A 97,408-nucleotide genomic window follows, 5' to 3' on the forward strand; every position below is an offset into this window, starting at 1 on the left:
ATTCGGTTGTCGCGCCCGGTCGAGCCCTTCTGATCGGGGCGCCCTATGATCAACGGCGCCATCCGCTTCCACGCCGCGTCGCTCAATACCAAACGGTCCATCACACCCAAGACGGCCTCCCCAAAAGCAGCCTTGAATCTGATTTGCTCCTAAAAGGGAATCCTTAGAGTCCACACCACCTAGGGCTGCTGAAGGGATAGCTGGCCTGCGGGCGTTTCGGTGGTCGTTGCTGCATTGGCAGACGCTTGAGCTCGCTTCGGCGCAGTCTCGAACAGCATCACGATCGCGGTCCCGAGCAGCATCAGGAGCTCGGCCGCATGCATGCGCATCGCTTCGACCTCGCCGACCTTGGAGGCCATCATCATGCTGGCGAAGCTCAGCACGCTGCCGAGGCAGAGCGCCACCGCCAGCGCCTCGTCGGCGCCGCTGCTGCTCTTGCGCAGCGGTGAGAAGGCGGCCATCGCGAGGAAGACTGCGAAGAACGCCACCACGGTGATCCGCGCCAGCGCGAGCAGCCATGCGAGGCGCACCGTCGCCATCTTGCCGAGGTGCAGATAGTCGCTGGCATAGAACGCGATCGACACGCTCGGCCGCTCATAGAGGCCGTGGATCGGCGACACCATGATGCTGAAGGCGATGATGGTCCAGACCGGAATGAAATAGGCCGCAAGCAGCGCGCCGTTGAAGGAGCTGATCCGCCAGTTGTTCGACATTGCCGCTTCCCGTGCTTCCGGCGCCTTTCAGACCGGCGACGGTTCAGCTTGCGAGCTAACGCCGATCAATTGCCGGCAGCAATTTAAACCCTTTGTTAAGGTTAAGCGCGATGCGACGATTCCGGATCGAGGCCGGGATCTGCGCAAGATCGGCGCCGGCCGGGGATAAAGGGGTAAAATGACCGATAGAACGCGCGTTTTCGTCGCAACGCCCTGCTACGGCGGCGATCTGAAGATGGCCTATGTGTTGTCCGCCCTGAAGCTTCAGGCTGCGGCCACCGCCCGGGGCATCGACATCCAGTTTCATCTGATCGGAAACGAATCGCTGATCGTCCGCGCCCGGAACGAACTGGCCCACCAATTCCTTGCATCCGGCGCCAGCCATCTCCTGTTCATCGATGCCGATATCGGCTTCGAACCCGAGTCCGTGTTCCGGCTGCTGGATTGCGGCACTGATGTTTCGGCCGCGGCCTATCCGCTCAAGCACATCGATTGGGCAAAGGTGCAGCGGGCTGCGGACGCCAAGCGCAAGAACCTCGCGTCATCCTCGCTGGACTATGTCGTCACATGGGAGGGCGACCAGATCACATCTCGCGGCGACGGCTTCGCCAAGGTCCGATATGCCGGAACCGGCTTTCTCATGATGAAGCGATCCGCCCTCGTCAGGCTGTGCGACGCCCATCCCGAACTCAAATATCGGGCGAACCACAAGAGCAACGACTTGAACACCGGCGACCTGGTTCGCGCCGACCTCGACCGCGTCTCGCTGTTCGAATGCATGATCGACAAGACAACCGGCGAGTATCTGTCCGAAGATTACGCGTTCTGCCGGCGCTGGATCGATCTCGGCGGCGAAATCTGGCTCGACCTTCGAAGCGAGCTCACGCATTTCGGTTCGTACGCCTTCCGCGGCCGCTTCGCCGACCAGTTGGCCTGAACAAGACAGCCCAAGCGAAAAGGGTCCAGCCTGAACAAGGGAGGCCTCGCCTTTCGGCGAGGCCTCCCTGCTAGTTCGGCTCAATTGTCCGAATTAGCGCTCCGGATTGGGCTTCTGGCCCTGCCGGCCCTGATCCTGCTGTTGCTGGCCGGGCTTCTGGCCGCCGCCCTGCTGCTGCTGGCCGGGCTTCTGATTGGGGTTCTGGTTCGGCTGTCCCGGATTCTGATTTGGGTTGCTCATTCAGCTACTCCCTTTGCTTTCATCAAGCTGGGGACAACGCGCGCGTCGGAAGCGCGGTTGCTCGGGGAACACGGGTTCCGGCGTGATCATTGCAGGGCAAAGCCATGTCGGCCCTGTGACATCGGAACCGCATCCGCCAAACTAGTTATGTACAAGCCCTTTCTGCTGCTGCCACGCTGTTGCCGCGCCCGGGGTTCCACTGTTAGAAAACGACACGACGCGACGGATCAGGCTGCCGGGGCCCTCGCCGCGTCACCCTCGACGTAGCGTTTTCGAGCGAAGTGGGAACCGGTTCGCGTGAAGAAAGCGCGTCCAGATCAACACGAGAGCCTGGTCGGTTCTCAACCGAACAGGCTCTGACGGCAGCGTATGGATTATTTCGCCCAGCAATTGATCAACGGCCTCGTGCTCGGTTCGATCTACGGCCTGATCGCCATCGGCTACACGATGGTCTACGGCATCGTCGGCATGATCAACTTCGCCCATGGCGACATCTTCATGATCGGCGGCTTCATCGCGCTGATCTCGTTCCTGGTGCTGGTGTCGCTCGGCCTCACCGCGATCCCCCTGATCCTGCTGATCGTGCTGCTAGTCTCGATGGCGATCACGGCGCTCTACGGCTGGACCATCGAGCGCATCGCCTACCGGCCGCTGCGGCATTCGTTCCGCCTGGCGCCGATGCTCTCGGCGATCGGCATGTCATTCGTGCTGACCAATTTCTCACAGGTGTCGCAGGGCGCGCGGGTGAAGCCGGTGCCGCCGATCATCACCGGCGGCTACACGCTGCATGAAGGCTCGTCGGGCTTCGCCGTGCAGCTCTCCAACATCCAGATCATGGTCGTGCTCGCCACCATCGTCGTGCTGGCGCTGTTCACCTGGCTGGTCTCGCGCACCCGGCTCGGACGCGACATGCGCGCCTGCGAGCAGGACCAGACCATGGCCGCGCTGCTCGGCGTCGACGTCGACCGCACCATCTCGATGACCTTCGTGATCGGCGCTGCGCTCGCCGCGGTCGCAGGCATGATGTATCTCTTGTATTACGGCCTGGTCGATTTCTTCATGGGCTTCGTCGCCGGCATCAAGGCGTTCACCGCCGCCGTGCTCGGCGGCATCGGCTCGCTGCCGGGCGCGATGCTCGGCGGACTCGCGATCGGCCTGATCGAGACGTTCTGGTCGGCCTATTTCTCGGTTGAGTACAAGGACGTCGCCGCGTTCTCGATCCTGATCGTGGTGCTGATCTTCATGCCGACCGGCCTGCTCGGCCGTCCCGAAGTCGAAAAAGTCTGACAGGCACTTCGTGAGCGCGACCTCAGCCCGCCCCTCGCACGCCGCGCAGCCCTCGGGCAGCGCCTTCATTCTCAAGAAGGCCCTGATCAGCGCCCTTGTCGCGCTGGTGCTGTTCTCGCTGATGATCGGCGTTCGCACCGAGGCCGGGCCGCAGGGCGGCTTGATCTACTGGACGCGGTTCGGCGACCTCGCAGCCCTTGTCGCTACCGTGTTCGGCGGCAGCATCGTCGTCGAGTTGCTGCGGCAATGGTGGGGACCGGTCGACAAGGACCGCGTCGTGCCGAAGCCGGTGCAATCGGCGATGTCGTTCGCCGGCCGCTGGCTGGCGCCGGCGCTCCTGGTGTTCACCTTCCTCGTGCCTGTCATCTTCTACAACCAGCGCTACATTCTCGACCTGTCGATCCTGGTCCTGACCTATGTGATGCTGGGATGGGGATTGAACGTCGTGGTCGGCCTCGCCGGCCTGCTCGACCTCGGCTATGTCGCGTTCTACGCGGTCGGCGCCTATTCTTATGCGTTGCTTGCGACCAATTTCGGATTGTCGTTCTGGGTCTGCCTGCCGCTTGCCGGCATCCTGGCGGCGTTCTGGGGCGTGCTGCTCGGCTTCCCGGTGCTGCGGCTGCGCGGCGACTATCTTGCGATCGTGACGCTCGCCTTCGGCGAGATCATCCGCCTCGTCATCATCAACTGGCAGAGCCTGACCGGCGGCCCCAACGGCGTCTCGGGAATTCCCCGCCCGACCATGTTCGGCATTCCGCTGACGGCGGGTGACGACGGGCTCGCCGCCAAGCTCGGCATCGAATTCTCGCCGACCCACCGCCTCGTCTTCCTGTTCTATCTGATCCTGGCGATGGCGCTGATCACCAACTGGGTGACGATCCGGCTACGGCGGCTGCCGATCGGCCGCGCCTGGGAAGCGTTGCGCGAGGACGAGGTCGCCTGCCGCGCGCTCGGCATCAACACCACGACCACCAAGCTGACGGCGTTCGCGACCGGCGCGATGTTCGGCGGCCTCGCCGGCGCGTTCTTCGCCACCCGGCAGGGCTTCATCAGCCCGGAATCCTTCACCTTCCAGGAATCGGCGCTGGTGCTGGCGATTGTGGTGCTCGGCGGCATGGGCTCGCAGCTTGGCGTGGCGCTCGCCGCGCTGACCATGATCGGCGGCTTCGAGCTGTTCCGCGGCCTCGATCAATACCGCATGCTGGTGTTCGGCATGGCGATGGTGCTGCTGATGATCTGGCGGCCGCGCGGGCTGATCGGCCATCGCGCGCCGACCGTGTTCCTGGAACGCAACCAGGCGATCTCGTCCGACCTCGTCAAGGAGGGCCACGGATGAGCGGCGACCCCATCCTCACCGTCGACCGCCTGATGATGCGCTTCGGCGGCATCGTCGCGGTCAACGAGCTGTCCTTTGCGGCCGAGCGGCGCAAGATCACCGCGCTGATCGGGCCGAACGGCGCCGGCAAGACCACCGTGTTCAACTGCATCACCGGGTTCTACCGGCCGAGCGGGGGCGCGATCCGCCTCGCCCATGACGACGGCCGCACCATCCAGCTCGAGCGGCTGAACGATTTCCGCATCTCCAAGCAGGCCAAGGTGGCGCGCACCTTCCAGAACATCCGGCTGTTTCCCGGCATGACCGCGCTGGAAAATCTGATGGTCGCCCAGCACAACGCGCTGATGCGCGCCTCGGGCCTGACCCTGCTCGGGCTGCTCGGCCTGCCGTCCTGGCGCGAGGCCGAGCAGCGCGCCATCGATCTGGCGCGGACCTGGCTCGCGCGCGTCGGCCTGCTCGACCGCGCCGACGATGCCGCGGGAAATCTGCCCTATGGCGACCAGCGCAGGCTCGAGATCGCGCGCGCGATGTGCACTGAACCGGTGCTGCTCTGTCTCGACGAGCCGGCGGCCGGTCTGAACGCGCGCGAGAGCGGCGGGCTCAACGAGCTGCTGCTGTCGATCCGCAACGAACAGGGCACCTCGATCCTCCTGATCGAGCACGACATGTCGGTCGTGATGGAGATCTCCGATCACGTCGTGGTCATGGATTACGGCGTCAAGATCGCCGAAGGCACGCCGCAGACGGTGCGCGACGACCCCAAGGTGATCGCCGCCTATCTCGGCGCCGACGAGGAAGAGGCGATCGCCGTGATGGAGAGCGGCACGTGAGCGCGGCACAGGCAACGACACCCCTGCTCGCGGTGCGCGGCGTGCGCGCGGCGTATGGCAAGATCGAGGCGCTGAAGGGCGTCGATATCGAGATCAATCGCGGGGAGATCGTCGCCCTGATCGGCGCCAACGGCGCCGGCAAGTCGACGCTGATGATGACGATCTTCGGCAGGCCGCGCGCCCGCGCCGGCGCCATCGAGTTCGACGGCCGTGACATCACCGGCGTGCCGACCCACGAGATCGCGCGGCTGCGCATCGCACAATCGCCGGAGGGCCGGCGGATCTTTCCGCGCATGAGCGTCGCGGAAAACCTGCAGATGGGCGCCGATGCCACCGAATGCAGCGAGGCCGAGCGCGCAGCCGGGCTGGAGCGGGTGTTCGCGCTGTTCCCGCGCCTGAAGGAACGCGTCGCACAACGCGGCGGCACGCTGTCGGGCGGCGAGCAGCAGATGCTGGCGATCGGCCGCGCCCTGATGAGCCGGCCGCGGCTGTTGATGCTGGACGAGCCCTCGCTCGGGCTCGCGCCGCTGATCGCGCGGCAGATCTTCGACGCCATCCGCACGCTGAACCGGCAGGACGGCCTCACCGTGCTGATCGTGGAGCAGAACGCCAATCATGCGCTGAAGCTCGCCCATCGCGGCTATGTCATGGTCAACGGGCTGATCACGCTGGCCGGAACCGGCGCCGAATTGCTGCAGCGCCCGGAAATCCGCGCCGCCTATCTGGAAGGCGGCCGCCGCGGCTAGCTTGACGTTCCGTGCCGTCCCCGCAAGCAAGACGCGGCGGATGCAGCGTCGATTTGCCTGAAAATTGCCGGTGACTTCGCCGCGAAATCAGCTGAGAATGCCCGCGGTTTTGGGGCCCGGCGTGCCGGGCCCTTCCGCAAGAGGCAACGACCACGAGGGACGTCTCATGAAATCACTGAAGCTGATCGGCCTGGCACTTGGCGCTTCGTTCGCATTATCGGCGAGCGCGTTCGCGCAAGACATCACCATCGCCGTCGCGGGCCCGATGACGGGCTCCGAATCCGCTTTCGGCCGGCAGATGAAGAACGGCGCCGAGCAGGCGGTCGCCGACATCAACGCCGCCGGCGGCGTGCTCGGCAAGAAGCTCGCGCTGGAAGCCGACGACGACGCCTGCGATCCGAAGCAGGCGCGCTCGATCGCGGAAAAGATCGGCTCTTCGAAGATCCCGTTCGTGGCCGGCCATTTCTGCTCGTCGTCCTCGATCCCGGCCTCCGAGGCCTATGCCGACGCCAACGTGCTGCAGATCACCCCGGCCTCGACCAACCCGCTGTTCACCGAGCGCAAGCTCTGGAACGTGGCGCGCGTCTGCGGCCGTGACGACCAGCAGGGCCTGGTCGCAGCCGACTACATCATGAAGAATTACAAGGGCAAGAACGTCGCGATCCTGAACGACAAGACCACCTACGGCAAAGGCCTCGCCGACGAGACCAAGAAGGCGCTGAACAAGGCCGGCTTCCAGGAGAAGATGTTCGAGTCCTACAACAAGGGCGACAAGGACTTCAACTCGATCGTCTCGCGCCTGAAGCGCGACAACATCGATCTGGTCTATGTCGGCGGCTACCATCAGGAAGCCGGCCTGATCCTGCGCCAGATGCGCGACCAGGGCCTGCAGACCGTGCTGATGGCCGGCGATGCCATGAACGACAAGGAATTCGCCTCGATCACCGGCCCCGCCGCCGAAGGCACGCTGTTCACCTTCGGCCCCGACCCGCGCAACAAGCCGACCGCGAAGGCGATCGTCGAGAAGTTCAAGGCCAAGAACATCGACCCCGAGGGCTACACGCTTTACACCTACGCCGCGATGCAGGTCTGGACGCAGGCCGTCGCCAAGGCCGGTTCGACCGACGCCAAGAAGGTGATGGACACCATCAAGGCCGGCGAGTGGGACACCGTGCTCGGCAAGATGGCCTTCGACGCCAAGGGCGACATCAAGGCGATCGATTACGTCGTCTACAAGTGGGACGCCAAGGGCAACTACACCGAGATCAATCCGAAGGGCTCCTGAGCCTCTCTCGCGTCTGATCCAATCAGAGTACGAGAACGCCCCGGTCCGCCGGGGCGTTTTCTTGACCTGTTGCCTGCAAGTCTTACCGCAGGTGCCTGCCCGCCCATGCCCGACGGTTGATGCATCCGTTGCGGCTGCTATACCGGATCGATCGGACAGCAGGCGGATGGACCCATCGTGAAAAACCTTCTCACCGATATTGCCGGCGTTGCCGTCGGCCATGCCGACGATCCCACGGTCGCCTCCGGTGTCACCGCCATCCTGTTCGAGCGGCCGGCGGTCGCCTCGATCGATGTCCGCGGTGGCGGTCCCGGGACCCGCGAGGAAGCGCTGCTTTCGCCGCACAACGTCGTCGAGGCGATCGACGCCATCGCGCTGTCCGGCGGCTCGGCGCACGGGCTCGATGCCGCCGGCGGCGTGCAGGCCTGGCTCGCCGAGCGCGGCCGCGGCTTCCGTATCCGCGACGCGGTGATCCCGATCGTGCCGGGCGCGATCTGCTTCGACCTGCTCAACGGCGGCAACAAGGCGTGGGGACGCTTTCCGCCCTATCGCGACCTCGGCTACGCGGCGGCCAATGCCGCCTCCGATGACTTCGAGCTCGGCAGCGTCGGCGCCGGCATGGGCGCGACCACGGCCAACCTGAAGGGCGGCCTCGGCTCGGCGTCCGACATGACCGACGACGGCGTGACGGTCGCGGCGCTCGCGGTGGTCAACGCGGTCGGCAGCGTCACGGTCGGCAGCGGCCCCTGGTTCTGGGCGGCGCCGTTCGAGGTCGGCGGTGAATTCGGCGGGCGCGGCCTGCCGCCCTCGTTCACGCCGGACATGCTAAAGGCGCGGCTGAAGGGCGGCGCCGACGCGCGCGCCGTCGAGAACACCACCCTCGTCGTCGTGGTGACCGATGCGCAGTTGACGAAGCCGCAGGCACGGCGGCTTGCGATGATCGCGCAGACCGGCATGGCGCGCGCGATCTATCCGGTGCACGCCCCGCTCGACGGCGACGTGGTGTTTGCCGCCGCGACCGGCGCCAGGCCGATCGATCCGCTGTTCGGCCTCACCAGGCTCGGTGCGCTCGCCGCCAACACGGTGGCGCGCGCCATCGCCCGCGGCGTCCATTCAGCGGCCGCGCTGCCATTCGCCGGCGCGCTACCGAGCTGGCGGGACAGATTCGGTTAGATCATCGCGCTTCTGGCTCTGCCGTCATTGCGAGCGAAGCGAAGCAATCCATCTGTCCGCACATGTGGACAGATGGATTGCTTCGTCGCTCCAGCGCAAAATTGCTTTGCAATTTTGTCGCCGAGCTCCTCGCAATGACGGAAATTACCAGTCTCGTCTTAAGCGCTGACCGAAATCGCAGCGAAGTCCTGCGCCGAGATCGCCTTCGCCTGGCGCTGGATCAGCTGCTCGACGATATTGTAGGACGAAGCCGCGTTGAGGGTCGCGGAGGATGTGGCCGGCGTCGTCATAGCCACCTTCGAGCCGTCGGCATAGGTCGTCGTCGTGGTGGTCGAGCCGTCGCTGTTGGTCACCGACGTCGAGGTCGCGCCGTCCAGCGCCTGCATCAAGGGATCGGAGCTCGATCCGCCCGCGCCGCTGCTGGATTCGTCGGTCGAGCCACTGGCCATGTGATGGCGATGATGGCCACCGCCCTTGTGGCCCTGCAAGGCCTGGGACATCTCGTCGAGGCTGACGTTACCGTCGCCATTGCTGTCGAGCTTGGAGAACACGTCGTCGGCCTGCGCCGTATTGGTGCCGCCGGCGCCGAGCGCGTTCTCGAATTCCGACTGGGTGATCTTGCCGTTGCCGTCGGCATCGATCTGCGAGAACAGGTCCTTGAGCGCATCCGAGCGGCTGGCCGCCGTCGGGCTGTTTGAAACCGCGGTCTGGGACTGGCTTTGCGCGGAAATCAGCGCGCCCATCGTCAGCGGCGAAATCTGCGGAGAGCCGCTGCCCGAGCCGGTACCGGTGCTGCTGCCGGCCGACGTCGATGTACCGGTCGAAGGGGCGAACAGGCCGGTGGTCTGATTCCCCTGACCAGAGCTGCCGGTCTTGGTCGTCGACTTCGACGACATCAGCGAGCTCAAGAGGTCAATGGCCGACGACGCAGCGCCAAGGGCGAACAGCATGGCAATACTCCAACAGGGCCGCGCCTGGCGGCTCAAACGCTGGTCAATGGCTGAGCAAAGGGCGTGCCATGGCAAAAACCCAGCAAAACCAGGCGTTCCCGCATCGAAGCGGGTTCCGCGCACCCGGCAAGAGCTGCCGCCGGCGGAAGAATTTTCCGGTCGCAGAGCGCCGTCCGCTCGTCATTGCCCGCCACGCGTCCGCATGTTAGGCGGACTCACCCGTCGCCCCCTGAAGTGTTCCGGAACAGCTGACATGACTCAGTCATTCACCCCGCGTCCCCTCGTTATCGCTCCGTCGATCCTGGCGTCGGATTTCTCAAAGCTCGGCGAGGAGGTCCGCGCCGTCGACCAGGCCGGCGCCGACTGGATCCATCTCGACGTGATGGACGGACACTTTGTGCCGAACATTTCCTATGGCCCCGACGTCATCAAGGCGATGCGGCCGCACACCAAAAAGATCTTCGACGCCCATCTGATGATCTCGCCCTGCGATCCCTACCTGGAGGCGTTCGCCAAGGCGGGCTGCGACCATATCACGGTGCATGCCGAGGCCGGCCCGCATTTGCACCGCTCGCTGCAGGCGATCCGCGCGCTCGGCAAGAAGGCCGGCGTCTCGCTCAATCCGGCAACGCCGGCGAGCGCGATCGAATATGTGCTCGACCTGATCGACCTCGTGCTGGTCATGTCGGTCAATCCCGGCTTCGGCGGCCAGGCCTTCATCCGCTCGGCGATCGGCAAAATCAGCGATGTCAGGGCGATGATCGCGGGCCGGCCGATCGACATCGAGGTCGACGGCGGCGTTGCACCCGACGTCGCGGGCCAGCTCGCGGCCGCCGGCGCCAACGCCTTTGTCGCGGGGTCCGCCGTGTTCAAGGGCGGCACGGTCGAGGCTTACAAGACCAACATCGCCGCGATCCGCCATGCGGCGGCCGAAGCTCGCGGCGAGGCGATCTGACGATCCGGGGAAACTAGAACAGTGCGGGCGGCGTGGCCGCGGCATTCGCCGCTTGCTCCGCCGCCTCATCGCTCTCGCCGTCGTCCGCTTGCGACGCCAGCCGCGACGGCCGCACCACGGTCACCGTGCACGGCGCTTCCCCCGCGACCCTGGCGGACACGCTGCCGAGCAGCGCGCGCCGCAGCGAGTTCTGCCGCGCGCCGATGATGATGTGGTCGACCAGGTTGACCGCGGCGAACTCGAGGATCGCGGCCGCCGGATCGATCGCCTCCAGCACATGCACGGTCAACCGCCCTTCCTCGAGCCCGAACGGCCGCGCCCAGTGCTGCAGCGCCACCAGGCGGTCGACATGCTTGTTCTGGCCCTGCTCGTCATGGGTGCGGTCGATCGCCAGGCGATTGAGCTTCAGCACATTCACGCAGGCGAGCCGCGCCGAGGGCGAGGTCGACAGCACCCGCTCGGCGGTGACGCGGATGGTGTCGTTCAGCGCCTCGGCACCCTCGCCGATATCGAGCGCGACGGCCACGATCGGGCTCGAGGCGAGCTGGGCCGCGACATCGGACTTCGGCCGCGGCGGCACCGCGCCGAGATTGAAGCGGCGGCGCCAGACCGTGCTGAGCGGATCGCGGCGCAGCCGCTGCGCCCGCGCCGTCAGCTTCACCTGATCGGGATGGCCGAGATCGAAGGCAAGCTGCGCCGCGGTCGGATAGCGCGCGGCGGGGTCGATCTCCAGGCAGCGCAGCACGATTTCCTGCAGCCAAGGCGGATAGTCGGGCTTCAGCTCGCGCGGCGGATAGGGATCGCGCCACAGCCGCCGGCGCATGCCGCGCAGGCTTTCGGTCTCGCCGAAGGGGCGGACGCCGGTGGTGAAGAAGTAGAGCAGCACGCCGAGCGAAAACAGATCGCTGCGCGGATCGTCGCGGACGCCGAGCAAGCGCTCCGGCGCCATGTAGGGCGCGGTGCCGTAAGGCAGCCGAAACTCCTCCTGCAACAGGTCGGGCAGATGCCGGTGATGCGAGAGGCCGAAATCGATCAGCACCGCCTCGCCGCGCTCGCGGAACATGATGCTGCTCGGCTTGATGTCGTGATGGATGACGTTCTGCCGGTGCAGGCTGGCGAGCGCGGTGGCGACCTTGCCGCCGATCACCCTCACCTCCTCATACGGCATCGGCAGCTCGCCGAGCCGCTTGTAGAGCGTCTGACCGGGGATGCGCTCCATCACCACATAGGCCTGGCGTTCGAAGTCGCCGGTGCCGAAACAGGCCGGCACGTGCGGCCCCGACAGCCGCGGCAGGATCATCTGCTCCATCTCGAAGCTGACGATCGCGGCCGGATCCTCGCCCTCCGAGGTGAGCGGCACCTTCATCAGCAGCGGCACGGTGATGCCGGGATGGGTGACGCTCCACAGCGTCGCCATGCCGCCGCGGTGCACGCGTTCGCCGATGGTGAAGCCATCGATCTCGGCGCCCGCCTGCATCGCCAGCGCCGCCATCGGCGTCACCGGCCGAGCGGCAGGCGGTCGGCGAGCCAGTGCGGCAGGCCGTTCGCCTTGATCCGCGCCGCCGCGGTTGCGACGTCGTAGGGCACGCGATGAAAGGTGATCTCGCGGCTTATGGTATCGAACATCGCAAACGACGCCGCGGGATCGCCGTCGCGCGGCTGGCCGACCGAGCCGAGCACCGCAAGCCAGCGCCGCCCCGGCAGCAACTGAACGGCGATGCCCGAAGTCGGAACGAAGCTCGTCATCTTGGCGGTCGAGGACATCGAATAGAGGCCGGGACGATGGATGTGGCCGCAGAACGTGATCTGCAGCTCGGTGGCCATCATGCTGCGCGCGGCGTCCGCGGTGTCGCGCACGTAGCGCCATTTCGCGGGCTCCGAAGCTTCGGAGTGCACGTAGAGCCGATTGTCCTCCTCCCGCGACATCGGAAGCTCGGCAAGGAACGCCTTCTGCTCGCCGCTGAGCCGGCCGCGGGTCCAGTCGATCGCAGCCTGCGCCTCGGCATTCATGCTGTCGCTCGGCACGCCGATCGCATTGTCATGATTGCCGCGCACCGCGATCGCGCCCTTGGCGACGAGGTCCATCACCGTGTCGACGGCCCATTCGGGATCGGCACCGTAGCCGACGATATCGCCGAGGCAGATCAGCCGCTCGGCGCCGCGCGCATGCGCAGCGTCGAGGCAGGCGGCGAAGGCCTGCCGGTTGGCGTGAATATCGGCAAACAGTGCAAGCCGCATCGTGGTCCGCGTTGCTGATCCCTATCCGATATCAAGCACATGCGGCCCCGGGCTCGCAATCGGGCCAAAGGCATCAGGTGGTCAGGGGATGTCGGCAGAAAGCTCAGCTAGGGCTTGCAGACCCGCAGGCCCTTCAGCAGCAGGGCCAGCAGCGCATCGATCCGCCCCGGGCATTCCGGCTTGGCCCATTCCTCAGCATGCGCCGGGTGATGGTAGCGGACGGTGGCGTCGAACACGGCACGGGCGGTCGCCTTCACATTGTCGATCTCGAACACGCCCTGCGCGACACCGTCGGAGAGGATTTTCGCGATCAGGTCGACCTGCTTGTCCTTGTAGGCTTCCACCACCTCGCGCGCGTCCTGCGCCAGCGCCAGGTAGGTCGCGAACATCTCGGGATCGTCGCAGACCTTCTTCTGCTTGATCGTGAAGGCGGTGCGCAACCATTGCTCCAGCCGCTCCGGCGCCGGGCCTTCGCCGGCTGCGATCTTGCACAGCGGCTCGTTGGCGCGGTCGAGCCAGCGCTTGGCGACGGCATCGCGCAGCGAGGCTTTGCTGGGGAAGTGACGGTAGACGCTGCCGTGGCTGACATCCAGCGCACGGGCAACGTCGACAACGGTGGCCTTGGTCAACCCGAAGCGCCTCAAGACATCCTCAGTTGCCTCAAGGATCCGCTCGGGTGTCAAAACCACCGCCTCGTTCATGCGTTTACCGTCTGGTTATCGCTGTCCTGCCCGCGGGTGAACTTGGCGGCCTGGGCGGCCAAGTGGCGAGCGACGCGAAGATTGAGCCACTGTTGAATCTGGGCGGTCAATTGAAAGATTTCTATGGTCATGGAGGTAGTCCTTCGAGGTAGTCAAATTAAGTCCGGCTCCCCGGCCAAACGCCGGAACAGCCACTGGGCGCCCTCCTCCCTTGGGCTGATAAATATATACACCATCCCGCTGACAGATTTCAATATCTGTCAGACAATATTTTGTGAAATGACAGCCGGGTCCGCGGGAAAGGCCCACCCCTGGCTTACGGGCGCTACAACGTTCCGTGAGCAGCCGGGCGATCTGCCAATCCGCGCCTATGTCTCGCTCGGGGCTACCCGGGAGAGACTTGCATGGACCGGCCAATGACCTTGAAGGAGATCGCCAAGATCACCGCGGGCGCGGTGGTCTCGCTCGTCATTGTCGGGTGGCTGATGGTGCTTGCGATCGCATTCCTGACGGTGCTGTGAGCCCGCCTCGCCGCGCCGGCCCCTCACCGTACATTGCTGCCGGAATCGAAAGGGGCCGCTTCACGCAGCGGCCCCTTTGCCGGGAAAATCGCTTCGGGATGAAATCTAGCCCCGGTTAGCCCCAAGACTACACACTTCAGGGAATTGAGGAATTCCGGATGATTACTGTCCATCCCGCTGACTGATTATTGCCGATCCCTATTTTTGTGCCACCTTCTGGATAGGCATCCTGCTATTGCTGCTCGTCCTTGGGCGGCATCCGGGGCGGCGGCAATGGCGTGAACACCGACCCTTGCGCGCCGGCCGGCGGGGCCACGAACGTCCCCGTCGTGGAATCGCCGCCTGTCGTCTCCACGATCGTCTTCGGCGTGATGTACTCCCTGACGAAGTCCATGATGGTGCCGTCGCCACCGCCGAAATCCGCCGCCCGCCCGCCCTGCGGATGCCCGGCCTTGATCTCGTTCTCGGCGGTGTGTGTCTGCTCCGCCAACGCCTCGCTATAGGGAATGCGGAAAGCGCGCGGGATCGCGCTCGGCCGGTTGTCCTCGTCAAGCTCCTCGACCCAGAGATAGATCGAGCCCGGGTCGCCCTCGAGCGAATGCGGCTCCACGATTCGCGTCGACAGCAGCTTGAAATTCGCCGGCAATTTTTCCGCGGACGCCCAGCCGAGCAGACCGCGCATGCCGCCGAAGCTGACGAAATAGAACGCGCTGGTCACGACGATGACGACAGCTTTCAGCGACCAGTGCAGCCGCGCATAGACCAGCACGATCAAGAGCAGCGCACCAACCACCGCGTATGCGACCGCAAGCGTGAGGATCACCGACTGCAGACTAATCACGGCGGAGCACCCTGACGCCGGTTTTCGGATCCATGTCGGCGCCGTTGCGCCAGCTGCTGCGGAAGGTCTCGAGCAGCGATTTCGGCCGCCGGTCCACGTTGATCACCTTGCCCTCGGCGTCGAGACGAAACCTGACCGCGGTCTTCTCGTCGCCGGTGTGATCGACGGTCAGCTTGTCGTCGAAGATCACCTGCGCCGTCGGATTGAGCTTCTGCACCTTCACATTGGCCTGCACCGGCTCGCCGGTCGTGGCCTGGAAATGCGAGACGTTGACGGTGTATTCGCCGGCGACGATGCCGCGCAGCGTGACGATCTCCTCGCGGATCGGAGAGGCGATCTTCTTGCCATTGACGATGATGAAGTCGTTGGCGCCGCCGCGGTCGTCGCGATCGAGCGTCAGGAATCCGGCCTCGCGATGCCGGTACCAGGCGATGTTGCCGGCCGGATCCTGCACGAACAGGTCGAGATCGTCAGGATGGTTGTCCGGCCAGTCCATCGTGATGATGAACTCCGCCTTGGATTCGATCTTGCCTTCCTTGGAATCCGGCGACACCGCAAGCAGCGCCAGGAAGAACAGGAAAGCGATGACCTGCAGCGCCTTGAACAACATCACGCCGAGCGGATCGAACGGCTCCTCACGCGGATAGAGCCCGAACTCATCCATCATGACGGCGTACCGAGGCGACGTTCCAGGGCCGGCGTGACGTGCGTCTCAGTCAGCACGACGGCGTCGGAAAACACCCGCTGGGTCGCGGAATCGAGCATGTAATACTGGATCCGGACCAGGATCGATCCGATCAGCCCGGCCAGCGTCGTGTACATCGCGACCGCCATGCCGTCGCTCATCAGGCCCATCGACGATTTCATCGCGACCTTGTCGGCGGCATCCAGCGAAGCGATCGGCGCCAGCATGATTATGAAGCCGATGATGGTGCCGAGCAGGCCGAGTTTCATCAGCGTGTCGGAGACGAAGGCGCCGAAGCCGTTGGACCCGCGCAGCCGGTCCGCCAGCGTCCGCAGCAGCAGGGTCTGGTCGATGCGGCCTTTCGCCTGCGCCTCGGCCTTCTGCACCAGGCTCTTGATGTGATCGGTGACGAGCCCGCCGGGCAGGCCGCGCGCATCTGATGCAAGCGCCCCTGATGCAAGGATCTTGGCGCCATCGGGCGCGGCGAGGATGGTGCGGCAAGAGCGCGCCACCTCGCCTTCCCGCGCGATCGCCCGTGTCCGCCAGAAGCAATGGATGCAGGTGACGATGTAGAGGACGGCGATGACGCTCGAAATGTAGGTGCGGTCGGAACTGATCATGAGGCGGATCAGCCCGTAGCGCCACAGCAGGAAGGCGGCGAACACCGAAAGGCCGGTGAAGATCATCCAGAGCAGCAGGGCGCTGCGCTCCGCCGCGTCCGTGGCGGCCGATGCGGCCGCGACGTCGACCTTGGCATCCATGCTGCGTGAGCTCCCTGTGTTCCATGAGGCTCAGCGAGGGCCTCACTGTCCGTTAGAGCAGAGCCGGCCTGCGCCGTCCAAAGACATCTGCCCAGATTTCGTCGGGCAAATTTCCCGACCTGCACAGCTTCGCATGCTTGCGATTGGCGGGGAACAGCGGTGCTGTTAGCATCGCTTCTGTCGTTTGAGCATGACCAGCCGCTTCTCTGCTGTCCGGATCGTGCTCTGGCCGTGGAGTGATCGCATGCGCCTCGTGCTTCAACTGGTCGCCCGCCTGCTCGTGATCGTCGCGCTATGCCTCGGCGCAGCCACCGTCTGGGCCACGATCGACGCCTATCGCAGCGTCGATCGCGCCACGCAGGCGTCCTCCGAGCGGGTCTCGCAATCGCTCGAGGCGCTGTACTGGCGCGAATTGCTGCTGCGCAGCAACCGGATGCGCGAGCAATTGCTGCCGGCACCGGACTGGCGCACCATCGAAACCATGGGCCTGATCGCGCCCGGGATCTGCGTGCAGTTCGAACCGGCCGGCGCCTTCGAGAAGCCGCTCTGCGGCCAGAGCAAGGGGATCGGCAAGGCGCCGCCACGCTGGTTCGCGGCCACCGTGCAGATGATACTCGGCGATCACGCCACCGTGGAGCGGCCGATCAGCGCCCGCGCCGCGACCGCGGGAACCGTCCGCGCCATCGCCGATCCGGACGCCGCGATCGCGCTCGCCTGGCAGCACATCCTCGACAACATCCATGTCGCGCTGTTGATGGCCCTCGCCATCGCGCTGCTCGCTTCGCTTGCGATCGCGCACACGCTGGCGCCCGCCCACTCGATCGTGTCCGCGCTGCGGCGGATGGCCGACGGCGAGTACCGTACGCCGCTGCCGCGCGTCCGCTCGATGGAGCTCGCGATGATCGGGCGCGCCGTCAGCGATCTCGGCGACCGCCTCGCGCTTGCCGAGGAGGAACGCACGGTGCTGACCAGGCGGCTGCTCGAAATCCGCAACGACGAACGCCGCACGCTGGCGCGCGAGCTGCACGATGAGTTCGGCCAGAATCTCACCGCGATCCTCGCCTTCGCCAACACGATCGAGGCAAGCGCCGGAGACAAGTACGCCGCCGGCACCGAAATTGCACAGGATGCACGGATGATCTCGCAGGCGACGCGCCGCATCATGGCGTGCCTGCGCGATACACTGAACCGGCTGCGCCATCCGCCGGCCGAAGAGCTCGGGCTGGAGGCAAGCCTCGTCGATCTCGTCGACAGCTGGCGGTCGCGCACGGCGCAGCCGATGATCCAGCTCGATCTGCAGGGCGACCTTGCCGACATCAGCGGCACGGTCGCCGCCACCGCCTATCGCGTCGCGCAGGAATGCCTGACCAATGCGCTGCGCCACAGCTCGGCGCGCGAGATCGTGCTGCGGATCGAGCGGCGCACCGGAAGCGAGAACGCCCTGCTGGTGCGCGTCGAGGACGACGGCGGCGGCGATGCGGCCAAGGTGGCGCAATCCGCGGGCTTCGGCCTCACCGGCGTCAGCGAACGCGTCACAGCCCTCGGCGGCTCGCTGTCGATCGCGCGCGCCAGCCGCGGCCTGTCGGTCGCCGCCACGATCCCGCTCGCCGCCTGAGATGACAACCGTGACGACGACAACGGCGAAGATTCGGGGCATCTCGATCCTGCTGGTGGACGATCATCCGGTGGTCCGCCAGGGCTATCGGCGCGTGCTCGAGCATCAGGACGATTTCCACGTGGTCGCCGAAGCCGACAACGCCGCCAGTGCCTATCGCGCGTTCAAGTCGCACCAGCCGGACGTGGTGGTGATGGATATCTCGATGCCGGGTGCCAGCGGGCTGGAGGCGATCCGCAACATCCGCGCGCGCGACCCTGACGCGCGCATCCTCGTCTTCAGCATGCATAGCGAGGCGGCCCAGGTGAAAGCGGCATTCGGCTCCGGCGCCAGTGGCTTCGTCACCAAGGGCAGCGAACCGGCCGAGCTGATCGCGGCGATCCGCTCGGTGGCGCGCGGCGAGCATGCGATGAGCGACGACGTCGCCCGCGTGCTGGCGATGGAAAGCCTGGTGCCGACCCGATCGGCGCTCGACCAGCTCGGCGAGCGCGAGATCGAAATCCTCCGGCAGCTGGCCGCCGGCAGCACCAAGGAGCAGATCGCCGCCAACCTCAACCTCAGCACCAAGACCGTGCAGAACTATCACTACCTCATCAAGGCCAAGACCGGCATGCGGACCGACGCCCAGCTGGTCCGCCTCGCCGTCGAATGCGGGCTGGCGAATTTGTAGCCCGCTCCCGTAGCCCGGGTGAGCGCAGCGACACCCGGGGCTGGTTGTGCATATCCCCGGATATCGCTTGCGCTCATCCGGGATACTGACGCCATTCCCGCGTGACAAGTCGGCGGGTTACGCTACGCTGACCCGCCCACCAAAGTTCACAAGAAACGGACGCTCCCCATGCCCATCGTCAATCGCGTTGCCGCCCTCTCGGATGAAATGGCCGCCTGGCGCCATGACTTCCATGAGAATCCCGAACTGCTCTACGAAGTCCACCGCACCGCCGGCATCGTCGCCGACAGACTGCGCGAGTTCGGCTGCGACGAGGTGGTGACGGGGATCGGGCGCACCGGCGTGGTCGGCGTGATCCGCGGCCGCAAGTCCACTTCGGGAAAGACCATCGGCCTGCGCGCCGACATGGACGCGCTGCCGATCGCGGAGGCCTCGGGCGTCGCCTACGCCTCGAAGATTCCCGGCAAGATGCACGCGTGCGGCCATGACGGCCACACCGCAATGCTGCTCGGCGCCGCCAAATATCTCACCGAGACGCGCAATTTCGACGGCACCGCGGTCGTGATCTTCCAGCCCGCCGAGGAAGGCGGCGCCGGCGGCAAGGCGATGGTCGACGACGGGCTGATGACCCGGTGGGGCATCCAGGAGGTCTACGGCCTGCACAACATGCCCGGCCTGCCCGAGGGTTACTTCGCGACGACGCCGGGCCCGATGCTGGCCTCGTCAGACACGTTGAAGATCGTGGTCCACGGCAAGGGCGGCCACGCCGGCGCCGCCCCGCACGAGGCGGTCGACAGCGTGCTGATCGGCGCCCAGATCATCAATGCGTTGCAGTCGATCGTATCGCGCAATGTCGACCCGCTGAAATCGGCGGTCATCTCGATCACCATGTTCGAGGCCGGCACCGCGTTCAACGTGATCCCGGAGACCGTGACGCTGGGCGGCACCGTGCGCACGCTCGATCCCGGTGTGCGCGACCTGGTCGAGCGCCGGATCGGCGAGGTCGCCTCCAGCATCGCCAAGGCCTATGGCGGCTCGGCCGAGACGGATTATGGACGCATGTATCCGGTGACGTTGAACCACGCGCGCGAGGCCGGCGTCGCCGCCGAGGTCGCCCGCGATGTGGTCGGCGCCGACCGCGTCAACGACAATCTGGTGCCGGTGATGGGCGCCGAGGATTTCGCCTTCATGCTGGAAGCGCGACCCGGCGCGTTCGTCTTCCTCGGCATGGGCGACGGTCCGATGTGCCACCACCCCGCCTACAAGTTCAACGACAACATCCTCGGCCACGGCGCCTCCTACTGGGTGCGGCTGGTCGAGAAGCAGATGCCGGCGGGCTAGCGCTGCAGCCACGGCCCGGTCGCTCGCTTCGCGACCGGGCCGCCAGCTTTCACAAGCGCGGCTGCTGCTGCGTCACGCAGTGGATGCCGCCGCCACCGGCGGCGATGCCGTCGATATCGAGCTGGATGATTTCCCGGTCGGGGTACAGGTCGCGCAGCTTGTCGCGCGCGTTGCGGTCCGCTGCCGCATCACCGAATTCCGGCGCGATCACGGCACCGTTGCAAACGTAGAAATTGATGTAGCCGGCGGCGAAGCCGTCGTCGTTTCCGTACTTTGGACGGACCGTCGACGGTCCCTGCAACTCCACGACCTTCAGGTGTCGACCTCTTGCGTCTGTCGACTTGGGCAGGATTGCCAGGTGTTCTCTCGTCACCTCGTAATCGTCGAACGACGTATCCATCTCCAGGCCCGCGACAACGACGCCCGGGCTGGTGAAGCGCGCGTAGAAATCGGTATGGCCGTCGGTAATGTCGTCTTTGTTGTGACAGCCGGGTAGCCAGATGATCTCCTGCAGCCCGAGCAGGCGGAAGAGTTCAGCCTCGCATTCATCCTTCGTCAAACCAGGATTGCGATTGTCGTTGAGAACACAGCTTTTGGTGATGATCGCTGTCCCCTCGCCGTCGACTTCGATGCCGCCGCCCTCCAGCTTCGGGCCGGCCTTGATGAACTCAGCTTGCGCAAGCTCGGCCACACGTTCCGCGATCTTGGCATCATGCGCATGCCTTTGTTTCCCGCCCCAGCCGTTGAAGTTGAAGCCGACGGCTCCGAGTTGCCCTGACGGGTTCGTTACAAAGACCGGTCCGGTGTCCCTGATCCAGATGTCGTCGAGCGGTTGAACAACGAGGTTCACCCGAGGGCCGCATAGCCGCGCGGCAATATCGTAGTCTTCCTTGCGCACCAGCATGTTAACGGGCTCATGAGCCGCGATCTCCTTCGCGACCAGGGCGAGGTTTTCCCTGACCACCGGAAGCAGCCGCTGCTTGCGCCAGATCTTAGTGTCGTGCGCGAACGCCATCCAGGTGGCGACATGCAAAGCGCTCTCGTCCGGCATCCGCCAGCGGCGGCCAGCGTCCGGTGCGGAGTTTCTCATGTGGACAAACCGGCTTGGTCCGCCGCGCCCGTCCCCACCATCCGGGCGGCGACACGGTCGCGCTTGACGAAGTGGTGGAAGGTGACCGCGGCGAGGTGCAGCACGATCAGCGCCAGCAGCACATAGGCGAAGAAGATGTGGCGATCCTCATAGGCATCCGCCGCCGCCTTGTCGGGCGAGGTGATCTGGGGAATGTGAAACAGGCCGAAGAAGTTCGAATAATCCTGGGCGCGGGCGCCGGAATGCGCCCAGCCCAGCATCGCAACCAGGATGGTGACGGCGTAGAGCGCGCCGTGGCTGACCCGGGCGGCGATCCGCTGCCAGGAGGGCATCTCGGCCGGCAGCGCCGGCGTCGGGTTGACGCCGCGCCAGACCAGCCGCAGCACGGTGAGCAGCAGCACCAGGTAGCCGATATCGGCGTGGATCGAGCGGTAGAAGAACTTGTCCGCCCGCGCCGGGACGTGGTTCATCCACCAGCCATAGGCCAGCATGCCAATGATGGCGATGCCGAGCACCCAGTGGAACGCGCGGGCGAGCGAGCCCCAGCTCGCGGCGGTATTGCGGATCATGTCGCGTGGCCCCCTTGCGGCCGCATTTTTGGATTTCACACGTCGCAGCAATAGTTTGCCGTGATACTTGCAGCTATCGGTCAAGGCCATGTGAAATTCCCGGCTTCACCGCCTTTTGTCGGCCGAAGCGGCCGGATAGCCAAAAACAACTGAATGGTAACCCTGCTTCGGATAGAGTTTTCGCGTGTCCACTCCCCCGACCATCCTTGTGTTCGATTCCGGTCTCGGCGGCCTCACCGTGCTGCGCGAGATCGTCCGCGCCCGGCCCGACGCGCATTACGTCTATGTCGCCGACGACGCCTTTTTCCCCTATGGCCACCACGGCGAGGACGAGATCATCGCCCGTGTGGTGCCGCTGGTCGGTGAGCTGATCGCGGCCCACGCGCCCGACCTCGTCGTGATCGCCTGCAATACGGCATCCACCCTGGTCATGTCGCATCTGCGCGACGCCTATCCTTTGCCCTTCGTCGGCACCGTGCCGGCGATCAAGCCGGCCTGCGCCTCGTCGAAAACGAAGCGCGTGTCGGTGCTCGGCACAAGGGGCACCGTGAAGCGCGAATATACCCGCAAGCTGATCTCGGACTTTGCGCAGGGCTGCGAGGTGACGCTGGTCGGCTCCGGCGAGCTCGCCTCGTTGGCGGAGGCCGCCCTCAGCGGCGCGAGCGTGCGTGACGAGGATATCGCGGCCGAGCTCGCGCCCTGCTTCGTCGGCGATGGCGCCCACGACCCCACCCGCACCGACACCGTCGTGCTCGCCTGCACGCATTATCCGCTGCTGCTGGAACGCCTCAGGAGGCTCGCGCCCTGGCCGGTCGACTGGATCGATCCGGCGCCGGCGATCGCACGCCGCGTCGCCGACCTGCTCGGCCCTGCCGGCCACGAGAGCGACCAGGCCGGCGCCGAGATGATCTTCACCTCAAAGCGCCCGCACGCGCTGACGGAAGCCTTGACGCCATTCTTCGGCGGCCGCGTCCCGGCCTGATCCTTTTCGCCGTCACAACGCGCTGCTAGCCTCTGCTCTCCTTCGAGGGAGGACCAAAATTTGACCGCAGCCCCGCTGACACCGCTCAATCGCCTGCGCGAGGCGTGGCGCGACAAGCGCCCAACCTTCGGCGCGATCGCGACCATTCCGAGCATCCAGACCGTGCAGATCATGGCGCAGTCGCTGGACTGGATCATCGTCGATCTCGAGCACGGGCCGATCGATCTCGGCACCGCCCATGCGATGATCGTGGCGACCTCGGGCACGCCCTGCGTGCCGATGGTGCGGATCGCCGCCAACGAGCCGCATCTCGCCAAGGCACCGATGGACATCGGCGCGCTCGGCATCAATTTTCCGATGATCTGCAACGCAAGCGATGCGGTGAAGGCGGTGCGCAGCGTGCGCTATCCGCCGCAAGGCGACCGGCTCTGGGGACCGTTCCATGCGCCGTTCCGCTGGGGCGTCTCGATGAACGACTACATGGCGACCGCTGACGACGACATGATCTGCATGATCACGATCGAGCACGTCGATGCCGTCAACCGCATCGACGAGATCATGGCGACACCGGGCATCGACCTCGCAGTGATTGGCCCCGGCGATCTCGCCACCTCGATCAACAAGCGCGGTCTGCCCGACGATCCTGAAGTGGTCGCGCTGATGCAGCGCGCCGAGCAAGGCATCATGAAGAGCGGCGTGCCGATCGGCGGCGTCGCGCGCACCGCCGAACAGGCCAATGCGATGATCGACCGCGGCTACCTCGCGCTCGCACTCGGCTTCGACTGGTCGCTGTTCCAGCGCGGCATCGCGGCCGCGTTCGCGGGGATCAAGCGGTAGGCGTCAAACGCGGCCGCGCGGCGCTCCGCTTGTTCACAGCCGCCGGCGAGCAGGTTCCAGTCACGTCGTGAAGGAACCGTGGCGCAACTTCCGGCATCGCGCCTGCGACGGCGTGAACGATGCATGTCGCCGAGACAGCTCGTTCGCCTGAGTAGCTCATGAATAAGCGGCACAAACCCGCGCTGTTCGATGAACGGACTAATCCCAACGTCGCAAGTGCACATCACATATCGCCCGCTTTCCGCCGCGATTCCGCGCTGCTAGAGTTTTGCGGGTTGGGAGGAAAATGCATGTTCGGAAATTATTGCTTGGTCTCACTGTGATTGCCCTTGCCGGTGCCGGCGCTGCTTTGGCGCAGCAGAGCGGCATCAAGCGGACGCCGCTGCAGAAGGTCGATTTTCCGACAGGCTACAACACGATCACCGCGATCGCCGAGGTTCCGGCCGGGGGTGCGTCGGGGCGTCACACCCATCCCGGCGCTGAAACCGGCTATGTGCTCGAAGGCGAGCTCGAGCTTCTGATCGACGGCAAACCGCCGCTGAAGCTGAAGGCGGGCGGTTCCTACCAGATCCCGGAAGGCGCGGTGCACGACGCCAAGACGTCCGGCGACAAGCCGCTCAAGGTGCTCGGCGTCTATGTGGTCAAGGCCGGCGAGCCGTTGGCAAAACCCGCGCCGTGAGCAGAACCCTTTGGTCTCCGACCAGTTGGTTCATCTGGAGCTTCAGGTGCGGCGAGCAACCATTTGAGCTCGCCGGGCCTTTGATTTTTTGCCTGTTTGCTAAGGAACTGAACCGAACGGATGCGCGGTAAATTTCGTCAGATTTCATTGCCGCGCCGTCTCGTCGCCGATCTGATGCATGCATCGGCCGGCGTGCCGCTGGTCTCCCTGAAGCGCACCCTGAACGTGCGGGCAATCGTCGAGGCTCGTGCACGTGCGGCGCGGGCACCGGGCTGGGCCGCCATCTTCGACAAGGCATTCGCGCTGGTCGCCATGACCGAGCCGACCCTGCGCACGCTGCACGTCAAATGGCCGTGGCCTTGCCTCTACGAGTTGCCGCGCAGCGTCGGCATGGTGGCGATTGCCCGCGTTGAGAAGGGCGAGGATTGCGTGCTGTTCGAGCGCATCTGTGCCGCCGACGAGATGCCGCTCGCCGAGGTCGACGCGCTGATCCGCCGCGCCAAGACCGCGCCGCTGCACGAAATCCCCTCGTTCCGCAAAATGCTCTGCGTGACGCGCCTGCCGCTTCCGCTGCGCCGCCTGGCGTGGACGATCGGGATGAATTTTGGCCGGCAGCGCGCCAATTTCTGCGGCAGTTTTGGCGTGACCTCGGTCGCGGCCTATGGCCCCGGCGAGTTGCACGCGCTGAGCCCAGGGCCATTCCTGTTGAGCTACGGCGTGATCAGGCCGGACCACACTGTCGACGTGGTGCTGCGCTGGGACCATCTGGTCTGCGACGCCGCCCTGATCGCGCAGACCTTGATCCGCCTCGAGCAGGTGCTGGGCGGCGAAATCGCCGCGGAACTGGGCGCGGGCCGGCCGCAAGCCGATGCCCGGCTGGTCCGGGCGGCCGGAAGCCGCCTCTGAGGGGCAAAATCGGCGAATTTTGACGCCAATTCGGCCCAAAATGCCCTGCGTTTTGTTTGACAGAACCGGACTTTCTCCTTAAGACCACCTTGCTCGCGGGCCGGTTTTCGGCCCGCGATGCGTTTCGCGACCCGTGGTCCTCCCCGAGCTTTCGAGGCGGACCTGTCGGTACAGGCCTTTTGGCCGGTACACAGGAGGGCGCGTCTCCTCAAACCCTAGACTGACAAAACGCCGGGCGCTGGGTGCGACGGCTGTACAAAGAGGACGCGATGACAAAGCGCAGTGAGGCGAAGTACAAGATCGATCGCCGCATGGGCCAGAATATCTGGGGCCGCCCGAAGAGCCCCGTGAACCGCCGCGAATACGGCCCCGGCCAGCACGGCCAGCGCCGCAAGGGCAAGCTCTCCGACTTCGGCGTGCAGCTGCGCGCCAAGCAGAAGCTCAAGGGCTACTACGCCAACATTTCCGAGCGCCAGTTCCACGGCATCTATGTCGAAGCCAGCCGCCTGAAGGGCGACACCGGCGAGAACCTGATCGGCCTCCTGGAGCGCCGTCTCGACACCGTGGTCTACCGCGCCAAGTTCGTCTCCACGATGTTCGCCGCGCGCCAGTTCATCAACCACGGCCACATCAAGGTGAACGGCCGCAAGGTCAACATCGGCAGCTACAAGCTGAAGGTCGGCGACCTCATCGAGGTCAAGGACTCCTCCAAGCAGCTGACGCCGGTGCTGGAAGCGGCCCAGCTCCCTGAGCGTGACGTGCCCGACTTCATCGAGGTCGATCACTCCAAGATGACCGCGACGTTCGCGCGCACCCCCGGCCTCTCGGACGTGCCATTCCCGGTGCAGATGGAGCCGCATCTGATCGTCGAATTCTATTCGCGCTGATCACTGCAGCATTGCGATATCCGAAAGGCCCCGGTTTTGCCGGGGCCTTTTTGTTTGCCCACAAGACGACTATGATATTCGGGACTTGGCAGATGACTGCCCGTTGAGGTTTCTTGCCGATGACCCGGTTACTGGAACAGGCCTTCGAGACAGTTTCAAACTTGCCTGACACAGAGCAGGACGAGCTCGCGCGCATCATGCTGCAGCTTGCCGGCGTCGACCAACCACCGCTTCAGCTCGCGCCGGAAGAAGACGCCGATCTGGCTGAAGCCGACTCCGAGATTGCACGCGGCGAGCTGGCAACGGCCGAGGAAGTCCGTGCGATGTGGGCAAAGCACGGGCTGTGAACGTCCGTTACACGCGACGCGCTCTTGTTCAGATTGATCAGGCACTCTCCTATATCGAGACACGATCGCCCCAGGGGGCGGTCGACGTGCGGGACCGCATCTTGGCACTTGTCACGCTGCTGCAAGAGCAGCCGCGTGCAGGGCGCCCGACAAGCCGCTCAGGCGTCCGCCGGCTTTCGGCGACACCTTATCCCTACCTGATCGACTATCGCGTGACGCCCACCGAGATCATAATTATGCGGTTTCGTCACGCTGCCCGGAGGCCTATACGCTAGCGGCGATTCCGCACGCCAGCGGAGCGATGAGGAAAGCCCATGCACTACACCCCTGCCCGGCCCGATCCCAAGGCCCCGCCCGTCCGCATCAACCTTCTGTCCGATACGCAGACCAGGCCGACGCCGGCGATGCGCGAGGCGATGGCGAAGGCGGAGGTCGGCGACGAGCAGGTCGGCGACGATCCGACCACCAATGAGCTCTGCGCCCGCGTCGCCGATCTGCTCGGCAAGGAGGCTGCCGTCTTCATGCCGTCGGGCACCATGTGCAACGTCGCGGCGACGCTGGCCTATTGCCGCCCCGGCGACGAGATTTTGGCGCATGCGACCGCGCATATCATTGCGCGCGAGGGCGGCGCCCATGCCGCGCTCGGCGGTTTCCAGATCACGCAGCTGCCGGGCGATGACGGCCAGTTCACGCCTGAGACCTTCCAGGCCGCGCTGCATCCGCGCACCCGCTACCAGCCGCCGCAGATGCTCGTCAGCGTCGAGCAGACCGCCAATATCGGTGGCGGCACGATCTGGAAGAAGGCGGCGCTCGACGAGGTCGTGCGTATCGCCAAGGCCCACGGCCTTGTCACCCACATGGACGGCGCGCGGCTGCTCAATGCGACTGTGGCGTCCGGCATCACGCCGCGCGACATGACGGCGGGCTGGGATTCCGCCTGGATCGATTTCTCCAAGGGCCTCGGCGCGCCGATCGGCGGCGTGATCGCCGGAACCCGCGCCTTCATCGACGATGTCTGGCGCTGGAAGCAGCGGCTCGGCGGCTCGATGCGGCAGTCCGGCGTCTGCGCCGCCGCCTGCATCCATGCGCTCGATCACCATGTCGACCGCCTCGCCGACGACCATGCCAATGCGCGGGCGCTGGCGCGCGGCCTGTCGCAGATCAACGGCATCGCGGTGCAGGCGCCGGAGACCAACCTCGTCTTCTTCAAGCCCGACGGCGCCGGCGTCTCAGGCGACAAGATGGTCGCCGAGCTGCGCAAGCGCGGCGTGACGCTGGCGATGATGGACGGCCGGATCAGGGCCTGCACGCATCTCGATGTCACCGCGGCGATGATCGAGGAAGCGGTCGGACACGTCAGGGACATCGTGCGCGCGGCGTAACTCCCGTAGCCCAGATTGCGCTTCGCTTCATCCGGGCTTCGAAGCTGAATTCTACCGCCCCATCGCCTGGTAGATCAGCGTCTTCAGCTCCTGCTGGATCCGGCCGCGCTGCGACGGCGTCTGCACCATGAAGATCCCGAACAGGTCGTCCGCGGGATCAATGAAGAAGAAGGTGCCGCCGACGCCGTCCCAGCGATACTCGCCCAGCGGCCAGTCTGTGTTCGGCGGCACCGAGGTGCGGACCGCGAAGCCGAGGCCGAAGCCCGAATTCGGACCGGGATAGTAGTTCTGGTCGCGCACGACGCCGGTCTCCGGACCGATATGGTCCCTCGCCATCAGCGCGACGGTCTCCGGCTTCAGATAGCGCCTGCCCTCATAGCTGCCGCCGTTCAGCAGCATCTGCGAGAAGCGCGCATAGTCGCCGATGGTGCCGACCATGCCGCCGCCGCCGGATTCCCATCGCAGCCGCTTGCGCGGATTGCGGACGTCGGCGACCGGACTGATGGTGCGATCCTTCGGCATCGGCTCGGCGATCAGCGGCCATTTCGCCCGGTCGGCGACGTAGAACGCGGTCTCGTTCATCCCGAGCGGGCCGAGCAGCCGCTCCTGCTCGACCTGAAACAGCGATTTGCCCGTGATCACCTCGATGATGCGGCCGAGCACATCGGTGGAATGGCCGTAGTCCCATTGCGTGCCGGGTTGTTCGGCGAGCGGTAGCGACGTGAGCCGCGCCACGAATTCGGCATTGTCGGGATCGTTGTTGAACAGGCCGGCATCGGCGTAGGTCTTGTTCACGATACCACCGCCGTAATAGCCGTAAGGCAGGCCGGCGGTGTGGCGCATCAGGTCTTCGATGGTGATGGGGCGCCTCAGCGGCTCCAGCGTCATCGCCATCTTGCCCTCATCGCCGCGCTTTTCCACCCCGACCTTCATGTCGGCAAAGGACGGGATATATTTCGACACCGGATCGCCGAGGGCGAGCTTGCCTTCCTCGACCAGCATCATCGCGATGACCGTGGTGATCGGCTTCGACATCGAATAGAGGCGGAAGATGGTATCCGCGCTCATCGAGAGCTCGGTGGCGACGTCGCGAACCCCGAACTTCTCGTAGTAGACCGGCTTGCCATGCTGCTGCAGCAGCAGGATCGCGCCCGGGATCTTTCCGGTCGCGACCTCGTTCCTGACATAGTCGGAGACCCTGGCGAGGCCCTCCGCCGAGAAGCTGTGCGCGGCCGGCCCCGCGGAGCCGGCCTTCGCAACCGTTGCGACCAACGCGAACGCGAGTGCCGCGACGAACGCGCGGCCCCCACGCATGCAAGCGCATGAGCCGATCCGCCTGAATCGGATCATGCCGTCATTCCCTTCTTTTCAACGCGTTTGTTCACGCGAACCGGTATCCACTTCGCTCGAAAACGCTCTAGTTTTCCATGGCTTCATAGACGAGCTGCTTCAGCGTCCGCTGGATGCGCTGACGCTCGGTCGGCGTCTGCTCCAGCAGAACGAAGAAGAAATCCTGCTTGCGGTCGATGACATAATAGCAGCCGCTGGCGCCGTCCCATTTCAGCTCGCCGAGATCGCCGGGCGGTGGTGGCTTCGCAGTGCCGGGATCGGTGCGCACCGCGATCCCAAGCCCGAAGCCGAAGCCGTCGCCGGGGAAGTAGAAAAAGTCGCGCTCGACGCCGGAGCCCGGTCCGACGCGGTCGGTCGTCAGCTCCTTGAACGTCTCGGGCTTCAGGATGGTCTTGCCGTCGAGGGTGCCGCCATTGAGCAGCATCTGCGCGAAGCGCGAATAATCCGCCATGGTCGAGACCATGCCGCCGCTGGCGGACTCCCATTTCTTGACCTTGGTCGGATCGTTGACGCGGCCGACCCGGAAGTCGCTGTCGTTCGGCATCGGCTCGGCCATCAGCTTCTGCTTCTCGGGATCGGTGACGAAGAAGCCGGTGTCCTTCATGCCGAGCGGATCGAGTAGCCTTTCGTGCTCGATCGCCGAGAGCTTCTCGCCGGTGGCCACCTCCATCACGCGCGCCAGAATGTCGGTGGAATGGCCGTATTGCCAGAGCGCGCCGGGCTGGTTGTGCAACGGCAGCTTGGCGATCCGCTCGGCGAATTCGGCGAGATCGAAATCTCCGCCGTAGATATTGGCTTCCTTGTAGGCTTTGCGGACCAGGCTGTCGCCATAGAAGCCGTAAGTGATACCCGACGTATGCGTCATCAGATCGAGGATCGTGAGCGGCCGCTTTGGCGGCACCAGCTCCAGCGTCTTGGTGCCGTCCTCGGCCTTCTTCTCGACGCCGACCTTCACGTTGGCAAAGGACGGGATGTACTTCGAGACCGGATCGTCGAGCTTGTATTTGCCCTCCTGCAGCAGCTGCATTGAGACGACGGCGGTGATCGACTTGGACATCGAAGCCAACCGGAAGATGGTCTTGTCCGTGATCGGCACCTTGCTGACCACATCCTGCACGCCGAAGGCCTCGTGATAGACCGGCTTGCCGTGCTGCTGGATCAAGACGATGGCGCCGGGAATCTTCCCGGTCGCGACCTCGTTCTTGAAGAACTCGCTGATCTTGGCGAGCTTGTCGCGGTTGAAATGCGCACCCGCCGGAATCTCGTAGGTGCCCTCGGTGTGCGGGTACGCCGGCGCCGCCAGCACCACCGCGGCGGCCGCGGCCGCGCACGTCAAACGAAATGAATGCATTTGGATTATCCCTCCCCGGAAATCACGGAGAAGTGTAGCGGCGGTATCATCAGGCACAAGGGCTGCCAAAGGCCCCCAGGACCTTCTGATGAAGCTCGCCGCTTTGGGCAGAAAAGCAGCAAAAGATCACCTGCGCGAGGCCGGGTGCGGCGGCCAGGGCATCGACGACGGCCTTGACCGCGATGTCGGCGGCGCGATCCGGCGGGAAGTGATAGACGCCGGTCGAGATGGCGGGAAATGCGATGGAGCCCAGCTGATTGGCGTGGCACAGCTCGATGCCGCGGCGATAGCAGGATGCGAGCAGCGCATCCTCGTTTTGGATGCCGCCGTGCCAGATCGGGCCGACGGCGTGGATCACGTGCTTGGCCGGGAGCCGATAGCCTTTGGTGATCTTGGCATCGCCGGTCTTGCAGCCGTGCAGGGTGCGGCACTCGGCGAGCAGCTCGGGGCCCGCGGCACGATGGATCGCACCGTCAACACCGCCGCCGCCGAGCAGCGATGAATTGGCCGCGTTGACGATGGCGTCAACGCGCAAGGTCGTGATGTCGGTAACGATGACTTCGAGCCGCGCCTTGCCGATCTGGCGCGCCGTCAAGGTCAGGCAGCCACGTCGACCGGGATGCCCTTGTCGGCAAACAGCTGCTGCAATTCGCCGGCCTGGAACATCTCGCGGATGATGTCGCAACCGCCGACGAACTCGCCCTTCACATAGAGCTGCGGAATCGTCGGCCAGTTCGAATAGACCTTGATGCCGTTGCGCAGCTCGGCGGATTCGAGAACGTTGAGGCCTTTGTAGCCGACGCCGATGTGGTCGAGGATCTGCACGACCTGACCGGAAAACCCGCACTGCGGGAATTGCGGCGTGCCCTTCATGAACAGCACGACGTCGTTCGACTTCACTTCGTTGTCGATGAATTGCTCGATGCTCATTTTCGCTTCCTTCGGGGGCGGCGCTCTCAGGCCTTGACGGGCCGGCCCACCCTTCTAACCCGTGACTGACTATATATGTAGCTCAAACCATTGTGCATCCAAAGCAAAATGGCGGAAATCTGGCATGCACCGGGCGCTGCGGGCGCCCAAAATGGGCCGGGATTATCTGACGGCCCCAATATCATCGCGGGGGGAGGCTTTTTTCCCGTAACGGAGCCCCTATCTAGGACGAACTGTCCGTTGGGAACCAGTTTGCCGAAGCAACGTTCTCTCCATTGAATCGGAGACCCCTGTGACGAAACCAGCCTCTGCCGCGGCCGCCCTTCCCGCCGTCCCCCCGTCACTATCCTCCGAATCCGGCCCGCTCGCCCAGCGCTTGGTGGACGCCTATCGCGCCGTCCGCGACGAGACCGAACGGCGGGCCGCGCCGCTGTCGCCCGAAGACCAGCTGATCCAGTCGATGCCGGACGCGAGCCCAGCCAAATGGCACCGCGCCCATACCACCTGGTTCTTCGAGCAGTTCCTGCTCGGCGAGCACGTCAAGGGCTACACGCCATTCCATCCCGACTACGCTTATCTGTTCAATTCTTATTACGTCAGCGCCGGTCCGCGGCACGCCCGCCACCAGCGCGGCCATTTGACCCGCCCGACCGCCGACGAAGTCACCGCCTACCGCCGCCATGTCGACGGCGAGGTGGTGAAATTCTTCCACACTGCCGGAGCCGACACGCTCGAGGCGCTGGTGCCGCTGGTCGAGGTCGGGCTCAATCACGAGCAGCAGCATCAGGAGCTGATGTACACCGACATCCTGCATGCCTTCGCGCAGAACCCGATCCCGCCGGCCTACGATCCGACATGGCGCTTCCCGGCGTCGCAGCACGGGCCTGAGGAATGGGTGACGCTCAACGAAGGCATCCACACCGTCGGCCATGGCGACGACAGCTTCCATTTCGACAATGAGAAGCCCGCGCATCGCGCCTTGGTCGGCCCGGTCAAGCTCGCGAAGAACCTCGTCACCAATGCCGACTGGCTCGCCTTCATGAAGGACGGCGGCTATTCCACCGCCACGCTGTGGCTGATGGATGGCTTCGGCACCGTGAGCAACGAGGGCTGGCAGGCACCCGGCCATTGGCGCGAGATCGACGGCGAATGGAGGATCATGACGCTCGGCGGCCTGCAGCCGATCGATCCGTCCGCGCCGGTTTGCCACGTCAGCTACTACGAGGCCGACGCCTTCGCCCGATGGGCCGGCAGGCACCTGCCGACCGAGATGGAATGGGAGGTCGCCGCGCGCGCCGGCCTGCTCAACGACGCCTACGGCATCGTCTGGCAATGGACCCGTAGCTCCTATTCGCCCTATCCGGGCTACCGCGCGATCGAAGGCGCGCTCGGTGAGTACAACGGCAAGTTCATGGTCAACCAGCTCGTGCTGCGCGGCTCGTCGCTGGCGACGCCTTCAGGTCACAGCCGCGTCACCTATCGCAACTTCTTCTATCCACACCATCGCTGGCAATTCACGGGGTTACGCCTCGCAGACTATGCCTGATTGAGTCCTGTCGACATCAATAACGCGTCGGTAAGCGCGTTCGGGAGAGTATCATGAATGTGCATGCCGCCGCTTTGGCCAAAGCGTATCCGTTCGACGCAGCGACATCGGTGTTTGCCGGCGACGTGATTGGCGATCTCGCCCGTCACCCGAAACGGCTGTCGCCGAAATATTTCTACGACGCCACCGGCTCCGAGCTGTTCGAGCAGATCACGGTGCTGCCGGAATATTATCCAACGCGCACCGAGCTTGGCATCCTGCGCGACCGCGGCGACGAGATCGCCGCGATCATCCCTGACGGCGCGGCGCTGGTCGAGTTCGGCGCTGGCGCGACCACCAAGGTGCGCCTGCTGCTCGAGCATTGCGAATTCGCAGCCTATGTGCCGGTCGATATCTCAGGCGATTTCCTGAAAGCCCAGGCCGACGGGCTGCGGAAGGATTTCCCTCGCCTCGGCATCTACCCGGTCGCTGCCGATTTCACCACGCCGTTCACGCTGCCCGAGGCCGTCGCCACGATGCCGAAGGTCGGCTTCTTCCCCGGCTCGACGCTCGGCAATTTCGAGCCGAGCGAGGCCTTGGCCTTCCTGCGAAGCGCGCGAAAAATCCTCGGCCACGGCGCGCAGATGATCATCGGCGTCGACCTCGAGAAGGACGAGCGCGTGCTGTACGACGCCTATAACGACGCAGCCGGTGTCACCGCGCGGTTCAACCTCAATGTGCTGGTTCGCATCAACCGCGAGCTCGGCGGCAATTTCGATCTGTCGGGCTTCACGCACCGCTCGATCTACAACCGCGATCGCCATCGCATCGAGATGCACCTGATCAGTCGCAAGGCGCAGACCGTGCGCATCCTCGGCAACACCTTTGCGTTCCGTCCGGGCGAGAGCATCCACACCGAGAACAGCTACAAATACTCGCTCGAGCGCTTCACCGCGCTCGCCCGCAGCGCGGGCTGGACGGTGCGCGAAAGCTGGACCGACGCCAACACGATGTTCTCGGTGCACGCACTGGTCGCGGACTAGCGCCCAAACCAAGAGACGGGGCAAATCATGGGCAGGCGTCCGCTGCAGATCGCGACGGCGTTGCTCGCCCTGGTCCCGATCCTGACCGGCATCATCACCATGCTGGGCGTCAGTGATCCGCTCTACGCCTCCGCGGGCGTCCCGGCGCTGCCGGTGCTCGACAGCAATCTGCGCTTCTTCGGCGGGGTCTGGCTCGGTCTCGGCCTCGCGCTGCTCTGGCTGGTACCGCGGATCGAAAGCGAGAGCGTGCTGTTTCGGGTGGTCTGGGGCGGCATCTTCCTCGGCGGCATCGGCAGACTGCTGTCGATGCTGATGGTCGGCCTGCCGCCGCTGCCCTTCGTGGGCTTCACCGCGCTCGAAGTGATCGGCGCACCGCTGTTCGTCTATTGGCAGCACCTGGTAGCAAAGGCCGGCCGCAAGTAACGGCGGCCGCTATTCCTCTTCCCCCGTCGATCGCAGCGAGATCGACTCCCACGCGGCGACCACGATCATGATCGCGGTGGTGACGATCGAGAGCACCAGCGGCGACATCTCGCGGACGAAATAGGCCGTGATCGCCAGCGCGACGATGCCAACGCCGTGCGACAGCTGGAGAAAGTTGCGGATCACATATTTGAACAGGATGGTCCCGATCAGGAACAGCATGGGCCCGCCGACCGAGCTGACGATCGTGTTCAGATCGGAATGACCGGACGGGTGCTTCAGCACCAGTTCGTCGGCCACCGCGGTGAGGATGATGCCGCCGACGATCGGCATGTGCAGATAGGTATAGGCGATCCGCGCCACGCGCCCGGATTCCTCTGACTTGGAGATCATATCCGAGCCGGCTTCGGCGCCCTTGTGGAAATAGATCCACCACATCGCGATGCTGCCGACCAGCGCCGAGATGAACGCGGTGACATTCTCCGGCGTCCAGGTCAGCTCGGCAAAGGTCGCGCCATCGACCACGATGGCCTCGCCGAGCGCAATGATGATGAAGCCGGCGCAGCGCTCGGCCATGTGGCCACCCTCGACCGACCACGCCTCGATCGAGGAAAAGCCGAGCCCAGGGGTCCAGAATCGCGCGGCCGGCGCGATATATTCGATGGTCAGCGCCGCAATCCAGAGCCACATCCGCGTCTCATGTTCGGCGAATCCGCCGAGAATCCACAGCACGGCCGAGCAGGACAGCCAGGTCAGGATGCGGATGGCGTTGTGGCGCACCGCCGTCCGGCGCCGCGGCGTCGCCAGCAGCCAGAACGTGGTGCGGCCGACCTGCATTGCCGCATAGGTCCCGGCAAACCACAGCCCGCGGCCCTCGAAGGCGGTCGGTATGGAGGTCGACAGCAACAGCCCACCCAGCATCAGCACGAACAGCAGCAGGCGGACCGGCGTCAGCTCGGGATTGAGCCAGTTGGTGACCCAGGTGGTGTAGACCCACACCCACCACACCGCGAGGAACAGCAGCGTGACCTGCACCGCCCCAAGCGGGGTGAAGTGGTGCAGCAGCGTATGCGACAGCTGCGTGACGGCGAAGACGAAGACGAGGTCGAAGAACAGCTCGGCATTGGTGACGCGGCTGTGCTGGTTCGGCACGATGACGCGAAACATCGCACCGCGTGGATTGTCCACCATGCTTGAGGCCCCCGCCCGCAGCTTTGCCGGGCCTAGCCTTCCGGCACGCCGGTCTGCAGGGCCAGCGCGTGCAGCACGCCGCCCATCTGGCCCTTCAGCGACTGGTAGACGATCTGGTGCTGCTGGACGCGGGACTTGCCGCGGAAGGACTCGGAAATAACAGTGGCGGCGTAGTGGTCGCCGTCGCCGGCCAGATCGCGGATCGTCACCTCGGCATCGGGAATCGCTGCCTTGATCATCGATTCGATATCACGGGCGTCCATCGGCATCCCAGTCCACCTCCGTCAGGTCGTTCGAATCAGGGCCAGATCGGCCAGATAAACCTAAGGATAAAACCTAGCCCTTGGGGTCTTCTAGGTCATCCCGGGCACACTATATTCCCATTCCCAGCGATTTAAACCTGCATCAATCGGTCACAAGCCATCACACCGAAATGACCAGAAGAGGCGCAGAATCATGAAGCTCCCCGGCCCCGATCATCCCATTACGATCACGCCCAACGCCAAGCGCGTCCGCGTCATCGCCGACGGCGTCGTGATCGCCGAGACCACCCATGCGCTGACCTTGAAGGAAGCGAGCTATCCGGCCGTGCAATACGTCCCCCGGCAGGACGCCAACATGGAGCTGTTGACCCGCACCGAGCGGACCACGCATTGCCCGTACAAGGGGGACGCGAACTACTTCAGCATCAAGGCCAACGGCAAGACGCTGGACAACGCGATCTGGACCTATGAGGAGCCCTTCCCGGCGATGACCGAGATCGCCGGCCACCTCGCCTTCTATCCGGACAAGGTGAAGATCGAGGAAGTCGCCTAGGGTCGCCTGCCGCAAGCGCCGGGCCTCGCCCGGCCTTTGGTCGCGCGCTGACTCAGCCTGCAAAACGGCAATGCCCGGGCGAGGCCCGGGCATGACGTCGGGAGCGCTTGGCCCCGATCCCAGCTATACCCTGAATATCGTGAGCCCGAGGATCAGGAGCACCAGGAAGATCACGACGAACACATAGAACAGAAAGCGCGCGATGTCGGCGGAGGCGGCGGAAATGCCGGTGAAGCCAAGCAAACCCGCGATGATCGACACGACAAGGAAGATCAGCGCCCATTTCAGAATTGTCATTACCCGCTCCTCATAACCGCGCGTGTCCGCCAGGTCGGACGAGAACGCCCGCACCCGACCGCAGTTCCAAAGACGAAACAGCTTCGCCGAGATGACCGACCTCGATACTCCCCCGTCCGGCCGATTGGGCCTTGCTGAATCAGGTTCCCGACTGCAACATCAGGGTGCAGACCCGGCTGGTGGCACCATGAAATCGATTGCTCACGCGGCTCCGGCCGTCGACATCCAGGCAGCACCGAAGCTCCACAAGCGCAATGTCGCGCTGGACCGCGCACGCACCTTCCTGACCCTGGTCGTGCTGCTGCACCACGCGGTGATCCCCTACACCTATTTCGGGCACACCGACCCGACATCGTGGATCGGCTTCGACTGCGTGGTGCTCGCCACCGACAGCTTCTTCATGGCGATGTTCTTTTTCCTGTCGGGGCTGTTCGTCTGGCCGGGGCTCGGCAACAAGCCATGGCTGATCTTCCTGCGCGACCGGCTGCTGCGGCTCGGCCTGCCGTTCGTGATCTGCGCTGTCACGGTCATTCCGATCGCCTATTACGCGATCGCGCTGCGCGCGACGCCGGGGCTGAGCTTCTCCGAATTCTGGTGGAAAACCATGACGGTCGGGCCGTGGCCAAGCGGACCGATCTGGTTCGTCTACGTCCTGATGGCTTTCGACCTCACGGCGAGCCTGCTGTACCGGGTGTCGCCGCGTCTGCTCGATCCGATCAACCGCCTGTCGATCAAGGGATTTCAACGTCCCTCGAAGTTCTGGCTGTTCCTCGTCATCGTCAGTGTCGCCGCCTACCTGCCGATGCTGGTCCATTACGGCCAGAACTACTGGTTCGAGTTCGGACCGTTTTCGGTGCAGGCGAGTCGCGTGCTGCTGTACGCCTCCTATTTCTTCATCGGAGCGGGAATCGGGGCGGCGAACCTCGAGGGTGGCGTGCTCAGCGCGCACGGACGGCTGACCGAGCGCCGCTGGTTCTGGACCGGCATCACGCTGATCCCCTACTGTTTGATGTGGGTGATGATCTACATCAAGCGCATGATCATCGGTAACCCCGATCCGCTGCCGGGCTGGTATCTCGGGATCTACGGTACCTTCTATGTGCTGTTCAGCGCCTCGATCCTGTTCGCGATCCTGGCCTACTTCCTGCAATCGAAATCGTCGGGCCCGACGCTGCTCGACCGGATGCAGGGCGACGCCTACGGCATGTTCCTGGTGCACTATCCGATCGTACTGTGGCTGCAATACTGGCTGTTTGATATGGATCTGCCGGCCTTCGCCAAGGCCGCGATCGCGTTCTTCGCCACTGTGGCGCTGAGCTGGGCGGTCACGGCCGTGTTGCGTAAGATTCCCGGCTCGAGATACGTGCTTTAGTTCGATGAAGCCGTAGGATGGGTAGAGCGCAGCGAAACCCATCACTTTCGTGCCGTGCATCGAGATGGTGGGTTTCGCTGCGCTCTACCCACCCTACGCCTACGCAGCGATCTCGCCCCTCGCCGCCACGCTTTCCAACCGCGGGGCGGCCGCCGCGCGATGGTCGCGGGCGATCAGGATGTAGAAGGTCGGCAGCACGAACAGCGTGAACAGCGTGCCGATCAGCATGCCCATCACCACGACGATGCCGATGGCGAAGCGGCTCGCGGCGCCGGCGCCGTCGGCATAGAGCAGCGGGGCAAGGCCCGCGACCATCGCGGCTGTCGTCATCAGCACCGGCCGCATCCGCACCGCGGCCGCCTTCTGGATCGCGGCGACCCGGTCGAGCCCTTCGTGGTGCTGGATCTCGTTGGCAAAGCTCACCATCAGGATGCCGTGCTTGGAGATCAGCCCGATCAGGGTGACGAGGCCGATCTGGGTGTAGATGTTCAGCGTGGTGAAGCCGAAATACAGCGGCAGCAGTGCGCCGCAGACCGCGAGCGGCACCGTGACCATGATCACCAACGGATCGCGAAAACTTTCGAACTGCGCCGCCAGCACCAGGAAAATCACGATCAGCGCCATGCCGAAGGTGACGATGAGACGGTTGCCCTCCTGGACATATTGCCGGCTGTCCGACAGCCAGTCGACGGTCATCCCCGGCGACAGCTTCTGCGCCTGCATGAACGACACCGCCTGCCCCATGGTGACGCCGGGCCTCAGCACCGCCGAGATCGTCGCGGCGTTCATCTGATTGAACTGCGGCAGCCGGTTCGGCTCCGGCTTGACGTTGACCTTGATCACCGTCGACAGCGGAAACATCTGCCCCGAGCTCGAACGGACGTTGAAGTTTCCGAGCCCTTCCGGCGTGACCCGGTCGGCCTGGCGCACCTGCGGGATCACCTCGTAGGAGCGTTCAAAGAAATTGAAGCGGTTGACATAGTTCTCGCCGACCAGCACCGCGAGGGTGTCGGCGATGGTCTGCATACTGACCCCGGCCTCGGCCGCCTTGGCGTGATCGATGGTGATCCGCGCGGTCGGGCTGTCGAAGGCGAGATCGCTGTCGACGAAGGCGAACAGCCCGCTCTTCCATGCGGCCCCCTTCAGCGTCTCGACCTCCTGATAGATGGTGGCGAAATCGCCGGCCGAGCGCACCACCATCTGGAACGGCAGGCCGCCGGTCGCCGCCGGCAGCGCCGCCGGCTGGAACGGCGTCACGCTGGCGCCGAGCACGCCATAGGACATGCCGTAGAGCTGGTTCTGGATGTCGTTGGCCGAGCGCTTGCGCTTGTCCCAATCGGTCAGGGTGATGCCGCCGAAGGCATGGTTCTGCCCGTCGGTACCGTTGATGAACCAGCTCGCGTGGTATTCGGGAAACGAGCGAAACAGCTGCTCGATCTGGTCGGAGGAGCGCGTGGTGTAATCGACGCTGGCATATTGCGGCGCGCGGAGCACGGTGAACACATAGCCCTGGTCCTCGGAGGGCGCGAGCTCGCGCTGGCTGCCGAGGAACAGCACCACGATCGCCGCCAGCACCCCGAATGCCACCAGCAGCACTGCTGCGCGCATCTTGAGCGTCGCGGCCAGCAGCCGGCCATAGCCACGCGACAGCCTTGAGAACTGATGCTCGACAAAACGGGCAAATCGGCCGTGCGAGGTGGCTTCGCCGAGCAGCTGCGCGCTCATCATCGGCGACAAGGTCAGGGCGATGACGCCCGAGACCACCACCGAGCCCGCCAGTGTGAAGGCGAATTCGCGGAACAGGCTGCCGGTCAGGCCACCCATCAGGCCGATCGGCGCATAGACCGCGGCGAGCGTGATCGTCATCGCGATCACGGGACCGATGATCTCGCGCGCGCCAATCAAGGCGGCGTCGCCGGGGCTCCGCCCTTCCTCGATGTGACGATGGATGTTCTCCACCACCACGATGGCGTCGTCGACCACGAGCCCGATCGCCAGCACCATCGCGAGCAGGGTCAGCAGATTGATCGAGAAGCCGAGCGCCAGCATCATCGCGGCGGTGCCGACCAGCGACAGCGGCACGGTGACGACAGGGATCAGCACCGAGCGGAACGAGCCCAGGAACAGCAGGATCACCACCACCACGATCGCGATCGCCTCGGCCAGCGAATGCTGTACCTCCGATATCGAGGCCTTGACGAAGTGCACGATGTTGAAGACGTCGGCGACCTTCAATCCGGGCGGTGCCACGCGGTTGAGGTCCTCGATCACCTTGGCGGTGGCGGCGACAATCTCCAGCGGGTTGCCGTCGGGGGTCGGCTGCACCGCGATGTAGACGGTGGGCCTGCCGCTGTCGCGTGCGTTGGAATCGTAGTTCTCGCCGCCGATCTCGAGGGTGGCGACGTCGCCGAGCCGCACCAGGCCGCCGCCGCCGGCGCCGGTCTTGATCACCATCTTGCGGAAATCGTCGAGATTGCGCAGATCGGTCGCCGCGGAGATGTTGGTGACGGTCATCTCGCCGCGCAGCCGCCCCGGCGCCGCCTGCACGTTGTTGGACCGCAGCGCGGCGGAGATATCGGCCGCGGTCAGCACGCGTGCCGCGAGCTTGAACGGATCGATCCACACCCGCATCGCCAGCGACGATCCGCCCGAGGTGTCGGCCGACGCCACGCCGGGCACCGAGGTGAGCAGCGGCTGCGCCACGCGGGTCGCGAAGTCGGTGATCTGCGCCGGCGTCAGCGTGTCGCTGGTGAAGGCGATGTACTGCACTGCCGACGCGCCGTCGGTGATCTTGGTGATGACAGGGTCGAACACGCCGGCCGGCATGCGGTACTTGACCTGCTGCACCTTGGCGAGCACTTCGGTCATGGCGCGGTCGGCATTGGCGTTGAGCACCAGCTTGGCCTTGATCTGGCTGAGGCCAAGCGTCGAGTTCGAGGTCATGTACTCGATGCCGTTGGCGGTCGCGATCGACTGCGCGATGACAGACGTGACGAAGCCCTGCATCACGTCCTGGGTCGCACCGGGGAACGAGACGTCGACCTGGATCGTCGCGCTCTCCATGTTGGGATATTGCCGCACCGGCAGCGAGACCATCGCTGCGGTGCCGATCAACAGGATCAGCAGGCTGACGACCGTCGCCAGAATCGGCCGGCGGATGAAGATGTCGGTGAAATGCATGATGCTTGCCTTTGGTCGCCTACCGCTCGCGGGTCAGCGTCCCTTCTCCGGCGTCTCCGCCATGGTCGTCTGGACGGCCGCGCCGGGCATGACGCGGAGCTGGCCCGCGGTGACGATGTGATCGCCGGGCGCAAGCCCCTGCTCCACCACGACACGCTCGCCGATCCGTTGCCCGGTCTTGACAGCGACGCCGACCGCCTTGTTGTCGCGCACGACCAGCACGCTCTCGCCGGATGCGCTGGTCTGGATCGCCGTGACCGGCACCACGATGGCGTCGGCCTGCGGCGGCAGCACGACGTTCACCATCACGAAGAGGCCCGGCCGCAGCAGCCGGTCGGGATTAGGAAACAGGGCTTGCACGAGGACATTGCGGGTGTCCTCGGCGACCTGCGGCTCGATGGCGTTGATCTTGGCCTCGAACACCCGATCGGGGAAAGCATCGGTACGGATCGTCACCGCGCTTCCCACCTTCAGATTTGACAGGCGCTGCTGCGGAACGGTGAAATTGGCATAGAGCTGGTCGAGCGCGGTCAGCGTCGCGAGCGCATCGCCGGCATTGACGTATTGGCCGAGATTGACCTTGCGCAGACCGATCTGGCCCGCGAACGGCGCGCGGATCGTCATCTGCGCGATCTGCGCATCGAGCTGGTCGAGCGAGGCGTCGGCCTGCTTCAGATCTTCCTGCCGCTGCTGCAGCGTCTCCTGGGTCACGAAGCCGGACGGCGCGAGGCCCTGCGCACGCTTCTCCTGCAATTGCGCGAAGCGTCCCTTGGAGACCGCAACCGCACGCGCGGCGCGCAGCGGCGCGTCATAGAGCTGCACCAGCGGCGCGCCCTCGGCGACATCGATGCCGGCATCGAAATTGATCGCGGTGACGCGGCCGGCAACCTCCGGCGCCAGAATCACCTGCCGCACCGCCTGCAGCGAGCCGATCGCCTCGATCGACCGCGGCAGGGTTTCGGTCCGCACCACCATCGCCGCGACCGGCGTCGGCGGGGCTTCGGCGGTGGGCTTGGCCGAGGCGCTGGATCCGCCTGCGCGCCAGGCAAACAAGCCGGCCGCGGCACAGGCGAGCAACAGAACGGTAATGCCGAACGGCCTGGCACGAAGCCCGAGCCAGCGGCGCGACGAAAATGATGCGGACGGCATATTGCTTCCAAGAACGAACCCCGGCGTGTCGGCCGGAAGCTTGCCCCTGCAAGCCCGCAATTGATATAGAACCTCAAGTATGGTTGAGGTCAAGGCTGGCAGCTTGCAAGTCTTCTAATGCACGACTTCTAATGCAAGACTTCCAATGCAGGACTTCTGATCCGGGATTGCTTGGGCAATGACGCTTGCGCAGGAGCTTTCAGTCGGCGAGGTGGCGCGGCGCAGCGGACTTGCCGTCTCCACCCTTCACTTCTACGAGAGCAAGGGACTGATCGCGAGCCGGCGCACCGGCGGCAACCAGCGCCGCTACATGCGCGGCGTGCTGCGGCGGATCGCGGTGATCAGGATCGCGCAGCGCGCCGGGATCCCGCTGGAGGAGATCAGGCAGACCTTCGCCGCGATACCGCTCGATCGCGCGCCGACCGTGCGCGAATGGGAGCGCGCGATGCGGGCCTGGACCGAGACGCTGGAGCAGCGCATCAACGATCTCACCGACCTCCGCGACAAGCTGTTCAACTGCATCGGCTGCGGCTGCCTGTCGGTGACCGATTGCCCGCTGCGCAATTGCGACGACAAGCTCGGCGCCCAGGGGCCGGGCCCGCGCATCCTGATCACCGCAGCCGAACGCCGGGCACGGCGCAAGCGGCGGGGCTGACGGCATTTTTCGTGGCCGACAAGTTGCGCACAACCTGCCTTTGGTCACATCCCGCCAGGTGATTCTCAGGTATGCTGGCCGGACTGCTTGACCCTAGGGAGTCCTGAGATGAACGACCCTCAAGTTGGATGGATCGCCGCCATCATCGTCGGCGGACTGGCGGGCTGGCTCGCCGAGATGTTCATGAAATCCGGAACCGGCATCTTCATGAATATCATCCTCGGCATTGTCGGCGCCGCGCTGGCGAACTGGCTGTTGGGTCTGCTCGGCGTATCGCTCGGCGGAGGCTGGCTCAGCTATCTCGTCGCCGGCTTCATCGGCGCCTGCATCATCATCTTTGCCTGGCGCGCGGTCCGCGGCGCGACATAAGGCATGATCCGAAGGGATCACGTTCGGAATAGAAATGGCGCGATGATGGGTTCATCGCGCCATTGAATCGTTGCTCGCGGCGCCTGATCCAGCCGGATCAGGCGGCAGTGCCGTGCATGTAGTTCGGCAGCCAGTACTCGAAGGCGCGCGACAGGCTTTCGACCGCAACCGGCGACTCCCCAGCCACCGCAATCGCGTCGCCGCCGGTGGTGCCGATGCGCGCGCAGGGCACGCCGGCGCCCTTCATCTTGGCCAGCACGAGGCCTGCGTCGGCGGCCGGCACGGTGACGATGTAGCGGGCCTGATCCTCGCCGTACCAATAGGCATGCGGCACGATCGAGGACGGCGCGGCCAGGAGCTGCGCGCCGATGCCGCTGGCGATCGCCATCTCGGCGAGCGCGATCAAAAGACCGCCGTCGGAGACGTCGTGCACCGCGGTCGCGGTGCCGGCATGGATCATGCCGCGCACCACGTCGCCATTGCGCTTCTCGGCAGCGAGATCGACCGGAGGCGGAGCGCCCTCCTCGCGGCCGCAGACGTCGCGCAGATAGACCGACTGGCCGAGCCAGCCCTGCGTGTCGCCAACCAGGAGGATCGCCTCGCCGGCCGCCTTGAACGCCAGGGTCGCGGACTTGGTGAAGTCGTCGAGCAGGCCGACGCCGCCGATCGAGGGCGTCGGCAGGATGCCGCGACCGTTGGTCTCGTTGTAGAGCGAGACGTTGCCGGACACGACCGGGAAATCCAACGTGCGGCAGGCCTCCGAAATGCCCTTCAGGCAGCCGACGAACTGGCCCATGATCTCGGGGCGCTCGGGATTGCCGAAGTTGAGATTGTCGGTGATCGCGAGCGGCCGGCCGCCGACCGCGGTGATGTTGCGCCAGGCTTCCGCGACCGCCTGCTTGCCGCCCTCGAACGGATCGGCCTCGCAATAGCGCGGCGTGACGTCGACGGTGAGCGCAAGGCCCTTCGGTCCGTCCTCGACGCGAACCACCGACGCATCGCCGCCGGGACGCTGCATGGTATTGCCGAGGATGACGTGGTCGTACTGCTCCCACACCCAGCGCTTCGAGCACAATTCGGGCGTGCCGATCAGCTTTTCCAGCGCATCCGCGATACCGAGCGGCGGCTTGACGTCCTGCCCGCGGATCACCGGCAGCGCATTCGAGGCGACGTGCGGACGGTCGTAGACCGGCGCCTCGTCACCGAGCTCCTTGATCGGCAGATCGGCCATCACGTCGCCGCCATGCTTGACGACGAAACGCTTGGTCGGCGTGGTGTAGCCGACGATGGCGAAATCGAGCCCCCATTTGCGGAAGATCGCCTCGGCCTCTTTTTCCTTCTCGGGCTTGAGCACCATGAGCATGCGCTCCTGGCTCTCCGAGAGCATCATCTCGTAGGCGCTCATCCCGGTCTCGCGGGTCGGCACCGCGCTGAGGTCGAGCTCGACGCCGAGATCGCCCTTGGCGCCCATCTCGACCGCCGAGCAGGTCAGGCCAGCCGCGCCCATGTCCTGGATCGCGATCACGCAACCCTTTTCCATGATCTCGAGGCAGGCTTCCAGCAAGAGCTTCTCGGCGAAGGGATCGCCGACCTGCACGGTCGGGCGCTTCTCCTCGGAGGCGTCGTCGAATTCGGCCGAGGCCATCGAGGCGCCGTGGATGCCGTCGCGGCCGGTCTTGGAGCCGAGATAGACGATCGGCATGTTCACGCCGGAGGCCGCCGCGTAGAAGATCTTGTCGGCGTCGGCGAGGCCGACCGCCATCGCGTTGACCAGGATGTTGCCGTCGTAGCGGGTGTGGAAACGCACCTGGCCGCCGACCGTCGGCACACCGAAGGAATTGCCGTAGCCGCCGACGCCCGCGACCACGCCGGACACCAGATGCCGGGTCTTGGGATGCTCGGGCGCACCGAAGCTCAGCGCGTTCAGGCAGGCGATCGGGCGCGCGCCCATGGTGAAGACGTCGCGCAGGATGCCGCCGACGCCGGTGGTCGCGCCCTGGTAGGGCTCGATGTAGCTTGGGTGATTGTGGCTCTCCATCTTGAAGACCACGGCCTGCCCGTCGCCGATGTCGATCACGCCGGCATTCTCGCCGGGACCCTGGATCACCCAGGGGGCCTTGGTCGGCAGCCCGCGCAGATGGATGCGCGACGACTTGTACGAGCAGTGCTCGTTCCACATCGCCGAGAAGATGCCGAGCTCGGTGAAGGTCGGAACCCGCCCGATCAGCTTCAGGATGCGCTCGTACTCGTCCGGCTTCAGCCCGTGGGCGGCGACGAGTTCGGGGGTGATTTGGGGCTCGTTCTTGGCATCGTTCTTGGGCGCGTTCATGGGACCCTTAATAGGTAGATAGAACGGGGGCGAAAAGGCCTTTTAGGGCCCATTTCCGGCCTGTCCAGAGCTTTGCGGCAGCTGACCGCGGCCCGGGATTTGGTCCCGGGATTTGCACAATGGGGATGGATCGGATTTAAGGACCCGAACCCGATAATTGAAGGCCATATTTCGTGAACGAGCTCGCCAAAACCGCATTCAACCGCCGCCCCGACCTGCACGTCGAAACCGAGGGCGAATTCGCCGGCTGGCGAACCTGGACCCGGGACAATTTCGAGACCCATACCGGCCCGTTCTACCACCGTATGGACGAGAACGGCCGCATCACCTGCGCGTTCCGGGTCGGCAAGAAGCACCTCAACGGCTCCGGCAACGTCCACGGCGGCTGCTTCATGACCTTCGCGGATTACTGCCTGTTCGCGCTCGCCGGCTCGGTGCTGCAGGGCCCCGGCGTCACGGTGTCGTTCGCCTCGGAATTCCTCGACGCCGCCCGCGAGGGCGACCTGATCGAGTGCACCGGCGAGGTCACCCGCGCCGGCATGTCGCTGATCTTCGTGCGGGGCATGCTGACATCGGCGGAGCGGCCGCTGTTCACCTTCTCCGGCACCATCAAGCGGGTGAAGCGCAGGACGCCGGCGCAGGCAACGGCGTAAAGCGTGTGACGTCTGTGGACGCACGCCGTCATCCAGCCGTTACATCGCCACGGATTGAATCGACAGCACAGCTCTAGCGCGTTGTGTTCACGCGCGTTCTTCGCGTGAGGCAATGCGAACTGCGGTTGTGACGTATCGACGCGCTGTCGTTGCGTCGTCGCGCGCGCGTCACATGCGCGTCAGGCAAGCCCCCGAAGATTGCTGAACGGTTTCCGTTTGTGCGTTCGCGCAGCGAAGTTGGGGCATTCTCATGAAATTGAAGACGTTCGTTTCCGTTACGACGGCGATGTCGCTTGTCGCATCGCTGGCGTGGACTGCAACTCCGGCGCGCGCCGGTCAAGACGGCGATAATGGTGATCGCGGCGTTGGCGATGCTCGCGGTCACGATCAGGATCATGACGGCGGTCATCACGGCCGCAAGCCGCGCGTGGTGATGATCTCGCTCGACGGTGCCAAGCCCGATTTCATCCAGAAATTCATCGAGGAAGGCGTACTGCCGCGCGACGGCGGCCTCGCCCAGCTGAGCCGGCGCGGCGCGGTGGCGTTGCAGAACGTGACGGCGTCACCGTCGCTCACCGCGGTGTCGCATATTGCGATCGCGACCGGTTCGACGGCAGTCCACAACGACATCCCCTCGAACACGTTCGAGCCGATCGTCGGGCCGATCTCCGGCAGTATCAGCGGCTTTGCGGCGCCGATCGGCGGCTACAGTGAGAACCCGCTCGGGCCGTCGCCACACCCGACCGCGGTGCCGTTGTGGGTGCAGCTGCACCAGCAGGGCAAGAAGGTCGTCACGGCGACCTGGCCAGGCGGCGACGGCGCCGACATCTCCATCAACAAGACCGTGGTGCAGCCGGCCCAGCCGACCCGCATCACCGACTTCACGGTCCCGTTCGGCGCGTTCGGCGGCATCGGGGCCCAGGGCTTCTCGCTGTCGCGAGGCGACTTCACGGCCGACCCGAGCATCGTGACGGCGCTGCAGGCTGCCGGCCATTTCTCGTTCAGCCCGGTAATGGTGACCTCCGCACCGATCGAGACGTTTTCCTGCTCGGCCGCGGCAACCGCGACCTGCACCAACGCCTCGACGCTCGACGTCAAATATTCGATCCGCGTCGCCGCGATCGACACCACCAACGATCGCAAGGTGAACTACGACACGCTGGTGTTCTTCGATGCCAACCGCGGCATCACCGCAGGACCGTTCCACGCGCCGTCGACCGGGCCGGCCTATGTCAAGTTCGGCGGCGAGAACGCACCGTTCTTCTTTGAAGGCAGCGGGGCGAAGGTTGGTGCCGCGTACTTCGTCTCTGCGCTGTCTCCCGATCTCTCGGTGGTGCGCTTCGCCCGCTACGGCGCCAATTACATCCCGCGCAATACGCCGGTTCTCGCCGACGTCGACGACATCAACAACAACATCGGGTTCTGGCGTCCGCAGGCCGACTTCCGCATTCCGGAGCGGCTGAGCCCGGGCTTCACGGGCTTCCCCGACGTCGAGATCGAGACGATGTTCGAGGACATGGTGAAGACCTTCGTGCGCTACCAGGCCAATATCGGCGAGCGCGCGATCAAGACCCATCCGGACGCCGACCTCGTCATGGTCTATATCGAGCAGCCCGACGGCTCCGAGCACCAGTTCCTGCTGACCGATCCCCGCCAGGGCACCACCCCGACCGATCCGAATTCGATCGGCGCCAACCAGGATGCTGCCAAGGTCAAGCGCTACGCGTCCTACATCCGTTTCGCCTACCAGACGGCCGACAAGGCGGTGAAGCAGATCGCCGATGCGGCGGGCCGCGACAGCAACGTGATCGTGGTGTCGGACCACGGCTTCGCGCCGTTCCACACCTCGGTCAATCTCACCAACATCCTGCGCAACGCCGGGATCGACACCAGCAAGGTCGGGATCCGCACCTCCGGCCCCGCCGCCGACATCTACGTCAACCTGCAGAACCGCGAGCTCGGCGGCACCGTTGATCTGGCGACCTACCGCACCCTGGTGGCGCAGATCACTGACGCGGTGAAGAACGCGGTCGACCCCAATGCCCGCTTCAACTACTCACTGAAGGACCAGCGCATCTTCACCGTCGTCGAGACCCGGCCGCTGCAATGCGACGCCGGAACCGGACAATGCATCAGCAAGACCATCGGCCAGGACTATGGCGACGTGTTCGCGCTGATGGCGCCCGGCTACAATTTCGACGGCATCCAGAACCCCGGGGTCGCGCGCCAGGGCGACGCACCGTTCAACGCGGCAACCACCATGCTGTCGATGCCGAACTTCTATGGCGCCCACGGTCACGACCCCGAGCTTCCGGTGATGAGCGCGACGTTCATCGCCGCGGGCCCGCAGATCCGCAAGGACACCGTGGTGCGGCACATGCGCAATATCGACGTGGCGCCGACCATCATGCGGATCCTCGGTTCGGCACCGCAGCAGGTCGACGGCGAGGTGCTGGGCCAGGTCCTGCGCTAGAGCATGGTCCGGCATTTCAGGCACAGCTCACGCGATGGACGCCGGAGCGGCGTCCATCGCTGATTCGTTCTCGCCAATCCTGCGCCACTGGCGTTCACCGAACGGAAGTGTCAAAATCAAATCTATTCGCCGTTATTTGAAATGACGCCGTGGTGAACCCCTGCCACCCTCCCGGCGCACCAGGCCCGAACCAGGGGCGACATGTTCACCCGGCTGCACCAGCAGTGACAACCAATTGGGATCAAGTCATGAGCGCGGCAACACCGGAACATATTATGCAGATTGGTATGGGCTTTTGGGCGTCCAAAACGCTCTTGAGCGCCGTCGAACTGGGCGTGTTCAGTACGTTGGCCGATGGCCCCGCTGACCTGCCGACGCTGCAAAGGACGCTTGCGTTGCATCAGCGATCGGCCCGCGACTTCCTCGATTCGCTGGTGGCGCTCAGATTGCTTGAGCGCGAGAACGGCATCTACAGCAACACCCCGGACACGGACCTGTATCTCGATCGCGCCAAGCCATCCTACATCGGAGGCATTCTGGAGATGGCGAATGCCCGGCTCTATGGCTTTTGGGGATCGCTCACGGAGGCCCTGCGCAGCGGCGAATTGCAGAACGAGGGCAAGGGCGGAGGAGAAGACTTATTTGCGGCATTGTATGCCGATCCGGATCGGTTGCGGGGATTTCTGACCGCGATGAGCGCAATAAGCGCGGGTGCGGCGCATGCTATTGCCGGCAAGTTCCCTTGGAGCGAGTACAAGACTTTCATGGATCTCGGTTCGGCTCAGGGCATGGTGCCTGCCACGCTCGCACACGACCATCCGCACCTCACCGGCATCGGCTTCGACCTTCCCGCGGTCAAGCCGGTGTTCGAGGAATTTATCGCTCAGCGCGGGCTGGAGGATCGGGTGCGGTTTCGGGGAGGAAACTTCTTCGAGGACCCGCTGCCGGAGGTTGAAGTCATCATCATGGGTCACATCCTTCATGATTGGGACCTTGCCAAGAAACGGGCGCTTCTCGGCAAGGCATTCGATGCGCTTCCGAAAGGTGGCGCAATCATTGTTTATGACGCCATCATCGATGACGATCGCCGCGAAAACGCTTTCGGGCTTCTGATGAGCTTGAATATGCTGATCGAAACCGCCGGTGGGTTTGACTACACAGGCGAAGACTGTCAGGCTTGGATGCGCGACGTCGGATTTTCCCGAACGCGGGTCGAACCGCTCGTTGGCCCGGATTCGATGGTGATCGGATTTAAGTAGCGTATCCGCGTGGTCTACCGATCAGTCCGCTTTCCGGACGCCGACGCCGTAAGCGCCTCGAAATTATGCTGCCAATACTGCTCGATCTGCTCGACCAGCGTGGCCGGCAGGGGAACGTAGTTGAGCAATTGAGCCTGCGGCTTGCCGCTCTGCAATGACCAGCGCAGGAAGTCGATCGCGGTTGCCGACCCGTCGGGCGATTTCGGCTGCTTGTGCATCAGGACGAAAGTCCTGGCCGTGATCGGGTATGCGTCCTCGCCGGGAGCGTTGGTGAGGACCAGGTTGAAGTCCTGCGTCGCCATCCAGTCCGCGCTCGAGGCCGCAGCCTGGAACGATGCGGCGTCGGGGGTGACGAAATTGCCGGCACTGTTCTGCACCAGGCCGAAGGAAATCCGGTCAAGCCGTTGCAGCGCGTAGGCGTATTCGAGATAGCCGATCGACCCGGGAATCAGGCCGACGAGCGAGGCGACGCCATCGTTGCCCTTGCTGCCGAGCCCGACCGGCCACTCGACCGACGTGCCCTCTCCGACGCTTGCCTTCCACTGCGCGCTGACCTTCGCAAGATAGTTCGACCAATTGAACGTCGTCCCCGATCCATCGAGGCGATGCACGACGGTGATCGCCGTGCGCGGCAGCTTCAGATCGGGATTGACCGCCTGAATGGCCGGATCGTTCCACGATTTGACCTTGCCGAGATAGATATCGGCGAGCAGCTGTCCGGTGAACTGGATCTAGCCGGGCTTGACGCCGCGATGTTGACCACCGGCACGACGCCTCCGATCACGATCGGGAATTGCACCATGCCGAGCCTGTCCAGCTCCTTCGGATCGAGCGGCATATCGCTCGTCCCGAAATCGACGGCGGCCTTCTTGATCAGGCCGACGCCGATGCTCGAGCCCACCGATTGATAGCTGACGGTATTGCCGGTCTTCGCCTTGTAGGCATCGATCCATTTCGCCATCACCGGCGACACGAAGGTTGAGCCGGCGCCCCTGGTCTCCGCAGCAAAGCATTGCGTTGCGACGACGAGCGCAGTGAAAATGATCGGTAATTTGAAATGCTTCGTCATGCTGTTGAGCCTAGCAGGACGAGCCAGACGCCCGTGTGGGCCAAGTCACAAAACGGTAGCATACGCCGGAGGCGTCGGATTTGGCACCCGGACGACGCCAGCCTCAGTCCCACAGACGCAGCCCGCCAATTCCTCCAAGCGGGATATCGGCGTAAATTCAATACCCTAGCCTTGCATCGCGCCGCCGCGCTAGATTGCTGCTTCGCGCGCCAATGCGCGAAGGGAGCCAAATCAAGGTGCCGAAGAGCACAGCGAAAACGGGCGGCGTGACGGCTCCCGAGAAAGTGCCCACCTCGTCCACGTCGGCGCCGGGCGCGCGCGGCTGGCGCGATTATGCGCTGCTGCTGGCGCTGGCGTGCTGCTGGAGCTCGACCTACCCGCTCACCAAGATCGGGCTCGGCTCGATCCCGCCGGTCACCTTCATTTCCGCGCGCTCGCTGGTGGCCGCCGCCTTCCTCCTCATCGTGCTGCGCATTCGCGGCATCCGCATCCCGACCGACCTCAAGGCCTGGAAGCTGTTCGCCTTCCAGCAGACCATCAACTCCACGATCCCGTTTTTGGTGATCACCTGGGCGCAGCTTTACGTGCCGGCATCCAACACCGTGGTGCTGGCCTCGACGACGCCGATCTTCGCCTTCCTCATCACCTGGGCGATCACGCGACACGAGCCGGCCTCTCTGCTCAAGCTGGTCGGTGCGATCCTCGGCCTCGCCGGCACGGTCGCGATCATCGGCCTCGACGCACTCTCAGGCTTCGGCAAGGAGATCTTCGCCGAGATCGCGATCCTGCTCGCCACCGTCTCGTTCGCCTGCGCCACGATCTTCGGGCTTCGGCTGTCGGACTATGATCCGATGGTCGTGGCGGCCGGCTCGCTGTTGTTCGGCGGCACCGTGCTGCTGCCGGTCGCCCTGATCGTCGACCATCCCTGGACCCTGCACCCGACGCCGCAGGCGCTGGTCGCCACCGTCGTGATGGGCATCTTCTCCAGCGCGTTCGGCCTGATGCTGTTCTACATGTGCCTGACGCGGCTCGGCACGCTGACGACGAATGCGCAAGGTTATCTTCGCATTCCGATCGGCGTCGCGCTGTCGGTGATCCTGCTCGGGGAATCCGTGCCGTCGAATCTCGCGCTCGGCCTCGTGCTGGTCATGGCCGGCGTCGCCGCGATGACGGTGCCGGGCGAAGCAGTCAAACGGTGGCTGCGCAGGCTGTAGCTGCTGCTCATCGAATCTGACAGACCCGCTATTTGCGGTCGCCTATCTCGCTTCACAGCGCGCTTTGCGCTCCTCTTCGGCGCGCTTCGCACGCTCCGATCTCGCCTGCTTTTCCTCCGCCGAAAGCACCTCCTCGATGACCTTCGTCTCTTGTGCGGGTCCATCGTAGGCATCAGCGAATCCGGCGAGCGGCACGGTCAAGCTGATCGGCGAATTGGCCTTATCGAAGGCTTCCAGAGTGAGCGCATGCGCTTGCTTGAGCTGATCGACCATTTCCGGTCCGGCGTCGTAGTCAGCCGTGCAACCGTAGGCAAAGCAGCCCGCGTAGGGCCGCTCAATCGCTTGTCCCTGATCGATAATGATCCGAACACCACGTTCGACTATCACCCGGGTCGGCAAGAAAACGCGCAACGTCTTCCTGGAATCTCCGGTGCGCGCGATCAGCGCGGCTGCCACGACTGCCCCGCAGTCTATGTTCTCTATCTTCGATCGCCCCTCTCGCCCGACAATGCAGGTGTCGGCTATGCAGAACTTCGTCCAGGGGGGATAAGTCAACGTAGCCTGTTCGCCGGCTACTGGGCCGGCAACCAGCCAAGCAAGCGCCATGCCGGCGCAGCAACGCAAGATCACACGGCGCATGGCCGCTTTCCCCGATCAGACCTGAACTCAGGCTCGTCGCGGACTGTGTCCGCATCAGGGCGTTGCACGCCGCAGAAATGCTACTTCTTGTCGTCCTTCGCAACGTCGCGGGTCACGAGTTGCTGCAGCACCTCGGCGCGCGAGTTCATTGGCGTCGGGTACGACCGTCGACAGGTCGACGAACCGCTTCTTCACCGCTTCGCTCGCACTCGGGCGCAGCCATGCAGGCGACGATGCTGGACCCCGGCTTATTGCACGCTGACCAGCGTGAGGTCGACGAACCACGATTGGGGCGACACAAAACCCTTCACCTTCGGACTCATCGCGCGAGGGTTCAGATCGTGGACAATATAGAGCCAAGGCGGATCGTCGACGAGGCGCTCATGCGCCTTGCGGTAAGCCGCCGAGATCACTTTCGGATCGGTCGCTTCCGAAATCGTCTTGAGTGCGGCTTCGAACTCGTCGTCCTTCCATTGCTCGAAATTGAAACCGTTCGGTGAAAAATTGGCGGCCAGGAAATAGCGCGCCATCACGCCGGCGTCCGACGAAGGCGAGCTGATATTGAGCGCCATAGCGCCGCGCAAAGTTGGGCTGTCGGGCGTGGCCCGGGCCGCCGTCAGAAGCACCTGCCACTCGATGACGTCGAATTCCACATCGACCCCGCAGGCTTCCTTCAGGTTCTGCTGCAGGAATTCGTTCATCGGCAGGGGCAGCATCTGCCCCGAGCCTGAATTCGAGATCAGCACCTTGAACGCCAATGGCTTCGCCGACGTGTAACCCGCCTCGGCAAGCAGCGCCTTGCCCTTGGTCGGATCGAACTTGTAGTGATTGACCGGCGCGCCGAAATCGGGATCGCTGGCCTTGAGCCAGCCGACCGACGGCTCTGCGGTCCCGTTGAGCAGGGACACCAGCCCGTCCCGATCGATGCAGTAGTTCAGGGCCTGGCGAACCCTGACGTCCTTGAACGGGCTGTTGGCGGCGCCGATGTTGTAGAACCACGGCCAGACATGCGGATAGGAGCCGGTGGTAATGGTGAAGCCGGCGGATTTCAGCGAGTCGACGCCATCGGCCGGCGGCACTTCGATCCAGTCGACCTGGCCGGCACGCAAGGCGGCCAGCCGCGAATTGGCCTCGGGGATCGGCAGCAACACGACATTGTCGACCTTCGCTGTCTTGCTCGTGTCCCAATACTTGTCCCAACGCGCCAGATCTGCCTCTTGCCGCGGCACAATCCTGGTGATGCGGAACGGCCCGGTGCCGGCAGCCGGCAACGTCGCGACCTTGGCCCAGTCGCGGCCGGCCTTTTCGAATGAAGCGGGCGAGGTGAACAGAAGATAGACCGCCATATAGGGAAAATAGGATGCCGGCTTCGTCGTCGAGATCGCCACCGTTGCGTCATCGATCTTCCGGTAGCTGCCCATCACCGGGACCCGCGCCCGCGACATCGCCGAACTCGGCGGCTCAAATTGCGGGCTCTCGCTGTTGAAGTAGCGATCGAGATTCCAGATCACGGCATCGGCATTGAAATCGGTACCATCGTGGAATTTGACGCCCTGGCGCAGATGGAAAATCCAGGTCTTGTTGTCGACGGGGTCCTGTTCCCATTTCTCCGCGAGTCCGGGACGCAAAGTCGCCAAGCGGTCGGTTCCGCTCAGATTCCACAGCACCAAACCCTCAAAGATCGGATAACCGAGAAAGCGCATGCCTTCGAAGCCGTTATTCGGCAGCCCGGTGGCCGTCGGGATATCGGACGCCGTCATGGCGATGCGCAACGTGGTCTCGGCCATCGCCCAATGCGACCACAGCAGCGCGCATAGGAACGCAATCGTGCAGTGAGCCTTGCGAATGAGCATGATGCGCTCCCGTCCTGATCGATCGGGAGATCACCAGCAAATTTCAGGCCAGTCTGGCGAGCGGCTGACGCAAGGCTCGCCGCCTCGGCGACCGCGTCGAGGGCAGAGCCAACGCAGCGACGATGACCCTCTACTTCTTATCGTCCGCCAGCAGCGTGCGGTATTTTGCGACGTCGCGGGTCACGAGCTGCTGCAGCGCCTCGGGCGCGAGCTCATTGGCGTCGGGGGCGACGGTCGACAGGTCGGCGAAGCGCTTCTTCACCGCCTCGCTCGCAACCGCGGTGCGCGCGGCGGCGTTGAGCTTGGCGATGATCTCGGGCGGTGTGCCCTTCGGCGCGAACAGGCCGTTCCAGCCCTGCGCCTCGAACTCGGGCAGTCCGGCCTCGGCCGAGGTCGGCAGTTCCGGCAGCGAGGCCAGCCGCACGGTCGAGCCAACGACGACCGCTTTCACCAGCTTGTCGTCGATCGCCTGCGACACCGAGGCCGCGGCATCGCAGACGCCGTCGATCTGACTGCCGATCGCGTCCGTCAGCGCAAGCGCCGCGCCGCGATAGCCGACCAGCTGCACGTCGATGCCGGCGGCATGAACAAAACTCTTGCAGATCAGGTAATTCGAGGAGCCCACGCCGGCATGGCCGAGATTGACCTTGCCCGGATTCTTCCTGGCGTAGTCGATGAATTCCTTGAGGTCCTTGGCCGGAAAATCCTTGCGCAGCGCGACGATGCCGAAGGTCTTGGCGACCACGGCAATCGGCGCGAAGGAGTCAGGCGTAAACGGCAGCTTCGGATAGATCGTGTAGGTCGCGGCGTTGGTGCCGGCATTGCCGATCGCGATGGTGTAGCCGTCCGGCTCGGCGCGCGCGGCGCGGGCGAGCGCGGTCGAGCCGCCGGCGCCGCCGACATTCTCGATGATGATGCTCTGGCCGAGCGCCGTGCCCATCTGGTCGGCGACCGCGCGGGCGATCACGTCGGAGGTGCCGCCGGCCGTGAACGGCACGATCATCGTGATCGGACGCTTCGGGAAGTCCTGGGCGTAGGCCGACGTCGCAAGCAGAAGCGCCGCAGCCGCGGCAACGCACCACCGCCGCATTTTATTCTGACGCGTTTTCTTCACGCGAACCGGTCCCCACTTCGCTCGAAAACGCTATGGTGATTACGCCGCCTTTTCGAACTGCTGGACCAGGCCTGCGAACAGGCCGCGGCCGTCGGTGCAGCCCATGATCTCTTCGACGTGGTTTTCCGGATGCGGCATCATGCCGAGCACGTTGCCGCGCTCATTGACGATGCCGGCGATCGAATGCGCGGCGCCGTTCAGATTGGAGGCCTCGTCGACCACGCCCTCCGGCGAGCAGTAGCGGTACAGCACCCGCCCGTCGCCTTCGAGCCGCTTCAGCGTCTCTTCGTCCGCCTCGTAATTGCCTTCGCCGTGAGCCACCGGCACGCGGATCACCTGGCCGGCATTGTAGCCGCGGGTGAACGGCGTGTCGGAACGCTCGACGCGCATATGCACGTCGCGGCAGATGAACTTCAGCCCGGCATTGCGCATCAGCACGCCCGGTAGCAGCCCCGACTCGCAGAGGATCTGGAAGCCGTTGCAGACGCCGAGCACGAGCCCGCCCTTGGCGGCGAAGTCGCGCACCGCGTCCATCACCGGCGCGCGCGCTGCGATCGCGCCGCAGCGCAGGTAATCGCCATAGGAAAAGCCGCCGGGCACCACCACGAGGTCCGTGCCTTTGGGCAGCGCGGTCTCGGCGTGCCAGACCATCGCGGTCTCATTGCCGGATGCGAGCTTGAGCGCGCGCGCCATGTCGCGCTCGCGGTTGATGCCGGGGAAGACGAGGACGGCTGATTTCATGGAGTTGGTACTTCGTTCAATTCGAGACGTGTCTCTATGCGGTCAAGACGGCCTTCGTGGCGAACCAGCGTCGCGTGAATACCGGAAATCTCCTGGAACACGCCGGTAATTTCCTGGCGGATACCATTCTGAGACGTTCGCGATGCCTGCATTTCCTGCTTCAACTCATCGATCTTGCCGTCGACCTGAGCCAAACGCGCCTGGACCGATTTCATCACTTCGAACATCAGCTCCATCGTCACGTCGGCCATTTGCTCGCCCCTTACGCCTTCAGTTCGATGGCATAATTCTCGATCACGGTATTCGCCAACAACTTGTCGGCGGCGGCCTTCAGCGCCGCTTCCGCCTTGGCCTTGTCGGTCGCGGCGAGCTCGATGTCGAACACCTTGCCCTGGCGAACGCTGGCGACGCCGTCGACGCCGAGCGATTTCAGCGCACCCTCGATCGCCTTGCCCTGCGGATCGAGGATGCCCGACTTCAATGTCACTGTCACACGTGCCTTCACGGTCGTCCCTTCAGCTTAGCTCTTCACCAGCACCGGGCCGCTACCGGCCGGCCGCTCGTTTTCAATCAGAATGCCGAGCCGCTTGGCGACCTCGGTGTAGGCCTCGAGCAGGCCACCCAGATCCCTGCGGAAACGGTCCTTGTCGAGCTTCTCGTTCGACTTGATGTCCCACAGCCGGCAGGAGTCCGGCGAGATCTCGTCGGCGACGATGATCCGCATCATCTCGTTCTCGAACAGCCGTCCGCACTCCATCTTGAAGTCGACGAGGCGGATACCGATGCCGAGGAAGAGGCCGGTCAGGAAGTCGTTGACGCGGATGGCCAGCGCCATGATGTCGTCGATCTCCTGCGGCGTCGCCCAGCCGAAGGCGGTGATGTGCTCTTCCGACACCATGGGGTCGTTGAGCTGGTCGTTCTTGTAATAGAACTCGATGATCGAGCGCGGCAGCTGGGTGCCCTCCTCGATCCCGAGCCGCTGCGACAGCGAGCCGGCGGCGACGTTCCGCACCACCACCTCGAGCGGCACGATCTCGACCTCGCGAATCAGCTGCTCGCGCATGTTGAGGCGGCGGATGAAGTGGGTCGGCACCCCGATGTCGTTGAGGTGCTGAAACAGGTACTCCGAAATCCGGTTGTTGAGGACGCCCTTGCCCTCGATCACCTGGTGTTTCTTGGCGTTGAACGCGGTCGCGTCGTCCTTGAAGTGCTGGATCAGGGTTCCCGGCTCGGGGCCTTCGTAAAGCACCTTGGCCTTGCCTTCATAAATACGGCGTCGACGGCTCATTGGGATGTACCGTGTTTTGTTGAAATCCATGGATTTGGGTGCTCCGGATGACTTGGGGTTACGACCCACGACGGAGCTGCCGCGGAGGCCTGGAACCTGGGCAATCCAATTGGAAACAGAACAAGAACCATGCCTGTTGGCAACCTATCCGATTGGCCCATCCAGCACAATCGATAGTGCCCCCTTGAGGGCACTTATACCGCCCTATCATAAAGGGCCGATTCCGCCAGTTTTGCCTGCGGCTTAACGGCTCGTTGTCTTGCCGATTCCTCCCACCTATCTAGGCAGGCACAGGGGTTGCCGCAACGCGCGGCGGCCCTCATTCAGCAAGGGAATTGGAACTTCAGCCATGAGCGAATTCAACAAGCGCGAGGAAGGTTTCGAGAAGAAGTTCGCCCTCGACGAGGAGCAGAAGTTCAAGGCTGAAGCCCGCCGGAACAAGCTGCTCGGCCTGTGGGCGGCCGAGAAGCTCGGCATCACGGGCGATGCCGCCAGCGCCTATGCCAAGGAAGTGGTCGCCGCCGACTTCGAGGAAGCCGGCGACAATGACGTGCTGCACAAGGTTCTGAAGGACCTCACGGCCAAGGGGCAACCCGCCACCGAGCGCGATATCCGCGCCAAGATGGACGAGCTGCTGGCGGTGGCCGCGGCGCAGGTCAAGGCGGGAAGCTGAGTTCCCGGTACACCCTACCAAGTCGACTTTTACGCGCGCCGGACACCGTTCCGGCGCGACGTGTTTGTGCCCCTCGCCTTGGTGAAGTCGGCACGGAGGATGTCGAGCAGACGGCGTGAGGCGGCGCTGAGGAAGCCGCCGTGCCGTGTCACGGCGACGACCTCGTGGCTTGCGGCGAGATCGCCGACGCGGATCGTCGCGATCCTCGAGCTACCCAATTCCTCCGTCGCATTGCTTTGTGACAGCAGCGCGATCCCGAGCCCGGCCTCGACCAGGCGCTTCTGCGCCGTCAGGCTGTCGACCGGCGTCCAGGCGACCTCGCCGAGCCCGTGCGTCAGGAACAGGGCGAAGACGTGCGAGGCGGTGATTTCGCGGCGTCCCGGCACCTCCGGGAAGGCGATCCAGCGCTCATCCCTGAGATCGGCAAGCTTGCCGACCCGGCGTCCCGCCAGCGGATGGTCCGGCGCGCAGACCACCCCGAGCGGCTCGGCAAACAGCACCTCGCAATCGAGGTCGCGCGAGCGGTCGCGGTCGTAACGCAACCCGATCGTCGCCTCGCCGCGCCGGATCAGGTCGCTGACCTCGGCGCTGGTCGCGGTGCGCAGCGTCAGCGCAACGTCCGGGTGCCGGCGGGCAAAGCGCTTCAATACGTTCGAGAGCCGCTCGCCGGCGAGGGTACCGGTCACCGCCAGCGCCACCGGGCCGGAATTGCCGCGCAGCAGCGCGCGCACCGCGTTCTCGGCATCCTGCGCCGCCGCCACCGCCCGTTCGGCATAGGGCACCATCACCCGCCCGGCATCGCTCAGCCGCGTCTTGCCCGCGATCCGCTCGAACAGGGGCACCCCGAGCTCCTGCTCGAGCAGCGCTATGCGCCGCGAAATCGCCGGCTGCGAGCGGTGCAGCGCCTTGGCGGCATGCGAGATCCCGCCGCGCCGATGCACCACCAGGAACGTGTTGAGCGCGTCGCTGTCCATCGCCCTCCCCATGCAAAAAGCTGATGATATCGAGAGAAATAACAAATTTGTCTGATGGGCGAAACCGCCCTATCGCTGCTTTCAGTCGCTTTTGACAACAGCAGGAGTTCACATGCGCACCCAGGCGGACAAGGCAGCACGGTTTCGCGAGCTGCATCAGCGGCCCGGCACCTTCATCATTCCAAATCCGTGGGACGCCGGAACGGCGAAGCTGCTCGCATCCATGGGCTTCGAGGCGCTGGCGACCACCAGCCTCGGGCTCGCCAACACGCTTGGCCGTTCGACCGTCAGCCTCGACGAGATCATCGAGAATTGCCGGGTGATCGCCGAGGCCACCGACCTGCCCGTCAATGCCGATCTGGAAAAATGCGGCGCCGACATGCCGAAGCTCGCGGCCGAGGCGATCCGCTTCGCCGCCGAGGCCGGCGCGGTCGGCGGCTCGATCGAGGATTCGACCGGCGACCCGCAGCGCCCGATCTACGATTTCACGCTCGCCGTGGAGCGGGTCCAGGCCGCGGTCGAGGCCGCACGGGCGCTGCCCTTCCCGTTCACGCTGACGGCGCGGGCGGAAAACTTCCTGCACGGCCGCAAGGACCTCGACGACACCATCAAGCGGCTACAGGCGTTCGAGGCCGCCGGCGCCGACGTGCTGTATTCGCCGGGCCTCTACGATCTCGCCACCATCAAGACCATGGTGTCATCGATCAACAAGCCGTTCAACCTCGTGATGGGCTTTGCCGATCCGACCCTGACCGTCGAGCAACTCGCCGCCGCCGGCGTCAAGCGCATCAGCGTCGGCGGCGCGATGCAGCGCCACGCGCTGGCTGCGTTCCTGCGCTGTGCCCGCGAGATGAAGGACAACGGCGCATTCAGCTTCGTCCGCGACATGGCGCCGGTGAAGGAGGTCCGCGCGGCATTCGCCGCAGCGAAAGGCGAATAGGAAGCAGCGAATGGCGAATCGGAAAGCATCCATTCGCTATTCGCGCTTCTCTCATCTCCTCGAAATCCGTCTCCCGACAAGTCGCCACTCACGTCGCGGCGTGCCTTGAGCGGCCGCGATTCTCAGTCTGCGCACGACATATATGGTCTCCTCCTCCAGGGTGAGTGAACAGCTTCACACAACCATCGGTGAATCGGACGTAGAACACGACGGGCGCAGGCGTACGATCAGTTCATTCCAATCGATCCTGCGCACGTCGATTCAATCTACACCGATGATCAGAGGCGGCGTCTCGTCGCGATGGGGGATTTCCAAAATGAAGAGCTGGTTGTTTTCCCTGCACAAGGGCGTTGGAAACAGTCCGCAATTTCTTACGAACGTCTTCAACGGCGAGGCCTGGAGCGGCGATGTCCCGATGCCGGGGAACACCTGGATCAGCAACACGCCGGCAGCCGTCGTCTTCAACACCAACCTGTATGTGTTCTATCCGATCAACCAGTCCCTCTATTACAGGGTCTATGACGGCGAGCTGTGGACGGCGGCAGCCCAGGTGCCCAACATGGCCGGCGTCGGCGGCGGCGTGGCGGCCGCCGTGTATGACGGCCTGATCTATCTGCTGTACTCGAATCCCGGCCAGTCCGACCTGATGTACAAGACCTACGACGGCACCAGCTTCGGACCCGAGATCAACACATCCGGAACCAACCATCTCATCTCCGTCGCCTACCAGAACGTCGACACCCCGGCCGCGGTCGTGCGCGGCGACACGCTCTACGTGTTCGGCCGCGGGCCCGGCTATAGCGAACCCGGCAACATGAACCGCTTCTGGTACGCGACCTTCGACCGCAGCACCTGGCGAAGCAATCCGGTTGCCGGCACGGAAGGCCTCAGCAACGGTCCGGGCGCAGCTTCCTACAAGGACTGGATCTACCTGTTCTTCAACGACCCCACGGGTCTCTTCTTCTTCAAGCGGTTCGACGGCATTGGCAGCTGGGGAGCCGACCGCCAGGTCCCCGACACGCCGGGCAATTTCGGCAATGCCGCGCCGGTCGTGTTCAACGACACATTGTACGTCCTGCACCAGGGGCCCAACGGCCAGTTCCTGTACAAGACGACCGACGGCGAGGACAACTGGACCAGCGACACGGCCGTGCCGAACACGGCCGGCCTGAGCTGCGGACCCGCCGCAGTGACCTTCTCGCTCTGACGCGGGGCGAAGCATGCCTGCGCCGCCCCGGATTGCCCGAGGCGGCGCCTTCTAGAATCTGGTATGCTGGCGCCAGCACCGCAAGCCCGGCCGAGCGTTACCAGACCTGACGATTCATCGCAGGTCGCGGCTTGCAGCCAGCCTCAGGCAATGCCAAGAGAGCGGGATGTCCCAAGATCACATTTCCAACGTCCTCGCCGAACGTTACGCCTCGCCCGCCATGCGCGCCATCTGGAGTGGCGAAGGCAAGGTCCGCCTCGAACGCGACTACTGGATCGCCGTGCTGAAGGCCCAGCGCGATCTCGGCATCGCGGTGCCGGATGGCGTGATCGAAAGCTACGAGCGCGTCAAGGACCAGATCAACCTGGCCTCCATCATGAAGCGGGAGCGCGTCACCCGCCACGACGTCAAGGCGCGCATCGAGGAGTTCTGCGAGCTCGCCGGTCACGAGCACCTGCACAAGGGCATGACCAGCCGCGACCTCACCGAGAACGTCGAGCAATTGCAGGTCTACCGCGCGCTGCAGCTCATCGAGACCAAGAGCATCGCCGCACTCATCCGCTTTGCCACGCGCGCGAAGCAATTGCGCGACATCCCGTTCACCGCGCGCACCCATAACGTGGCCGCGCAGGTCACGACGCTCGGCAAGCGCATCGCCATGTCCGGCGAGGAGATGCTGCTGGCGCATCAGAGCCTGGTCAATGTGCTGCAGACCTATCCCGCCCGCGGCCTGAAGGGCGCGGTCGGCACCCGTCTCGATCAGATCACCCTGTTCAACGGAGATGCCGGCAAGGCGCGCGCGCTCGAGCAGCGCGTCCTCGTTCACCTCGGCCTGCCGAAGGCCCTCGATGCCGTCGGCCAGGTCTATCCGCGCAGCCTCGACTTCCGTGCGGTCAGCGTGCTCACCGAGCTCGCCAGCGGGCCCGGCAATTTCGCCAAGACCATCCGCCTGATGGCAGGCCACGAACTCGCCAGCGAAGGTTTTGCCAAGGGCCAGGTCGGCTCCTCCGCGATGCCGCACAAGATGAACAGCCGCTCCTGCGAGCGCATCAACGGCCTGCATGTGATCCTGAAGGGCTATCTCGCGATGGCCGCAGGCCTTGCCGGCGATCAGTGGAACGAAGGCGACGTCTCCTGCTCGGTCGTCCGCCGCGTCATGCTGCCCGATGCCTTCCTCGCCATGGATGGCCTGCTCGAAACTTTGCTCACGGTGCTTGACCAGATGGAGGTGTTCGAAGCCGTCGTCGAGACCGAGCTCAACCGTTATCTGCCTTTCCTGCTGACCACCACGGTGATGATGGAAGCGGTCAAGAAGGGTGCGGGCCGTGAAGGCGCCCACGAGGCGATCAAAGAGCATGCCGTCGCGGCCATCGGCGACCTGCGCACCGGCAAGATCGTGCAGAACGATCTGCTGCAGCGCCTCGCCGCCGACAAGCGTCTTGGCTTGAGCGCAGCCGAGTTGCAGCACGTGCTCGACCAGGGTCGCGCCAACTCCGGCGACGCCGGCGCCCAGGTCGATTTCTTCGCCGAGCAGGTCGAGGCTTTGGCCAAGGCCAAGCCTGAGGCGGCTCGCTACAACCCGGGCACGATCCTGTAGCGATTGGTGAGGTGCGAGTAGCGAATGGGCAGGAATCCATTCGCTACTCGCCATTCGCCCCTCGCCTTACTCTTCCTTGAAGCCGTATTCAGGCACGTTGCCGCTGGCGCCGTAATATTTGTACGGCAGGAACTTGCCGCTCATGGTGATCTTGACGCGGTCGCCCTTCGGATTGGCGACGCGCTCCAGCGCCATGTCGAAGTCGATCGCCGACATGATGCCGTCGCCGAATTCTTCTTCGATCAGCGCCTTCCAGGCCGGGCCGTTGACCATCACCATCTCGTAGAAGCGGTAGATCAGCGGATCGGTCGGCGGCATCGGCGTGCCGGTGCCGCGCATCGGCACCTCGTTGAGCATCGCGATCTCGGCCTTCGACAGCCCGAACAATTCGCCGGCATTCGCCGCCTGCGGCTTTGTCAATTTCATCTGGCCGAGGATCGCGCCCGTGATCAGCACATCGGAATAGCCGCCGACCTTCTCGCAGATGTATTTCCAGCTCCAGCCCTTCTCGCGCTTGATGTCGAGCAGCTTCTCGGTGAGGTCTTCGCGTTTCATCAGGTTTCCTCCTTGGGCTTCAGCGCGCAGCGCTCTGCGCGGGATTGAGTTCGATGGCGCGTGGCGGCGAGACGATCACCGGCTCGCCGACGCCGGGCCGCACCGTCGGCACGTGGCGCGGATCGTGACCGGTCATCTCGGCGGCAAAGCTCTTGCTGCGGCTGACCAGGAAATCGACGATATGGTTGCGCAGCGCATAGTAATAGGGATGGCGGTGCAGGTCGATGCGGCCGCGCTCCTTCGGCAGCGGGTTCTCGACGATCTCGGCCAGCACGGCGCCGGGACCGTTGGTCATCAGGAATATCCTGTCGGCGAGGAAGATCGCCTCATCGACATCATGGGTGATCATGAAGGTGGTCTGCCCGGTCTCCAGGCAGATCCGCCGCACCTCGTCCTGCAGCGTGCCGCGGGTCAACGCATCCAGCGCCGAGAACGGCTCGTCCATCAGCATGATCTTCGGGGTGATCGACAGCGCCCGCGCGATGCCGACGCGCTGTTTCATGCCGCCGGAGAGCTCGGACGGATGCTTGTGCTCGGAGCCGGTGAGCCCGACGAGATCGATGAACTTCTGCGCATGCGCCTTCACCCGCGCACGGTCCCATTTGCGCCATTTCGAGCTGACAGCATAGGCGACATTGCCCGACACGGTGCGCCACGGCAGCAGCGCATGGCTTTGGAAGATCACAGCGCGGTCGAGGCTGGTGCCCTCGATCCCCTGCCCGTCGACGATCACCGTGCCCTCGCTCGGCTCGTCGAGGCCGGCGAGGATGTTCAGCACCGTGGTCTTGCCGCAGCCGGAATGGCCGATCACGCAGCCGAACTCGCCGCGCGCCATCGACAGCCAGAAATTCTCGAACACCGTGGTGACGCCGCCGCCGGCGCCGGGATAGCGCCGCGCAATGCCCTCGATCGAAATGAACTTGTCGGTCATCCGCGGTAGCTCCACGAATGGACTGCGCTCCCTCGCACCGCTCTTCGCGGGTAGAGGGTTGGGGTGAGGGGCTTCCTCCGCGAGCACGGCGGCAGATAGACTCGCGGAAACTCCCCCTCACCCGATCGCTTCGCGATCGACCTCTCCCCGCAGGCGGGGCGAGGTGAAGTGGCTGCAATGCGGCTGTCGGTCATCGCTACTCCGGAAACGTCACCATGCGCGTGAACCGCGCCAGCACCTGGTCGAGCAGCATGCCGACGAGGCCGATCAAGAGGATTGCGATGATCACATTGGTGATCGACAGGTTATTCCACTCGTTCCAGACGAAATAGCCGATGCCGGTGCCGCCGACGAGCATCTCGGCGGCGACGATCACGAGCCAGGCGATCCCGATCGAGATCCGCATGCCCGTCAGGATCGTCGGCGCCGCCGCCGGCAGGATCACGGTGAAGGCGCGCCTGATGGTGCCGACCTCGAGCGTGCGCGCGACGTTGATCCACTCCTTGCGCACACCCGCGACCCCAAACGCGGTGTTGAGCAGCATCGGCCACACCGAGCAGATGAAAATGACAAAGATCGCCGAGATCGAGGAATCCTTGATCGTGTAGAGCGCGAGCGGCATCCAGGCCAGCGGCGAGATCGGCTTCAGCACCTGGATGAACGGATCAAGCGCCCTGCTGATCAGCGGCGACATGCCGATCATGAAGCCGAGCGGGATCGCGACGACGACCGCGATCAGATAGCCGAGCCCGACGCGCCCGATCGAATAGGCGAGCTGGATGCCGAGCCCCTTGTCGTTCGGGCCATTGTCGTAGAACGGCCGCTTCAGATGCTCCCACAGCTTGGCGCCAACATCGAGCGGTCCGGGCATCGCCGACTTGCCCTGCGTCGCGGTCAGCCCCATCAGCCTGGCGTATTTGGGGCTCATGGCCGCCGTCGTGCCGCTGCTGCGGGTGGCGAGGTGCCAGGCGCCGAGGAAGGCGCAGAGCAGCGCGATCGAGACGATCGCGGCGCGAAGGCGAAGGGAGAAGGTCACGCGCGCTCCCTCCCCGCGTCGTCCCTGCGAAAGCAGGGACCCATAACCACCGGCCCCAATTGTTGCGCTGAGTGTCTCCCCGCGCGCCTAACCGAGAGAGCACGGCGTATGGGTCCCTGCTTTCGCAGGGACGACACCGTGGAGAAAGCCTCGCCCGTCACGACGATTTCCTGATCTTGAAGCTCGCGAGATAATCGTCGGGCTTGGCCGGATCGAAGCTCTTGCCCATCACCGAGAACGACTTGTACGAGGTGGCGGGTGGCGCGAGGCCCATCTCGGCCATCACCTTCTTGGTATCGGTGGCGAGATAGACCTGCTCGGCGACCGCCTTGTAGTCGACGTCGCCCTTGATCTGGCCCCAGCGCTTCATCTGCGTCAGCATCCACACCGCAAAGGACTGCCAGGGGAACGGATCGAAATCGACGCGCTTCGGATCGGTTTTCACGCCACCGAGCCCGTCGGCATAGGTGCCGGTCAGCACCTGCTCCAGCACCGTCACCGGCGCGTTGATGTAGTTGGCCGGCGCAATCGCTTCCGCGATCTGCTTGCGGTTCTCGGCCTTCGCCGCGTAGCCGGTGGCATCCACGATCGCGCGGGTCAGCGCCGCGAAGGAATTCGGCGCCGTCGTGATGAACTCGCGGCTGGCGGCAAAGCTGCAGCAGGGATGGCCGTCCCAGATCTCCTTGGAGAGGATGTGCAGGAAGCCGACCCCGTCATAGATCGCGCGCTGGCAGATATTGTCGGGCGCGAGGAAACCGTCGATGTTGTCGGCGCGCAGATTGGCGACCATCTCAGGCGGCGGCACCGAGCGAAGCTGCACGTCGGTATCCGGATCGAGCCCGTGCTCGGCGAGGTAATAGCGCAGCAGGTAATTGTGCATGGAGTAGTCGAACGGAATGGCGAACTTCATGCCCTTCCAGTCCTTCGGATCGCGCCTGTCCTTGTGCTTCATCGCCAGCGTGATGCCCTGCCCGTTGATGTTCTCGATCGCAGGGACCGTGAACGGGATGGCGTTGGCGCCAAGGCCGAGCGAGATCGCGATCGGCATCGGCGCCAGCATGTGGGCGGCGTCGTATTCCTTGTTGATGGTCTTGTCGCGAATGACCGCCCAGCCGGCGGTCTTCACCACCTCGACGTTGAGGCCCTGCTTGGCATAGAAGCCGAGCGGCGCCGCCATGATGATCGGGGTCGCGCAGGTGATCGGGATGAAGCCGACCTTGAGGTCCTTCTTCTCCGGCGGTCCGGCGTCGGCGAACGCCTCTGTCGCCGTCTTCAGCGGGAAGAACTGTGACAGCGCGGCGAGCGCCGTCGCGGCGCCAACCGATTTCAGGAAAGCGCGGCGCGCGACATCCTGCGGAAACACCGCCCGCATCACCGCCGACGCGACGATGCCTTCGTAACGCTTCTGTTCGCTGAGGTCGGCGACCGGCTCGCAGCGCAACGTGCGCGCGGCCCGCTCATGCTCGGCGGCTGAGCGATGCCAGCCGCAGGCGCAACCCGATCGCGTGAGCACGCGGGCGGCGTCGAAGGGATCATCTGACATGGACATACTGCGCCCCATTGTCGCACCGAAACGCGGAGAGCTCCGCGATCCGGTTCATTGATCGGTGTCCGGCCGCGTTTTGCGCCGCCGGACACCAACAAACATGCAGGTTCTATGCCGCCTTGCCGGTGACGACGGCCGCGGTCGGCAAGCCCTCATCGATCGGCAGCGACGGGTCGCGCGACCACTCGTTCCAGGAGCCGAAGTACATCCGTACGTCCTTCACGCCGGCGTTCTTCAGCGCCAGGAAGGTGTTCGAGGCGCGCGCGCCCTTGAAGCAGTAGAGATAGACCGGCGTGGTCTGCGAGATGCCGACGGTGGCGCATTCCGCCAGGATCTCATCCTTCGACTTGAAGCGCGGGCCCTCGGCGGTCGGCTTCATCATGCGGTACCATTCCAGCCACACCGCGCCGGGAATGCGGCCCTTGCGCGGGCAGAAATCCTTGCCGTAGGGCGAGGAGCTTTCGCCGATCCACTCGTCGACGTCGCGCACATCGAGGATCGCAACGCCGGGCTTGCCGACTGCCGCCAGCATCGCCTTGGCGTCGATCATGATATCGCCGGCCTCCGGTACGATCGCAAAGGCGGCCTTCGCCGGCACCGCAACGTCGGTGGTCACCGGCAGGTCGGCCGCTTTCCAGGCATCGAAGCCGCCATGCAGCACCTTGATCCTGGGATAGCCCAGCATCGTCAGCAGGTAGTAGCCGCGGCAGGACTGACCGAAGCCGGAATTCATCGACTGCTCGTAGATCACCGCGGTCTCCTTGCCGGAGAGACCGGCGGCGCCGAACGCGTCGGCGAACTTGGTCTTGAGCTCGTAGATGCCCTCCGGCGTCGAGGTCGCGAGGAAAGTGAAGACGTCATGCACATTGACGGCACCGGGCAAATGGCCGGCCGCATAGGCATCCGGATTTCGCGTGTCGATGATGACACACGGGTCTTTCTTGACGAGCTCGGCAAGTTCGCCGGCGGTGATCAGAACGTCCGTCATGGCAGCCTCTCCTGTCTGTGGTTGCAGTTGTGGTGGTCCCGAACTTGTTTGAGCATGATCTCCGCGCAAACGCGTTCCGCGTTTGTCGCGAGGGAAAACCGGTTTCCACTTTTCCGGATCATGCTTCAGCCGTCCGCCAGCATCTTGCGCAGCTGCTTGGTGGCGGGCGTGACGATGGCGACGAAATAGGCCTCGCGCAGCCTGCGCTGGGCGCGGTGGCTCATCAGATAGCCGCGCGCGCCGCAATGGAGCATCGCGGCATGTGCGAATGCGACGCTGGCATCGCCGATCCGCAGTCGCAGTGCGACGACGCGGCGCCAATAGCTGTCATCGGCATTGTAGGGATCGCTTGCCAGCGCCATCGCCTCCTTCTCGAACTCGGCATGGAGCTCGCGGAATTGCAGCGGCTGTTGCGGCAGATAGCGGTTGACGTGTCCGAGCGGCGCATGGACCTCGTCCATGATGTTGATGCAATCCTTCATCAGCCCAAGGCCCATGCCGGCCTGCAACAGGATGAAGCCGGCGCGGATTTTCTTGACGAACGGCGCAGCCGGCTCGGCCAGGATCAGTTCGTCCGGCACGAACACGTCGCGAAACTGGACGCCATAGGTGCCGGTGCCGTCCATCGCCAGGAACGGCTTGCAGGGCGTCAGCGTGATCGCGGGATCGGAGCAGTCGGCGAGGAACATCACGGTGCTGCCCAGCTCGCCGCTTGCGATGCTGCCCGGCTCGCCGCTTGCGATGCCGCCCGGCTCGCCCTTGGCGCCCTCGTCCTCGCGCTCGAAGATCGTGCCGAAGTAATGGCCGGGCCCGAGGTTCGACACCCAGGGCAGCGCACCGCGGACGATGTAGCCGCCCTCTACCTTGCGGCCCTTCAGCTTCAGCCGCTCGATGCCGAAGAAGCTCTTCATCGGGTTGGAGAGCCCGGTGCCGCCGAGCGCGCGCCCGCGGGCAAAGCAGTCACCGAAGCGCGCGGCGAGCTTCATGTTGGTGGAATTGGCGACGTACCAGACCAGCGTGTTCTGGCACCACGCCATGAAGGCGGTGGCGCCGCAGACCTCGCCGAGCGCGGCCATCGACTGGATGGCCCAGCGCAGGTCGGCAGGACCCTCTTGCGGCACATGGCTGCTCCAGGCGCCGACCTTGCCGAGCCGGCGCAGGAATTCGCCGGGATAGACCGAGCCGGCATCGACCGCGGCTGCGAGCGGCGCCAGCTCCTGACGGGCAAGGCGGGCAACCTCGTCCGCAATGGTTGGTGCGGGATCTTGAGCTGCGACCCGCGACAAAGCCAGTGAACCCATGGATGATCTCCGCACCTTGAATTGCCGGTCGGGCGCTTACGCGCTGACCTCGAGATTGACGGGACGGGTGAAGGTGTTGGCGACCGGCGACCACTTCTTCACATGCGCCACCAGCGCGTCGATCTCGGCCTGCGAGACCCCCTCGCACTCCATGTCGACCTTGACGCGGACGTCGGTGAAGCCGACCGGCTTCTCGCTGACGTCGCCGGTGCCCCACACCGCGGTGATGTTGAGATCGCCCTCGAGCTCGAGCTCGAGCTTGTTGACGATCCAGCCGCGATGCACGGCGTTGGCGTGCAGGCCGACAGCGAGGCAGGAGCCAAGCGCGGCGAGCGAGGCCTCGGAGGGATTGGGCGCGGTGTCGTCGCCGAGCAGGCCCGGTGGCTCGTCGACGATGTAGGGCGCGAGGTTGCGGATGTAGTTGGCGTGGCGGAACTTGCCCTCGGCCACCGTCTTGCACTTCAAGGTCTTGATCACCTTCGGGTTGGCCTTGCCGTTGGCAATCAGCTGCTCGAGCCCGCCTCTGTCGATCGGCGCGAGGCAGCCGGTCAGTGCGGTTTTCTGGGCGACAGCGGTCATCAGTTTTCTCCCTGGGAGCGATGGAATTGGTCAGGATACCGAACGGTCTGTTTCCTGCACGAAGCGTGCCAGTCCCGCCGCAAACCAAAAGGCGAAATCCCGCAGGCGCTTAAGCGGGGCTGCCTGCGGATTGATCAGTGCCGGCCTGCTCAATCGCCAAGCAAATGGCGCGCGACCGCGATGATTTTCAGCGCATCGATAGGGGCATGAAGATGCGACTTGATGATTCTGCCGCGCTCCGATTTACTGCCGCGCATGGCCAAATCGCTTGCGAAGAAAAAACCTGCCGCGGCGTTCACCGCCGGCGACGATGAATCGGCGCGCGGGCGCTTGCTGAACGCCGCAACCCATCTGTTCTGCAAGAACGGCATCAACGCCACCGGCATCGATGCGATCATCGACGAGGCCGGAACCGCCAAGACCACGCTCTACAAGCTGTTCGGCTCGAAGACCAACCTCGTGCATGCGGTGCTGGAGAGCGAAGGCCGCCAGTGGCGCGAATGGTTCATCGGCGCGATCGAGGCCGGCGGTGGCGATCCGCAGACCAAGCTGTCGCGGATCTTCCCTGCCCTGAAGACCTGGTTCGCCGAGGAGCGCTTCTACGGCTGCCCCTTCATCAACGCGGTCGCCGAGCACGACAAGGACGCCAAGCAGTTCCGCAACATCGCGCTGAAGCACAAGAAGGTGGTGCTGGCGCATATCGAGAAGCTCGCAGGCGAGATGGGCGCGGCCGAGCCGGCCGTGCTGGCGCACCAGCTCGCGCTTCTGATCGACGGTGCCATCGTCGCCGCCATGGTGTCGTGCGATCCGGCTGTCGCCGACACCGCGGGCCTTGCCGCCAGCAATCTGTTCGCACCGGCCAAGGCGAAGAAGCCGAAGCGCGCCGGCGGCGCGGCCGAACAACAGCTCCTCGCCGTGTAACGCAACAGCCGCATCGCGACCTCCCGCGTCGGTATTTCTGCGACGCGATCGCCCACCGGGTTTACCTGCCGTCAATCACGCCGCGCGATCGGGGCCGGCCTTAAACGCCTGTTAGGTCCCGGCCGGGTCAGTTGCGCGGTGAAAGTACGAGGCAAGAACAATGCAGTCCGAAAAAGGACGATACAGCCAGCCGCGCTGGGGCGTGACGCGCTGGCTCGCCGACGCCGGACCGGGCGTACCTGACGACATCCGCGCGGCGCTGATCGGGGATCTCTACGGCTCGCTGCCGGTGTTTGCGGCTGGCGCGGTCAATACGGTCGCAGTCGCAGCCGTGATCGCGATCCGCGAGCCGACCGCGCTGTTCATCACTTGGGTCGTCCTCGAACTCGTCATCTGCCTCTCGCGCCTCGCCGTACTCGTGGTTGCGCATCGCGCCGCGCGCGAGCAGCGGCCGACCCCGACCGATCTGCATCTCTTGCTTGCAGTCGCCTGGAGCACCAGCGTCGGCTTCGGCATCCTGATCAGCCTCGCAAGCGGCGACTGGGTGGTTGCGCTGCTGGCTTCGCTATCGGCGGCGGCGATGGTCGGCGGCATCTGCTTCCGCAATTTCAGCGCCCCGCGCCTTGCCGGCACCATGATCCTGCTCAGCCTCGGCCCGATCGTTCCGGGCGCGGCCCTTGCCGGCGAGCCGCTGCTCTTCATCGTCGTCATGCAGGTGCCGCTGTATCTCACGGCGATGACGGTGGCGGCCTTCCGTCTCAACAAGATGCTGATCGCCACCATGCGCGCCGAGCGCGAGAACGGCCATCTTGCCCATCACGACACCATGACCGGCCTGCGCAATCGCGCCGGCTTCGTCGCGGCGCTGAACACGAAGCTGGCGGCTCCCGCCGGGAATGGCAGGCCCTTTGCGCTGCTGTTCTTCGACCTCGACAATTTCAAGCCGGTCAACGACACCTATGGCCACGCCGCCGGCGACCAGGTGCTGATGCTGACCGCGGAGCGGCTGCGGCGCGCGCTGCCCGAAACCGCGGTAATCGCACGGCTCGGCGGCGACGAGTTCGTGGTGCTGGTCAGCGGCGTCACGGCGGAACAGGCGCTCACGGCCGGCCAGCGCATCATCCAGACCGTCACGATGCCCTATCAGCTCGCGGGCGGCATCTCGGCCGAGGTCGGCGTCAGCGTCGGCATCGCGGTGTCGCCTGAGCACGGCACCGAGGCCGAACAGCTGCTGGCGTCCGCCGACGCCGCGCTGTACGAGGCGAAATCCGAAGGCAAGGCGCGGTGCCGGATGGCTTCCGTCGCGACCAATGTCGCCGCACTGCGCCGCCTCACGCAGCACAGCCCGGCGCCCGCCACCGATCGCAGCGCCGCCTGAGGCGCGGCGCTCGCCGTTACAGGTCGAAATTCGTCGGCAGCATCACGACGTCGCGGATCGTCATGCCGCGCGGCCGGGTCAGCATGAACATCACGACCTCGGCGACTTCGCTGGCCTCCAGCAGGCTTCCGGCCGCCTTGGCCTCCGCAAGCTTCTCGGGCGGCCAGTCCGCCAGCAGCGCGCTGATCACGGGCCCGGGCGAGATCGAGCCGACGCGGATGCCGTGCTTGAACACCTGGCGCCGCACCGTCTGCACGAAGCAGTTGACCGCCCATTTCGACGACGCATAGACCGGCTCCCACGGCGTCGGGAAATGCGCGGCGAGCGAGCTCGTGACGATGATGTCGCCGGTGCCGCGCGCGATCATGTGCGGCAGCACGTCGTGCACGTTCTTCATCACGACGTTGACGTTGAGGTTCAGCATCCGGTCGATCGCCGCGGTGTCGGCATCGACGAGGTCGCCGCCGACATAGATGCCGGCATTGGCGTGCAGGATGTCGAGCTGGCCGGCCTTCTCGAGCACCTTGGGCAGCAAGGTTGCACACTGCGCGGGATCGAGCAGGTCGATCACCAGCGGGACCACCGCATCGCCGTGGTTGCGGGCGAGCGCTTGCAGCGCGACGGCATCGCGGTCGACCATCACCACGCGCGCCCCCGCGGCCAGCATCGCCGCGCTGCTCGCCAGTCCAATCCCCGACGCCGCCCCGGTCACGGCCGCCACCTTGCCTTCCAACACTTTCGCCATCGGTCCACCCTGCTGAGATCACCACGACAGTCGCCGCAGTATAGCAATCCCGGACGGCATGTCGGTAACCGAGGATGGGGGAACGCGGCCTCCGCGGCTGACATCGCGCGAAAATTTCAGATGGTAGCGACTGCACACAAGTCCCAAAGCACCGCTGTGGAATGCTGCGCGCCGACATGCCCGTCAGAGGCTGCCAAACGGCCAATAATGCCAAAACGGCCAACAAGAAGAAGCGGAGGACTACAATGACAAGGAACCGTTCGCCCCGGCTATCGCGCCGTCATCTCATCAAGGGCGCCGCGGCCACGTCAGCCGCGCTGCTGCTCGGCAGGCCCGCGATCGCCAGAGGCAAGACGGAGGGCAAGACCGAGATCGTCATCGGCAACATCGACGCCTATTCGGGACCGGCCGCGGTCTATTCGTCGATCGGCCGCACCCCCGGCGGCTATTTCAAGATGATCAACGAGCAAGGCGGCATCAATGGCCGCATGATCAAGTATATCACCTATGACGATGCCTACAGCCCGGCCAAGACTGTCGAGCAGGCGCGCAAGCTGGTCGAAGGCGACGAGATCGACGTGCTGTTTGCGCCGCTCGGCGCGCCGACCAACGCGGCGATCATGAAGTACATGAACCAGAAGAAGGTCCCGCACCTCTTCATTGCCTCGGGCGCGACCAAGTTCGGCGACTACAAGAATTTCCCCTACACCATGGGTTTCCAGCCCTGCTACCAGATCGAGGGCCGCGCCTTCGCGCAGCATGTGCTGTCGACACAGAACGATCCCAAAATCGGCATCGTCTACCAGAACGACGATTTCGGCCGCGACGTGCTGAAGGGCTTCAAGGACGGACTTGGCGCCAGGACGTCCGCAATCGTGGCGGAGCTGTCCTATGAGACCGCCGACCCGACCATCGACAGCCAGGTGGTCCGCTGCAAATCCGCCGGCGCCAACGTGTTCATGAGCATGACCACACCAAAATTCGCCGCCCAAGGCATCAAGAAGATCGCCGAGCTCGGCTGGCAACCGGCGCACTACATCGGCAACAACGCCTCCTCCGCCGGCTCGACGCTGAAAGCCGCGGGCTTCGACGTCTCCAAGGGGATCATTTCGAGCGCCTACCTGAAGGATCCCGTCGACGCCGCCTGGGACAGCGATCCCGCCATCCAGAAATGGCGCGCGTTCCTCGACAAATATGATCCGGCCGCCGCCAAGAACGACATCTACGCGGTCACCGGCTATCTCACCAGCCAGATCCTGGTCCAGGTGCTCAAGCAGTGCGGCGACGACGTCTCGTCCGAAAGCATCATCAAGCAGGCGGCCAACCTGAAGGATTTCGAATCCGACATGCTGCTGCCCGGCATCCGGATCAACACCTCGCCATCAGACTATTATCCGCTCGAGCAGCTGCAACTGGTGCGTTTCAGCGGCGAGCGCTACGAGCCGATGGGACCGGTGATCGACGGCGGGATCTCGAAGGCGTGATCGTCCCGGGCGTGCACCGCTGGCGCGAACTGCGCCGGTAGACTTCATCGAAGCCGCGCGCCGAAGCGCGCGGCGGTATCGTCCGTCCGGATGCCCCTGCTACTTCGGCGGCGGCTTGGGCATCGCCGACAGCAAGCGAATTTTGAGCTTGCCTCCCTCGGTCACGTAAGTTGCTGTCCAGATGCCCGCTGTCTCGATAGGCGCGCCGCTTTGGTTCTTGCCCGAGATGCGATACCCGCCGATGGCGAGCGCCATGTCCGAGCCCAATGGCCATGCCTGGTCCACCGTTATTTCCTCATGGTCGAACCCGGCCTTGAAGGCGCCTTGATAAAACTCCGCAATGTCGGAGCGCGGCCCCGCGGGATTGACGTGGACGCCACCGGCCGCGAACAGCGCGGCAATTCCCGCACCATCCTGCTTGTTGAAACTCGCCGCATATTCGGAAGCAATCGCTTCGGCCTTCTGCTTTGGATCACCGTCGGCGGCCATTGCAGACAGCGAAAAGGCAGTCACGAACAGGCATGAGAAGTACGTCCGCAGCATCGCAATTCCTCCCTGAAAAATGTCCGTAAAAATCGCCCGACCCGGGACGAGGACGACAATAAGACATCAACTACGGATTGTAGGCAATCGTTTCAGGCGTTGCGGCGCAACAGGCGGGCTTGCCTGCCCGACGTATCCAGCCGACGGATTCTGAGGTAGCGTGTAGCGACCTCGAACGTGGCGAGCCATCATGCTCACGCTCTATTCCTATCCGCCGTTGTTCGGCGTTGCCGACAACAATGGCTATGGTCTGAAGGTATTCGCTTTTCTGAAGCTCGCCGGCGTGCCGTTCCGGCACGAGCACATCTTCGATGCATCGAAGGCGCCGCGCAAGCAATTGCCCTATGTCGTCGACGGCGACGACACTGTCGGCGACAGCGAGACCATCCTCGCCTATGTCACCGGAAAATATGACGTGACGCTGGATGCCGCGCTGACGCCGGCGCAGCGCACGACCAACCTCCTCGTCACGCGGACGCTCGACGATCTCTACTGGGTGATGTCCTATTCGCGCTGGCAGGACGCGCGCTATTGGCCCCAATTCCGCGACGCGCTCAAGCGCGAGCATCCAGCCCTCACCGACGACGGCTTGATGAAGGCCAAGGAGTTCAACGCCCAGCGCTATTATTACCAGGGTATCGGCCGCTTCGAGCCCGACGCCGCGATGGCCCGCGGGCTCGCCGATCTCGCTGCACTGGCGAGCCTGATCCCGAGCCGTGGCTATGTGCATGGCGACAGGCCGACGACCATCGATGCCGGCATCTATGGCTTCGTGGCCAACATCTACTTCTACGACATCGAGACGCCGTTGAAGCAATTCGTGGTCTCGCACGACGCGCTAGCGCAACATTGCCGCGCCATCCACGCGACAGTGAGTACGTGAGCCGGAGCGAACTCAACCTCTAACTCGCAATAGTGACGTTCGCGGCCGTGAGCGAACAGGCCGTCGCTCCGTCCCCCAGGTGGAAATATCTGCGCTGGCGTGTCGCAGCCGGCCTCTCGCCAATAGATCGATTTCGGGGGTAGTATCCCGTCCTTGCGCTAACTGCGGAGCCGGTCATGGCTTCAAAACTGTCTTCGGGCATTATCGCGTTAGTCCTCGTTGGAGCAGCAGTGCTTTTGGTTGCAGGTCCGCCACCTGCATGGGGCCTGCTGTTGCTCGGCGCCTTCGCACTGGCGGCGCTCTATATTTTTGCGAGAATGAGGTCGCGCTACGATCCGCTCGATCCACGCTTCGGTAGCTGCATCCCTCCGATTTCCAAGCCGAAGGGCGGCGGCAATGAATCCACCACCTGAGCGCCGTCCAGCATCGATCAGATGCGGATCGCGCGAAGACGTCCTGATGGCCTAGAGCCGAGATGCAAAGCACGTCGGCTGCAATTCGCTAATGCCCGGTACGGAGATTTCAGCCTCGCGTTCGATCCGGAATTTTGTGCAGTTTGTTTCAGCCGACACACCGTCGAATTTTTAGCACCAGGAGATTGATCAAATGCAGACGCCCACGCCAAACCCACGGGGAGCAGAGTTCTGGAACAGCACCATGGGGCACTCATGGGTTTCGCAGCAAGCCGTGATCAGCGATGTCTTCACGTCGGTCACCAACGTCAGCCTGGGTGCCGCGGCGGCAAAGCCGGGTGAGCGTGTCATCGATATCGGATGCGGCACCGGTGACACAGTGTTGGCGTTCGCCAAGGTTGTTGGTCCGTCGGGTGCTGTGGTGGGTGTCGATATCTCGGTCCCGATGCTGGATCTGGCCAGGCATCGTGTCGCCGAGGCGGGATTTGGCAACGTGACCTGTGCGCTGGCCGACGCAACGATCTACGGCTTCGAACCGCGCTGGGCGGATCTGGTGTATTCGCGTTTTGGCCTGATGTTCTTCGATGACCCGGTCAAGGCCTTCACCAACATCCGCGGCGGCATGAGAGCGGGCGGGCGGCTGGTGTTCGTCTGTTTTCGCACCATGCCGGAGTCGCCGTGGTTTCGCGTACCGATCGAGGCGGCCCGAGCGCACGTGCCGCCACAGCCGCCGCTCGATCCATTGGCGCCCGGGATGTTTTCGTTCGCGCGCGAGGATCGCGTTCGCGGCATCCTGACCGAGGCCGGGTTTCACGAGATTGCGCTCAAGGCCACCGACGTGCCGATCCATGGCGGCGACATCACGCAAAGCATGGCCTTCATCACGCAGGCCGGCCCGCTGCCTGCGCTGCTCGAGAATGCCACGGACGATCAACGTCATCGCGCCATGGAAGCGGTACGCAACGCGCTCGCCGCAAGCCTCGGAGCGGATGGGCGCGACCTGCATGTGGGTCTGTGGCTCGTGTCGGCACGAGCCTAGCGAGATGCTGCCTGCTGGATCGTGAAGACAGATACCACGCCATCCGCGCCGCGCGGCGCCTTCTGTAATCAGAGCGGCGAAACGAGATGCAAAGCTCGGCGAAGCGAGGCGCGAGAACGTGGATGTATGACTCAACGATCGCGCAACACATTCGGTGTCGTCCCTGCGAAAGCATGCGAAAGCAGGGACCCATAACCATAAATGCTGATTGTCTTGCGACGGTGGAACGACGAATCTCTTCAACAACATGAGCCGCGGCGTATGGGTCCCGGCCTTCGCCGGGACGACACGTGGAGGGAGCTACGCGCCCGAATCCACGCGAACGACGCGGACGGAACGGCAGCGTAAGCTACCGCTCCTGCCGCAGCCCCGCCTCCAGCCGCAACAGCTCGGCGTCGAGGTCGCGCTCGACATCGGCCACCTGCATGTCGACCACCCGATAGTCGCGCGCCTCGAGCCAGGCTCTGCGCTTGGCACGGTCGGCACCGATGGCCTCGCTCTCGTTCGGGTTGACCAGCTCGATCGCAAGCCGGTGCACGAAGGAGACAAAGTCGGGGATGTGGCGGCCGACCGGGGTCTGGCGCTTGAACTGACCGGCGAAGCGGCGGTCCCGCGTCAGCGCCTGCCACAGGGTCCGTTCGGCGTCGGTCGGGTTGCGGCGGAGCAGCCGGGCGAGGCCGCGCACCGTGCTGCTGCTGTCGGCGGTCGCGCCGCCCTGCCCCTGCTCGGCGAGCAGCGCCCGCAAGCGCGTCGCCTGGGCGCCGTCGAGCACGCCGCCCTTTGCCGGGCCCTTGCGGCCCTCGGCGATCGCCATCACCACGCCGTGCAGCGTGTGCATGTCCTGCTTGGTCGGATCCATCCTCGTGAAGATGTTGCGCAGGTTTACCAGCATGGTGTCGCGCTTCTCCGCCGGCCGCAGGAACTCGACCTTGTCGAGCTCGGCGACGAGGTTGTCGAAGAACGCCTGCATCTGGTGCTGGGAGGCCGGCTCGGACCGCTCGGGCATCGCGAACGGCAGCGTGCCCGCGGTCGAGAGCTTGAACCACTCATAGCCCATCAACAGCACCGCCTGCGCCAGATTGAGCGAGGCGAAGCCTGGGTTGACCGGGAAGGTGATGATGCGGTTGGCGAGCGCGACCTCCTCATTGGTCAGGCCGGCGCGCTCGCGCCCGAACAGGATGCCGGCGCCGCCGCCCGACGCGACATGGCCGACGATCTCACCCGCCGCGCCCTCCGGCCCGACCACCGGCTTGGCCTGGTCATGGGCCCGGGCGGTGGTCGCAAACACCAGCGTGAGATCGGCGATCGCCTGCTCGACGTTGTCGAACAGCTCGACGGAACCGATGATGTGGTCGGCGCCTGCGGCCGCGCGCTGGGCGGCAATGTTCGGCCAGCCGTCGCGCGGGTTGACGATGCGCATCCTCGACAGCGCGAAGTTGCCCATCGCGCGCGCGGCCATGCCGATGTTCTCGCCAAGCTGCGGTTCGACCAGGATGACGACGGGACCGGCAAGGTCGTGCCCTGCCTTGGTCTTGTCGGTGCCGGACATCTCACTTCACTTTCTGATTCAACGTCTGAAGATTTTGAATCAGCTTCTGAGGACGCTGATTCAAAATCTCATGCAGGGGTCCAGGACCGCACCGACCAGCTTTGCACCGGTTTTGCGCGGGACCATTTTCTCCAAGCAGATAACAGGGTTAGCGGCGTTTGCGAATCCTCAATCGGAATCCCAATCGCAAGAAGCGAAGGCTGCCGCTTTGCGCGCACTTGGCCTTCGGATAGGCTATCAACCACAACCAAAGCGAAGCTGTAAAGGCACGCTTGAGACGCCGGTTTCAACGGCGAGGCACCTTGGGGGGACGACGATGCGGGGCAGATGGACGCTGGCGATTTTGGGCCTGATCTTGATCGTGGCGGGGGGCCTGCTCGCCCACTTCACGCAGACCGCCGGCAGCATCCGGATCGAGGATGTCCGCTTCAACGGCGCCAAGGGCAACACCATGAGTGCCCTGCTCTATGTCCCGCCGAACGCGACCGCGCAGATTCCGGCGCCCGGCATCCTCGCCGTTCACGGCTACATCAATTCTCGCGAGACCCAGGACGGCTTCGCCATCGAGTTCGCCCGCCGTGGCTATGTCGTGCTGGCGCTCGACCAGACCGGCCATGGCTACAGCGACCCGCCCTCCTTCGCCAACGGTTTTGGCGGACCTGACGGCCTTGCCTATCTCCGCAGCCTCCAATTCGTCGACAAGGAGAATATCGGGCTCGAGGGCCATTCGATGGGCGGCTGGACCGTGCTGGCCGCCGCCGCAGCTCAGCCCAACGACTACAAGTCGATGGTGCTGGAGGGCTCGTCCACCGGCAAGCCGTTCGCGGCCGAGGGCACCACGTCGTGGCCGCGCAACACCGCGCTGGTGTTCGCCCAGTATGAGGAATTCCCCGACCTGATGTGGGGCGTCCAGCTGGCCCGCGACGTCACCACGAGCCCAAAGCTCTGGGCGCTGTTCGGCACCCAAGGCGCGGTCGAGCCGGGCAAGGTCTATGGCGATCCAGCCAACGGCACCGCGCGGGCGCTGTACACCCCGGCGATGACCCATCCGGCGGAGCACATCTCGCATGAAACGATCGGCTACAGCCTGGACTGGTTCGCCAAGACGTTGAAGGGCGGCACCCCGCGCCCGGTCGACGATCAGATCTGGTTCCGCAAGGAGATCGGCACGCTCATCGCCCTCATCGGTTTCATTGCCCTTGTCATCGGGACGTTCGACGGGCTGCTGGAAGCCAAGACGTTCTCCCGCCTCCGGCTGCCGGCGGTTGCCGACGGCACCATGCCACCGCATGAGGCTGCCAAGGGCCGGCGCTGGACCACGGCGTTCATCCTGTCCGCCTTCATCCCGGCGCTGACCTATTATCCGGCCTTCGCGCTGGGCGGCACCTTCGTGGCCCCCAGCGCATTCCTGCCGCAGGGCATCACCAACCAGATCCTGGTCTGGGCCATCATCAACGGCCTGATCACGCTCGCCCTGATGCGGTTCGCCCCGAACCGCGCCAGCCGGACCGGCCTCGTCGGTCAATCCGTCGTGATCGCGCTGGCTTCGGTCGCGGTCGGCTACGCCGCGCTGTGGCTTGCCGACCTCGCCTTCAAGATCGACTTCCGCTTCTGGATCGTCGCACTCAAATTGATGAGCGCGAAGCAATTCCTCATCTTCCTGATCTATCTGATTCCGTTCACGGCGTTTTTCGTCGTGGCGCTGCACGTGCTGCACCGGAATTTCTCGACCATGGATGCGCCGCGCGGGGCGCTGTACCTGACCAACATCCTGGCGCTGACGTTCGGTTTCATCGTGTTGCTGGTGCTGCAATACGGCACGCTGTGGCTGACGGGAAAGCTGTTCAACCCGGTCCCGGACCCCGGTTTCGTGCCGCTCTCGACCATCGTCGCGATCCAGTTCGTGCCCCTGCTCGCGATCGTCGCCGTGATCGCGACGTTCACCTGGCGGCGGACCGGATCGAGCCTGCCGGGCGCCCTGATCGCGGGCCTGTTCGTGACCTGGTACATCGTGGCCGGGACCGCGACGCAGGCGGCGTTTTAGATGGTTTTCAAGCGAAGCGGGCACCGGTTCGCGTGAAGAAAACCCGTCAAGAACAAGGGCCGAGAGGCGCTATTCTGGTCCGTCCAGAATGGCGGTTCTCGGTGAAAAGATGGGCTGAAAGTGCATACCGGTGCGCTTTCGCCCGCCCCCGGGCGGTGCTATAGCGCAGGCGTATTTTCCACCCCCGCCGTCAAAAGCGCGCCGTTCCCAAGAGGGCCTCCCCGTCATGGCAAAAATCAAGGTATCCAACCCCGTCGTCGAGCTCGATGGCGACGAGATGACCCGGATCATCTGGCAGTACATCAAGGACAAGCTGATCAACCCGTTCCTGGATGTCGAACTGCTCTATTTCGATCTGGGCATGGAATACCGCGATGAGACCAACGACCAGGTGACCATCGACGCCGCCGAAGCCATCAAGAAGGTCGGCGTCGGCGTCAAATGCGCCACCATCACTCCCGACGAGGCCCGGGTGAAGGAGTTCGGCCTGAAGCAGATGTGGAAGTCGCCGAACGGCACCATCCGCAACATCCTCGGCGGCTGCATCTTCCGCGAGCCGATCATCTGCAAGAACGTGCCGCGCCTGGTTCCCGGCTGGACCAAGCCGATCATCATCGGCCGCCATGCCTATGGCGACCAGTACCGCGCCACCGACATCAAGTTCCCCGGCAAGGGCACGCTGTCGCTGAAGTTCGTCGGCGAGGACGGCACCGTCATCGAGAAGGAAGTGTTCAAGGCGCCCGGCGCCGGCGTCGCGATGGAGATGTACAATCTCGACGACTCCATCACCGATTTCGCCCGCGCCTCGTTCAACTACGGCCTGATGCGCAACTACCCCGTCTATCTGTCGACCAAGAACACGATTCTGAAGGTCTATGACGGCCGCTTCAAGGACATCTTCCAGGACGTGTTCGACCGCGAGTTCAAGAAGGAATTCGACGCCAAGGGCCTGACCTACGAGCACCGCCTGATCGACGACATGGTGGCCTCGGCGCTGAAATGGTCCGGCGGTTATGTCTGGGCCTGCAAGAACTATGACGGCGACGTGCAGTCCGACACCGTGGCCCAGGGCTACGGCTCGCTCGGCCTGATGACCTCGGTGCTGCTCACCCCGGACGGCAAGACCGTGGAAGCCGAGGCCGCCCACGGCACCGTGACCCGCCACTACCGCGAGCACCAGAAGGGCAAGGAGACCTCGACCAACTCGATCGCGTCGATCTTCGCCTGGACCCGTGGCCTCGCCCATCGCGCCAAGCTCGACAACAACGAGGCGCTGGCCAAGTTCGCCACCACCCTGGAGAAGGTCTGCGTCGCCACCGTCGAAGAGGGCTATATGACCAAGGACCTCGCGCTCCTGGTCGGTGCCGACCAGCGCTGGCTCTCGACCACCGGATTCCTCGACAAGGTGTCCGACAACCTCGTGAAGGCGATCGCGGCCTGAGGCCGTCATCCTGGGAAGACAGGTGCGAGCATGACCATGGCCCTTGTCAGAGCCGTCGTGCTCGCATCGTTCTCGCTAACCGCGTCGGCGGCATTCGCTGCCGATCCCCTGCCCGACGCCGTCGCGGCGCCTGGCGAGTCCAAGATCCTCACCGTCCATGCCGAGGGCGTGCAGGTCTATGAGTGCAAGCCGGTCAGCGACGGCAAGCTCGCCTGGTCGTTCCGCGAACCGATCGCGACCCTGATCGCCGACGGTCGCACGGTCGGCCGGCATTATGCGGGTCCGAACTGGGAGCATGTCGACGGCAGTGTCGTGACCGCCCGCACCGCCGGCAGCGCACCCGGCACCACCGCCGCCGATATTCCCTGGCTGAAGCTCGAGGTGATCGCCCACCGCGGCAACGGCCTGCTCTCCGGCGTCGCAACCGTGCAGCGGATCAACACCTCGGGCGGCGAGCTCAGCGGCGCCTGCGACAAATCAGGCGCGCTGAAAGGCGCGGCCTACTCGGCGGATTACGTGTTCCTGCGGCGGGACTAAGCGTTTTCGAGCGAAGTGGATACCGGTTCGCGTGAAGAAACGCGCCAAACGAAGAATCGAGAGCCTCGTTCCGATTCAATCGGAATGAGATTCTAGTCGCGGATGCCGCCGTCGGTCTCGCGCGGCGCCTGGGCGATCTCCGCGGCGGCCAGGTCGCCGCCGGCCGCAAGCGGATCGGCAAGCCGCGCCTCCGCGGTCTCCCGGACATGGGCGGCGAGCGCCGGCATGCGCTCGATCAGGGCATGGAAGTCCTGCGCATCGAGCACCAGCAGCTTGGTCTTGCGCGTCGCCGTCACCGTGCCGGAGCGGCTGGTCCGCCGCAGCAGCGCGATCTCGCCGAAGAACGCGCCGTCGGAAAGCCGCACAAGCTGGCTCGGCAGGTCGATCTCGACCTCGCCCGCGGTGATGAAATACATCGATGACGCCGCATCGCCGCGCCGCACCAAGACCTCGCCGGCCTCGATGGTCTGCGACCGCAGCAAGCGCATGATGTCGGAAATATCGGCAGCGCCAAGATGTGAGAACAGCGGCACCCGCGCCAGCATGCCCCAGGTCACGACGAAGTCGCGGCGCCGGACCTCGTCGGCGAACGCGGTCGAGATGATCGCGACCGGCAGCGCGATCATCGCGAAGCCGACCACGATCGCGACCACCGTGACGGTCCGGCCGAGCGGCGTAATCGGGACGACGTCGCCGTAACCGACGGTGCCGAGCGTCACGATCGCCCACCACATCGCCTGCGGCATGGTGCCGAACTTGTCCGGCTGCACCCTGTGCTCGATGGCATAGAGCAGCGAGGCAAACAGCAGCACGGCGCCGGTCAGGATCACCACGCAGCCGAACAGCGTGCGCCGCTCGGCATGTAGCGCCGCCAGCAGCGAGCGCATCGCGGTCGAATAGCGCACCAGCTTGAGGAACGGCAGCATGCCGAACAGCAGCAGCGCGGTCTTGTCGCCGATCGCAAGCGCGACGGCCGACGGCAGGAAGGCCAGCAGGTCGATCACGCCGAGCGCCGAGAAGGCGTATTCCAGCCGCGCCCGCGCCGGCGTCATGTCGCGCAGCGAGTGGCCGACCACGCTCCAGAGCCGCGCGGCATATTCCAGCGCGAAGGCGATGACCGCCGCGATCTCGATGGTCGTCAGCAGCCAGCTGAACTGCGCGTCGATCTCGGGCACGGAGGCCAGGATCGCCGCCAGCACATCGACGGCGATGATGGCGACGATGACCCGGGCAAACCGCAAGCCGCCCGAATGCGGCAGATCATCGCGTTCGAGCAGCTCGTAGAGACGGTCGCGCAGCCCGGGATCGCCGATCGTGGGCTTGAGCGGAGCCGTCGCCACGATCAGCCTCTCCGTCAGGCGCCGGCCGATGCCTGTTGGGTCATGGCCTGTTCGATCGCCGACAGCGCGGCGTCGGCCTTGGCGCCGTCGGGCCCGCCGGCCTGCGCCATGTCGGGCCGGCCGCCGCCGCCCTTGCCGCCGAGCACCTCGGAGCCCTTGCGCACGAGCTCGACCGCGTTGAACCGCGCGGTCAGATCGGCAGTGACGCCGACCACGATGCCGGCCTTGCCGTCCTCGGTGACGCCAACGATCGCGACCACGCCCGAGCCGATTTGCTTCTTGCCGTCGTCGACGAGACTCTTGAGATCCTTGGTCTCGACGCCCTCGACCGCGCGCGCCAGCAGCTTGACATTGCCGACCTCACGAACGGCCGAGGCGGCGCCGTTCGACGCACTGCCGCCGCCCATCGCGAGCTTCTTGCGGGCGTCAGACAGATCGCGCTCGAGCTTCTTGCGCTCTTCCATCAGCGCGGCGATGCGCGCCGGCACGTCGTCGATCGTGGTGCGCAACTCCAGCGCCGCGGTCTTGGCCAGCGCGATGGTGTCGTTGGCGTGCTTGCGCGCGTGACGTCCGGTCAGCGCCTCGATGCGGCGGACGCCGGACGCCACCGCGCCCTCGCTGGTCACCGAGATCAGGCCGATGTCGCCGGTGCGGCGCACATGAGTGCCGCCGCAGAGCTCGACCGACCAGCCAAGCGCGTTCTGGCCGTGATCGCGGGCGCCCTTGCCCATCGACACGACGCGAACCTCGTCGCCGTATTTCTCGCCGAACAGCGCGCGGGCGCCGGCCTCGCGGGCATCGTCGACGCCCATGACGCGGGTCGTGACCTCGTCATTCTCCAGCACGACATCGTTGGCGATGTCCTCGATCCGGGCGAGCTCTTCCGGTGTGATCTGCTTCGGATGCACGAAGTCGAAGCGCAGCCGGTCGGGCGTGACCAGCGAGCCGCGCTGCGCAATGTGATCGCCGAGCACCTGGCGCAGCGCCTCGTGCAACAGATGCGTCGCCGAGTGGTTGGCACGGATCGACGAACGCCTGGCGTGGTCGACCTCGAGCTGCAGCGCAGTGCCGATGGTCAGCGTGCCCTGCTCCACGGTGCCGAGATGCACGAACAGATCGCCGGCCTTCTTCTGCGTGTCGGTGACGCGGAACTTGACGCCCTCGCCGGTGAGCACGCCGAGGTCGCCGACCTGGCCGCCCGACTCGCCGTAGAACGGGGTCTGGTTCAGCACGATCGCGCCGCTCTCGCCGGCCTTGAGGCTTTCGACCTCCGCGCCGTCCTTGATCAGCGCCGTCACCGCGCCTTCCGCGCTCTCGGTCTCGTAGCCGAGGAATTCGGTCGCTCCGAGCTTCTCGCGCAGCGGGAACCAGATCGCCTCGCTCGCCGCCTCGCCCGAACCTGCCCAGGAGGCACGCGCCTTCACGCGCTGCCGCTCCATCGCGTCGGTGAACGACGCCTGGTCGACGCTGATGCCGCGCGACTTCAGCGCGTCCTGCGTCAGATCGAGCGGGAAGCCGTAGGTGTCGTACAGCGTGAACGCGGTGTCGCCGTCGAACATGTCGCCCTTCTTGAGGCCGGCACTCTTCTCGTCGAGGATCGACAGGCCGCGCGCCAGCGTCTTGCGGAAGCGCGTCTCCTCCAGCCGCAGCGTCTCCTCGATCAGCTTCTCCGCACGGACCAGATCCGGATAGGCCTGGCCCATCTCGCGGACCAGCGCCCAGACCAGGCGATGCATCAGCGGCTCGCTCGCGCCCAAAAGCTGTGCATGGCGCATCGCGCGGCGCATGATCCGGCGCAGCACGTAGCCGCGGCCCTCGTTCGACGGCAGCACGCCGTCGGTGATCAGGAACGCGGACGAGCGCAGATGGTCCGCGATCACCCGATACGACCCAACGTTCTGCTCGTTCGGACCGTGCCCGAGGGTAGACGCGGCGGCATCGATCAGATTGCGGAACAGATCGGTCTCGAACACGCTCTCGACGCCCTGCAGGATGCAGGCCATGCGCTCGAGCCCCATGCCGGTGTCGATCGAGGGACGCGGCAGCGCCACGCGCTCCTCCTTCGTCACCTGCTCGTACTGCATGAACACCAGGTTCCAGAATTCGAGGAAGCGATCGCCATCCTCATCCGGGCTGCCCGGAGGGCCGCCCCAGATGTGCTCGCCGCGGTCGATGAAGATTTCGGAGCACGGTCCGCACGGGCCGGTGTCGCCCATCGCCCAGAAATTGTCCGAGGTCGGGATGCGGATGATGCGGTCGTCCGAGAAGCCCGCGATCTTCTTCCAGTAGCCGGCCGCCTCGTCGTCGGTGTGGTAGACGGTGACCAGCAGCTTGTCCTTCTTCAGCCCGAAATCCTTGGTGATCAGATTCCAGGCGAGCTCGATCGCGCGCTCCTTGAAGTAATCGCCGAACGAGAAGTTGCCGAGCATCTCGAAGAAGGTGAGATGGCGCGCGGTGTAGCCGACATTGTCGAGGTCGTTATGCTTGCCGCCGGCGCGCACGCACTTCTGCGACGTCGTGGCGCGCTGATAGCCGCGCTTCTCGACGCCGGTGAAGACGTTCTTGAACTGCACCATGCCGGCATTGGTGAACATCAAGGTCGGGTCGTTGCGCGGAACCAGCGGCGACGAGGCCACGATCTCGTGCCCGTTCTCCTTGAAGAAGTTCAGAAATGTCGACCTGATGTCGTTGACGCTGCTCATGTTCATCCAATCGGAAAAAGGGGCCGGCCAGCCGCAAAAAGGCGTCATTTTCCGGCCGAACGCTTTTAGACATTGCCAGCTGCGGTGTCCAGAAACTGTGCAGGCGGATCATGGGCTTGCCGCGGCAGCACAAAGCCCATTGGATAGTTGCTGCAGCTGCGTTGACAGTCTTGGTGGCGCCGTGTTTTCTACCTACCTATACCTAGTCACGTCGGGAGAGACCGGCCTTATCGCCGGCGCCGAAGGAGCAACCGCCCCGGAAACTCTCAGGCAAAAGGACCGCGTGACGTCTGACATCTGGAAAGAGACGCTGGGGTTCGCCCCGATGCGTCCGCCGACGGGATAATACTCTCAGGCACAGCGACAGATGGGGCTTTCTGCAGGTTTCTCAAGGGGAAATAGGTCCCCGGCGGGAACCGCGAGGGCCCTGTGATGCTTGCGCGCGAAACCTCCCCGCTGAAACAGACCCCGCTGCACGCGCTGCATCTGGCGCGCGGCGCCAAGATGGTGCCGTTCGCCGGCTATGACATGCCGGTGCAATACGCGGCCGGCGTGCTGAAGGAGCATCTGCACACCCGCAAGGAAGCCGGTCTGTTCGATGTGTCGCACATGGGCCAGCTCGTGCTGAAGGCCAAATCCGGCAAGGTCGCGGATGCCGCGCTCGCGCTGGAAAAACTGGTGCCGCAGGACATCGTCGGTATCGCGCCGGGACGGCAGCGCTACGCGCAATTCACCAACAATGACGGTGGCCTGCTCGACGACCTGATGGTGGCGAATTTCGGCGATCACCTGTTCCTGGTGGTCAACGCCGCTTGCAAGGCCGAGGACGAGGCGCATCTGCGCGCGAATCTCTCCGACGCCTGCGAGATCATCTCGCTGGCCGACCGCGCGCTGATCGCGCTGCAGGGCCCTAAAGCCGAATCGGCGCTGGCGAAACTTTGTGCAGATGTCGGTTCGATGAAATTCATGGATGCCGGTGCGCGCCGGCTCAGTGACGTCGACTGCTTCGTCTCGCGCTCCGGCTATACCGGCGAGGACGGCTTTGAGATTTCCGTGCCCGCGGACAAGGTGGAAGCCCTGGTCACCGCGCTGCTCGACAATCCCGACGTGTTGCCGATCGGGCTCGGCGCGCGCGACAGCCTGCGGCTCGAAGCCGGGCTGTGCCTCTATGGCCATGACATCGACACCACGACGACACCGGTCGAAGGCGCGCTGGAATGGTCGGTGCAGAAGGTTCGCCGCAGCGGCGGCGCCCGCGCCGGCGGCTTCCCCGGCGCCGACAAAATTCTCGCGCAATTCGCAGATGGCGCTGCGCGCCGACGGGTCGGCCTGAAGCCTGACGGCCGCGCACCGGTGCGCGAAGGCGCCGCGCTGTTCGCCGATGCCGGCTCGACCGAGCAGATCGGCAAGGTGACCTCGGGCGGCTTCGGCCCGAGCCTCAATGCGCCGGTTGCGATGGGCTACCTGCCCACGGCCCTTTCCGCCGTCGGCACCACCGTTTTCGCCGAAGTGCGCGGCCAGCGGCTGCCGCTGAAAGTCGCCGCTACGCCCTTCGTCCCCAATACCTACAAACGCTGAACGCCAAAGGATCGACCCCATGACGACGCTGTACACGTCCGACCACGAATGGCTCCGCATCGAGGGCGACGTCGCCACGATCGGGATCACCGACTATGCGCAGTCGCAGCTCGGCGACGTCGTGTTCGTCGAACTGCCCAAGGTCGGCCGCAGCCTGAAGAAGGCCGAGGCCGCCGCTGTCGTCGAATCCGTCAAGGCCGCCTCCGACGTTTACGCGCCGATCTCCGGCGAGGTGGTCGAGGTCAACGACGCGCTCGCCGCCGAGCCCGCGCTGGTCAATTCCGACGCCGGCGGCAAGGCCTGGTTCTTCAAGCTGAAGATTGCCGACAAGGGCGAGCTCGGCGGCCTGATGGACGAGGCCGCCTACGCCGCGCACACCGCCTAAAGGATCACTCCGAGGATCACGTCATGAACGCGCCCTTCAAGCCGATCAACGAAGCCGCCACCGATTTCGTCCGCCGCCACATCGGACCGTCGCCGCGCGACGTCAACGCGATGCTGGAGACGGTCGGCGCCGCGAGCCTGCAGGCGCTGATGAACGAGACGCTGCCGGCGTCGATCCGGCAGAAGGCGCCGCTCGATCTCGGCCGGGCGCTGAGCGAGACCGAGGCGCTCGCGCATATGAGCGAGCTCGCCGCGCAGAACCAGATGTTCACCTCGCTGATCGGCCAGGGCTATTCCGGCACCATCCTGCCCGCGGTGATCCAGCGCAACATTCTGGAGAACCCGGCCTGGTACACCGCCTATACGCCGTACCAGCCGGAGATCAGCCAGGGCCGGCTCGAGGCCCTGTTCAACTTCCAGACCATGATCTGCGATCTCACCGGGCTCGACGTCGCCAACGCCTCGCTGCTCGACGAAGCGACGGCAGCGGCGGAAGCGATGGCGCTCGCCGAGCGCCACTCGCAGGTCAAGGCGAAGGTGTTCTTCGTCGACAAGGAGGTGCATCCGCAGACGGTGGCGGTGATGCGCACGCGCGCCGCGCCGCTGGGCTGGGCGCTGGTGGTCGGCGATCCCCTGACCGAGCTCGACAACGCCGATGTGCTCGGCGCGCTGCTGCAATATCCGGGAACGTCGGGCGCAGTACGCGACCTCAAGCCTGCCATCGCGTCGCTGCGCGCCAAGGGCGCGCTTGCGATCGTCGCGGCGGACCTGCTGTCGCTGACGCTGCTCGCCTCGCCCGGCGAGCTCGGCGCCGACATCGCGATCGGTTCGGCGCAGCGGTTCGGCGTGCCGATGGGGTATGGCGGACCGCACGCCGCCTATATGGCGGTGCGCGACACGCTGAAGCGCTCGCTGCCCGGCCGCATCGTCGGCCTCTCGGTGGATTCGCGTGGGCAGCCCGCCTATCGCCTCGCGCTGCAGACCCGCGAGCAGCATATCCGCCGCGAGAAGGCGACCTCGAACATCTGCACCGCGCAGGTGCTGCTCGCCGTGATCGCCTCGATGTATGCGGTCTATCACGGTCCCGAGGGCCTGACCCATATCGCACGCAGCGTGCATCGCCGCGCCACCGTGCTTGCCGCCGGCCTGCGCAAGCTCGGCTTTGCGCCGACCACCGAAGCGTTCTTCGATACCGTGACCGTCGAGACAGGTAGCAAGCAGATCGAGCTCGTCACCCGCGCGCAGGCGGAGCGGATCAATCTGCGCATCGGCGCGACCACGCTCGGCATCGCGCTCGACGAGACCTCGACGCCGGAGACGGTCGAGGCGGTGTGGCGCGTGTTCGGCGGCAAGCTCAGCTATGCCGAGATCGAGGCCGGTGCGCACGAGGCGCTGCCGAAGGAGCTGCGGCGCACCAGCGCCTTCCTCAGCCATCCGGTGTTCAATACGCATCGTTCCGAGACCGAGCTGCTGCGCTACATGCGCAAGCTCAGCGATCGTGACCTCGCGCTCGACCGCGCGATGATCCCGCTCGGCTCCTGCACGATGAAGCTCAACGCCACCACCGAAATGATCCCGCTGACCTGGCCGGCGTTCAGCAATCTGCATCCGTTCGCGCCGGCGGATCAGGCCAAGGGCTATCACGCGCTGTTCAAGCGGCTGGAGCAATGGCTGTGCGACATCACCGGCTATGACGCAGTCTCGCTGCAGCCGAATTCCGGCGCGCAGGGCGAATATGCCGGGCTGCTGGCGATCCGCGGCTATCACCTCGCGCGCGGCGAGCCGCACCGCAAGGTGTGCCTGATCCCCTCCTCCGCGCACGGCACCAATCCGGCCTCGGCTGCGATGGTCGGCATGGAGGTCGTGGTCGTCGCGTGCGATGCTCGCGGCGACGTCGACGTCAATGATCTTCGCGCCAAGGCGGAGAAGCACTCCGCCAACCTTGCCGCGGTCATGATCACCTATCCGTCGACCCACGGCGTGTTCGAGGAGCATATCCGCGAGATCTGCGACATCGTGCATGCCCATGGCGGCCAGGTCTATCTCGACGGCGCCAACATGAACGCGCAGGTCGGACTGTCGCGGCCCGGCGACTACGGCGCCGATGTCAGCCATCTCAATTTGCACAAGACCTTCTGCATTCCGCATGGCGGCGGCGGCCCCGGCATGGGCCCGATCGGCGTGAAGGCGCATCTTGCGCCCTATCTGCCGGGCCATCCCGCAACCGACGGAGCGACGGCGCACGCCATCGGCGCGGTATCGGCTGCGCCGTTCGGCTCGGCGTCGATCCTGACCATCTCCTACATCTACATCCTGATGATGGGCGGCGAAGGCCTGACGCGCGCCACCGAGATCGCGATCCTCAACGCCAACTACATCGCCGCACGGCTGCAGCCGCACTTTCCGGTGCTGTACCGCAACGAGCGCGGCCGCGTTGCGCATGAGTGCATCGTCGATCCGCGGCCGCTGAAGACGACCAGCGGCGTCACCGTCGACGACATCGCAAAACGCCTGATCGACTACGGCTTCCACGCGCCGACCATGAGCTTCCCGGTGGCGGGCACGCTGATGATCGAACCGACGGAATCGGAATCGAAGTTCGAGATCGACCGGTTCTGCGACGCCATGATCGCGATCCGCGACGAAATCGCGGAGATCGAGAAGGGCCGCTGGAAGGTCGAGGCCTCGCCGCTGCGCCACGCGCCGCATACCGTACACGACATCGCCGACGATGCCTGGAACCGGGCCTACACCCGCGCCGAAGGCTGCTTCCCGGAGGGCGTGTCACGGTCCGACAAATACTGGAGCCCGGTCGGCCGCGTCGACAACGTCTACGGCGACCGCAACCTGGTGTGCTCGTGCCCGCCGGTCGAGGATTACGCGCAGGCGGCGGAGTAAAGCGCACCATTGTTGCAGCTACGTCGTGCTGCGTCTCTGACGCGTGATTCACTCGGTGTCATTCCGGGGCTCGCGAAGCGAGAACCCGGAATCTCGATCCACGACTTCCGGATTCCGGATTCGCGACTTCGTCGCGCCCCGGAATGACGGACTGGCCCGCCCGCGGCAGGAGGAAACATGCGCGAGGAATTCTGGTTCCATTTCCCGTTTCGCGTCCGCTATTCGGAGGTCGACGCGCAGGCCGTGGTGTTCAACGCCCACTACCTCACCTATTTCGACACCGCCATCACCGAATATTTCCGCGCGCTCGGCTACGACTATCTCGGCGAGGTGGCGCGGACCGGCATCGACTTCCACACCGTGAAATCGGTCGTCGAGTACAAGGCTCCGATCCGGTTCGACGAGGACATCGAGGTCTGCGTCCGGGTCGCCAAGATCGGCCGCTCCTCGATCAATCTTGCGCTCGCGATCTTCGCCAAAGGCTCCGATGACCTGCGCGCCACCGGCGAGATCATCTGGGTCGCGACCGACCAGAAGACCCATCAATCGGTCGCGGTGACCGAGGATTTGCGGGCGCTGATCGCGAGCCGGGAAAAGGCGCTGGCGTAGAGATCAGAACGTCGCGTGCTGGCGTCGCTCGAACAAGCCTTACGGAGCGACGAGAGTGCGGCTCTCGGCGTCCCAGCGCCACAGCCGCTCATTGGTCAGTTCGGTGCCGCCCCACCAGCGATGGATCGTGTTGTACTGGCTGAAGTCGAGCTCGCGATCCGACACTTCCTGGCCGAAATCGGTGAGCGACAGCCGACTGTGCAGGAGTCGGTTGTTTCGGGCCTTCAGATCGTCGGGCGCTTCGATCTCCGCGGGGAATCCGGTCAGAACCGGTGATGGACAATAGGCGAGCCGGTCCAGGATCAGCTCCGCTTCCTGAAAATCGAACACGCCGCGTTCCCGGTTCAGCTCGTTTGAAAGGACCTGTGGGCTTGTCTCGCCGTCGGCGACGAGATCCAGCATTCGCAGTTCGGACGCGCCGAGGCCGGTGTCTTGCCCGGGTAGCTCCTCCAGCAACGCAATCAGCGCCGCGCGGAGCTGCGGGATGGCCGACAGATCCTGCATGAGAAGGTCGAAACAGGGCTCGGGCGTCGGAGCGCGATAGGCATTCCAGGCGCGACCGGCCAATTCCAGCCGATCATCGGTCACCGCAAGTGCAGGCAATCGCCATTTCGCCAAGCTCTCGCCTCGGTACCTGCCGATCTCGACATCGGTCTGGACCAGCTTGAGCTTCGCTACGATGTGGCGGTGCGGGCGGAGCACGTCGAGCAACCAGGCCAGCACCAACTGGTCATTCGGCTGGGGATCAGCCCATAGCTCGACGCTATCGCAACGCTCGCACAACTCGACAAGCCCAATGTCCCGACCGATCGAGCCGGTCCATCTTGAACTGGCGAAGTCGAGCCAGTGCGTGTCGAAATCGACATGCTTTGCGGAACGCGGTTCCAGCAGGGTCGTGAGGTCATCCGACGAGGGCATTTTCCCCCAAACGAAGCGCGGCCTCAACCCGACGACGATGTCCGCCCTTCCCGCCTGCCTCAGGCGATAGCTCGCGAGTTCACTTGTCGCCAGGATCAGACTTGTCACGATGCTCTCCGGCTACGCGCGATGGCATCAGCACCGCAAGCTGAGGATCAACTGCTTTACAAAAGACACACAAAACCAAACGGGCGCCGAAGACGTCGGCAACTCAACGTCCTCAGCGCCCGCTTGCAGCGAAGTCATGTGATGATTTGAGCATGATCTCCGGACAAACGCTTCGCGTTTGTCGCGAGGGAAAACCGCTTCGCACTTTTCCGGATCATGCCGGAGACTTACTCCTCCGTCGGCTCCTCGCCCTCGGCGTCGCGTTCGGGCGTGCCGGCGAGGATCTGCTCGGAGATCAGGCCGGAGTTCTGCCGGATCGCGGCTTCGATCTTGGCGGTGATGTCGGGATTCGACTTCAGGAATGCCTTGGAATTCTCGCGACCCTGGCCGAGCCGCTGGCTGTCATAGGAGAACCAGGCGCCGGACTTCTCGACGATGCCGGCCTTGACGCCGAGGTCGAGGATCTCGCCCATCTTGGAGACGCCCTCGCCATACATGATGTCGAACTCGACCTGCTTGAAGGGCGGCGCCAGCTTGTTCTTCACCACCTTGACGCGGGTGGTGTTGCCGACGACTTCGTCGCGCTCCTTGATAGCGCCGATGCGGCGGATGTCGAGACGAACCGAGGCATAAAACTTCAGCGCGTTGCCGCCGGTGGTGGTCTCCGGCGAGCCGTACATCACGCCGATCTTCATGCGGATCTGGTTGATGAAGATTACCATGGTGTGGGACTTGTTGATCGAGGCGGTCAGCTTGCGCAGCGCCTGGCTCATCAGGCGGGCCTGCAGACCCGGTAGCGCATCGCCCATCTCGCCCTCGAGCTCGGCCTTCGGCACCAGCGCTGCAACCGAATCGACCACCAGCACGTCGACCGCGCCGGAGCGCACCAGCGTGTCGCAAATCTCCAGCGCCTGCTCGCCGGTGTCCGGCTGCGAGATCAAGAGCTCGTCGATGTTGACGCCGAGCTTGCGCGCATAGACCGGGTCGAGCGCGTGTTCAGCGTCGATGAAGGCGCAGATGCCGCCCTTCTTCTGGCCTTCCGCCACGGTGTGCAGCGCCAGCGTGGTCTTGCCCGAGGATTCCGGCCCGTAGATTTCGACGACGCGTCCCTTCGGCAGACCGCCAACGCCGAGCGCAATATCGAGCCCGAGCGACCCCGACGACACCGTCTCGACATCCATCGAACGGTCGTTCTTGCCGAGCTTCATCACCGAGCCCTTGCCGAACTGGCGCTCGATCTGGGAGAGCGCGGCTGAGAGGGCCTTGGACTTGTCCATGGAGGATCCTTCGACGATACGCAGTGCGGTGGCGGACATTTGGGATGTGCTCCTTATGGCGGGGATTCGCTAGCGGGAAAACGGGCGACGAGATCGGGTGGAATGCGTTGTTGATTGGAACCTCGTACCACGTTTGTTCTAAGTTCGCAATATGTTCTTTCAAACAGACCGGTACTGGCCTGTTTCCATCCCTAGTGGCCTGCTTTGAAATTTCGAGTGGCCTAGTTTGGATTTAATCCTGTGGCAACCAAGGGTTGGCCGATGTTCTCGGTAGGACTACTGAGTCGCCAATCCGATGTTCTGCACATAGCAATACTTATGGTCCGCCAAGTGTTCTCCCTCCACAGAGGAGAAGTGTTACCGGGGTTCTCCGTTGGTGAACGGAGTTCCTTAATAACTCAGCAACCAAAGACGTTCGGGTGTATTGTCCCTTCATCACCGGCCGAGGCTCTGCCCGTAGGCGTCGGTGGCTGAGAGACCGGCTAGCGCTCCCGCCTGCATAACAGGGAGCGCGGCTATGGCCGAACAGCGCAACTATCGTCCCGACCAATTGTGGTTTGAAAAGCTCGCCGTTTACGCACGCGAGCTAATCCAGCACTCGCTCAAACTCCTCAACGAGTCGGTGCCGGATACGTTTGCGGGTCGCAAAACCCACGAGCCCTTTCCACAAGAGGAAAGCAGATACGGGCTCGACGAGAGAAAATCGGACTTAACCTAAGAGAGGGCGGGAATTGAGATGCGGCGCTAAAAGTGCGGATGATTGATCCAATGTTCGCCCGTTCTCAGGTTGCTATCGAAGAGAGCCACAGGCTCCGCAATCAACGAAAAGCGCTCGCAGACCAGCGGGACGCGCAGTTGGCCGAGCTGCGACGATCCATCTACGACAGCGCCAGCGCCCGCGTGGAGATCAAGGCTCATCGAGACAACAGCGAGTGAGGCACCTTGTGTGCAGCAAATGCGAAGATTTGGACACGCGCATTGAGCAGTTCCGACGCTTCACCGCGCAACTGCTCGATCTCCTCACGCTGGAGCGATTAAACGCGTCAATCGCGCAAATGGAAGCTGAGAAGAAAAAGCTTCACCCGACGCAAGAGTAAGGCCGCCTCAGTTGGCGGCCTCTTTCATTTCGTATTGTTCGGCCAAGAAAGCCCTTCTGTTCCGGCTGGCTCGCTTCGGTAGATCATTTTGAAGATGCTGGCGGCGGTATCGAGCCAGAGTTTCCGTTTGTCCTCTGGCCAGACTTCTCCTGCCTTCGGCAATTCCTTCAAGAGGCCTTGCACGAATGGATGTAGACCCGGCGGTTCATTTCCATCATTGCCACTGTCCCGGCGCTTCTCCTCCTCGCGCCTTTCGGGCGGCGGTTCATCGCGCTGTACAATTCCCGGCTTAACAAAGCGCCCCGTCGCTGAATCAATAAAGCCTGCGTACTGCGCCGACTTCATAAATGTCTGCCTAGCCCTGTCTTTTTGTTTGGGCGAGACGCCCAACTCATGCCGTCCGTCTTTAAGTCCCCGTATCCTAGTTTGATTTTTGGGGTGTACTTGTTCGGATTAAGCGAACGGAAACCGTAGCTTGGCCGGTGTTCTCAGTAGGACTACCGAGGCGACCCATCGGATGTTCTATCCCCGTCCCGCCTTTGACCGAGATCAGGGAATTTAATCTTGAGAGAACGAACCGGGGGCAACGGAACGTGATACGATAGCATCATCACCGGCCAAGGCTTTGCCCGTAGGCGTCGGTGGCTGAGAGACGAGACCAACAGCGCTCCCGCCTGCATAGGAAGGGAGCGCGGCCATGCCGAACCATTCCACAATAGTGCACCGCGAGATGCAGCTTCGCCATCTGGAGCAAGCCGAGCGGCATATTGCCCAAGGCGAACGACACATTGCCGAGCAAGAGGGACTGATCGAGCACCTTGCCAATCACGGGCACGATCTAGCGGAAGCGAAGAAGCTTCTGGATAACTTCTACTCATGCCAGGTTTTGCACGTTCAGCACCGCGACCGAATCCGCAGAGAGCTGGGAGAGTAGGGCCACCTCAGTAGGGCCACCTCAGTTGACGGCCTATTCTCATCTAGCGCACGATTAATTTCCTAGCGTGGCACAAACTGCACTTTGTTTTGGTGGTCATCCCGAGTTAGATTCCAACCTCACGCAGAGGTTGTGTCATGACCAGTGACCTGCTTTTTAGAGCGAGCATTGTGGTGCTGGGGCTGTGCCCCATTGCTATCGCTGCGATTGCAATATTCATGTGAGAAAGCGGCCGCCTCACTTGGCGGCCTCTTTCATTACGGGCCCTTCCCGTCGAATCGCTGCGACATATGACGTGAATCCGGTCGCGTGAATGAGGTGCTGAAGGGCTCTCTGCGTATTTCGCAAAAACGGGACAGCGGTTTCGCTAACTGACGGACAGCAGTTTCGCTAAATCGCGGACAGCGTGGCGGCGCTGGCTTTTGGTTGCCTGGTTGTTGAAGTCAGTTGATATTCGTTTCGCTGTTTTCGA

General features: G+C 64.6%; 98 protein-coding genes, 1 pseudogene and 1 riboswitch. Of the genes and pseudogenes, 51 read left to right on the forward strand and 48 right to left on the reverse strand.

The annotated features are described in order from the left end of the window. A pseudogene (locus tag ACZBJS_RS25930) lies at positions 1-101 on the reverse strand (IS5/IS1182 family transposase); the annotation flags it as partial. Between the two features lie 78 nt (positions 102-179). Further along, positions 180-713, reverse strand: a complete 534-nt coding sequence (locus tag ACZBJS_RS25935; RefSeq protein ID WP_316397519.1) for a hypothetical protein — start codon at positions 711-713, stop codon at positions 180-182. On the opposite strand from ACZBJS_RS25935, the gene ACZBJS_RS25940 reads away from it, so the two are divergent. Both ACZBJS_RS25940 and ACZBJS_RS25945 read left to right on the forward strand, forming a co-directional pair. Next, the gene (locus ACZBJS_RS25940) at positions 703-882 is read left to right on the forward strand and encodes a hypothetical protein (protein ID WP_463439456.1); all 180 of its coding nucleotides are present in this window, start codon (positions 703-705) and stop codon (positions 880-882) included. The genes ACZBJS_RS25935 and ACZBJS_RS25940 overlap by 11 nt on opposite strands. Positions 883-891: 9 nt before the next feature. Next, positions 892-1,650 (forward strand): hypothetical protein, encoded by a 759-nt coding sequence (locus ACZBJS_RS25945; protein ID WP_316397523.1) that lies wholly within the window; start codon positions 892-894, stop codon positions 1,648-1,650. A 93-nt stretch (positions 1,651-1,743) separates the two neighbouring features. On the opposite strand, the gene ACZBJS_RS25950 is transcribed toward ACZBJS_RS25945, so the two are convergent. Then, on the reverse strand, positions 1,744-1,890 hold the full coding sequence (locus ACZBJS_RS25950) for a hypothetical protein (protein ID WP_168858023.1): 147 nt from the start codon (positions 1,888-1,890) through the stop codon (positions 1,744-1,746). A gap of 369 nt (positions 1,891-2,259) precedes the next feature. Between ACZBJS_RS25950 and ACZBJS_RS25955 the strand changes: the two genes are divergently transcribed. The 6 genes from ACZBJS_RS25955 to ACZBJS_RS25980 all read left to right on the forward strand — a co-directional run bounded on the left by ACZBJS_RS25955 (position 2,260) and on the right by ACZBJS_RS25980 (position 8,547). Next, positions 2,260-3,177: an ABC transporter permease subunit gene (locus tag ACZBJS_RS25955; protein ID WP_028339921.1), complete on the forward strand. Its 918-nt coding sequence runs from the start codon at positions 2,260-2,262 to the stop codon at positions 3,175-3,177. A 10-nt stretch (positions 3,178-3,187) separates the two neighbouring features. Beyond that, positions 3,188-4,513: a high-affinity branched-chain amino acid ABC transporter permease LivM gene (gene livM, locus ACZBJS_RS25960; protein ID WP_316397525.1), complete on the forward strand. Its 1,326-nt coding sequence runs from the start codon at positions 3,188-3,190 to the stop codon at positions 4,511-4,513. Beyond that, entirely contained in the window at positions 4,510-5,343 is an 834-nt protein-coding gene (locus ACZBJS_RS25965; protein ID WP_028336791.1) for an ABC transporter ATP-binding protein, read from the forward strand. The genes livM and ACZBJS_RS25965 overlap by 4 nt, the downstream gene beginning before the upstream one ends. After that, a complete protein-coding gene (locus ACZBJS_RS25970) occupies positions 5,340-6,089 on the forward strand; it encodes an ABC transporter ATP-binding protein (RefSeq protein ID WP_018272406.1) in 750 nt (249 codons plus the stop codon). Before ACZBJS_RS25965 ends, ACZBJS_RS25970 begins: the two co-directional genes overlap by 4 nt. Positions 6,090-6,255: 166 nt before the next feature. After that, a complete protein-coding gene (locus tag ACZBJS_RS25975; protein WP_028339917.1) occupies positions 6,256-7,374 on the forward strand; it encodes a branched-chain amino acid ABC transporter substrate-binding protein in 1,119 nt (372 codons plus the stop codon). Between the two features lie 177 nt (positions 7,375-7,551). Next, the gene (locus ACZBJS_RS25980; RefSeq protein ID WP_076828508.1) at positions 7,552-8,547 is read left to right on the forward strand and encodes a P1 family peptidase; all 996 of its coding nucleotides are present in this window, start codon (positions 7,552-7,554) and stop codon (positions 8,545-8,547) included. 158 nt (positions 8,548-8,705) lie between these two features. On the opposite strand, the gene ACZBJS_RS25985 is transcribed toward ACZBJS_RS25980, so the two are convergent. Next, positions 8,706-9,497: an EF-hand domain-containing protein gene (locus tag ACZBJS_RS25985; RefSeq protein ID WP_076828506.1), complete on the reverse strand. Its 792-nt coding sequence runs from the start codon at positions 9,495-9,497 to the stop codon at positions 8,706-8,708. 253 nt (positions 9,498-9,750) lie between these two features. On the opposite strand from ACZBJS_RS25985, the gene rpe reads away from it, so the two are divergent. Further along, complete coding sequence (gene rpe, locus ACZBJS_RS25990) at positions 9,751-10,452, forward strand: ribulose-phosphate 3-epimerase (RefSeq protein WP_076828504.1); 702 nt, start codon at positions 9,751-9,753, stop codon at positions 10,450-10,452. 13 nt (positions 10,453-10,465) lie between these two features. On the opposite strand, the gene ACZBJS_RS25995 is transcribed toward rpe, so the two are convergent. The 7 genes from ACZBJS_RS25995 to ACZBJS_RS26025 form a co-directional block, all read right to left on the reverse strand. Then, positions 10,466-11,944 (reverse strand): serine/threonine protein kinase, encoded by a 1,479-nt coding sequence (locus tag ACZBJS_RS25995; RefSeq protein ID WP_076828502.1) that lies wholly within the window; start codon positions 11,942-11,944, stop codon positions 10,466-10,468. A gap of 5 nt (positions 11,945-11,949) precedes the next feature. Continuing rightward, complete coding sequence (locus ACZBJS_RS26000) at positions 11,950-12,690, reverse strand: metallophosphoesterase family protein (RefSeq protein ID WP_076828500.1); 741 nt, start codon at positions 12,688-12,690, stop codon at positions 11,950-11,952. A 107-nt stretch (positions 12,691-12,797) separates the two neighbouring features. Then, positions 12,798-13,391: a TetR/AcrR family transcriptional regulator gene (locus tag ACZBJS_RS26005; protein WP_076828498.1), complete on the reverse strand. Its 594-nt coding sequence runs from the start codon at positions 13,389-13,391 to the stop codon at positions 12,798-12,800. Continuing rightward, positions 13,388-13,522 carry a hypothetical protein gene (locus ACZBJS_RS26010; RefSeq protein ID WP_016843141.1) on the reverse strand — a complete coding sequence of 45 codons (135 nt, stop codon included), beginning with the start codon at positions 13,520-13,522 and terminating at the stop codon, positions 13,388-13,390. The genes ACZBJS_RS26005 and ACZBJS_RS26010 overlap by 4 nt, the downstream gene beginning before the upstream one ends. Positions 13,523-14,144: 622 nt before the next feature. Next, positions 14,145-14,753, reverse strand: coding sequence for a hypothetical protein (locus ACZBJS_RS26015; RefSeq protein ID WP_016843143.1), 609 nt, complete (start codon positions 14,751-14,753; stop codon positions 14,145-14,147). Next, entirely contained in the window at positions 14,746-15,420 is a 675-nt protein-coding gene (locus ACZBJS_RS26020; RefSeq protein ID WP_026192978.1) for a hypothetical protein, read from the reverse strand. The genes ACZBJS_RS26015 and ACZBJS_RS26020 overlap by 8 nt, the downstream gene beginning before the upstream one ends. Next, a complete protein-coding gene (locus ACZBJS_RS26025; protein WP_316397531.1) occupies positions 15,417-16,199 on the reverse strand; it encodes a MotA/TolQ/ExbB proton channel family protein in 783 nt (260 codons plus the stop codon). The genes ACZBJS_RS26020 and ACZBJS_RS26025 overlap by 4 nt, the downstream gene beginning before the upstream one ends. Positions 16,200-16,443: 244 nt before the next feature. On the opposite strand from ACZBJS_RS26025, the gene ACZBJS_RS26030 reads away from it, so the two are divergent. The 3 genes from ACZBJS_RS26030 to ACZBJS_RS26040 all read left to right on the forward strand — a co-directional run bounded on the left by ACZBJS_RS26030 (position 16,444) and on the right by ACZBJS_RS26040 (position 19,825). Then, the gene (locus tag ACZBJS_RS26030; RefSeq protein WP_316397532.1) at positions 16,444-17,814 is read left to right on the forward strand and encodes a histidine kinase; all 1,371 of its coding nucleotides are present in this window, start codon (positions 16,444-16,446) and stop codon (positions 17,812-17,814) included. A gap of 1 nt (position 17,815) precedes the next feature. Then, positions 17,816-18,484: a response regulator gene (locus ACZBJS_RS26035; protein WP_076828491.1), complete on the forward strand. Its 669-nt coding sequence runs from the start codon at positions 17,816-17,818 to the stop codon at positions 18,482-18,484. Between the two features lie 168 nt (positions 18,485-18,652). Then, positions 18,653-19,825: a M20 aminoacylase family protein gene (locus ACZBJS_RS26040; protein WP_076828489.1), complete on the forward strand. Its 1,173-nt coding sequence runs from the start codon at positions 18,653-18,655 to the stop codon at positions 19,823-19,825. Between the two features lie 49 nt (positions 19,826-19,874). Here ACZBJS_RS26040 and ACZBJS_RS26045 read toward each other — a convergent pair whose 3' ends face one another. Together ACZBJS_RS26045 and ACZBJS_RS26050 are read right to left on the reverse strand one after the other, a co-directional pair. Next, on the reverse strand, positions 19,875-20,915 hold the full coding sequence (locus ACZBJS_RS26045; protein ID WP_316397533.1) for an agmatine deiminase family protein: 1,041 nt from the start codon (positions 20,913-20,915) through the stop codon (positions 19,875-19,877). Beyond that, complete coding sequence (locus ACZBJS_RS26050) at positions 20,912-21,484, reverse strand: cytochrome b (protein ID WP_316397534.1); 573 nt, start codon at positions 21,482-21,484, stop codon at positions 20,912-20,914. The genes ACZBJS_RS26045 and ACZBJS_RS26050 overlap by 4 nt, the downstream gene beginning before the upstream one ends. 184 nt (positions 21,485-21,668) lie before the next feature. Here ACZBJS_RS26050 and murI point away from each other — a divergent pair, with 184 nt between their 5' ends. The 8 genes from murI (at position 21,669) to ACZBJS_RS26090 (ending at position 27,504) form a co-directional block, all read left to right on the forward strand. Further along, entirely contained in the window at positions 21,669-22,466 is a 798-nt protein-coding gene (murI, locus tag ACZBJS_RS26055; RefSeq protein WP_057018411.1) for a glutamate racemase, read from the forward strand. A gap of 60 nt (positions 22,467-22,526) precedes the next feature. Continuing rightward, positions 22,527-23,303: an HpcH/HpaI aldolase family protein gene (locus ACZBJS_RS26060; protein ID WP_057018410.1), complete on the forward strand. Its 777-nt coding sequence runs from the start codon at positions 22,527-22,529 to the stop codon at positions 23,301-23,303. A gap of 286 nt (positions 23,304-23,589) precedes the next feature. Continuing rightward, complete coding sequence (locus ACZBJS_RS26065) at positions 23,590-23,982, forward strand: cupin domain-containing protein (protein ID WP_410469767.1); 393 nt, start codon at positions 23,590-23,592, stop codon at positions 23,980-23,982. Between the two features lie 120 nt (positions 23,983-24,102). Beyond that, on the forward strand, positions 24,103-24,888 hold the full coding sequence (locus ACZBJS_RS26070) for an acyltransferase (protein ID WP_316397535.1): 786 nt from the start codon (positions 24,103-24,105) through the stop codon (positions 24,886-24,888). 269 nt (positions 24,889-25,157) lie between these two features. Next, positions 25,158-25,775 (forward strand): 30S ribosomal protein S4, encoded by a 618-nt coding sequence (gene rpsD / locus ACZBJS_RS26075; RefSeq protein ID WP_076828559.1) that lies wholly within the window; start codon positions 25,158-25,160, stop codon positions 25,773-25,775. A gap of 119 nt (positions 25,776-25,894) precedes the next feature. Beyond that, entirely contained in the window at positions 25,895-26,122 is a 228-nt protein-coding gene (locus ACZBJS_RS26080) for a hypothetical protein (RefSeq protein WP_076828477.1), read from the forward strand. Continuing rightward, positions 26,119-26,397, forward strand: coding sequence for a type II toxin-antitoxin system RelE/ParE family toxin (locus tag ACZBJS_RS26085; protein WP_310881200.1), 279 nt, complete (start codon positions 26,119-26,121; stop codon positions 26,395-26,397). Before ACZBJS_RS26080 ends, ACZBJS_RS26085 begins: the two co-directional genes overlap by 4 nt. A 39-nt stretch (positions 26,398-26,436) precedes the next feature. Then, positions 26,437-27,504, forward strand: coding sequence for a threonine aldolase family protein (locus ACZBJS_RS26090; protein WP_316397536.1), 1,068 nt, complete (start codon positions 26,437-26,439; stop codon positions 27,502-27,504). Positions 27,505-27,555: 51 nt separating this feature from the next. On the opposite strand, the gene ACZBJS_RS26095 is transcribed toward ACZBJS_RS26090, so the two are convergent. The 4 genes from ACZBJS_RS26095 to grxD all read right to left on the reverse strand — a co-directional run bounded on the left by ACZBJS_RS26095 (position 27,556) and on the right by grxD (position 31,135). Next, the gene (locus ACZBJS_RS26095) at positions 27,556-28,818 is read right to left on the reverse strand and encodes a serine hydrolase domain-containing protein (protein ID WP_316397573.1); all 1,263 of its coding nucleotides are present in this window, start codon (positions 28,816-28,818) and stop codon (positions 27,556-27,558) included. A gap of 103 nt (positions 28,819-28,921) precedes the next feature. Beyond that, positions 28,922-30,205, reverse strand: coding sequence for a serine hydrolase domain-containing protein (locus ACZBJS_RS26100; RefSeq protein ID WP_057018406.1), 1,284 nt, complete (start codon positions 30,203-30,205; stop codon positions 28,922-28,924). Positions 30,206-30,254: 49 nt separating this feature from the next. After that, positions 30,255-30,806, reverse strand: coding sequence for an O-acetyl-ADP-ribose deacetylase (locus ACZBJS_RS26105; protein WP_057018462.1), 552 nt, complete (start codon positions 30,804-30,806; stop codon positions 30,255-30,257). Then, positions 30,803-31,135: a Grx4 family monothiol glutaredoxin gene (gene grxD, locus ACZBJS_RS26110; RefSeq protein WP_016843475.1), complete on the reverse strand. Its 333-nt coding sequence runs from the start codon at positions 31,133-31,135 to the stop codon at positions 30,803-30,805. Before grxD ends, ACZBJS_RS26105 begins: the two co-directional genes overlap by 4 nt. Before the next feature lie 292 nt (positions 31,136-31,427). On the opposite strand from grxD, the gene egtB reads away from it, so the two are divergent. The 3 genes from egtB to ACZBJS_RS26125 are packed head-to-tail and all read left to right on the forward strand — an operon-like array spanning position 31,428 to position 34,126. Beyond that, the gene (gene egtB / locus ACZBJS_RS26115) at positions 31,428-32,681 is read left to right on the forward strand and encodes an ergothioneine biosynthesis protein EgtB (protein WP_463439458.1); all 1,254 of its coding nucleotides are present in this window, start codon (positions 31,428-31,430) and stop codon (positions 32,679-32,681) included. Positions 32,682-32,734: 53 nt separating this feature from the next. Then, positions 32,735-33,703 (forward strand): L-histidine N(alpha)-methyltransferase, encoded by a 969-nt coding sequence (egtD, locus tag ACZBJS_RS26120; protein ID WP_316397538.1) that lies wholly within the window; start codon positions 32,735-32,737, stop codon positions 33,701-33,703. 27 nt (positions 33,704-33,730) lie between these two features. After that, complete coding sequence (locus ACZBJS_RS26125; RefSeq protein ID WP_076828465.1) at positions 33,731-34,126, forward strand: DUF4345 domain-containing protein; 396 nt, start codon at positions 33,731-33,733, stop codon at positions 34,124-34,126. Positions 34,127-34,135: 9 nt separating this feature from the next. Here ACZBJS_RS26125 and ACZBJS_RS26130 read toward each other — a convergent pair whose 3' ends face one another. Next, on the reverse strand, positions 34,136-35,317 hold the full coding sequence (locus ACZBJS_RS26130) for a low temperature requirement protein A (RefSeq protein ID WP_316397539.1): 1,182 nt from the start codon (positions 35,315-35,317) through the stop codon (positions 34,136-34,138). 32 nt (positions 35,318-35,349) lie between these two features. Continuing rightward, positions 35,350-35,586, reverse strand: a complete 237-nt coding sequence (locus tag ACZBJS_RS26135) for a BolA family protein (RefSeq protein ID WP_016843470.1) — start codon at positions 35,584-35,586, stop codon at positions 35,350-35,352. A gap of 187 nt (positions 35,587-35,773) precedes the next feature. On the opposite strand from ACZBJS_RS26135, the gene ACZBJS_RS26140 reads away from it, so the two are divergent. Further along, a complete protein-coding gene (locus ACZBJS_RS26140; protein WP_057018401.1) occupies positions 35,774-36,133 on the forward strand; it encodes a DUF427 domain-containing protein in 360 nt (119 codons plus the stop codon). A 123-nt stretch (positions 36,134-36,256) separates the two neighbouring features. Here ACZBJS_RS26140 and ACZBJS_RS26145 read toward each other — a convergent pair whose 3' ends face one another. Next, positions 36,257-36,430 carry a DUF1328 domain-containing protein gene (locus ACZBJS_RS26145; protein ID WP_024582607.1) on the reverse strand — a complete coding sequence of 58 codons (174 nt, stop codon included), beginning with the start codon at positions 36,428-36,430 and terminating at the stop codon, positions 36,257-36,259. Positions 36,431-36,617: 187 nt separating this feature from the next. On the opposite strand from ACZBJS_RS26145, the gene ACZBJS_RS26150 reads away from it, so the two are divergent. Next, a complete protein-coding gene (locus ACZBJS_RS26150) occupies positions 36,618-37,802 on the forward strand; it encodes an acyltransferase family protein (protein ID WP_057018399.1) in 1,185 nt (394 codons plus the stop codon). 99 nt (positions 37,803-37,901) lie between these two features. On the opposite strand, the gene ACZBJS_RS26155 is transcribed toward ACZBJS_RS26150, so the two are convergent. Beyond that, a complete protein-coding gene (locus ACZBJS_RS26155) occupies positions 37,902-40,982 on the reverse strand; it encodes an efflux RND transporter permease subunit (RefSeq protein WP_316397540.1) in 3,081 nt (1,026 codons plus the stop codon). A 33-nt stretch (positions 40,983-41,015) separates the two neighbouring features. Then, positions 41,016-42,131, reverse strand: coding sequence for an efflux RND transporter periplasmic adaptor subunit (locus tag ACZBJS_RS26160; RefSeq protein WP_316397541.1), 1,116 nt, complete (start codon positions 42,129-42,131; stop codon positions 41,016-41,018). A 178-nt stretch (positions 42,132-42,309) separates the two neighbouring features. Between ACZBJS_RS26160 and soxR the strand changes: the two genes are divergently transcribed. Both soxR and ACZBJS_RS26170 read left to right on the forward strand, forming a co-directional pair. Beyond that, positions 42,310-42,786, forward strand: a complete 477-nt coding sequence (soxR, locus tag ACZBJS_RS26165; RefSeq protein ID WP_057018397.1) for a redox-sensitive transcriptional activator SoxR — start codon at positions 42,310-42,312, stop codon at positions 42,784-42,786. Positions 42,787-42,894: 108 nt separating this feature from the next. Beyond that, entirely contained in the window at positions 42,895-43,155 is a 261-nt protein-coding gene (locus ACZBJS_RS26170; RefSeq protein ID WP_016843463.1) for a GlsB/YeaQ/YmgE family stress response membrane protein, read from the forward strand. 97 nt (positions 43,156-43,252) lie between these two features. Here the strand turns inward: ACZBJS_RS26170 and purL are convergent, their stop codons facing one another. Continuing rightward, positions 43,253-45,484: a phosphoribosylformylglycinamidine synthase subunit PurL gene (purL, locus tag ACZBJS_RS26175; protein ID WP_316397542.1), complete on the reverse strand. Its 2,232-nt coding sequence runs from the start codon at positions 45,482-45,484 to the stop codon at positions 43,253-43,255. Positions 45,485-45,657: 173 nt separating this feature from the next. Here purL and ACZBJS_RS26180 point away from each other — a divergent pair, with 173 nt between their 5' ends. The 3 genes from ACZBJS_RS26180 (at position 45,658) to ACZBJS_RS26190 (ending at position 49,869) form a co-directional block, all read left to right on the forward strand. Next, the gene (locus ACZBJS_RS26180; RefSeq protein WP_092088532.1) at positions 45,658-46,137 is read left to right on the forward strand and encodes a PaaI family thioesterase; all 480 of its coding nucleotides are present in this window, start codon (positions 45,658-45,660) and stop codon (positions 46,135-46,137) included. Between the two features lie 250 nt (positions 46,138-46,387). Beyond that, positions 46,388-48,610, forward strand: a complete 2,223-nt coding sequence (locus tag ACZBJS_RS26185) for an alkaline phosphatase family protein (RefSeq protein WP_316397543.1) — start codon at positions 46,388-46,390, stop codon at positions 48,608-48,610. A 248-nt stretch (positions 48,611-48,858) separates the two neighbouring features. Next, the gene (locus ACZBJS_RS26190) at positions 48,859-49,869 is read left to right on the forward strand and encodes a methyltransferase (protein ID WP_316397544.1); all 1,011 of its coding nucleotides are present in this window, start codon (positions 48,859-48,861) and stop codon (positions 49,867-49,869) included. Between the two features lie 14 nt (positions 49,870-49,883). Here ACZBJS_RS26190 and pstS read toward each other — a convergent pair whose 3' ends face one another. Both pstS and ACZBJS_RS26200 read right to left on the reverse strand, forming a co-directional pair. Then, positions 49,884-50,600: a phosphate ABC transporter substrate-binding protein PstS gene (pstS, locus tag ACZBJS_RS26195; protein WP_463439462.1), complete on the reverse strand. Its 717-nt coding sequence runs from the start codon at positions 50,598-50,600 to the stop codon at positions 49,884-49,886. Further along, positions 50,507-50,938 carry a substrate-binding domain-containing protein gene (locus tag ACZBJS_RS26200; protein ID WP_463439459.1) on the reverse strand — a complete coding sequence of 144 codons (432 nt, stop codon included), beginning with the start codon at positions 50,936-50,938 and terminating at the stop codon, positions 50,507-50,509. The genes pstS and ACZBJS_RS26200 overlap by 94 nt, the downstream gene beginning before the upstream one ends. A 236-nt stretch (positions 50,939-51,174) precedes the next feature. Here ACZBJS_RS26200 and ACZBJS_RS26205 point away from each other — a divergent pair, with 236 nt between their 5' ends. Further along, positions 51,175-52,152: a DMT family transporter gene (locus ACZBJS_RS26205; RefSeq protein WP_076828557.1), complete on the forward strand. Its 978-nt coding sequence runs from the start codon at positions 51,175-51,177 to the stop codon at positions 52,150-52,152. 42 nt (positions 52,153-52,194) lie between these two features. Here ACZBJS_RS26205 and ACZBJS_RS26210 read toward each other — a convergent pair whose 3' ends face one another. The 7 genes from ACZBJS_RS26210 to purC form a co-directional block, all read right to left on the reverse strand. Then, on the reverse strand, positions 52,195-52,791 hold the full coding sequence (locus ACZBJS_RS26210) for an invasion associated locus B family protein (RefSeq protein ID WP_083715041.1): 597 nt from the start codon (positions 52,789-52,791) through the stop codon (positions 52,195-52,197). 248 nt (positions 52,792-53,039) lie between these two features. Beyond that, on the reverse strand, positions 53,040-54,644 hold the full coding sequence (locus tag ACZBJS_RS26215) for an ABC transporter substrate-binding protein (protein WP_168854930.1): 1,605 nt from the start codon (positions 54,642-54,644) through the stop codon (positions 53,040-53,042). Positions 54,645-54,774: 130 nt separating this feature from the next. Beyond that, a complete protein-coding gene (locus ACZBJS_RS26220) occupies positions 54,775-55,734 on the reverse strand; it encodes a tripartite tricarboxylate transporter substrate binding protein BugD (protein ID WP_168855089.1) in 960 nt (319 codons plus the stop codon). Positions 55,735-55,797: 63 nt separating this feature from the next. Continuing rightward, a complete protein-coding gene (gene purQ / locus ACZBJS_RS26225; protein WP_057018388.1) occupies positions 55,798-56,499 on the reverse strand; it encodes a phosphoribosylformylglycinamidine synthase subunit PurQ in 702 nt (233 codons plus the stop codon). Then, positions 56,496-56,750, reverse strand: a complete 255-nt coding sequence (locus ACZBJS_RS26230; protein WP_057018387.1) for a hypothetical protein — start codon at positions 56,748-56,750, stop codon at positions 56,496-56,498. Before ACZBJS_RS26230 ends, purQ begins: the two co-directional genes overlap by 4 nt. Before the next feature lie 11 nt (positions 56,751-56,761). Continuing rightward, entirely contained in the window at positions 56,762-57,004 is a 243-nt protein-coding gene (gene purS / locus ACZBJS_RS26235; RefSeq protein ID WP_057018386.1) for a phosphoribosylformylglycinamidine synthase subunit PurS, read from the reverse strand. Between the two features lie 15 nt (positions 57,005-57,019). Next, complete coding sequence (gene purC / locus ACZBJS_RS26240; RefSeq protein WP_016843454.1) at positions 57,020-57,787, reverse strand: phosphoribosylaminoimidazolesuccinocarboxamide synthase; 768 nt, start codon at positions 57,785-57,787, stop codon at positions 57,020-57,022. A gap of 349 nt (positions 57,788-58,136) precedes the next feature. On the opposite strand from purC, the gene ACZBJS_RS26245 reads away from it, so the two are divergent. Next, positions 58,137-58,460 carry a DUF1476 domain-containing protein gene (locus ACZBJS_RS26245; RefSeq protein ID WP_050387668.1) on the forward strand — a complete coding sequence of 108 codons (324 nt, stop codon included), beginning with the start codon at positions 58,137-58,139 and terminating at the stop codon, positions 58,458-58,460. Between the two features lie 29 nt (positions 58,461-58,489). Here ACZBJS_RS26245 and ACZBJS_RS26250 read toward each other — a convergent pair whose 3' ends face one another. Beyond that, complete coding sequence (locus ACZBJS_RS26250) at positions 58,490-59,434, reverse strand: LysR family transcriptional regulator (RefSeq protein WP_316397547.1); 945 nt, start codon at positions 59,432-59,434, stop codon at positions 58,490-58,492. A gap of 112 nt (positions 59,435-59,546) precedes the next feature. On the opposite strand from ACZBJS_RS26250, the gene ACZBJS_RS26255 reads away from it, so the two are divergent. From ACZBJS_RS26255 to purB, 3 genes are all read left to right on the forward strand, one after another. Further along, positions 59,547-60,374 (forward strand): isocitrate lyase/PEP mutase family protein, encoded by an 828-nt coding sequence (locus ACZBJS_RS26255; RefSeq protein ID WP_316397548.1) that lies wholly within the window; start codon positions 59,547-59,549, stop codon positions 60,372-60,374. A 316-nt stretch (positions 60,375-60,690) separates the two neighbouring features. Next, positions 60,691-61,581: a hypothetical protein gene (locus ACZBJS_RS26260; RefSeq protein ID WP_316397549.1), complete on the forward strand. Its 891-nt coding sequence runs from the start codon at positions 60,691-60,693 to the stop codon at positions 61,579-61,581. A 166-nt stretch (positions 61,582-61,747) separates the two neighbouring features. Next, on the forward strand, positions 61,748-63,178 hold the full coding sequence (purB, locus tag ACZBJS_RS26265) for an adenylosuccinate lyase (protein ID WP_076828436.1): 1,431 nt from the start codon (positions 61,748-61,750) through the stop codon (positions 63,176-63,178). A gap of 66 nt (positions 63,179-63,244) precedes the next feature. On the opposite strand, the gene cynS is transcribed toward purB, so the two are convergent. From cynS to ACZBJS_RS26300, 7 genes are all read right to left on the reverse strand, one after another. Further along, positions 63,245-63,733 carry a cyanase gene (gene cynS / locus ACZBJS_RS26270; protein ID WP_316397550.1) on the reverse strand — a complete coding sequence of 163 codons (489 nt, stop codon included), beginning with the start codon at positions 63,731-63,733 and terminating at the stop codon, positions 63,245-63,247. 19 nt (positions 63,734-63,752) lie between these two features. After that, positions 63,753-64,664 (reverse strand): ABC transporter ATP-binding protein, encoded by a 912-nt coding sequence (locus ACZBJS_RS26275; protein WP_316397551.1) that lies wholly within the window; start codon positions 64,662-64,664, stop codon positions 63,753-63,755. 196 nt (positions 64,665-64,860) lie between these two features. Next, positions 64,861-65,700 carry a nitrate ABC transporter permease gene (gene ntrB / locus ACZBJS_RS26280; RefSeq protein ID WP_316397552.1) on the reverse strand — a complete coding sequence of 280 codons (840 nt, stop codon included), beginning with the start codon at positions 65,698-65,700 and terminating at the stop codon, positions 64,861-64,863. A gap of 157 nt (positions 65,701-65,857) precedes the next feature. Continuing rightward, positions 65,858-67,249 carry an ABC transporter substrate-binding protein gene (locus ACZBJS_RS26285; RefSeq protein ID WP_316397553.1) on the reverse strand — a complete coding sequence of 464 codons (1,392 nt, stop codon included), beginning with the start codon at positions 67,247-67,249 and terminating at the stop codon, positions 65,858-65,860. Between the two features lie 106 nt (positions 67,250-67,355). Further along, a complete protein-coding gene (locus ACZBJS_RS26290; RefSeq protein ID WP_316397554.1) occupies positions 67,356-68,234 on the reverse strand; it encodes a sulfurtransferase in 879 nt (292 codons plus the stop codon). Positions 68,235-68,359: 125 nt separating this feature from the next. Beyond that, entirely contained in the window at positions 68,360-69,535 is a 1,176-nt protein-coding gene (locus ACZBJS_RS26295) for an acyl-CoA dehydrogenase family protein (protein WP_316397555.1), read from the reverse strand. A 36-nt stretch (positions 69,536-69,571) separates the two neighbouring features. Next, entirely contained in the window at positions 69,572-70,114 is a 543-nt protein-coding gene (locus tag ACZBJS_RS26300) for an OsmC family protein (protein ID WP_038385944.1), read from the reverse strand. Between the two features lie 255 nt (positions 70,115-70,369). On the opposite strand from ACZBJS_RS26300, the gene ACZBJS_RS26305 reads away from it, so the two are divergent. Then, the gene (locus tag ACZBJS_RS26305; RefSeq protein ID WP_168854940.1) at positions 70,370-71,035 is read left to right on the forward strand and encodes a TetR/AcrR family transcriptional regulator; all 666 of its coding nucleotides are present in this window, start codon (positions 70,370-70,372) and stop codon (positions 71,033-71,035) included. Between the two features lie 160 nt (positions 71,036-71,195). After that, entirely contained in the window at positions 71,196-72,413 is a 1,218-nt protein-coding gene (locus tag ACZBJS_RS26310; protein ID WP_316397556.1) for a diguanylate cyclase domain-containing protein, read from the forward strand. 16 nt (positions 72,414-72,429) lie between these two features. On the opposite strand, the gene ACZBJS_RS26315 is transcribed toward ACZBJS_RS26310, so the two are convergent. After that, positions 72,430-73,158, reverse strand: coding sequence for an SDR family oxidoreductase (locus ACZBJS_RS26315; RefSeq protein WP_316397557.1), 729 nt, complete (start codon positions 73,156-73,158; stop codon positions 72,430-72,432). 245 nt (positions 73,159-73,403) lie between these two features. On the opposite strand from ACZBJS_RS26315, the gene ACZBJS_RS26320 reads away from it, so the two are divergent. Further along, positions 73,404-74,642 carry an ABC transporter substrate-binding protein gene (locus ACZBJS_RS26320; RefSeq protein WP_141340025.1) on the forward strand — a complete coding sequence of 413 codons (1,239 nt, stop codon included), beginning with the start codon at positions 73,404-73,406 and terminating at the stop codon, positions 74,640-74,642. 99 nt (positions 74,643-74,741) lie between these two features. Here the strand turns inward: ACZBJS_RS26320 and ACZBJS_RS26325 are convergent, their stop codons facing one another. Further along, positions 74,742-75,185, reverse strand: coding sequence for a YybH family protein (locus ACZBJS_RS26325; protein ID WP_316397558.1), 444 nt, complete (start codon positions 75,183-75,185; stop codon positions 74,742-74,744). 190 nt (positions 75,186-75,375) lie between these two features. Here ACZBJS_RS26325 and ACZBJS_RS26330 point away from each other — a divergent pair, with 190 nt between their 5' ends. The 3 genes from ACZBJS_RS26330 (at position 75,376) to ACZBJS_RS26340 (ending at position 77,520) form a co-directional block, all read left to right on the forward strand. Continuing rightward, on the forward strand, positions 75,376-76,068 hold the full coding sequence (locus ACZBJS_RS26330) for a glutathione S-transferase family protein (protein WP_316397559.1): 693 nt from the start codon (positions 75,376-75,378) through the stop codon (positions 76,066-76,068). Between the two features lie 176 nt (positions 76,069-76,244). Further along, a complete protein-coding gene (locus ACZBJS_RS26335) occupies positions 76,245-76,481 on the forward strand; it encodes a hypothetical protein (RefSeq protein WP_253607924.1) in 237 nt (78 codons plus the stop codon). A 193-nt stretch (positions 76,482-76,674) separates the two neighbouring features. Further along, complete coding sequence (locus tag ACZBJS_RS26340; RefSeq protein WP_463439460.1) at positions 76,675-77,520, forward strand: class I SAM-dependent methyltransferase; 846 nt, start codon at positions 76,675-76,677, stop codon at positions 77,518-77,520. A 349-nt stretch (positions 77,521-77,869) separates the two neighbouring features. Here ACZBJS_RS26340 and ACZBJS_RS26345 read toward each other — a convergent pair whose 3' ends face one another. Continuing rightward, positions 77,870-79,069, reverse strand: a complete 1,200-nt coding sequence (locus tag ACZBJS_RS26345; protein WP_316397561.1) for a TrmJ/YjtD family RNA methyltransferase — start codon at positions 79,067-79,069, stop codon at positions 77,870-77,872. A gap of 316 nt (positions 79,070-79,385) precedes the next feature. On the opposite strand from ACZBJS_RS26345, the gene ACZBJS_RS26350 reads away from it, so the two are divergent. The 3 genes from ACZBJS_RS26350 to ACZBJS_RS26360 all read left to right on the forward strand — a co-directional run bounded on the left by ACZBJS_RS26350 (position 79,386) and on the right by ACZBJS_RS26360 (position 83,091). Then, complete coding sequence (locus ACZBJS_RS26350; RefSeq protein ID WP_316397562.1) at positions 79,386-81,113, forward strand: alpha/beta hydrolase family protein; 1,728 nt, start codon at positions 79,386-79,388, stop codon at positions 81,111-81,113. A 226-nt stretch (positions 81,114-81,339) separates the two neighbouring features. Next, positions 81,340-82,554 carry an NADP-dependent isocitrate dehydrogenase gene (locus ACZBJS_RS26355; protein WP_016848511.1) on the forward strand — a complete coding sequence of 405 codons (1,215 nt, stop codon included), beginning with the start codon at positions 81,340-81,342 and terminating at the stop codon, positions 82,552-82,554. A 30-nt stretch (positions 82,555-82,584) separates the two neighbouring features. Continuing rightward, on the forward strand, positions 82,585-83,091 hold the full coding sequence (locus tag ACZBJS_RS26360; protein WP_410469768.1) for a DUF3455 domain-containing protein: 507 nt from the start codon (positions 82,585-82,587) through the stop codon (positions 83,089-83,091). Between the two features lie 92 nt (positions 83,092-83,183). Here ACZBJS_RS26360 and ACZBJS_RS26365 read toward each other — a convergent pair whose 3' ends face one another. Both ACZBJS_RS26365 and alaS read right to left on the reverse strand, forming a co-directional pair. After that, a complete protein-coding gene (locus ACZBJS_RS26365) occupies positions 83,184-84,434 on the reverse strand; it encodes a cyclic nucleotide-gated ion channel (RefSeq protein WP_316397574.1) in 1,251 nt (416 codons plus the stop codon). 11 nt (positions 84,435-84,445) lie between these two features. Beyond that, positions 84,446-87,133: an alanine--tRNA ligase gene (gene alaS / locus ACZBJS_RS26370; protein ID WP_316397564.1), complete on the reverse strand. Its 2,688-nt coding sequence runs from the start codon at positions 87,131-87,133 to the stop codon at positions 84,446-84,448. Between the two features lie 202 nt (positions 87,134-87,335). After that, a riboswitch (glycine riboswitch) is annotated at positions 87,336-87,424 on the forward strand. 141 nt (positions 87,425-87,565) lie between these two features. Between alaS and gcvT the strand changes: the two genes are divergently transcribed. The 4 genes from gcvT to ACZBJS_RS26390 all read left to right on the forward strand — a co-directional run bounded on the left by gcvT (position 87,566) and on the right by ACZBJS_RS26390 (position 92,602). Then, positions 87,566-88,711: a glycine cleavage system aminomethyltransferase GcvT gene (gene gcvT / locus ACZBJS_RS26375; protein WP_316397565.1), complete on the forward strand. Its 1,146-nt coding sequence runs from the start codon at positions 87,566-87,568 to the stop codon at positions 88,709-88,711. 19 nt (positions 88,712-88,730) lie between these two features. Further along, entirely contained in the window at positions 88,731-89,096 is a 366-nt protein-coding gene (gcvH, locus tag ACZBJS_RS26380) for a glycine cleavage system protein GcvH (RefSeq protein WP_057018368.1), read from the forward strand. 23 nt (positions 89,097-89,119) lie between these two features. Then, a complete protein-coding gene (gene gcvP, locus ACZBJS_RS26385) occupies positions 89,120-91,993 on the forward strand; it encodes an aminomethyl-transferring glycine dehydrogenase (protein ID WP_463439461.1) in 2,874 nt (957 codons plus the stop codon). Positions 91,994-92,170: 177 nt separating this feature from the next. After that, positions 92,171-92,602: an acyl-CoA thioesterase gene (locus ACZBJS_RS26390; protein ID WP_225164343.1), complete on the forward strand. Its 432-nt coding sequence runs from the start codon at positions 92,171-92,173 to the stop codon at positions 92,600-92,602. A gap of 39 nt (positions 92,603-92,641) precedes the next feature. Here ACZBJS_RS26390 and ACZBJS_RS26395 read toward each other — a convergent pair whose 3' ends face one another. Further along, the gene (locus ACZBJS_RS26395; protein ID WP_316397567.1) at positions 92,642-93,628 is read right to left on the reverse strand and encodes a hypothetical protein; all 987 of its coding nucleotides are present in this window, start codon (positions 93,626-93,628) and stop codon (positions 92,642-92,644) included. A gap of 227 nt (positions 93,629-93,855) precedes the next feature. Next, positions 93,856-94,944: a recombinase RecA gene (gene recA, locus ACZBJS_RS26400; protein WP_092090369.1), complete on the reverse strand. Its 1,089-nt coding sequence runs from the start codon at positions 94,942-94,944 to the stop codon at positions 93,856-93,858. A gap of 478 nt (positions 94,945-95,422) precedes the next feature. Here recA and ACZBJS_RS26405 point away from each other — a divergent pair, with 478 nt between their 5' ends. Together ACZBJS_RS26405 and ACZBJS_RS26410 are read left to right on the forward strand one after the other, a co-directional pair. Next, positions 95,423-95,623 carry a hypothetical protein gene (locus ACZBJS_RS26405; protein WP_316397568.1) on the forward strand — a complete coding sequence of 67 codons (201 nt, stop codon included), beginning with the start codon at positions 95,423-95,425 and terminating at the stop codon, positions 95,621-95,623. A gap of 50 nt (positions 95,624-95,673) precedes the next feature. After that, positions 95,674-95,841: a hypothetical protein gene (locus tag ACZBJS_RS26410; RefSeq protein ID WP_316397569.1), complete on the forward strand. Its 168-nt coding sequence runs from the start codon at positions 95,674-95,676 to the stop codon at positions 95,839-95,841. A 185-nt stretch (positions 95,842-96,026) separates the two neighbouring features. Here ACZBJS_RS26410 and ACZBJS_RS26415 read toward each other — a convergent pair whose 3' ends face one another. Further along, positions 96,027-96,347 (reverse strand): hypothetical protein, encoded by a 321-nt coding sequence (locus tag ACZBJS_RS26415; protein ID WP_316397570.1) that lies wholly within the window; start codon positions 96,345-96,347, stop codon positions 96,027-96,029. Positions 96,348-96,699: 352 nt separating this feature from the next. Here ACZBJS_RS26415 and ACZBJS_RS26420 point away from each other — a divergent pair, with 352 nt between their 5' ends. Then, positions 96,700-96,936: a hypothetical protein gene (locus ACZBJS_RS26420; RefSeq protein WP_316397571.1), complete on the forward strand. Its 237-nt coding sequence runs from the start codon at positions 96,700-96,702 to the stop codon at positions 96,934-96,936. Positions 96,937-97,408 lie beyond the last annotated feature (472 nt).

The organism is Bradyrhizobium sp. KZN70725 (assembly GCF_055264925.1).

What these genes read in the sequence shown, in the direction of transcription:
- ACZBJS_RS26355 (WP_016848511.1), top strand. Translation starts at nt 81,340, where the DNA reads ATGGCAAAAATCAAGGTATCCAACCCCGTCGTCGAGCTCGATGGCGAC.
- ACZBJS_RS26090 (WP_316397536.1), top strand. Translation starts at nt 26,437, where the DNA reads ATGCACTACACCCCTGCCCGGCCCGATCCCAAGGCCCCGCCCGTCCGC.
- ACZBJS_RS26020 (WP_026192978.1), bottom strand. Translation starts at nt 15,420, where the DNA reads ATGATGGATGAGTTCGGGCTCTATCCGCGTGAGGAGCCGTTCGATCCG.
- ACZBJS_RS26000 (WP_076828500.1), bottom strand. Translation starts at nt 12,690, where the DNA reads ATGCGGCTTGCACTGTTTGCCGATATTCACGCCAACCGGCAGGCCTTC.
- purB (WP_076828436.1), top strand. Translation starts at nt 61,748, where the DNA reads ATGTCCCAAGATCACATTTCCAACGTCCTCGCCGAACGTTACGCCTCG.
- purQ (WP_057018388.1), bottom strand. Translation starts at nt 56,499, where the DNA reads ATGAAATCAGCCGTCCTCGTCTTCCCCGGCATCAACCGCGAGCGCGAC.
- ACZBJS_RS26220 (WP_168855089.1), bottom strand. Translation starts at nt 55,734, where the DNA reads ATGCGGCGGTGGTGCGTTGCCGCGGCTGCGGCGCTTCTGCTTGCGACG.
- ACZBJS_RS26285 (WP_316397553.1), bottom strand. Translation starts at nt 67,249, where the DNA reads ATGTCCATGTCAGATGATCCCTTCGACGCCGCCCGCGTGCTCACGCGA.
- ACZBJS_RS26360 (WP_410469768.1), top strand. Translation starts at nt 82,585, where the DNA reads ATGACCATGGCCCTTGTCAGAGCCGTCGTGCTCGCATCGTTCTCGCTA.
- cynS (WP_316397550.1), bottom strand. Translation starts at nt 63,733, where the DNA reads ATGAAACGCGAAGACCTCACCGAGAAGCTGCTCGACATCAAGCGCGAG.
- ACZBJS_RS26275 (WP_316397551.1), bottom strand. Translation starts at nt 64,664, where the DNA reads ATGACCGACAAGTTCATTTCGATCGAGGGCATTGCGCGGCGCTATCCC.
- ACZBJS_RS25935 (WP_316397519.1), bottom strand. Translation starts at nt 713, where the DNA reads ATGTCGAACAACTGGCGGATCAGCTCCTTCAACGGCGCGCTGCTTGCG.
- ACZBJS_RS26100 (WP_057018406.1), bottom strand. Translation starts at nt 30,205, where the DNA reads ATGCATTCATTTCGTTTGACGTGCGCGGCCGCGGCCGCCGCGGTGGTG.
- ACZBJS_RS26340 (WP_463439460.1), top strand. Translation starts at nt 76,675, where the DNA reads ATGCAGACGCCCACGCCAAACCCACGGGGAGCAGAGTTCTGGAACAGC.
- egtD (WP_316397538.1), top strand. Translation starts at nt 32,735, where the DNA reads ATGAATGTGCATGCCGCCGCTTTGGCCAAAGCGTATCCGTTCGACGCA.
- ACZBJS_RS26040 (WP_076828489.1), top strand. Translation starts at nt 18,653, where the DNA reads ATGCCCATCGTCAATCGCGTTGCCGCCCTCTCGGATGAAATGGCCGCC.
- ACZBJS_RS26095 (WP_316397573.1), bottom strand. Translation starts at nt 28,818, where the DNA reads ATGCGTGGGGGCCGCGCGTTCGTCGCGGCACTCGCGTTCGCGTTGGTC.
- gcvT (WP_316397565.1), top strand. Translation starts at nt 87,566, where the DNA reads ATGCTTGCGCGCGAAACCTCCCCGCTGAAACAGACCCCGCTGCACGCG.
- ACZBJS_RS26065 (WP_410469767.1), top strand. Translation starts at nt 23,590, where the DNA reads ATGCATGTTCGGAAATTATTGCTTGGTCTCACTGTGATTGCCCTTGCC.
- ACZBJS_RS26160 (WP_316397541.1), bottom strand. Translation starts at nt 42,131, where the DNA reads ATGCCGTCCGCATCATTTTCGTCGCGCCGCTGGCTCGGGCTTCGTGCC.
- ACZBJS_RS26210 (WP_083715041.1), bottom strand. Translation starts at nt 52,791, where the DNA reads ATGCGCCGTGTGATCTTGCGTTGCTGCGCCGGCATGGCGCTTGCTTGG.
- ACZBJS_RS25995 (WP_076828502.1), bottom strand. Translation starts at nt 11,944, where the DNA reads ATGGCGGCGCTGGCGATGCAGGCGGGCGCCGAGATCGATGGCTTCACC.
- ACZBJS_RS26230 (WP_057018387.1), bottom strand. Translation starts at nt 56,750, where the DNA reads ATGGCCGACGTGACGATGGAGCTGATGTTCGAAGTGATGAAATCGGTC.
- ACZBJS_RS26150 (WP_057018399.1), top strand. Translation starts at nt 36,618, where the DNA reads ATGAAATCGATTGCTCACGCGGCTCCGGCCGTCGACATCCAGGCAGCA.
- ACZBJS_RS25950 (WP_168858023.1), bottom strand. Translation starts at nt 1,890, where the DNA reads ATGAGCAACCCAAATCAGAATCCGGGACAGCCGAACCAGAACCCCAAT.
- ACZBJS_RS26260 (WP_316397549.1), top strand. Translation starts at nt 60,691, where the DNA reads ATGAAGAGCTGGTTGTTTTCCCTGCACAAGGGCGTTGGAAACAGTCCG.
- ACZBJS_RS26335 (WP_253607924.1), top strand. Translation starts at nt 76,245, where the DNA reads ATGGCTTCAAAACTGTCTTCGGGCATTATCGCGTTAGTCCTCGTTGGA.
- purC (WP_016843454.1), bottom strand. Translation starts at nt 57,787, where the DNA reads ATGAGCCGTCGACGCCGTATTTATGAAGGCAAGGCCAAGGTGCTTTAC.
- ACZBJS_RS26305 (WP_168854940.1), top strand. Translation starts at nt 70,370, where the DNA reads ATGGCCAAATCGCTTGCGAAGAAAAAACCTGCCGCGGCGTTCACCGCC.
- ACZBJS_RS26245 (WP_050387668.1), top strand. Translation starts at nt 58,137, where the DNA reads ATGAGCGAATTCAACAAGCGCGAGGAAGGTTTCGAGAAGAAGTTCGCC.
- ACZBJS_RS25975 (WP_028339917.1), top strand. Translation starts at nt 6,256, where the DNA reads ATGAAATCACTGAAGCTGATCGGCCTGGCACTTGGCGCTTCGTTCGCA.
- ACZBJS_RS26310 (WP_316397556.1), top strand. Translation starts at nt 71,196, where the DNA reads ATGCAGTCCGAAAAAGGACGATACAGCCAGCCGCGCTGGGGCGTGACG.
- ACZBJS_RS26140 (WP_057018401.1), top strand. Translation starts at nt 35,774, where the DNA reads ATGAAGCTCCCCGGCCCCGATCATCCCATTACGATCACGCCCAACGCC.
- ACZBJS_RS25955 (WP_028339921.1), top strand. Translation starts at nt 2,260, where the DNA reads ATGGATTATTTCGCCCAGCAATTGATCAACGGCCTCGTGCTCGGTTCG.
- ACZBJS_RS26390 (WP_225164343.1), top strand. Translation starts at nt 92,171, where the DNA reads ATGCGCGAGGAATTCTGGTTCCATTTCCCGTTTCGCGTCCGCTATTCG.
- ACZBJS_RS26350 (WP_316397562.1), top strand. Translation starts at nt 79,386, where the DNA reads ATGCGGGGCAGATGGACGCTGGCGATTTTGGGCCTGATCTTGATCGTG.
- ACZBJS_RS26155 (WP_316397540.1), bottom strand. Translation starts at nt 40,982, where the DNA reads ATGCATTTCACCGACATCTTCATCCGCCGGCCGATTCTGGCGACGGTC.
- ACZBJS_RS26325 (WP_316397558.1), bottom strand. Translation starts at nt 75,185, where the DNA reads ATGCTGCGGACGTACTTCTCATGCCTGTTCGTGACTGCCTTTTCGCTG.
- ACZBJS_RS26190 (WP_316397544.1), top strand. Translation starts at nt 48,859, where the DNA reads ATGAGCGCGGCAACACCGGAACATATTATGCAGATTGGTATGGGCTTT.
- ACZBJS_RS26145 (WP_024582607.1), bottom strand. Translation starts at nt 36,430, where the DNA reads ATGACAATTCTGAAATGGGCGCTGATCTTCCTTGTCGTGTCGATCATC.
- recA (WP_092090369.1), bottom strand. Translation starts at nt 94,944, where the DNA reads ATGTCCGCCACCGCACTGCGTATCGTCGAAGGATCCTCCATGGACAAG.
- ACZBJS_RS26330 (WP_316397559.1), top strand. Translation starts at nt 75,376, where the DNA reads ATGCTCACGCTCTATTCCTATCCGCCGTTGTTCGGCGTTGCCGACAAC.
- ACZBJS_RS26405 (WP_316397568.1), top strand. Translation starts at nt 95,423, where the DNA reads ATGGCCGAACAGCGCAACTATCGTCCCGACCAATTGTGGTTTGAAAAG.
- ACZBJS_RS26250 (WP_316397547.1), bottom strand. Translation starts at nt 59,434, where the DNA reads ATGGACAGCGACGCGCTCAACACGTTCCTGGTGGTGCATCGGCGCGGC.
- ACZBJS_RS26185 (WP_316397543.1), top strand. Translation starts at nt 46,388, where the DNA reads ATGAAATTGAAGACGTTCGTTTCCGTTACGACGGCGATGTCGCTTGTC.
- ACZBJS_RS26130 (WP_316397539.1), bottom strand. Translation starts at nt 35,317, where the DNA reads ATGGTGGACAATCCACGCGGTGCGATGTTTCGCGTCATCGTGCCGAAC.
- ACZBJS_RS25965 (WP_028336791.1), top strand. Translation starts at nt 4,510, where the DNA reads ATGAGCGGCGACCCCATCCTCACCGTCGACCGCCTGATGATGCGCTTC.
- ACZBJS_RS25985 (WP_076828506.1), bottom strand. Translation starts at nt 9,497, where the DNA reads ATGCTGTTCGCCCTTGGCGCTGCGTCGTCGGCCATTGACCTCTTGAGC.
- gcvH (WP_057018368.1), top strand. Translation starts at nt 88,731, where the DNA reads ATGACGACGCTGTACACGTCCGACCACGAATGGCTCCGCATCGAGGGC.
- ACZBJS_RS26345 (WP_316397561.1), bottom strand. Translation starts at nt 79,069, where the DNA reads ATGTCCGGCACCGACAAGACCAAGGCAGGGCACGACCTTGCCGGTCCC.
- purL (WP_316397542.1), bottom strand. Translation starts at nt 45,484, where the DNA reads ATGAACGCGCCCAAGAACGATGCCAAGAACGAGCCCCAAATCACCCCC.
- ACZBJS_RS26005 (WP_076828498.1), bottom strand. Translation starts at nt 13,391, where the DNA reads ATGAACGAGGCGGTGGTTTTGACACCCGAGCGGATCCTTGAGGCAACT.
- ACZBJS_RS26125 (WP_076828465.1), top strand. Translation starts at nt 33,731, where the DNA reads ATGGGCAGGCGTCCGCTGCAGATCGCGACGGCGTTGCTCGCCCTGGTC.
- ACZBJS_RS26215 (WP_168854930.1), bottom strand. Translation starts at nt 54,644, where the DNA reads ATGCTCATTCGCAAGGCTCACTGCACGATTGCGTTCCTATGCGCGCTG.
- ACZBJS_RS26010 (WP_016843141.1), bottom strand. Translation starts at nt 13,522, where the DNA reads ATGACCATAGAAATCTTTCAATTGACCGCCCAGATTCAACAGTGGCTC.
- ACZBJS_RS26290 (WP_316397554.1), bottom strand. Translation starts at nt 68,234, where the DNA reads ATGACGGACGTTCTGATCACCGCCGGCGAACTTGCCGAGCTCGTCAAG.
- ACZBJS_RS26050 (WP_316397534.1), bottom strand. Translation starts at nt 21,484, where the DNA reads ATGATCCGCAATACCGCCGCGAGCTGGGGCTCGCTCGCCCGCGCGTTC.
- ACZBJS_RS26025 (WP_316397531.1), bottom strand. Translation starts at nt 16,199, where the DNA reads ATGGATGCCAAGGTCGACGTCGCGGCCGCATCGGCCGCCACGGACGCG.
- ACZBJS_RS26200 (WP_463439459.1), bottom strand. Translation starts at nt 50,938, where the DNA reads ATGACGAAGCATTTCAAATTACCGATCATTTTCACTGCGCTCGTCGTC.
- rpsD (WP_076828559.1), top strand. Translation starts at nt 25,158, where the DNA reads ATGACAAAGCGCAGTGAGGCGAAGTACAAGATCGATCGCCGCATGGGC.
- ACZBJS_RS26410 (WP_316397569.1), top strand. Translation starts at nt 95,674, where the DNA reads ATGTTCGCCCGTTCTCAGGTTGCTATCGAAGAGAGCCACAGGCTCCGC.
- ACZBJS_RS26030 (WP_316397532.1), top strand. Translation starts at nt 16,444, where the DNA reads ATGCGCCTCGTGCTTCAACTGGTCGCCCGCCTGCTCGTGATCGTCGCG.
- ACZBJS_RS26135 (WP_016843470.1), bottom strand. Translation starts at nt 35,586, where the DNA reads ATGCCGATGGACGCCCGTGATATCGAATCGATGATCAAGGCAGCGATT.
- ACZBJS_RS26295 (WP_316397555.1), bottom strand. Translation starts at nt 69,535, where the DNA reads ATGGGTTCACTGGCTTTGTCGCGGGTCGCAGCTCAAGATCCCGCACCA.
- ACZBJS_RS26315 (WP_316397557.1), bottom strand. Translation starts at nt 73,158, where the DNA reads ATGGCGAAAGTGTTGGAAGGCAAGGTGGCGGCCGTGACCGGGGCGGCG.
- gcvP (WP_463439461.1), top strand. Translation starts at nt 89,120, where the DNA reads ATGAACGCGCCCTTCAAGCCGATCAACGAAGCCGCCACCGATTTCGTC.
- ACZBJS_RS26070 (WP_316397535.1), top strand. Translation starts at nt 24,103, where the DNA reads ATGCGCGGTAAATTTCGTCAGATTTCATTGCCGCGCCGTCTCGTCGCC.
- ACZBJS_RS26255 (WP_316397548.1), top strand. Translation starts at nt 59,547, where the DNA reads ATGCGCACCCAGGCGGACAAGGCAGCACGGTTTCGCGAGCTGCATCAG.
- alaS (WP_316397564.1), bottom strand. Translation starts at nt 87,133, where the DNA reads ATGAGCAGCGTCAACGACATCAGGTCGACATTTCTGAACTTCTTCAAG.
- ACZBJS_RS25945 (WP_316397523.1), top strand. Translation starts at nt 892, where the DNA reads ATGACCGATAGAACGCGCGTTTTCGTCGCAACGCCCTGCTACGGCGGC.
- grxD (WP_016843475.1), bottom strand. Translation starts at nt 31,135, where the DNA reads ATGAGCATCGAGCAATTCATCGACAACGAAGTGAAGTCGAACGACGTC.
- ACZBJS_RS26170 (WP_016843463.1), top strand. Translation starts at nt 42,895, where the DNA reads ATGAACGACCCTCAAGTTGGATGGATCGCCGCCATCATCGTCGGCGGA.
- ACZBJS_RS26035 (WP_076828491.1), top strand. Translation starts at nt 17,816, where the DNA reads ATGACAACCGTGACGACGACAACGGCGAAGATTCGGGGCATCTCGATC.
- soxR (WP_057018397.1), top strand. Translation starts at nt 42,310, where the DNA reads ATGACGCTTGCGCAGGAGCTTTCAGTCGGCGAGGTGGCGCGGCGCAGC.
- ACZBJS_RS26080 (WP_076828477.1), top strand. Translation starts at nt 25,895, where the DNA reads ATGACCCGGTTACTGGAACAGGCCTTCGAGACAGTTTCAAACTTGCCT.
- ACZBJS_RS26420 (WP_316397571.1), top strand. Translation starts at nt 96,700, where the DNA reads ATGCCGAACCATTCCACAATAGTGCACCGCGAGATGCAGCTTCGCCAT.
- ACZBJS_RS26320 (WP_141340025.1), top strand. Translation starts at nt 73,404, where the DNA reads ATGACAAGGAACCGTTCGCCCCGGCTATCGCGCCGTCATCTCATCAAG.
- ACZBJS_RS26415 (WP_316397570.1), bottom strand. Translation starts at nt 96,347, where the DNA reads ATGAAGTCGGCGCAGTACGCAGGCTTTATTGATTCAGCGACGGGGCGC.
- ACZBJS_RS26300 (WP_038385944.1), bottom strand. Translation starts at nt 70,114, where the DNA reads ATGACCGCTGTCGCCCAGAAAACCGCACTGACCGGCTGCCTCGCGCCG.
- ACZBJS_RS26045 (WP_316397533.1), bottom strand. Translation starts at nt 20,915, where the DNA reads ATGAGAAACTCCGCACCGGACGCTGGCCGCCGCTGGCGGATGCCGGAC.
- rpe (WP_076828504.1), top strand. Translation starts at nt 9,751, where the DNA reads ATGACTCAGTCATTCACCCCGCGTCCCCTCGTTATCGCTCCGTCGATC.